At 46.3% G+C, this 115,343-nt stretch carries 98 protein-coding genes and 1 pseudogene (2 of these 99 only partly in view); 70 read left to right on the top strand and 29 right to left on the bottom strand.

The features are described from left to right. The 9 genes from ACIGBN_RS08180 to ACIGBN_RS08140 all read left to right on the top strand — a co-directional run. On the top strand, positions 1 to 442 hold the 3' end of the coding sequence (locus ACIGBN_RS08180) for a F0F1 ATP synthase subunit gamma (protein WP_396664734.1). 476 nt of this gene lie to the left of the window's left edge; 442 of the gene's 918 nt are visible here — the last part of the coding sequence; its start codon lies off the left edge, out of view; its stop codon occupies positions 440 to 442. Positions 443 to 1,078: 636 nt separating this feature from the next. Next, positions 1,079 to 1,834: a Crp/Fnr family transcriptional regulator gene (locus ACIGBN_RS08175; protein ID WP_396664732.1), complete on the top strand. Its 756-nt coding sequence runs from the start codon at positions 1,079 to 1,081 to the stop codon at positions 1,832 to 1,834. A 613-nt stretch (positions 1,835 to 2,447) separates the two neighbouring features. Next, positions 2,448 to 3,854, top strand: coding sequence for a YfcC family protein (locus ACIGBN_RS08170; RefSeq protein WP_133003441.1), 1,407 nt, complete (start codon positions 2,448 to 2,450; stop codon positions 3,852 to 3,854). A 93-nt stretch (positions 3,855 to 3,947) separates the two neighbouring features. Next, the gene (locus ACIGBN_RS08165) at positions 3,948 to 5,189 is read left to right on the top strand and encodes an arginine deiminase (protein WP_133003442.1); all 1,242 of its coding nucleotides are present in this window, start codon (positions 3,948 to 3,950) and stop codon (positions 5,187 to 5,189) included. Between the two features lie 173 nt (positions 5,190 to 5,362). After that, positions 5,363 to 6,364 (top strand): ornithine carbamoyltransferase, encoded by a 1,002-nt coding sequence (gene argF, locus ACIGBN_RS08160; RefSeq protein ID WP_396664731.1) that lies wholly within the window; start codon positions 5,363 to 5,365, stop codon positions 6,362 to 6,364. Positions 6,365 to 6,374: 10 nt separating this feature from the next. Beyond that, the gene (gene arcC / locus ACIGBN_RS08155; RefSeq protein ID WP_396664730.1) at positions 6,375 to 7,304 is read left to right on the top strand and encodes a carbamate kinase; all 930 of its coding nucleotides are present in this window, start codon (positions 6,375 to 6,377) and stop codon (positions 7,302 to 7,304) included. A gap of 97 nt (positions 7,305 to 7,401) precedes the next feature. Beyond that, entirely contained in the window at positions 7,402 to 8,394 is a 993-nt protein-coding gene (locus ACIGBN_RS08150) for an HlyD family secretion protein (protein WP_133003445.1), read from the top strand. Continuing rightward, positions 8,394 to 11,123, top strand: coding sequence for a ribosome-associated ATPase/putative transporter RbbA (rbbA, locus tag ACIGBN_RS08145; RefSeq protein WP_396664728.1), 2,730 nt, complete (start codon positions 8,394 to 8,396; stop codon positions 11,121 to 11,123). The genes ACIGBN_RS08150 and rbbA overlap by 1 nt, the downstream gene beginning before the upstream one ends. Beyond that, positions 11,120 to 12,250 (top strand): ABC transporter permease, encoded by a 1,131-nt coding sequence (locus ACIGBN_RS08140; RefSeq protein ID WP_396664726.1) that lies wholly within the window; start codon positions 11,120 to 11,122, stop codon positions 12,248 to 12,250. Before rbbA ends, ACIGBN_RS08140 begins: the two co-directional genes overlap by 4 nt. A gap of 74 nt (positions 12,251 to 12,324) precedes the next feature. Here the strand turns inward: ACIGBN_RS08140 and ACIGBN_RS08135 are convergent, their stop codons facing one another. The 8 genes and pseudogenes from ACIGBN_RS08135 to ACIGBN_RS08100 form a co-directional block, all read right to left on the bottom strand. Continuing rightward, positions 12,325 to 12,897 carry an aldehyde dehydrogenase family protein gene (locus ACIGBN_RS08135; RefSeq protein ID WP_396664724.1) on the bottom strand — a complete coding sequence of 191 codons (573 nt, stop codon included), beginning with the start codon at positions 12,895 to 12,897 and terminating at the stop codon, positions 12,325 to 12,327. A gap of 2 nt (positions 12,898 to 12,899) precedes the next feature. After that, the gene (locus tag ACIGBN_RS08130; protein WP_396664722.1) at positions 12,900 to 13,778 is read right to left on the bottom strand and encodes an aldehyde dehydrogenase family protein; all 879 of its coding nucleotides are present in this window, start codon (positions 13,776 to 13,778) and stop codon (positions 12,900 to 12,902) included. 87 nt (positions 13,779 to 13,865) lie between these two features. Beyond that, the gene (locus tag ACIGBN_RS08125) at positions 13,866 to 14,879 is read right to left on the bottom strand and encodes a branched-chain amino acid ABC transporter permease (RefSeq protein ID WP_133003449.1); all 1,014 of its coding nucleotides are present in this window, start codon (positions 14,877 to 14,879) and stop codon (positions 13,866 to 13,868) included. Further along, positions 14,876 to 15,772 carry a branched-chain amino acid ABC transporter permease gene (locus tag ACIGBN_RS08120; RefSeq protein WP_133003450.1) on the bottom strand — a complete coding sequence of 299 codons (897 nt, stop codon included), beginning with the start codon at positions 15,770 to 15,772 and terminating at the stop codon, positions 14,876 to 14,878. Before ACIGBN_RS08120 ends, ACIGBN_RS08125 begins: the two co-directional genes overlap by 4 nt. Positions 15,773 to 15,856: 84 nt before the next feature. Beyond that, positions 15,857 to 16,507, bottom strand: coding sequence for an ABC transporter ATP-binding protein (locus ACIGBN_RS08115; protein WP_396664720.1), 651 nt, complete (start codon positions 16,505 to 16,507; stop codon positions 15,857 to 15,859). Further along, on the bottom strand, positions 16,504 to 17,244 hold the full coding sequence (locus ACIGBN_RS08110) for an ABC transporter ATP-binding protein (protein WP_396664718.1): 741 nt from the start codon (positions 17,242 to 17,244) through the stop codon (positions 16,504 to 16,506). The genes ACIGBN_RS08115 and ACIGBN_RS08110 overlap by 4 nt, the downstream gene beginning before the upstream one ends. A gap of 15 nt (positions 17,245 to 17,259) precedes the next feature. Beyond that, positions 17,260 to 18,558: an ABC transporter substrate-binding protein gene (locus ACIGBN_RS08105; protein WP_396664716.1), complete on the bottom strand. Its 1,299-nt coding sequence runs from the start codon at positions 18,556 to 18,558 to the stop codon at positions 17,260 to 17,262. A 78-nt stretch (positions 18,559 to 18,636) separates the two neighbouring features. After that, positions 18,637 to 20,058 (bottom strand): annotated as a pseudogene (locus ACIGBN_RS08100) (aldehyde dehydrogenase). Between the two features lie 206 nt (positions 20,059 to 20,264). Between ACIGBN_RS08100 and ACIGBN_RS08095 the strand changes: the two are divergent. Both ACIGBN_RS08095 and ACIGBN_RS08090 read left to right on the top strand, forming a co-directional pair. Further along, positions 20,265 to 21,167 (top strand): helix-turn-helix transcriptional regulator, encoded by a 903-nt coding sequence (locus tag ACIGBN_RS08095; RefSeq protein WP_396664714.1) that lies wholly within the window; start codon positions 20,265 to 20,267, stop codon positions 21,165 to 21,167. A gap of 424 nt (positions 21,168 to 21,591) precedes the next feature. After that, the gene (locus ACIGBN_RS08090; protein WP_396664712.1) at positions 21,592 to 22,878 is read left to right on the top strand and encodes an OmpP1/FadL family transporter; all 1,287 of its coding nucleotides are present in this window, start codon (positions 21,592 to 21,594) and stop codon (positions 22,876 to 22,878) included. A gap of 389 nt (positions 22,879 to 23,267) precedes the next feature. Here ACIGBN_RS08090 and ACIGBN_RS08085 read toward each other — a convergent pair whose 3' ends face one another. Both ACIGBN_RS08085 and ACIGBN_RS08080 read right to left on the bottom strand, forming a co-directional pair. Next, positions 23,268 to 25,553, bottom strand: coding sequence for an EAL domain-containing protein (locus ACIGBN_RS08085; RefSeq protein WP_396664710.1), 2,286 nt, complete (start codon positions 25,551 to 25,553; stop codon positions 23,268 to 23,270). 272 nt (positions 25,554 to 25,825) lie between these two features. Further along, positions 25,826 to 26,416, bottom strand: a complete 591-nt coding sequence (locus tag ACIGBN_RS08080) for a hypothetical protein (RefSeq protein WP_133003458.1) — start codon at positions 26,414 to 26,416, stop codon at positions 25,826 to 25,828. 392 nt (positions 26,417 to 26,808) lie between these two features. Between ACIGBN_RS08080 and ACIGBN_RS08075 the strand changes: the two genes are divergently transcribed. Next, a complete protein-coding gene (locus ACIGBN_RS08075; protein WP_396664807.1) occupies positions 26,809 to 27,939 on the top strand; it encodes an NAD(P)/FAD-dependent oxidoreductase in 1,131 nt (376 codons plus the stop codon). A 121-nt stretch (positions 27,940 to 28,060) separates the two neighbouring features. Here the strand turns inward: ACIGBN_RS08075 and ACIGBN_RS08070 are convergent, their stop codons facing one another. Beyond that, the gene (locus ACIGBN_RS08070; RefSeq protein ID WP_396664708.1) at positions 28,061 to 29,254 is read right to left on the bottom strand and encodes a MalY/PatB family protein; all 1,194 of its coding nucleotides are present in this window, start codon (positions 29,252 to 29,254) and stop codon (positions 28,061 to 28,063) included. A 524-nt stretch (positions 29,255 to 29,778) separates the two neighbouring features. Here ACIGBN_RS08070 and ACIGBN_RS08065 point away from each other — a divergent pair. From ACIGBN_RS08065 to ACIGBN_RS07985, 17 genes are all read left to right on the top strand, one after another. Then, positions 29,779 to 30,798 carry an ABC transporter substrate-binding protein gene (locus ACIGBN_RS08065; protein WP_133003461.1) on the top strand — a complete coding sequence of 340 codons (1,020 nt, stop codon included), beginning with the start codon at positions 29,779 to 29,781 and terminating at the stop codon, positions 30,796 to 30,798. Between the two features lie 9 nt (positions 30,799 to 30,807). Further along, positions 30,808 to 31,590: an ABC transporter permease gene (locus ACIGBN_RS08060; RefSeq protein WP_207923384.1), complete on the top strand. Its 783-nt coding sequence runs from the start codon at positions 30,808 to 30,810 to the stop codon at positions 31,588 to 31,590. Next, on the top strand, positions 31,575 to 32,306 hold the full coding sequence (locus tag ACIGBN_RS08055) for an ABC transporter ATP-binding protein (RefSeq protein ID WP_133003462.1): 732 nt from the start codon (positions 31,575 to 31,577) through the stop codon (positions 32,304 to 32,306). The genes ACIGBN_RS08060 and ACIGBN_RS08055 overlap by 16 nt, the downstream gene beginning before the upstream one ends. A 19-nt stretch (positions 32,307 to 32,325) precedes the next feature. Then, positions 32,326 to 32,628 carry a hypothetical protein gene (locus ACIGBN_RS08050; protein WP_396664705.1) on the top strand — a complete coding sequence of 101 codons (303 nt, stop codon included), beginning with the start codon at positions 32,326 to 32,328 and terminating at the stop codon, positions 32,626 to 32,628. Between the two features lie 358 nt (positions 32,629 to 32,986). Continuing rightward, positions 32,987 to 34,651: a LytS/YhcK type 5TM receptor domain-containing protein gene (locus tag ACIGBN_RS08045; RefSeq protein WP_396664703.1), complete on the top strand. Its 1,665-nt coding sequence runs from the start codon at positions 32,987 to 32,989 to the stop codon at positions 34,649 to 34,651. Between the two features lie 100 nt (positions 34,652 to 34,751). After that, positions 34,752 to 35,486, top strand: coding sequence for a two-component system response regulator BtsR (gene btsR / locus ACIGBN_RS08040; protein WP_396664701.1), 735 nt, complete (start codon positions 34,752 to 34,754; stop codon positions 35,484 to 35,486). A 188-nt stretch (positions 35,487 to 35,674) separates the two neighbouring features. Beyond that, positions 35,675 to 37,165 carry a carbon starvation protein A gene (locus ACIGBN_RS08035; protein ID WP_396664699.1) on the top strand — a complete coding sequence of 497 codons (1,491 nt, stop codon included), beginning with the start codon at positions 35,675 to 35,677 and terminating at the stop codon, positions 37,163 to 37,165. Positions 37,166 to 37,341: 176 nt separating this feature from the next. Further along, positions 37,342 to 38,256, top strand: coding sequence for a LysR family transcriptional regulator (locus tag ACIGBN_RS08030; protein WP_133003464.1), 915 nt, complete (start codon positions 37,342 to 37,344; stop codon positions 38,254 to 38,256). A gap of 237 nt (positions 38,257 to 38,493) precedes the next feature. Further along, a complete protein-coding gene (dctP, locus tag ACIGBN_RS08025) occupies positions 38,494 to 39,519 on the top strand; it encodes a TRAP transporter substrate-binding protein DctP (protein ID WP_396664805.1) in 1,026 nt (341 codons plus the stop codon). A 43-nt stretch (positions 39,520 to 39,562) separates the two neighbouring features. Then, complete coding sequence (locus ACIGBN_RS08020) at positions 39,563 to 40,051, top strand: TRAP transporter small permease (protein WP_133003466.1); 489 nt, start codon at positions 39,563 to 39,565, stop codon at positions 40,049 to 40,051. After that, positions 40,045 to 41,322, top strand: a complete 1,278-nt coding sequence (locus ACIGBN_RS08015; protein WP_396664696.1) for a TRAP transporter large permease — start codon at positions 40,045 to 40,047, stop codon at positions 41,320 to 41,322. Before ACIGBN_RS08020 ends, ACIGBN_RS08015 begins: the two co-directional genes overlap by 7 nt. Before the next feature lies 1 nt (position 41,323). Continuing rightward, the gene (locus ACIGBN_RS08010; protein WP_396664694.1) at positions 41,324 to 42,076 is read left to right on the top strand and encodes a M15 family metallopeptidase; all 753 of its coding nucleotides are present in this window, start codon (positions 41,324 to 41,326) and stop codon (positions 42,074 to 42,076) included. Between the two features lie 312 nt (positions 42,077 to 42,388). Then, positions 42,389 to 42,688: a DUF2607 family protein gene (locus ACIGBN_RS08005; protein ID WP_133003471.1), complete on the top strand. Its 300-nt coding sequence runs from the start codon at positions 42,389 to 42,391 to the stop codon at positions 42,686 to 42,688. A gap of 92 nt (positions 42,689 to 42,780) precedes the next feature. Beyond that, complete coding sequence (locus ACIGBN_RS08000; RefSeq protein ID WP_396664692.1) at positions 42,781 to 44,382, top strand: ABC transporter substrate-binding protein; 1,602 nt, start codon at positions 42,781 to 42,783, stop codon at positions 44,380 to 44,382. Further along, positions 44,366 to 45,298: an ABC transporter permease gene (locus ACIGBN_RS07995; RefSeq protein ID WP_396664690.1), complete on the top strand. Its 933-nt coding sequence runs from the start codon at positions 44,366 to 44,368 to the stop codon at positions 45,296 to 45,298. Before ACIGBN_RS08000 ends, ACIGBN_RS07995 begins: the two co-directional genes overlap by 17 nt. Beyond that, the gene (locus ACIGBN_RS07990) at positions 45,295 to 46,095 is read left to right on the top strand and encodes an ABC transporter permease (RefSeq protein ID WP_341564524.1); all 801 of its coding nucleotides are present in this window, start codon (positions 45,295 to 45,297) and stop codon (positions 46,093 to 46,095) included. Before ACIGBN_RS07995 ends, ACIGBN_RS07990 begins: the two co-directional genes overlap by 4 nt. Then, the gene (locus ACIGBN_RS07985; RefSeq protein ID WP_396664688.1) at positions 46,079 to 47,488 is read left to right on the top strand and encodes an ABC transporter ATP-binding protein; all 1,410 of its coding nucleotides are present in this window, start codon (positions 46,079 to 46,081) and stop codon (positions 47,486 to 47,488) included. Before ACIGBN_RS07990 ends, ACIGBN_RS07985 begins: the two co-directional genes overlap by 17 nt. A gap of 223 nt (positions 47,489 to 47,711) precedes the next feature. On the opposite strand, the gene ACIGBN_RS07980 is transcribed toward ACIGBN_RS07985, so the two are convergent. After that, positions 47,712 to 47,960, bottom strand: a complete 249-nt coding sequence (locus ACIGBN_RS07980; RefSeq protein ID WP_133003476.1) for a hypothetical protein — start codon at positions 47,958 to 47,960, stop codon at positions 47,712 to 47,714. 223 nt (positions 47,961 to 48,183) lie between these two features. Here ACIGBN_RS07980 and ACIGBN_RS07975 point away from each other — a divergent pair, with 223 nt between their 5' ends. The 3 genes from ACIGBN_RS07975 (at position 48,184) to ACIGBN_RS07965 (ending at position 50,986) form a co-directional block, all read left to right on the top strand. Beyond that, a complete protein-coding gene (locus ACIGBN_RS07975) occupies positions 48,184 to 49,011 on the top strand; it encodes a polyphosphate kinase 2 family protein (protein WP_396664686.1) in 828 nt (275 codons plus the stop codon). A 254-nt stretch (positions 49,012 to 49,265) separates the two neighbouring features. After that, positions 49,266 to 49,868, top strand: a complete 603-nt coding sequence (locus tag ACIGBN_RS07970) for a class I SAM-dependent methyltransferase (RefSeq protein ID WP_396664684.1) — start codon at positions 49,266 to 49,268, stop codon at positions 49,866 to 49,868. Continuing rightward, positions 49,865 to 50,986: an HNH endonuclease gene (locus tag ACIGBN_RS07965; protein ID WP_396664682.1), complete on the top strand. Its 1,122-nt coding sequence runs from the start codon at positions 49,865 to 49,867 to the stop codon at positions 50,984 to 50,986. Before ACIGBN_RS07970 ends, ACIGBN_RS07965 begins: the two co-directional genes overlap by 4 nt. Positions 50,987 to 51,259: 273 nt before the next feature. Here ACIGBN_RS07965 and ACIGBN_RS07960 read toward each other — a convergent pair whose 3' ends face one another. From ACIGBN_RS07960 to ACIGBN_RS07940, 5 genes are all read right to left on the bottom strand, one after another. Further along, positions 51,260 to 52,873, bottom strand: coding sequence for a DUF4041 domain-containing protein (locus ACIGBN_RS07960; RefSeq protein ID WP_396664680.1), 1,614 nt, complete (start codon positions 52,871 to 52,873; stop codon positions 51,260 to 51,262). Between the two features lie 243 nt (positions 52,874 to 53,116). Beyond that, positions 53,117 to 56,284, bottom strand: a complete 3,168-nt coding sequence (locus tag ACIGBN_RS07955) for a DUF3427 domain-containing protein (protein ID WP_396664678.1) — start codon at positions 56,282 to 56,284, stop codon at positions 53,117 to 53,119. A gap of 110 nt (positions 56,285 to 56,394) precedes the next feature. Next, positions 56,395 to 57,423, bottom strand: coding sequence for a LacI family DNA-binding transcriptional regulator (locus tag ACIGBN_RS07950; RefSeq protein ID WP_396664676.1), 1,029 nt, complete (start codon positions 57,421 to 57,423; stop codon positions 56,395 to 56,397). Positions 57,424 to 57,683: 260 nt separating this feature from the next. Continuing rightward, a complete protein-coding gene (locus tag ACIGBN_RS07945; protein WP_396664674.1) occupies positions 57,684 to 58,823 on the bottom strand; it encodes a 2Fe-2S iron-sulfur cluster-binding protein in 1,140 nt (379 codons plus the stop codon). After that, positions 58,807 to 60,114 carry an aromatic ring-hydroxylating dioxygenase subunit alpha gene (locus ACIGBN_RS07940; RefSeq protein WP_396664672.1) on the bottom strand — a complete coding sequence of 436 codons (1,308 nt, stop codon included), beginning with the start codon at positions 60,112 to 60,114 and terminating at the stop codon, positions 58,807 to 58,809. The genes ACIGBN_RS07945 and ACIGBN_RS07940 overlap by 17 nt, the downstream gene beginning before the upstream one ends. Positions 60,115 to 60,957: 843 nt before the next feature. Here ACIGBN_RS07940 and ACIGBN_RS07935 point away from each other — a divergent pair. The 10 genes from ACIGBN_RS07935 to folD all read left to right on the top strand — a co-directional run bounded on the left by ACIGBN_RS07935 (position 60,958) and on the right by folD (position 73,578). Next, the gene (locus ACIGBN_RS07935; RefSeq protein ID WP_396664670.1) at positions 60,958 to 63,381 is read left to right on the top strand and encodes an FAD-dependent oxidoreductase; all 2,424 of its coding nucleotides are present in this window, start codon (positions 60,958 to 60,960) and stop codon (positions 63,379 to 63,381) included. A 46-nt stretch (positions 63,382 to 63,427) separates the two neighbouring features. Further along, positions 63,428 to 64,381, top strand: coding sequence for a glycine betaine ABC transporter substrate-binding protein (locus ACIGBN_RS07930; RefSeq protein WP_133003488.1), 954 nt, complete (start codon positions 63,428 to 63,430; stop codon positions 64,379 to 64,381). Between the two features lie 183 nt (positions 64,382 to 64,564). After that, complete coding sequence (locus tag ACIGBN_RS07925; protein ID WP_396664668.1) at positions 64,565 to 65,518, top strand: glycine betaine ABC transporter substrate-binding protein; 954 nt, start codon at positions 64,565 to 64,567, stop codon at positions 65,516 to 65,518. A 105-nt stretch (positions 65,519 to 65,623) separates the two neighbouring features. Then, positions 65,624 to 66,676, top strand: coding sequence for a glycine betaine/L-proline ABC transporter ATP-binding protein (locus tag ACIGBN_RS07920; protein ID WP_133003490.1), 1,053 nt, complete (start codon positions 65,624 to 65,626; stop codon positions 66,674 to 66,676). Then, positions 66,669 to 68,210 carry a proline/glycine betaine ABC transporter permease gene (locus tag ACIGBN_RS07915; protein ID WP_207923387.1) on the top strand — a complete coding sequence of 514 codons (1,542 nt, stop codon included), beginning with the start codon at positions 66,669 to 66,671 and terminating at the stop codon, positions 68,208 to 68,210. The genes ACIGBN_RS07920 and ACIGBN_RS07915 overlap by 8 nt, the downstream gene beginning before the upstream one ends. Before the next feature lie 56 nt (positions 68,211 to 68,266). Beyond that, positions 68,267 to 69,016 (top strand): electron transfer flavoprotein subunit beta/FixA family protein, encoded by a 750-nt coding sequence (locus ACIGBN_RS07910; protein WP_133003491.1) that lies wholly within the window; start codon positions 68,267 to 68,269, stop codon positions 69,014 to 69,016. Next, on the top strand, positions 69,017 to 69,943 hold the full coding sequence (locus tag ACIGBN_RS07905) for an electron transfer flavoprotein subunit alpha/FixB family protein (RefSeq protein WP_133003492.1): 927 nt from the start codon (positions 69,017 to 69,019) through the stop codon (positions 69,941 to 69,943). Between the two features lie 80 nt (positions 69,944 to 70,023). Then, complete coding sequence (locus ACIGBN_RS07900) at positions 70,024 to 71,676, top strand: electron transfer flavoprotein-ubiquinone oxidoreductase (protein WP_396664665.1); 1,653 nt, start codon at positions 70,024 to 70,026, stop codon at positions 71,674 to 71,676. 154 nt (positions 71,677 to 71,830) lie between these two features. Then, positions 71,831 to 72,703 (top strand): formyltetrahydrofolate deformylase, encoded by an 873-nt coding sequence (gene purU / locus ACIGBN_RS07895; protein ID WP_133003494.1) that lies wholly within the window; start codon positions 71,831 to 71,833, stop codon positions 72,701 to 72,703. Positions 72,704 to 72,714: 11 nt separating this feature from the next. Next, complete coding sequence (gene folD / locus ACIGBN_RS07890) at positions 72,715 to 73,578, top strand: bifunctional methylenetetrahydrofolate dehydrogenase/methenyltetrahydrofolate cyclohydrolase FolD (RefSeq protein ID WP_396664662.1); 864 nt, start codon at positions 72,715 to 72,717, stop codon at positions 73,576 to 73,578. Positions 73,579 to 73,705: 127 nt separating this feature from the next. On the opposite strand, the gene ACIGBN_RS07885 is transcribed toward folD, so the two are convergent. From ACIGBN_RS07885 to ACIGBN_RS07875, 3 genes are read right to left on the bottom strand one after another with little or no spacing between them, the layout of a single operon-like run. Further along, on the bottom strand, positions 73,706 to 74,563 hold the full coding sequence (locus tag ACIGBN_RS07885; RefSeq protein WP_207923389.1) for an ABC transporter permease: 858 nt from the start codon (positions 74,561 to 74,563) through the stop codon (positions 73,706 to 73,708). Between the two features lie 2 nt (positions 74,564 to 74,565). Next, positions 74,566 to 75,375 carry a taurine ABC transporter ATP-binding protein gene (locus tag ACIGBN_RS07880; protein ID WP_133003497.1) on the bottom strand — a complete coding sequence of 270 codons (810 nt, stop codon included), beginning with the start codon at positions 75,373 to 75,375 and terminating at the stop codon, positions 74,566 to 74,568. Positions 75,376 to 75,399: 24 nt separating this feature from the next. Further along, complete coding sequence (locus tag ACIGBN_RS07875) at positions 75,400 to 76,416, bottom strand: ABC transporter substrate-binding protein (protein ID WP_396664659.1); 1,017 nt, start codon at positions 76,414 to 76,416, stop codon at positions 75,400 to 75,402. A 550-nt stretch (positions 76,417 to 76,966) separates the two neighbouring features. Here ACIGBN_RS07875 and ACIGBN_RS07870 point away from each other — a divergent pair. From ACIGBN_RS07870 to ACIGBN_RS07840, 7 genes are all read left to right on the top strand, one after another. After that, positions 76,967 to 78,619, top strand: a complete 1,653-nt coding sequence (locus ACIGBN_RS07870; protein ID WP_133003498.1) for an electron transfer flavoprotein-ubiquinone oxidoreductase — start codon at positions 76,967 to 76,969, stop codon at positions 78,617 to 78,619. A gap of 280 nt (positions 78,620 to 78,899) precedes the next feature. After that, on the top strand, positions 78,900 to 79,646 hold the full coding sequence (locus ACIGBN_RS07865) for an electron transfer flavoprotein subunit beta/FixA family protein (protein WP_133003499.1): 747 nt from the start codon (positions 78,900 to 78,902) through the stop codon (positions 79,644 to 79,646). Then, the gene (locus tag ACIGBN_RS07860; protein WP_133003500.1) at positions 79,646 to 80,593 is read left to right on the top strand and encodes an electron transfer flavoprotein subunit alpha/FixB family protein; all 948 of its coding nucleotides are present in this window, start codon (positions 79,646 to 79,648) and stop codon (positions 80,591 to 80,593) included. Before ACIGBN_RS07865 ends, ACIGBN_RS07860 begins: the two co-directional genes overlap by 1 nt. A gap of 58 nt (positions 80,594 to 80,651) precedes the next feature. Then, positions 80,652 to 81,509: a formyltetrahydrofolate deformylase gene (gene purU, locus ACIGBN_RS07855; RefSeq protein WP_396664656.1), complete on the top strand. Its 858-nt coding sequence runs from the start codon at positions 80,652 to 80,654 to the stop codon at positions 81,507 to 81,509. Between the two features lie 52 nt (positions 81,510 to 81,561). Further along, positions 81,562 to 84,015, top strand: coding sequence for an FAD-dependent oxidoreductase (locus ACIGBN_RS07850; protein ID WP_396664654.1), 2,454 nt, complete (start codon positions 81,562 to 81,564; stop codon positions 84,013 to 84,015). Positions 84,016 to 84,098: 83 nt separating this feature from the next. Next, the gene (locus ACIGBN_RS07845) at positions 84,099 to 84,941 is read left to right on the top strand and encodes a tetrahydrofolate dehydrogenase/cyclohydrolase catalytic domain-containing protein (RefSeq protein WP_396664652.1); all 843 of its coding nucleotides are present in this window, start codon (positions 84,099 to 84,101) and stop codon (positions 84,939 to 84,941) included. 285 nt (positions 84,942 to 85,226) lie between these two features. After that, on the top strand, positions 85,227 to 85,817 hold the full coding sequence (locus tag ACIGBN_RS07840; RefSeq protein WP_133003503.1) for a helix-turn-helix domain-containing protein: 591 nt from the start codon (positions 85,227 to 85,229) through the stop codon (positions 85,815 to 85,817). A 177-nt stretch (positions 85,818 to 85,994) separates the two neighbouring features. On the opposite strand, the gene ACIGBN_RS07835 is transcribed toward ACIGBN_RS07840, so the two are convergent. Then, on the bottom strand, positions 85,995 to 88,424 hold the full coding sequence (locus ACIGBN_RS07835; RefSeq protein WP_396664650.1) for an FAD-dependent oxidoreductase: 2,430 nt from the start codon (positions 88,422 to 88,424) through the stop codon (positions 85,995 to 85,997). Positions 88,425 to 88,562: 138 nt separating this feature from the next. Here ACIGBN_RS07835 and ACIGBN_RS07830 point away from each other — a divergent pair, with 138 nt between their 5' ends. The 7 genes from ACIGBN_RS07830 to ACIGBN_RS07800 all read left to right on the top strand — a co-directional run bounded on the left by ACIGBN_RS07830 (position 88,563) and on the right by ACIGBN_RS07800 (position 95,506). Beyond that, positions 88,563 to 89,459 carry a LysR family transcriptional regulator gene (locus ACIGBN_RS07830; RefSeq protein ID WP_396664648.1) on the top strand — a complete coding sequence of 299 codons (897 nt, stop codon included), beginning with the start codon at positions 88,563 to 88,565 and terminating at the stop codon, positions 89,457 to 89,459. A gap of 18 nt (positions 89,460 to 89,477) precedes the next feature. After that, positions 89,478 to 90,395, top strand: a complete 918-nt coding sequence (locus ACIGBN_RS07825; RefSeq protein ID WP_396664646.1) for a LysR substrate-binding domain-containing protein — start codon at positions 89,478 to 89,480, stop codon at positions 90,393 to 90,395. Between the two features lie 581 nt (positions 90,396 to 90,976). Beyond that, positions 90,977 to 91,753 carry an ETEC_3214 domain-containing protein gene (locus tag ACIGBN_RS07820; protein ID WP_396664644.1) on the top strand — a complete coding sequence of 259 codons (777 nt, stop codon included), beginning with the start codon at positions 90,977 to 90,979 and terminating at the stop codon, positions 91,751 to 91,753. Further along, positions 91,750 to 92,685: an LPP20 family lipoprotein gene (locus tag ACIGBN_RS07815; RefSeq protein ID WP_133003508.1), complete on the top strand. Its 936-nt coding sequence runs from the start codon at positions 91,750 to 91,752 to the stop codon at positions 92,683 to 92,685. The genes ACIGBN_RS07820 and ACIGBN_RS07815 overlap by 4 nt, the downstream gene beginning before the upstream one ends. A gap of 15 nt (positions 92,686 to 92,700) precedes the next feature. After that, the gene (locus tag ACIGBN_RS07810; protein ID WP_396664642.1) at positions 92,701 to 93,741 is read left to right on the top strand and encodes a hypothetical protein; all 1,041 of its coding nucleotides are present in this window, start codon (positions 92,701 to 92,703) and stop codon (positions 93,739 to 93,741) included. A 14-nt stretch (positions 93,742 to 93,755) separates the two neighbouring features. Then, on the top strand, positions 93,756 to 94,331 hold the full coding sequence (locus tag ACIGBN_RS07805; protein WP_396664640.1) for an LPP20 family lipoprotein: 576 nt from the start codon (positions 93,756 to 93,758) through the stop codon (positions 94,329 to 94,331). A 77-nt stretch (positions 94,332 to 94,408) separates the two neighbouring features. Continuing rightward, positions 94,409 to 95,506 (top strand): transglycosylase SLT domain-containing protein, encoded by a 1,098-nt coding sequence (locus ACIGBN_RS07800; RefSeq protein ID WP_396664638.1) that lies wholly within the window; start codon positions 94,409 to 94,411, stop codon positions 95,504 to 95,506. Between the two features lie 286 nt (positions 95,507 to 95,792). Here the strand turns inward: ACIGBN_RS07800 and ACIGBN_RS07795 are convergent, their stop codons facing one another. The 3 genes from ACIGBN_RS07795 to ACIGBN_RS07785 form a co-directional block, all read right to left on the bottom strand. Further along, positions 95,793 to 96,425 (bottom strand): OmpA family protein, encoded by a 633-nt coding sequence (locus tag ACIGBN_RS07795; protein ID WP_396664636.1) that lies wholly within the window; start codon positions 96,423 to 96,425, stop codon positions 95,793 to 95,795. A gap of 103 nt (positions 96,426 to 96,528) precedes the next feature. Next, a complete protein-coding gene (locus ACIGBN_RS07790; RefSeq protein WP_396664634.1) occupies positions 96,529 to 96,951 on the bottom strand; it encodes a VOC family protein in 423 nt (140 codons plus the stop codon). Positions 96,952 to 97,040: 89 nt separating this feature from the next. Beyond that, complete coding sequence (locus ACIGBN_RS07785) at positions 97,041 to 97,409, bottom strand: hypothetical protein (protein ID WP_396664632.1); 369 nt, start codon at positions 97,407 to 97,409, stop codon at positions 97,041 to 97,043. 32 nt (positions 97,410 to 97,441) lie between these two features. On the opposite strand from ACIGBN_RS07785, the gene ACIGBN_RS07780 reads away from it, so the two are divergent. Further along, positions 97,442 to 98,464, top strand: a complete 1,023-nt coding sequence (locus ACIGBN_RS07780) for a nucleoid-associated protein (RefSeq protein WP_133003514.1) — start codon at positions 97,442 to 97,444, stop codon at positions 98,462 to 98,464. A 58-nt stretch (positions 98,465 to 98,522) separates the two neighbouring features. Here ACIGBN_RS07780 and ACIGBN_RS07775 read toward each other — a convergent pair whose 3' ends face one another. Then, complete coding sequence (locus ACIGBN_RS07775; RefSeq protein ID WP_133003515.1) at positions 98,523 to 99,173, bottom strand: HAD family phosphatase; 651 nt, start codon at positions 99,171 to 99,173, stop codon at positions 98,523 to 98,525. Between the two features lie 165 nt (positions 99,174 to 99,338). Then, positions 99,339 to 99,518, bottom strand: a complete 180-nt coding sequence (locus ACIGBN_RS07770; protein ID WP_133003516.1) for a hypothetical protein — start codon at positions 99,516 to 99,518, stop codon at positions 99,339 to 99,341. A 148-nt stretch (positions 99,519 to 99,666) separates the two neighbouring features. Here ACIGBN_RS07770 and ACIGBN_RS07765 point away from each other — a divergent pair, with 148 nt between their 5' ends. After that, positions 99,667 to 100,137, top strand: a complete 471-nt coding sequence (locus ACIGBN_RS07765) for a DUF2947 family protein (protein WP_396664629.1) — start codon at positions 99,667 to 99,669, stop codon at positions 100,135 to 100,137. A 92-nt stretch (positions 100,138 to 100,229) separates the two neighbouring features. Here ACIGBN_RS07765 and ACIGBN_RS07760 read toward each other — a convergent pair whose 3' ends face one another. Beyond that, entirely contained in the window at positions 100,230 to 100,937 is a 708-nt protein-coding gene (locus ACIGBN_RS07760; protein WP_396664627.1) for a tRNA-uridine aminocarboxypropyltransferase, read from the bottom strand. A gap of 272 nt (positions 100,938 to 101,209) precedes the next feature. On the opposite strand from ACIGBN_RS07760, the gene ACIGBN_RS07755 reads away from it, so the two are divergent. Beyond that, positions 101,210 to 101,971: a DUF1499 domain-containing protein gene (locus tag ACIGBN_RS07755; RefSeq protein WP_396664625.1), complete on the top strand. Its 762-nt coding sequence runs from the start codon at positions 101,210 to 101,212 to the stop codon at positions 101,969 to 101,971. 63 nt (positions 101,972 to 102,034) lie between these two features. Continuing rightward, complete coding sequence (locus ACIGBN_RS07750) at positions 102,035 to 102,622, top strand: TetR/AcrR family transcriptional regulator (protein ID WP_396664623.1); 588 nt, start codon at positions 102,035 to 102,037, stop codon at positions 102,620 to 102,622. 35 nt (positions 102,623 to 102,657) lie between these two features. On the opposite strand, the gene ACIGBN_RS07745 is transcribed toward ACIGBN_RS07750, so the two are convergent. Next, positions 102,658 to 104,415: a DEAD/DEAH box helicase gene (locus ACIGBN_RS07745; protein ID WP_396664621.1), complete on the bottom strand. Its 1,758-nt coding sequence runs from the start codon at positions 104,413 to 104,415 to the stop codon at positions 102,658 to 102,660. Positions 104,416 to 104,534: 119 nt separating this feature from the next. Here ACIGBN_RS07745 and ACIGBN_RS07740 point away from each other — a divergent pair, with 119 nt between their 5' ends. The 10 genes from ACIGBN_RS07740 (at position 104,535) to ACIGBN_RS07695 (ending at position 114,353) form a co-directional block, all read left to right on the top strand. Continuing rightward, entirely contained in the window at positions 104,535 to 105,221 is a 687-nt protein-coding gene (locus ACIGBN_RS07740; RefSeq protein ID WP_396664619.1) for a 2OG-Fe(II) oxygenase, read from the top strand. Positions 105,222 to 105,336: 115 nt separating this feature from the next. Beyond that, entirely contained in the window at positions 105,337 to 106,335 is a 999-nt protein-coding gene (locus ACIGBN_RS07735) for a rhodanese-related sulfurtransferase (RefSeq protein WP_133003522.1), read from the top strand. 172 nt (positions 106,336 to 106,507) lie between these two features. Beyond that, a complete protein-coding gene (gene dnaX / locus ACIGBN_RS07730) occupies positions 106,508 to 108,745 on the top strand; it encodes a DNA polymerase III subunit gamma/tau (protein WP_396664617.1) in 2,238 nt (745 codons plus the stop codon). Positions 108,746 to 108,757: 12 nt separating this feature from the next. After that, on the top strand, positions 108,758 to 109,084 hold the full coding sequence (locus ACIGBN_RS07725) for a YbaB/EbfC family nucleoid-associated protein (RefSeq protein WP_133003524.1): 327 nt from the start codon (positions 108,758 to 108,760) through the stop codon (positions 109,082 to 109,084). 9 nt (positions 109,085 to 109,093) lie between these two features. Next, a complete protein-coding gene (gene recR / locus ACIGBN_RS07720) occupies positions 109,094 to 109,687 on the top strand; it encodes a recombination mediator RecR (RefSeq protein ID WP_133003525.1) in 594 nt (197 codons plus the stop codon). Between the two features lies 1 nt (position 109,688). Continuing rightward, complete coding sequence (rnd, locus tag ACIGBN_RS07715) at positions 109,689 to 110,843, top strand: ribonuclease D (protein ID WP_133003526.1); 1,155 nt, start codon at positions 109,689 to 109,691, stop codon at positions 110,841 to 110,843. A 23-nt stretch (positions 110,844 to 110,866) separates the two neighbouring features. Next, positions 110,867 to 111,160 carry a YcgL domain-containing protein gene (locus ACIGBN_RS07710; protein ID WP_133003527.1) on the top strand — a complete coding sequence of 98 codons (294 nt, stop codon included), beginning with the start codon at positions 110,867 to 110,869 and terminating at the stop codon, positions 111,158 to 111,160. A 2-nt stretch (positions 111,161 to 111,162) separates the two neighbouring features. Continuing rightward, positions 111,163 to 111,642, top strand: coding sequence for a YcgN family cysteine cluster protein (locus tag ACIGBN_RS07705; RefSeq protein ID WP_396664614.1), 480 nt, complete (start codon positions 111,163 to 111,165; stop codon positions 111,640 to 111,642). A gap of 52 nt (positions 111,643 to 111,694) precedes the next feature. Continuing rightward, on the top strand, positions 111,695 to 113,575 hold the full coding sequence (locus ACIGBN_RS07700) for a VWA domain-containing protein (RefSeq protein WP_396664612.1): 1,881 nt from the start codon (positions 111,695 to 111,697) through the stop codon (positions 113,573 to 113,575). Further along, positions 113,568 to 114,353, top strand: a complete 786-nt coding sequence (locus tag ACIGBN_RS07695) for a class II glutamine amidotransferase (protein WP_133003530.1) — start codon at positions 113,568 to 113,570, stop codon at positions 114,351 to 114,353. Before ACIGBN_RS07700 ends, ACIGBN_RS07695 begins: the two co-directional genes overlap by 8 nt. Before the next feature lie 108 nt (positions 114,354 to 114,461). Here ACIGBN_RS07695 and cysK read toward each other — a convergent pair whose 3' ends face one another. Beyond that, positions 114,462 to 115,343 carry the 3' portion of a cysteine synthase A gene (gene cysK / locus ACIGBN_RS07690; RefSeq protein ID WP_396664609.1) on the bottom strand. Its footprint extends 84 nt past the window's final position, so 882 of the gene's 966 nt are visible here — the last part of the coding sequence; its start codon lies off the right edge, out of view; it ends in the stop codon at positions 114,462 to 114,464.

Raw genomic sequence — 115,343 nt, 5'->3', positions numbered from 1 at the left:
GGATTTGGTTGGGAAAATCTTGATTTCATTGGAAGCCCAAAGAGAGCAGGGGGTGATTAATCAGGTGTATATTTTTCATCATCGGCCAGAATCGAATGCCATCTATCGGCCTGTGAATCAGCAATTGTTGCCCCTAGACGATGTTTGGCAGCGTCAGCTTATGGACATAGAGTGGCCGAGCAATAACTTGCCCGAAGTGATGCCAAACCAAGATCAAACACGCCGTGCGTTTGTGCGAGAATATTTATTTGTTAGCTTGTTTAGGGCGTGTGCGGAATCACTGGCCAGTGAAAATGCCAGCCGTTTGTCGGCGATGCAACGGGCTGAAAAGAACATTGATGAATTGCAGGAAAGCCTCAATCAAACATTTCATCGATTACGTCAAAGTGGCATCGACGAAGAGTTGTTCGATGTTATCTCTGGCTTTGAAGCATTGAGTTAATACATGTCACAAACTCACAAGAAACAGTTCCAGTTCCAGTTCAAGCCCACCCCATCCTAGCCTTCCCCTTGAAAAACAAAAGGGGAAGGAACAGGTCTTGCTCTCCCCCCTATCTTCAAGGGGGAGCTGGAGGGGGGTTGTAATGATCTTGGTTCTTGAAGCGATAGATTCGTTCATTCGATGCAACGAAGTTGCGCGACTTGATGACGTTTGTGAGGCCGTGTTTGATGACATATCAACATTTAAACACGCTCTAAACACCTTCCTTAAATAATCGATGTATTGCCGCTGTCATGTACAACGGAAATCATACGCTAAAGGTCTTAAAGAGATTTTTTGGTGACTTTTTTATCAATTGAAAAAAGTTACACGCTCAGCAGAGCGGAATAAAGATCGGGAATACAAAGCGTTGGAATGAAAGCGACACATTCAGATGTTCAGATTTCGAGGTATTTGGCCACTCTCTTTTTCAAGTATTCCAACCCACAAGAGCAAAAACTACGGTGGATGATAGCTGATCGATTGTAAAAGTGTGTCCTAGATCAAGAAACAGACAAATGATGCAGTCTTATTCTAAGCGATTGTTCAAAATACACCCTATGATGGAAGAACGAATTCTTAAGAGTGGACAATATTATGCTCGAAGCCATTAACCCAGCCCTGTCACCGCTTAAAAATCAACTGCTCGCGTCTTTAACGCCGGAGGAGCAAGGTCGCCTGTTTCCTTACCTTGAATTGGTTATGTTGCCACTTAAGCAGGTGTTGTACGGAATAGACGATAAAGTCGCGACGCTTTACTTTCCTATTGATGCCATAGTGTCATTGCTGCACGTAATGGAAAATGGCGCCTCGGCGGAGACGGCGATGGTGGGCAAAGAGGGGCTGGTGGGTTTCGCTTTGTTTATGGGGGGAGAAAGTTCATCGAGCCGAGCGATTGTTCAAAGTGCAGGCTATGCCTACCGTTTAAAAGGGTCTGTGTTTATCAGCGAATTTCAGCGTCACGGCAAATTGCTTGATTTGGTATTACGTTATACGCAGTCACTGATGTCCCAAAAAGCACAGACGGCAGTGTGCAACCGCCATCATTCGATTGATCAGCAATTGTGTCGTTGGTTATTGTTGTCCATTGACCGTTTGCCAGACAACCATTTGGCGGTCACCCATGAATTAATTGCCAATATGTTGGGCGTGCGTCGCGAAGGCATTACAGAAGCAGCGGGCAAATTACAAAAGTTAGGTGTCATTGAGCATCATCGTGGGCATATAACCGTGTTGGATAAGCAAGCGCTCGAAGCATTGAGTTGTGAGTGTTATGCGGTGGTGAAAAAAGAAACCGATCGCTTGCTGCCGTTCCCATGTCGCAATCACCATACCCATCTTAAAATCAGCTAATTTCTTCATCTAAGCGGCTTCTGATATTAGCTGTTCTCAAGTCTTTCAGGTGTTTTTAGCCTGCGTGCTTGTGTACGAAAGTCTTTTTTAGAGCCTCCCTGTTTAAAACTTTTAGGGTATTACCCTTCGCTACCTTGTGTGAATCTACCCATTTGATGATTAAAGCCTTTTAAAAGTTTAAATAAAAAGTAATCGTCTCAATACACAAATCGGTATTTTAATTAATAATGTTTGTCTGTGCGCTATCGCACATAAGCAACACTGGTTTTAATGTAAATAAAAAATAACCTTAAAGGTTGGCTTTTATTAGACTCATGATTGATAGTCTTGTTTTTAAATGGGTTTGTTTGACGGTTTGTCTGTTTTATATTTTTTGTTTGATGTTTTTTTTTATTTTTATAAATGGTTTTTAGTTGGCCTTTTAATGATTTGACGCAATGAAATTGTGCGTTATCTTGCCTCATAATATGGCGTGTTTTGAATTCTGATTGATCTGGTGTGGTGATTTTTAATTTGAATGATATTCCTCTCTTTGTTTTATGCAGTGAGAGTGAATAGATGTTTTTAGAATGGAAAATCAAAATGAATTATTTGATTGGAAAGGATAATAATAATGACATTTCGATTCCCAACCGCTTATACAATTCTATTTATGTTGATTGTATTGGTTGCAGCAGGCACTTGGATTGTACCTGCTGGTAACTATGAACGCGTACAAAGTGCGCTCTTAGGAAAAGAAGTGCCTGTACCAGGCACTTACCATTCTGTTGAGGCCAACCCTCAAGGGGTGGTTGATGTGTTTTTGGCGCCTATCGCTGGTTTTTACAACCCTGATAGTTATGAAGCCGCCGCCATTGATGTGGCTTTATTCGTGCTGATCCTAGGTGGTTTCTTAGGGGTTGTTGCGCAAACTGGCGCCATTGATACGGGCATCGGTCGTGCGATGGTGAAGTTAAAAGGCCATGAGAAATGGATGATTCCTATTCTTATGGCGTTGTTTGCTTTAGGTGGTAGTACCTACGGTATGGCGGAAGAGTCGCTCGCCTTCTACGCCTTGTTAATTCCTGTCATGCTCGCGGCTGGGTATGACGCTGTGGTTGCCGTTGCGGTGATTCTTTTAGGCGCAGGCATTGGCTGCTTAGGGTCGACCATTAATCCTTTTGCAACCGTCATTGCAGCGAACGCCGCCGATATTCCCTTCACACAAGGGATAGGCTTGCGCTGTTTTATCTTGGTGAGTGGCTGGCTAGCGTGCGTTGTTTATGTGATGCGATACGCTGCCAAAGTGAAAAAAGACCCTTCTTTGTCGATAGTCGCGGACCACAGTGCAGAAATTGAAGCGCAGTTTCGCAAAGACGCCCATAACGACAGTGATTCCATTCTGAGTCTTTCGCAAAAAATTGTGCTGATTATCTTTGCTTTGACATTTGTCGTGATGATTTGGGGTGTTTCTAGCCAGGGTTGGTGGATGGCCAAAATGGGCGCGCTCTTTATTGCTTCTTCTATTTTGATCGGTTTGATCACCAGAATGGGCGAAAAACATTTTACCGAGGTGTTTATCAATGGCGCTCGTGACCTGCTTGGGGTGGCCATTATTATTGGTATCGCACGGGGTATTGTCGTTGTTATGGATGCAGGGCACATGACCGATACGATTCTGCACCTTGGTGAACAAACACTCAGTGGACTACCGGCGGTGGTCTTTATCAATGCTATGTATGGCATTGAACTTCTCATGTCATTTTTCGTTCCTTCTTCGTCTGGTTTGGCGGTCTTAAGCATGCCGATCATGGCGCCTCTTGCTGATTTTTCCGGGGTGGGGCGTGAGCTGGTGGTGACGGCTTTTCAATCCGCGAATGGCTTGGTGAACCTGTTTAATCCAACATTTGCCGTGGTAATGGGGGCGTTGGCCATTGGCAAAGTGCCTTACGAACGATGGTTGCGTTTTATTTGGCCGCTGTTGCTGATACTCAGTGCCATCATTATGGGGTCGTTAAGTGTGGTCGCGTTAAGCGCTTAAGGCGTTGCGTGTTCACTTCTTTAATGGGCCTGCATGGATTTCTTTGTGGTGATCGTGGGTAGGCCTTTTTAGACAGTTTAAAAGGACAAGAAAATGATCGAGTTTGGTGTTCATTCTGAAATAGGTAAATTACGAAAAGTCATTGTTTGTCGACCAGGCCTTGCCCATTCTCGCCTGACGCCTGCCAATGCGGCTGAATTATTGTATGACGATGTGTTATGGGTTCAGCAAGCACGCACGGACCATATGGATTTTTGCATGAAAATGGAAAGTCGCGGCGTACAAGTATTGGAATTTGGTCAATTATTAAAAGAAACCATCCGCAATAAAAAGGCTCGGGCATGGATTCTGGACCGTCGTATTGATGAGAATCAAGTGGGCGTGGGCATGCTCAATGAACTGCGCAGTTGGCTTGATGGCATGTCTGATGATCAGCTGGCTGTTTTTTTAATCGGTGGTATTTCAGTGCATGACTTGCCATTCAAACCGCACGGTATGTTTGGTAATTATCTGGGTGAAGATGGCTTTGTGATTCCACCATTACCGAACACCCAATTTACGCGGGATAACAGTAGCTGGATTTACAACGGCGTCACTGTAAATCCTATGTATTGGCCTGCCCGCCGTCCTGAAACATTATTGATTACCGCTATTTACCAGTTTCATCCGGCTTTTGCTCCTGCGTTTAATCGTGGTGATTTTAAAATCTGGTGGGGAAATCCAGATGAAGATCATGGTCCGGCGACCGCCGAAGGTGGAGATGTGATGCCTTTAGGCAATGGCAGTGTGCTCATTGGTATGGGAGAGCGGACATCGCCTCAAGCGGTTGGGCAAATTGCACAACAACTCTTTGAACAAGGCACTGCCACTCGCGTGGTGGCTTGCCAAATGCCTCGTTCACGTTCGGCAATGCATTTAGACACAGTATTTAGCCATTGTGACCGTGAGGTAGCAACGGCATTTGTCGATGTGTGTGACGAGATCCAATGTTATAGCCTTCGCCCTGGCGACAATGCCAAAAATATTGATTTTAGAAAAGAAGAGAAGCACTTATTTGATGTTGCAGCAGAGTGCATAGGGATTAAAGCATTAAACATAGTACAAACCGGTGGTGATAATTATCAAAAAGAGCGCGAGCAGTGGGATGACGGTAATAACGTGGTGGCGTTAGAACCTGGCGTGGTGGTGGCTTATGACCGGAATACTTACACCAATACTTTATTGCGCAAAGCCGGAGTGGAAGTAATTACGATTAGCAGCGCAGAATTGGGAAGAGGGCGTGGCGGTGGCCATTGTATGACCTGTCCAGTTTGGCGCGACCCTGTTGACTATTAATAAGCGGTTCTACTAACGCACAACTTATTAATAGTCGGTTATAACAGACCATTGTGTTAGAGGGTCTGTTGACTAAGCCAGTAGCGAATTATTGATAAAACATCGGTTTATGCTTCTTTAATAAGTGGCCGATGTTATCTGCTGTTGCAGACCATTAGCAAAGGAACTCACAGATGTCATTTAACATACGAAATAAAAATTTTCTCAAATTATTGGATTTTAATCAGAGAGAAGTCAGTTTTTTATTGGATTTGGCTCGAGACCTAAAACGCGCCAAATATTCAGGCATGGAGCAGAAGGGACTACTAGGTAAAAATATCTGCCTTATTTTTGAAAAATCCTCAACACGAACATTTTGCGCGTTTGAAGTTGCAGCTTTTGATCAAGGCGCACAGGTTACGTATTTAGGCCCAACGGGTTCTCAAATTGGTAAAAAAGAATCGATGAAAGACACCGCCCGAGTATTGGGTCGGATGTACGATGCGATTGAATATCGCGGCTATGGTCAGAAGGTTGTTGATGAGCTTGCTCGCTATGCGGGGGTGCCTGTTTTTAATGGTTTAACCGATGAGTTTCACCCAACACAGATGTTGGCTGATTTATTAACCATGCAAGAAAATAGCCGTAAGCCATTGAGCGATATCAGTTATGCCTTTGTGGGAGATGCGCATTCTAACATGGGGCATTCGTTGATGATTGCGGGCTGCTTAATGGGCATGGACGTACGCATTGCCGCCCCTAAATCACTTTGGCCAAGTGCCGAGTATTTAACACCGGCGAAAGAGCTCGCGGAGCGCTACGGCGCCAGACTCACGATCACCGAAGACCCAAAAGAAGCGGTCAAGGGATGCGACTTTATTCATACCGATGTCTGGGTGTCTATGGGTGAACCTGACAAGGTTTGGAAAGAAAGAATTGAGCTACTCACACCGTATCGGGTGGACAGTGAATTGATGAAAGCCACCGGTGTCAGCAACACCAAGTTTATGCATTGTTTGCCGGCTTTTCATAATCGCGAGACTGTGATCGGGGAGGAGATGTTCCAAAAGTTCGGTATTTCTGAAATGGAAGTGTCTGATGAGGTATTTGAATCGGTTGCTGGTATTCAGTTTGAACAAGCAGAGAACCGATTGCACACGATCAAAGCCATGCTAGTGGCGACATTAGGCAACTGAGGAAGGGTTTATGCGAATTGTAGTTGCACTCGGTGGTAATGCCTTATTGAAACGCGGCGAGCCACTGACCGCTCAAGCGCAGCGCGCAAACATTAAAATTGCGGCCAGCGCATTGGCGAAAATTGCAGTGGGAAATGAGCTTATTATTACCCACGGTAATGGGCCGCAAGTTGGTTTGCTTGCGTTACAAGGCAACGCGTATAAACCTAAAGAACTTTACCCGTTGGATGTGTTGGGGGCAGAAACAGAGGGCATGATCGGCTACATGATCGAGCAAGAGATGGGCAATTTAGTCCCTGCTGAACGTCCATTAGTGACCTTGTTGACCATGGTGGAAGTGGATTCGCAAGATCCAGCGTTTTCTAATCCTACGAAATTCATTGGCCCGGTTTATGACGAAGCGAAAGCAAAACAAGTCGGTCAAGATAACGCTTGGACGATGAAGCCGGATGGCGACAAGTGGCGTCGTGTGGTGCCATCGCCGTTACCAAAGCGGATTTTTGAAATTCGTCCCATCCGTTGGTTATTGGAGAAAAACACCATAGTGATTGCCAGTGGTGGCGGTGGCATTCCAACGCTGTTTGATAAAGACCATCGTCTACAGGGCGTGGAAGCGGTGATCGATAAAGATTTATCCAGCGAATTATTGGCGCGCGAGTTGGATGCGGATTTGTACATCATGGCCACGGACGCCCCCGCGGTGTTTCTGGATTGGAATAGCCCGAAACAAAAAGGCATAAAAGCCGTCAATCCCACCGATCTTGCTCAGTATGAATTTGCCGCTGGGTCGATGGGACCCAAGGTCAACGCGGCTTGCCAATTCGCAGAAAAAACCGGTAAACGTGCCGCCATTGGGGCATTAGACGCATTAGAAGAGATAGTCGCGGGCACTGCAGGTACGCACGTTAGTCAGCAGACGCCAACCATGACGTGCTATTGATTGCTTAGGGTTTGGCTGTCTAGTGCTTAATAAATAATGTAACGAATCACTTAATGAATCACGCAGCGATCTGTTTGCTGTAATGGAGATATTTGACATGGCGAGTAAACACTTTTCAATCAAGCTATTGATCGGCGTATTAGTGTGCGCCTTGCTCGCTCTAGGGGGCTGGTTTTACTACCAAAGTCACCTAGAGTCCGCCATGCCGGATTATGTTGCTTCTGGGAACGGGCGTATTGAAGCGGTTGAGTATGATATTGCCACCAAATACGCAGGACGTTTAGAGGCGGTATCAGTCAATGAAGGGGATATGGTCGCAGCAGGTCAACGTCTGGCCACCATGAACACAGACGCAATTGAAGCGCAATTACGCGAAGCACAGGCGGCTTGGCGTGAGGCCCAGAGCAGTCGTGATTATGTGCAAGCAATGGTTGAGGTGCGAAAAAGTGAGTTGATTTACGCGCAAAGAGAGCAAGAACGCGCGGCAAAATTGGCCAGCTCGGGTCATATTTCACAAGAAAAACTGGATCAGGCAAATACCAAATACGTCACGGCAAAAGCCATGCTCAAAGCGGTGAATATTCAAGTCACGCAAGCGGAGTCCGGCATTGAAGCGACGCAAGCCGCCATTGCTAGGCTGCAAGTGACGTTAGACGAATCTTATCTTACTACGCCAATCCAAGGGCGTGTTTTGTACAAATTGGCGCAGCCTGGCGAAGTACTTGGTTCAGGAGGAAATGTCTTTACGGTTCTGGATCTGACGGATGTTTCCATGTCCATTTTTGTGCCTACGGAACAAGCCGGCAAAATACAGGTTGGCAGTGACGCACGTATTATCCTTGATGCTATTCCGCAGTATGTTATTCCAGCAAAGGTGTCATTTGTCGCCGCTAGAACGCAATTTACCCCGAAAGCAGTAGAGACTCGATCAGAACGTGACAAGCTGATGTTTAGAGTGAAAGTTACAATAGACCCAGCGCTATTAAAAGCGCATTTAAACGCAGTGAAAACCGGTGTACCAGGCAGTGCCTATGTGTTGCTCGACCAGCAGCAAGACTGGCCTGAAAATCTAGACGTTAAGTTGCCATAATGAGTACCACTAAGCCAAGCGTTGTTCGTCTTTCTGGAGTCTGTCATCGGTATGGTGATCTTGATGCGCTAAGTCAGATAGATTTGGACATTCCTGCTGGCTGCATGGTGGGGTTGATTGGGCCAGACGGTGTGGGTAAATCCACCTTGTTGGCCTTAATTGCTGGCGCGAGGGAAATCCAAGAGGGCTCTATTCAAGTCTTTGGTGGAAATATTTCGAGCGCAAAATACCGCGACAATATTGCTCCGCGCATCGCTTTTATGCCGCAAGGGTTGGGTAAAAATCTGTACGCGACTTTATCGGTGTTTGAAAACATTGATTTTTTTGGTCGCTTGTTTGGCATTCCAACCCCACAACGGCATAAGCAGATTGATGAGCTGTTATTGGCTACCGGATTAGCGGCGTTTCGTCATCGACCGGCTGGCAAGCTTTCTGGCGGTATGAAGCAGAAACTTGGCCTTTGCTGCGCGTTAATTCACGCCCCAGATTTATTGATATTGGACGAGCCAACGACAGGCGTTGATCCGTTATCGAGGCGCCAATTTTGGCAATTGATTGAACGTATTCGGCGACGCCGGACTGGCATGAGTGTCATTGTGGCCACCGCGTATATGGATGAGGCGGAATTATTCGATTGGATTATCCCCATCAACATGGGCAAGGTGTTGGACACAGGGACGGTTGCACAGATCAAGCAGCGTACCAACAGCGATACTTTAGAAGCGGCTTTTATTCATTTGTTGCCGGATGACGTAAGCCGCGCGCACCACGAATTAGTCATTCCCCCTTTGAACAGTAACAAGGCCGCCATTGCCATTAGTGCGCGTGGTTTGACGAAAACATTTGGTGATTTTACCGCGGTAGACAACATAAATTTAGACATTACTCAGGGCGAAATATTTGGTTTTCTAGGCTCAAACGGCTGTGGCAAAAGCACCACAATGAAGATGCTAACAGGGCTATTGCCGGTGAGTCGTGGAGAAGGCTTGTTATTTGGTAGCCCAGTTGAATCGAACTCAATGGCGATTCGTCATCGAGTCGGCTACATGTCTCAAGGTTTTTCGCTGTATGGCGAACTCACCGTGCTGCAAAACTTAGCCTTGCACGCCAAGCTGTTTCATATGCCAGCAGAAGAAGCCGAACAACGGATTAACCGATTATTAGACCGCTTTACCTTACGCTCCTATCAACATATGAACGCCATGGCGTTGCCTTTGGGGATTCGGCAGCGGCTGTCACTGGCGGTCGCTGTGGTGCACGATCCAGAACTGCTGATTTTGGATGAACCAACGTCAGGTGTGGACCCAGTCGCGCGTGATGATTTTTGGGCTTTATTGATCGATTTGTCACGTAATCACGGTGTGACCATCTTTATTTCAACCCACTTTATGAACGAAGCCATGCGCTGCGATCGTATTTCATTGATGCACGCAGGCAAGGTGTTGGTGACGGACACCCCAGAGGCGATCAGTGCCTCGCGCCATGCCAACACATTAGAAGAAGCCTTTATCGGCTATCTTGAAGACGCACAAGAACACAAAGAAGCGCCTCCTGCCGAGCCGGAAATCAATGAAAAAGAATACCCAATAACCGTTAATCGAGCGTTCAGTTTGCGGCGTTTATTTGGCTTTGGTTATCGAGAGTCTTTGGAAGTGTTGCGCGACCCCATTCGTTTGGCGTTTGCGTTATTGGGCTCCGCGCTCCTGATGCTGGTACTGGGCTACGGTATTTCTTTGGATGTTGATGACCTAACGTTTGCCGTATTAGACCAAGATCAAACGCCGCAAAGCCGCCAATATATTGAGACTCTCTCAGGCTCACGCTATTTTATCGAGCGCCCGGCGTTAAGCTCGAGCAGTGAGCTTGATCGGCGTATGCAAGATGGCGAACTGAGTTTTAGCCTGATTATTCCACCCAATTTCGGGGTGGATCTAAAACGCGGCCGCTCGCCAGAAGTGACTGTGTGGGTGGATGGTTCTATGCCATTTCGGGCAGAAACGATTGGCAGCTATATGCAAGGCGTGCACAGTGCGTACTTAACAGACTTGACGTTAAAGTCCCTCGGCTATGTGCCCAATACTTTGCCCGCCAGCATGGCATCACGCTATCGCTTTAACCAAGATTTTAAGAGCATTTATGCGTTGGCCCCGAGTGTTATTCCCCTGTTATTGATGTTTATTCCTGCCATATTGACGGCGTTGTCGGTCGTTCGTGAAAAAGAAATGGGCTCCATTGTTAATCTCTATGTAAGTCCGGCCACCAGACTGGAGTTTTTATTAGGCAAGCAGATTCCTTATATTCTGATTAGCATGGTGAGCTTTATGATCCTGCTTTTTGTGACCGTGTTTATTTTCCAAGTGCCCATCAAGGGGGATCTTTACGCGCTCTACAGCGCGGCATTGATTTACATAGTGGCCACCACGGGAATTGGTTTGTTAATGTCGACCTTTACACAGACTCAAATAGCGGCTTTGGCTGGAACGGCGATAGTGACGTTACTGGTTACGGTGAGTTTTTCCGGCTTAACCAGTCCAGTTTCGTCGTTGGAAGGCATTGGACGCTTGATGGGGGAGAGTTGGCCTGCGACCTATTTCATTATCATTATTCGCGGCATCATCACAAAAGGTCTTGGCTTCGCGGAGTTAGCGTCATCTTTTCAGTATTTGCTGCTGTTTGCGCCTCTTTTTACGTTACTTAGCGTGTTGTTATTGAGGAAGCAAGGCCGATGAAATTTCGCATATTAGACACCAATATAGTGCAGTTAAGCATTAAAGAACTGCGCAGTTTATGGAACGATAAAGTCTTATTAATATTAATCGTGTGGGCGTTCAGTGGCGGTATTTATGTGGCGTCAACCGCGTCGTCTCAAGAGCTTAATAATGCTCCCATCGCCATTGTTGATGAAGACAATTCGCCCTTGTCCAAAACGATTGGCAATGCTTTTACGCAACCTTATTTTAATACCCCTGCTTACATTGAATACAGTGCTGTTGAGCCGGTGTTAAATGCGGGGCTCTACACCTTTGTCATTATCATACCGGCGGGCTTTCAAAGTGATGTCATGGCGGCAAAACAACCCACGCTTCAAATCAATATTGATGCAACGCAAATGTCTCAAGCTGGCATTGGTGATGGGTATATTCAAAACATTGTGAGTGGGGAAATTAAGAAGTTCGTAACCGGTAAGCTGGAGGCCTTTACGTTATCCGCCACCTTGATTGTTCGTAATAAATATAACCCGAATCTGACGAGCAGTTGGTTTGGGAGCATTATGGAAATCATCAATAATGTCACCATGTTGTCGATTATTTTGGCCGGGGCTGCGGTGATCAGGGAACGAGAACATGGCACATTAGAGCATTTACTGGTAATGCCTGTTAAACCGTTAGAAATTGTCCTTTCTAAGGTGTTGGCGAATGGTCTCATGGTGCTGGTGGCCGCGACATTGTCACTTATTGTCATGGTGCAATATGTATTGCAGGTGCCGATTCGAGGCTCTGTTGGGTTGTTCGTTTTAGGTGTGGCGCTGCATCTGTTCGCGACCACTTCAATTGGCATTTTCTTAGGAACCGTTGCGCGCACCATGCCGCAATTAGGCTTGTTGTTTATCTTAACGGTGCTGCCTTTGGAAATGTTATCAGGTGGGATCACCCCTTACGAAAGTATGCCGCAAATCATACAAAATATTATGCAAATTGCACCGACAACGCATTTTGTTAATTTGTCACAAACGATTCTGTATCGTGGCGGTGGTTTTAGCATTATCTGGAGTCAGTTATTGATACTGCTGTTGATTGGCAGTGTTTTCCTTTTGGGGGCCGTGGGTCGGTTCAGAGCGTCGGTTGCGAATGCGTAAAAGGCGTGCCCCGTGCTGAGTGCAACGAGCACGCATTAAAAACGCTTTTTAGTTTTGGTATGTTGAGTCCGCGGTTAAAATGGATAGTGCTGTTTGGGGTCTTCAATGGTGATCCAGCGCAAATCGGTAAACTCAGCAATCGATGAGGTGCCACCAAAACGCCCATAACCACTGTCTTTCATGCCCCCAAATGGCATTTGAGGTTCACCGCCTAGGGTTGGACCGTTAATATGGCAAATGCCAGATTCAATGTGATTTGCGACCTGCAGGGCACGCTGAATGTCACGAGTAAAAACCGCCGCCGATAAACCATATTCGGTGTCATTGGCCACATGGATGGCTTCTTCAACGCTTTTGACTCGAATAATCGATTTCACCGGACCAAACGATTTTTCTTGGTAGATGCGCATCTTTGAGGTGACATTATCGAGTAGTGTGGCTTCCACCATAGTGCCTTTAATGCCACCACCGGCGGTAAGGTTCGCCCCTTTGGCAAGCGCATCTTGAATCAATTGGTTCATCTTTTCTGCGGCATCAAGAGACACGAGGGACCCAAGAAGCACCTCGTTTCTTGGGTCTCCTGTGGTCAACAGCGCTGCTCTAGCCGAGAGTTTTTGGCTGAACTCATCCGCCACGTCCTTATGCACTATCAGTCGCTCAGTCGCTCAGTCGACATGCAGATTTGCCCTTGGTTCATGAAAGCACCAAACAGCGCGGCATTCACGGCACCGTCTATGTCCGCATCTTGCAACACAATAAGCGGTGCTTTTCCGCCTAATTCAAGTAATGCAGGCTTAAGGTTTTCAGCCGCTAAGCGCCCGACAATACGACCTATTTTTGTGGATCCAGTAAAATTGATGTGTTTCACCAATGGGTGCTCAATAAGCGCTTTGACTATTTCTGGTGCGTCCTCAGGGGCATTGGATAAAACGTTTAAACCCCCCACAGGAAAGCCAGCTTCGGTAAAAATTTGGCCAATAAGAGATTGAGTGGCAGGGCATATTTCCGAGACTTTCAAAATAACTGTATTGCCGCAAGCAATGGCCATGGCAACGGCGCGCGTGGCGAGAATAACAGGCGCATTCCAAGGGGCAATGCCAACACAAACGCCTTTGGGTTTATGGACACTCATGGATAAGGTGCCCAGCTTATTCGAGGGAATAACTTCACCACCGACTTGTGTGGTGATGGCCGCCGCCTCTCTTAATAAGCCCGCAGACAGCATTGTATTGAAGCCAGACCACATGGTCGTCGAGCCTGTTTCCGTCAACATAAGCTGAGCAAACTCAGCGCTTTTGCTTTCCATAATGTCGGCGGCTTTTAGCAGTCGCTGACGGCGCTCATTCGGGGTTGTTTTTGACCAGGTTTTAAACGCGTCGTGTGCTGACGAAACAGCGCGGTTAACATCGTCAATGGTGGCGGCCGCAGCAGTGCTTGCTACATTGCCGGTGACTGGGTCGATACGTTCAAATGTGGCACCATTTGATGCTTTGACATTTTCTGAGCCGATTAGTAATTCAACATTCATGTGATGACTACTCCTAAAAAAGCACAAACGGTTTTTAGATTGATGCGCATAGGCCGCTTAATTTGGCTATTAAACGGCCATAGAAGGTTATTGTTTCTCTTTTTTGGGGTCTTCAACGCGATAGCCAACGGGCAAAAAGCGCCAATTAAAGCGACGTTCTAATTCTCCCCAAATGCCTTTTGGTAAAAAGAGTGAGAAAGCAATGGCGATCGCGCCTAGGCTCACGAGATACCAAACACCGGTGCTACTAAACCAAGTCTCAACAAGGAAAAAGATAATGGCACCAAGAATGGCGCCTTCAAATTTACCGATACCACCCACCAGCACCATAAAGATCATATAAGCCGACCATTGCACGCTAAAGTAAGTTTTCGGCAAAAACGTCGTCGCGCTGGTTAACCAAAGCGCCCCCGCTGCACCTATGCCAAACGCTGCAATAACAAACAGCAAACGTTTGGTTTTCTCTGGTTTAACGCCAATCGATGTGGCGGCTTCCTCGTCATCTCGAATGGCTTGAATCGCGGAGCCTGTTTTGCTGCGTAAGACAAAAAACAACAAAGTCAGCAAGCCTGCCATTGAGCCAAGCGTTAGCAGGTAAATAATGGTGAGACGTGACCCTGAGTCGTAGTGATTCAGGCTGACAAGAGAAATGCCTGTTTCTCCTTGAATCAAGCCATCGAGGTTCACCATCAAATGCAAAATGGACGCAATAACCCACATACCAATGGCAAACTCACCGCCTTTTAAACGCAGCATAATCAGGGAAATAGGGTAGGAGATTACGCCGACGATCACTGCAGACAGGCCCACAGAAATAAACGGGTCTAAACCAACGTTGGCAAGGCGAATAGTGAAATACGCGCCGAGTCCAAAAAAGGCTTGTTGGCCCACAGAAATTAATCCCCCATAGCCTGCCAATGCATTCCACATGGCGGCTAAAATGACGTAAATAAACAGCGCGGTAAGTCTGTCTAGCATCCCGTTAGAAGCAAACAAGGGTGCCAGCGCTAAAACAAGCAGAACCACTCCAGCGACCATGACGGCACGACGGGAGGAGGGGGTCCAACGTTGGATGGATACATTTTTTGCCCACTGACTCATTTTGACACCCCTAAAGCGAATTTAAGACGATGGCCTACCCCACCTTTGGCGAGGATTAAGCGGATTAAAAGAATGATAATGAAGAGGATGTGTCCACCTAAGAGAAAACCTTGAGGGTGAATGTTGGCGCCGATGGTTTGGGCAAATGCCAAAATAATACCGCCAATCAGAGTTCCCCAAAGAGAACCCACTCCACCAATAATGGTGGCTTCAAAGGCGAACAACAGCTGAGGGCCACCGGAGTAGGCATCGAATACGCCTCTGACGCCGAGCGCTAAGCCAGAAACCGCCACAGTGCTCATGGCCAACGCCGTGGCAATGGCACTGGCTCTTTTCGGATTAATCCCCACAATACCTGCGGTATCTGGGTCGTGGGCGGTGGCTCTAATTTGTCTTCCCAATGCGGTTTTTTTCATGAAAAGCTGTAAGCTGCCCAAAATGACGATGGCCGCTATTAAGATATAGACGGAGGTTTTGCCGACATAAAAGCCGCTAAACAACTCCCATGATTCCCACGAAAGGTCGCCAATATAAGGGGCCAGAGAACGGGTGTTTGCACCGAAATGCTCAAACAATAGATTCTCAATGACAATGGCCAAACCAAAGGTGGTGAGTATCGGGAGTAATTCTCCGCCACGGGCGCTTTTTTCCAATAAAAAAGCCTGTAATGCCCAGCCGATCAACATCATCACAGGGATGACAATGAGCAAGCCAACGAAAGGCGAAATATGGTAATGCTCTGCAAAAAACCAGAGCAAATAACCAGCGAAAACAAGCAGGCTACCATGGGCTAAGTTAATGATTTTCATAACAGAAAACATAAACGACAGCCCGCATGCTATGAGCGCATAATAGCCACCTAAGAGGATGGCCTGAATAATTTGATTGGTCACTTTTACTCTCCACTATTTGTTTTTATTTTATGAAGGCCGAAGTAAGCATCGGTTATCTCATCACGGGTTATGTCTGCCATTGGCTTATCGAGAACAATTTCGCCTTCTAGCATGCACACCGCGCGACTGGCGACTGGCGACTTTCATCGCACGGGATAAGTCCTGCTCTACTAAAATGATGGTGGTGTCTGTTGCTAACAATTTTTCTAAATTCTGATACACCTGATCGACGACCAAGGGGGAGAGTCCTAATGACACTTCATCAAGGATGAGAATGTCTGGGTTACTCATTAACGCTCGACCAATGGCGGTGGCCTGTTGTTCACCACCGGACATGGTGCCGGTTTTGGTATGACGTCTTTTGATTAGATTTGGAAACACCTCAAAGATCTTTTCGACATTCCATTCTCCTTTACGGGCAGAGGTGGCGCCCAACAGCAGATTTTCTTCTGTCGTCATATTGGTGAAGAGTTTTCGACCTTCTGGCACTAAGGCCAACCCTGCATTAACACGTTGATGGGAAGGCCGTTGTGTGATGTCGTTATCGTTTAAATAAATTCGTCCTGCGGTGAGGGTATGGGCACCACTAATGGCGCGTAAAAACGTGGTTTTACCGGCGCCATTCGCCCCAATAAGCGCAATGACTTCGCCTTTTTCAATGCTTAGGCTAACATTACGGACGGCTTTTAATTGGCCGTGGCGAACGTCCATATTTTCTATTTTTAAACTGCTCATTCGACGCCACCTCCAAGGTATGCTTTTATCACTTGAGGGTCACTTAAGACGGTTTCTGGGTCTCCATCGGCAATGATTTCTCCGGAATCCATGCAAATAAGTCGCTCCGCAACCTGCAAAAGCACATGCACTATATGTTCTATCCAAAGGATGCCAATGCCACGACGACGTAGCTCTTTGATGGTGTCGACCAATTGGATTGATTCGGCTTCTGTTAAGCCGCCAGCGATTTCATCTAGCAATAAAAATTTGGGTTGAGTGGCCAATGCTCGTGCAAGCTCTAGACGTTTGCGGTCTAGTAGTCCCAGAGAGTCCGCTTGGCGATTCGCGACATGCTCCATGCCACTTAGCTGAATCGCATCAAGGGCAAACTGATAGGCGCTTTCTTTTGTGGAGTCGACGCCGTATGAGGAGGCGACTAACACATTTTCAAACACCGTCATGCCACCAAAGGGTTTGGGGATTTGGTGGGTTCTTACGACGCCTAGGCTGCATCGCTCGGAAGCCGATTTATCAGTGACTTCTTGATCGTTTAAAAAAATCGAACCTTCGTCCAAGCTAAACGCCCCCGCAAGGGCGCTTAGCAGGGTGGTTTTGCCTGCGCCATTGGGACCTACGATTCCAACGGCTTCGTCTGTTTTCATAGAAAAATCGACGTTTTTCAAAACGGATACACTGCCAAAGTGTTTAACAATGCCATTGGCCAGCAAGCCGTCTGATGTGGTGTGTGTCATCATTGTGTTCTCGCTGTTTTAGGCGTTGTATGGGGTCAATTTATGGGTGACAGGCACATTTCTGTCGGTGGCATTTTCCGTGATCAAATAATCAAATTGGAACGGGCCTTTTTTCGATTTGACCCATTGAGTGCCTATGATTGGCGCGGATGCAACGTTTGGCACTGGACCGCTGGTAAAGTCAACTTGACCTGCAATGGTACTGACATTCAATTTTCGCATTGCCATGGCAACATTGACTTTATTTTTAGGGTCAATGGAGGTTTTTAAGGTTTCCATCGCGGCATCAAATAATGACAAGCACGCTCCGATTTGCTGAGTCCATTGTTTGCTCGTTTGCGCTTCATAAAGGTCACAGAGTTGGGTACCTGTTTGGCCTGTTAATGGTGAACGATATGGGAAGTCTTTGTGCCAATAACACGCGCTAGCAAGGTTGTTACCAAGTCCACCGAGCGCTTCGATATCGGAAGGGAACAAGCCTGTTCTGGCGATTTGAGCGATTTTAATTTGGCGTGTTAACCCTTGCTGAGCCGCTTGACGCCATAACGCCGCAAAGTCAGATGGGATGGGAAAAGCATTAAATATTTCGATGCCTTCTCGTTTAAAGAGAGCGATTTGTGACGAGAAGTCAGAGGTGCCGGTTTCATAAGCACCAGGGTCGACAATTGTGTAGCCAGCGGCTTCGAGCTTAGGTTTTAAAAAGGTTCGAATGGCATTACCATCGGCGTCGTTAGGGTACATAACGCCGACTTTTTTGTTGGTTTTAATGAGGCTCCATTGAGAAATGTAGGTTTTGTAGAACTCATCCACACCAAAACTAAAATGATACGTCCACTTAAAAGGAGACGGTTGACCTGGTTTTGCACCGCGACCAAAATACCAGGATTCCCACGGCATCACCGCAGACAAACAGGGAATGCCAGCGGCTTCACAAGCATCGGACACTGGGTTGATTGTCTCTGGTGCTACGGTTACTAGCATAAAATCAATATTTTCATTATTGATTAGATCTTTTGCCAATTGCCCCGCACGAGAAGGGTCCGATTGGCTGTCACGATCGAGGATTTCAATGTCATAGTTTACATTGTTGATGGTTAACCCATTTGCTAAGGCTTGGCGTACTTGAGATAAGACAAAAGGGTCCGTTTCGCCAAAAGCCCCCAGATGGCCAGTACGAGGAGAGATAAATCCAAGTCGTAGTTTTTTATCTGACTTTGCCGCCGCAAGTGTCGGGTTCATCGCCACAACAGCGCCCCCCACTAGAGCGGAAAGAGTGAATTGACGTCTTGATATGCCTGTTTTATTTATTTTTTTCATATTAAAACTCCAGAGTGTCCAGCTGCTAAATCGAGCTAGGGTTAAGTAAACAGTGTCATTGGTAAATCGTCTTAGATGTTAAAGTTGTGGCAAGGAGTTATCGTCATTGGCAATCGTGATCCAGCGTAGTTCAGTAAACTCGTTAATCGAACTGCTGCCTCCGAAACGCCCATGTCCACTGGATTTCATACCACCGAAAGGGGCTCTAGCATCGTCTGCTATCGTGGTTGAATTAATGTGACAAATGCCGGATTCGATGCGCTTTGCGATCTTCATCGCCCGGTAAGTGTCTTGACTAAACACCGCAGCAGCCAGGCCAAACTCACTGTCATTCGCGATGGTGAGAGCGTCATCGTCTGAGCGACAGCGAACGATATGGACTAATGGACCAAAGCATTCTTCATAGTAAATACGCATTGACGGTGTCACGTTATCGATGACAGTGGCGTCCAAAAAGAAGCCGTTTACCTTGCCGCCGCAAAGCACGGTTGCGCCTTTTTCTACGGCATCGTCAATCAAGGCTTGCAATCGCTTCCCAGACTTAATATTGATGAGAGCCCCAAGTGGGTGAGACGAATCATTGATTAAGCCACTGGTTAATGTTTTGGCTTTTTCAACAAAGCGCTGAATAAATTGGTCGGCAATAGGGTCTTGTAAAATGATGCGTTCGGTGGAAATGCAAAGCTGTCCTTAATTCATAAAAGAGCCATACGAAGCGGCCTCTACGGCTCGCTCTATGTTGGCGTCATCAAGCACGATAAAGGGGGCTTTGCCACTGAGCTCTAATAAACAGCGTTTAAGGTGTTTGGCGGCTAGTTCTGCAATCAAACGACCAACACGAGTAGAGCCAGTAAAGTTAATGTGTCGAACGGCAGGGTGAGAAATAAGAGCGTCAACGACGTCGCTTGCCTCATCTGGGCGATTAGTAATGATGTTAATGACATTTTCTGGAAAGCCAGAGTCATTAATGATTTCAATCACCCGTTGGTGTGTTTTAGGGCAAAGTTCTGATGCTTTCAAAATGACGGTGTTGCCACAGGCAAGCGGCATTGCGATTGCGCGCACAGATAACAATATAGGGACATTCCACGGCGGAATGCCAAGACAAACTCCAATGGGTTGCTTAACGGCAAGAGACAAGGAATGCGCCGAGTCATTGGGCAATACATCGCTGGTGATTTGCGACGTTAAACTGGCGGCTTCTTGTAAGAATTCGACAGCGATGTCGATATTCATGTCTAGAAAATTATCGACCGACCCGACTTCTTCTGCGGCCAATTGCTTTAATTCTGCGCTGTGCTTTCTAATATTGGCAGCCGCGTCCAACAATAATTTTCTTTTTTCTTCAGGTTTAACATCAGACCATTTAGGGAACGCTCGGGCTGCCTTATCAACAATAGCAACGGCCTCGCAAGCGGCTTTTTTGTAGTCCGCGTGCGCAAAAGGCGAATTCGATAAAGGTTTTATTTGATGATGTCGTATCAAATGCTCTGTGGTCATAATTTGTTACCTATCCTGACTCAGCTTATTGTTGTTATTGCAGCACTCAGTCTTTGCATTAGGCTTTTAAAAAGCGTTATTTTGTTTTTATTTTGCTTATGCGTAGATTATTAATTAGGCTGCAGTGAACGTAAATGTTGTTTTTTGGTCTATAGTTGTTGATATTTGGTTTTCAGTACAATGTTTTTTTGCTGGGTTTACGTATTATGAATCAATCAGTTTCCGTTAATATCCATGTTCATGCCCGTTGTGAAATTCATGAAACGACCTTGTTTCATAAGAAAATAGAACCTAAACGAGGCCTATACGAAGGGTTTGCTCATGTGTTTTTTTTAGCGTCTGGCAATGCTTGGTTAAACGCGGCAGGGCAGAAGATGGAAATGCACACGGATTCGATTGCCTACATTCCTGTGTCGGGCTCTTTTTCAGTGTCTATTGAAGCGGGCAGCACGGGATACCTGTTGGGTGTTTCTCAATATTTGCTTATCGAATTATTGGGTTCGAGTGCTGAGTCTGTGTTACTTCGAGAGTTTTCCGAGCGACATACCTACCTTGATGCTCCTGATGGTCATTTTGTTGAAGAATTTCATAATCTCGCTCAAGGGTTTTTGAATGAATTGAATGATGATAAACGCGGTTCTAGAATGGCCATTTCTTCTTATTTTAGCCTGATATTGATGGGGCTATGGCGGGTGTCTGGCAGCCAAGAGTCCGCCGATCAGGCGATGGGGGAAATCAAAACATTGCTGCAAAGTTTTCGCCATCTGGTGGAAATACATTATCGGGAACGCTGGACCATTCAGCAATACGCTGCGGCTTTATTGGTGAGTCATGATCGGCTTCATTCCATCTGTACTCGGACCTTGTCTAAAACTCCGAGCCAGTTGGTGCAAGAAAGGGTGATTTTTGAAGCTAAGTTGCGGTTAGAAAGGTCGGGGAGCAGCATTCAACAATTGGCGCATGATTTGGGGTTTTCTGACGCCACTACCTTTAGTCATTACTTTAAGCGTTACTCAGGCACGACCCCAGCAGCTTTTAGGCGAATGATTAAAAAGCCGCATTTAGTCCCAGCGGATTCGTTGTCGTTTGGGCACGCTGATTGGCCATAATGCCACGTGCAGTATTGGCTCTTGCTCAGCAGATAAAAAGTAGCGAGTAGCTTTTGAGTCTATGTATTCTTATGTAACCTTTTGAAAAAGTGACTGGGTATTTGTGAGTGTTATCGTGTCATCAAATAGCCGTCGCTTTCTTTTCCCTGTATTCTTCATCTTCATAATCTCTAAGGATTTTCTTCATTTTTCTGTGTTCTCTTACGTATTCTTTATGCTTTTTGGAAAATATTTACCCTATTGATATTTGAAATAATTATAAAGAATAAAAGGAATATGATGAAATACGCTATGGTAATATCACCAAAGGCACTACTATAATGAAGACGTTTTAGATAAAGCAGGTATGCTTCTTCTAATGATGACAAAAATAAAAATAAGAATGGAGTGACTCATGACTATCTCTTCAAGATGCTCATCTACAATGTTCAAAGTAAGCCTTGTTACCTTATCCGTAGCGGCGGCATCGTCTGCGTATTCCGCAGGCTTCTCTCTTGGTGACCAAAGCGCCACCGCGTCGGGGTCAGCACTTTCTACTGCGGCGGCGTCCAGCGAAGACATTTCTTTTAGCTATTGGAACCCAGCGCTTTTCCTTAATGCGAAGAAAAATACTTTCTATGTCTCTGGGGCTTACATCATGCCCAAGATGGACGTGAGTAATATCGAAGCAAAAGACGCGGCAGGTCAATCAATATCAGGGTCTTCAACCAATACTGACTCTGTTGATAACGCAATAGTGCCGTCCTTGTATTATGCCATGCCGTTATCCGATGATACGGTCGCGGGCTTTTCTATAAACGCGCCATTCGGTCTATCTGGTGATTATGGGGACGATTGGGCAGGGCGCTTTCATGCCACAGAAACAGGCTTGCAAGACATTGCTTTAAGCTTCTCTCTTGCCCATCGTGTCAATGATTGGTTCTCAGCGGGTGCCAGTGTGCAGGTGCATAAAGCAGAAGTGACTTTAGAATCTGCGGTAGGAACGACTGTTCCATCTCAAGGTGGAGAAGGGTTGGGGAAAATTGAAGCGGATGATATTGGTTATGGTTACAGCCTAGGTGTGTTATTCACCCCAGTGAAAGGTACCCGCATTGGTGTGGGTTACCGTAGTAAAATCGACTTTGATTTTGAAGGTGACGTAAAATACACAAGTGACAGTCCTACTTTTTCGGGCTTAGTTTCTGCTAAAAGCTTAGTAGATGCAGATGTTAGTGATTCACTCACCTTCCCTGATATCTTGACCATCAGTTTAGAGCAAGCATTAACGCCTAAATTGAAGCTGGGCTTGAGTGTGATTCGCACCGGTTGGAGCTCTATGGATGATGGTTTAAACATCGACTTTGATAGCGATCAAGATAATTCAAAACTCACCTTCGGCTTTGAAGACCAATGGATGTATTCTGCAGGCTTAACTTACGATTACTCTAAAAAGCTAACACTGCGTACCGGTATCGCTCGCGATAATTCGCCAGTGACCGATGAATACCGCTCCGCGAGAACCCCAGATGGGGATCGTACCTGGTACTCAATGGGTGGCACTTACCACTTTAGTGAAACTTCATCAGCGACCTTTGCCTACACCTATGTAGACATTGAAGATGTGTCGGTTGATCGTACTGATTTAGATGAAGACAGCGCTCGAGGCACTTACAGCGCAGATTATTCTTCTTCTGCCAGTGTTATCTCGCTCGCCTATAACATGTCTTTTTAATCACATGCCTTATTTGATCAAATAAGACTTGTAGAGCGAAAATTCTTAAACCTTGTACTGAAAAGCCAGATCCCAATAGGGTCTGGCTTTTTGCTGTTTAGGGGGTAGGCATTACTATCAAGGCATTTCTATGAAAGTATGTTTAGTCATCATGGTTCTGCTGATTTCTTGCTAAATATGTATTTCTCTGTCGGTTCAACAGTCAGTTCAACAGTTGGCTAACAGTCATTTCAATCGTGATTTAATGGCGAGTAGAGTGTGGCGTGAATTTAATAGAATAGAAAATGAATAGGTCAGAGAGCGTGTGGCAAGTGTGATGAAGAATAGAGTAGGGAGTCATTGGCTTCAGCTCTATCAGTCTAGACGCAGCGACAAGCTAAGAAAGACGTTTAGTAAACCATGCGCAGTTCTTTGGCTTTCTCATGGTTGTTATTGGTCCAATCTGTCATAGGCGCTGGTTTTGCGTAGTAATAGCCCTGTAAGGTGTGACAGCCCAGTGCGATGAGCAAATTCGCTTGCTCTCTGGTTTCAATCCCTTCTGCAATGACTTTCATATTAAGAGAAAGCGCAAGCTGAATGGTGGATTTAACGATGTCTAGGTGACGCTGGTCGTCTGGTAGTGGGGCAACAAAGCGACGATCTATTTTCAGTACGGTAGCCGGAATGTCGATCAGCTGTCCCATGGTAGCTTGTCCGGTGCCGAAGTCATCAATCGCAATGACGAAACCATATTGGTGCAAGGCTTTTAAGCGTTTATGGATGAGCGGGTTTGTCATCACAGGGCTGGTTTCTGTGATCTCAAGCTCAAGCATATCGCTTAACCAAGGGTGATCTGCAGCCAGTGACATTAACAACGCAAAGAAGGCATCGTTCATCAGCTCTTGACCGGCCAAATTAAACGCAACAGGCGTGTGAATGTGCTCGTCATGCCATTCGCTTAGCGTAGGAATCAATGAGCGAAGTAGATTCTCGGCTAGCACGGGCAATAAGCCTAGTTTTTCCGCGATATTAATAAACACAAATGGAGAGACAAAATTACCGTCTTCTTTTTGCCAGCGAGCAAGGGCTTCAAAAGAGCAAATTTGACCATTGGGTGCAACCTGAGGCTGTAACCACAAAACAATGTCATTGCGTTTTATTGCTGCACCGAGCTGCAGACCGAGCTGGTGCTCTTCCACCAACTTACGTTCAAGTTGGTGATCATAATAAGAGTATTTATCCGCACTGTTTGAGTACTCTAGTGCCATTTCACAATGCTCAAGTAGCTCTTCAGCGCTCTGACCGTTGTTTTGGTAGTACGCAATGCCAACTTGATAATCAATATTGAGTGCGTTGCCATCCATTCTTATTTGTTCAGGAAGTACGGATTTGATCAGTGCGGACAAATTACGTTGAATCAAATAGGCCTGCCCTAGTGGGAGGAAACAGGCAAATTTCACACCTCGTAAGCGACTGATAATAGTTTGATCCGATAGTCTACTTTGCAGTGTTTTTGAGAAGTTGAGAATGATGCGGTTAGCGTTGTCCTTCCCATATTGTTTGTTTAACAGCTTGAATTGACTGATACGAATAATAAACATCGCGCCAGTATAATGTGTTTTTTCTTGTTTTATTCTTTGATTTACCTGACTGCAAAAGTAATGAAAGTTTGGCAAGCGGGTAAGGGCATCAAAATGGACTAAGCGGCTATTGGTTTCTTGTGAATCTTCTAGCTCTTGTTTAAGGGCTTTTAAGTGACTGATGTTCTGCAAGTGCAGCATATAGTGGCCATGGTTTGTCAGTGTTGCCCGATGGACCTCAATATAAACATTAGCGTCTTTCTTTAATGTGCACTCAACAGCATTGGATTGCCAAAAATACCGTTCTGTTTTTTGGTTCAACGGCACCAACCAAGATTGGATTTTGCTGTTCTCAATTTTGTCTTGCTGGGAAAGTGAGAGCAGTTTACGTGCAGGCTGATTCACCTTTAGTACTTTCCCATATTTATTACACAGTAATGTAGGTGTACCTGTGTGCTCAAAAATTTCTTCATAGAGGGTGTAGTTTCTGTTTAACCGGCGATAAAGCGATTCAAGGTGAGTGGCATTTTGCTCCAGGGTAAACATGATCCTAGAGACCGCAAAAGGCAAAGCGAAGTTCAAAGTGACAAAAGTCAGTACTTGGAAATAGAAAGAGGCAAAGGCGGGTACCACACCAACAGAGCCTGTTAACTCTAAGCTGTGAGAATCCGTCACAATCAAATAGAAGGAACCCAAATTTGCAACACTGAGTAAAAAAGAAAGGCGGAAACCAAACAGTAATCGTGCCATTAAAGGCAATGAGTACAATGAGATCAAACCGTATTTAGCCGCATGAGAATCATTTGAAAGAGTCACAAGCAGCAAACCAATGACGGCAAGGGTGCCAAGGAATAGAAGGGAGCTGGCTTGAGTGTATTTTTTACAGAAAAACAGCAGCGCAAATAATAAGGTTAGGCAAAGGCTATTAACAATCAGGAAAAGTTCGCTGTCTTTATCGGTCGCAATGAACAGGCTATTTAACTCAACACCAAGGAAAACGAGCAGAGTTAAGGTGATCAAGATCCGCAGCGCACTTTGCTGAAAGGTGTTCTTGTTGTACCGGTTAAGTTGGGCACGATCAACTAAGAAAAATGCTTTTAAAAAGTCAATTAACATCGATTAACTTCACCAGCCGATAGAAAAACCTGATTCATTTCAGGGGATTACTAGAGGCTACCGAAAAATAACGATGATGACTATCCTGTTTTTGACTATAAACAAATAAAATCGAAAAGAAATTGTCAAGACGGTGCGTTTTGTTGGTTGATCTTGCTATCTTCTGGCTATTTTATGAACATTTTTTCCTTTTTGTTAGAGTAATCTCAAAGTAACGCTGAACGACAGATCCAAACGCCTTCTGTTTGGGTGAGCGCTTAGAGACTTAAAGATTAGCTCTTACATTGGTAATGGAAATTATTGACCGCTGCCGTTTTTAAATCATATTCACAGGCATTTTCTCTCATCAGGTTATTGCCTTCCCAAGAGACGCTCATTACCTCTGGCGCTTTTTTTCCATAGCTTGGAATAAAGCGGTAAGCAGCAATGACATCAATACTACTGTTTGCGCCTAGTTGAACACTTTGGCCAATTAGGCGCTGATGAGTCTCGATGTTATACAGGGTGTAATCGGTTGTGTATTCACGGCTGCCATTGCTGTGTTCAAAATTGAGCCAGATTTTACGGTAGGTCTGAGGACTGGAAGTTGGATTGGTTAAGCGCAAGCGAGTGTAAATGATTTGGGCTTGTGCAAAACTTGGTTGCGGGCGCTGTGACACCTTTATATAAGCACTGCTGTCTTTTTGCCATGCGGTTTTGGCTCCAAAAGACGCATCTACAATTTCAATGGTTTGTTTTTCAAAATGCGAACTTAGGTACTGAGTGGCATCTTTTATGGGCGCATAAAGCGCAAGAGCAGCAAGCGCGCCAATAATAAACTTATTCAGATTTAGACTTTGTCTTCTAATGCATAAACTAATCATATCCACAGCCTCGGCAGTTATTGTCACTGTTTGTTTATACAGTACTGTATATAAAAACAGTAAAGCTGTATAGATGTTTTTGTAAGATTGTGTGATTTTTGTGCTTCTTTTATGATTAAGCCTGATAAATCAACAGAATAAAGAAATCTAAAAATAATGTTTGATTTTATCTAATTGATTGAAATATAAGGATATATCGATGATTCCCACAGCCTTCTTCACGGTTTTTGTGGACAAAAAAATCCGTCCCTATTTTTTAAACATTTCAGCTATTTTTGGGGATTTAATGGCAATCTAAGAGTCAATCTCTATAATGCAGCCAACTTAAAATACAGAGGTTTAATGTGGAAAAAGTGGATGTGGTGATTATTGGCGCGGGCGCATCTGGTTTGATGTGTGCAGCAACGGCAGCGTACCGTGGTAAGCGAGTTGTTGTGCTCGATCACGCAAATAAAGCAGGCAAAAAAATTCTAATGTCAGGCGGTGGTCGTTGTAACTTTACTAACATGGACGCTGCGCCAAAACATTTTTTGTCTGATAACCCGTATTTTTGTATTTCTGCGTTGCGTCGTTACTCTCCTCAAGATTTTGTTGATCTCGTAGATCGTCATGGTTTGGATTATGTTGAGAAAACGCCGGGGCAATTATTTTGCGAGCATTCAGCGAAGGATTTACTGGACATTCTCTTAACGGAACTGGAATGGTCGGGTGCCGAGCTTAAACTCAATACCAAAATCTATAACGTCGATTATCAGAATGAGCAAACGATCATTAAGACCAATCAAGGTGACTTTGCGTGTGAATCTTTGGTTATTGCCACCGGAGGCTTGTCTATCCCCACCATGGGCGCCAGTGGTTTTGGGTATGATATGGCAAAGCAAGTAGGGCATGATATTTTGCCAACCAGAGCGAGCTTGGTACCCATTACGGTACAGCCTGATCGAAAGGCTCAACTGGCAGAACTCTCAGGCATTGCGTGCGACATAGAAGCGAGTGCAAATGGCACCGCATTCCAAGAGCCAATGCTGTTTACCCATCGCGGAGTCAGTGGCCCTGCGATTTTACAAATCACCAATTTTTGGCAGCCAGGTGAAGCGCTTCATATCAACATAGCGCCTAATTTGACATTAGAAAGTCTACAAGCGGTTCGTCAAAATACACCAAAGAAAAGCTTTGAAGGCGTTTTGTCTAATCACTTGCCAAAGCGCCTAGTGGAATTGATCAAAGGGCAATTCTCTTGGTTGAATGAGCGCAGTGCGCAAACATCGAATGAGCAGATCGAAAGCTTATTTCACTACCTTGCCAATTTTGACATCGCCCCTAATGGTACAGAGGGGTATCGTACCGCAGAGGTTACTTTGGGTGGTGTGAATACCAACGAAGTGTCTTCTAAAACCTTCGAGTCCAGCAAGCAAAAAGGATTGTATTTCATTGGCGAAGTACTTGATGTGACAGGTTGGTTAGGCGGTTACAACTTTCAGTGGGCATGGGCCAGTGGCTTCTGCGCTGGTCAGCATGTGTGATACGTCTGCCCCATAAGGTATGTCATTTTAGTAGGTTGTTTTAATAGATGATATTAGGGGGCTTAAAGCTCATTAAACAGGGAGTTAAATGAGCTTTAAGCAATGTGTATTTTAATCGAGGCTATATAGCCGAGAGCAAACGCTGTACCGCTTCTTCAACCGTGGAGCGTGGGCAGCCTAAGTTTATCCTCATGTAACCATGACCTTCTAGGCCAAACTTCTGTCCCTTATCTAACCAAAGGCGTGCTTTTGTGAGCATGAAATGCTCTAGCTCTGGGGCGCTCATTTCCATTCCTCGACAGTCCATCCAGCTTAAATACAAAGAATCTGCCGGCAAGACTTTAATTTTGTCCGTCGCACTGTTAATGGCGTCAGCAAAGTAACTATGATTGCCTCGTAAATACTCAAGCAGTTCTTCCAGCCAAGGCTCACCATGAGTGTACGCGGCTTCCGCAGCCACCATGCCAAGAGTGTTGACTAATGGAAACATATTGCGCTCGTACTGGCGTATGAACTCGGCTCGCAAACGAGGGTTTGGGATCATTACATTGGCGCTTTGCAAACCCGGTAAATTAAACGTTTTACTTGGTGCCGTACAAGTAATGCTATTGCGCGCATAACCTTCTCCTAAAGAGGCAAAGGGAATGTGTTTTTTCAGCGGATTCATAATCAAATCTTGGTGTATTTCATCGGCAACCACCAAGACGCCATGGCGTTCACAGATATCACCCATGGTACGAAGCTCAGCCTCAGTCCAAACATTACCCGTTGGATTATGAGGGTTACTCATAATAAAGAGTTTGGTATTGGGTTGAATGGCTTGCTCGAAAATATCTGGATCAAAACCGTAACCCGTTTCTGTTCGTGTCAGCGGTGCAAGGGCCAAACGTCGGCCATTCATCAACATATCATCGTGAAAGTGTGCGTACACTGGTGGCTGTATGAGTATGGAATCGCCCTGTGCTGAAAATGCCTGAGCGATTACTTTTAGGCTGGTAATGATACCTGGTGTATGCACGAGCCAATCTGCTTCTACTTTCCAATTAAAGCGTTTTGCCTGCCAGTTAATAACGGCCTTTTGGTAGCTTTCTGTCGCGCCGCCAGGGTAGCCAAATATGCCTTCTTCCACCGCGCCATGCAGCGCCTCAATAACAGCTTGTGGTGCGCGAAAATCCATATCCGCGACCCACATTGGTAACGGGTTAGCCTTGGCTTCGCTTGCTTGTAATAGCTGATCAGCATGAGCCCATTTCATAGAATTTGTTTTAGAGCGATTGATTACTTCGTCAAAAATAGACTTAACAGGTAAGCTCATCTGTACTCCTAGTGATTTAATTGGTTGGCATTGTTTTCCGCCTAGGCTGGTAGTACTCCATGTTGTAAGAGCATAAAAACTGATTTATTTGTACCACGGCTTATTAAACTGAATGACCTTCTTTCTTTTCATTAACCTATGATTAAAAGTCATTTTGCATCTCCTAGAAGTGGCACTATTTTTGATAAGACAATGTCTATTGTTTCGCTCACTCAGGGAAGCACAGTATGCTCATTGCTATTATTCCCCCTCAGCCCTCTGTCGCGCCTTAAAATAGGGCGTAAAGGCCAGTATGATTTGTGTTAAAAAACCATTCAGATGCAGGCGATAGATTCTTCTTTTAGAGCATAATTAAGCAGCAAACGAGTCATATCTTATTGATATTAAGCAGGATTCTTCGACTTGTATTTTTCTATTGAGATTGTTTTGTTCTGTTTAGTTCGAAATGATCTTTATTTGGGTTTTAATATTCCTTTAGTTTATATATGATTTGCACTCAAATCTTAATTATCTGGAGTGCTCTCATGCGTCGTCTCGTGACTCTGATGGCTTTGGTGTTGTGTGGCTGGAGTAGTTTAGTGGCCGCTGCCGATAAGTCCCTTGAAATTGGCTATATGCCCATTATTCCTGTTTCCCAAGCGTTTATTGTCTTGGAAAATAATACATTAGAGAACGCAGGCATTAGCGATCCTAAGTTGTTCAAATTTCAAAATGGCCCTGCGATTGTACAGGCCTTGTTGGCCGGTCAGTTAGATGTTGCTTATCTTGGCATTGGGCCCGCTATGGTAGCGCGAGCGAAAGGCGCTGACATCAAAGTGGTTGCTTCTAACATTGTTGAGCAAATCAGCATGGTAGCGTTAGGTGGGTTGTCGCCTTATTTTGACAACGGCGATGCAAAAACAGCGTTTGCCCGCTTTAAAGCAGATAAAGGTCGTAAAGCCGTTATCTCCACTTTCCCTAGAGGTTCTGTACCAGAAACCGTGTTGCAGTACTGGTTGCAAACGCAATTGGGCATGAGCCAAGATGAGATCAAGCAAAACATCGACATTATTTACCAAGGTGCGGCTCAGGTTCAGCAATCACTAATGACAGAAGCCGTTGATGGCGCTGCAATTCTAGAGCCTGTCGTCAGCATAGTTACGGATCGTAAGTCCGATGCGAAAGTCGTCGCATCTGGTTCTGGTATGTTTCCACATCAGCCGGGTGCGGTGCTGGCCGTGCGTGAGTCCTTGATTAATGAGCACCCTGAATGGGTAAAAGCCTTGGTGAAAGCCCATATAGCGGCAACGGACGAACTGCGTAATGATCCAGAAAAAGCGGTGAAATCGGTGGGTAAATACGTCGGTGGCGGTCGTTTACCTGCAAAAATTGTCTTAAATGCGCTAAAGAACTCACGCGATCAGTTTCAAGCAGACCCAAATGCCATCATCGATGGCACTCGTACCATGCGTGATTTTCAAGCAAGTCAGGGCACACTCAAAGCGAGTGTCGACCTTAACGCCTTGTTTGATGTGCGCTTCTATAATGAGTTAATTAAGGAGTAATTCCCCGTCATGGCATTACAAGCTCATCCTTTGACACGCTCCCGATCGGGGCGTGCCTTACTGGGAATGATAGGTGTGGCGGCGTTTGTCATGCTCTGGAAATACGCTCAATCGGCAGGCTGGGCGGCAGCAGGAACTATCCCAGACCCATTTAGATTGCCACAAGCATTGGCCGATGAGTGGACCTCAGGACGTTTGATACCGGCGGTTCTTTCCAGCTTGGTTCACTACATCTGGGGCTTAGCCATTGGTACTTTTCTGGGCTTCTTGATTGGTACCTTGGCAGCGTCTTCATCCTTGTTAGACGCATTGCACGCTTGGCTAGCACGGATTCTACGACCGATTCCTCCATTAGCATGGGTCGTTTTTGCTATTGCTTGGTTTAAAGTAAGTCATGCCGGAGCCGCGTTCGTGATTGCGATTGGCGTGTTTTGGGTAAACTACTTTGCGACCTATTCTGCGGTTCGTAATGTGGATTCTCGCTTTTATGAACTGGCGCGTGCTTTTGGTCAAAATGGGCATTTGCGTCAGGCGCTTCAAGTGACCTTGCCTGGGGCAGCGACGGGTATTTTTTCCGGCATTCGAACCGGTATCGGACAAGCTTGGATGACGTTAATCGCCGCCGAATTGTTGGGTGTTCCAGGTATGGGGCAGGAAATGAATTCGGCCGCTGGCGTAGGGGCTTACGAAGTGGTTGTGGTTTACATGCTGATTATCTCTCTGGTTTATACCTTGAGCGATACCCTGTTTGGTTTTATTGAGAAGCGAGTGTTGACATGGCGCCCATCCTAAATATTGAAGGCCTGAGCTATCACTATGGTGAAAGCCCAGAGCCTGTTTTTGCTAACTTGGATCTTCGTATCGAAGACGGTGAGTTTATCGCAGTCGTGGGTGGCTCTGGCGTTGGCAAATCGACCTTGTTACGCTGTGTTGCTGGTCTTGCTACGGCGAGTCATGGCAGCATCTCACTGCAAGTTGAGGAAGACAATACTCGCCGCTCTCGTGGCGTTGTGTTCCAAGACGGCCGCCTAATGCCTTGGCGTCGTTTGCGCAGTAATGTGGCTTACGGTCTTAAAGGTCTTAAGCTCACCGCGCAAGAAAAAGCCAATCGTGTTGACGAAGTGCTAAAGCTCGCTCGACTTGATGAGCTGGCTGACCGTTGGCCCCATCAATTGTCAGGTGGGCAAATACAGCGTGGTGGTATCGCCAGAGCATTGGCGGTTAAGCCTCACTTATTGTTGATGGATGAGCCGTTCAGCGCGGTGGACGCTATCACGCGTCAGCATTTGCAAGATCAGTTATTAGCGATCTGGGAACAGACACGCAAAGCGGTGATGTTTATTACCCACGATATTGAAGAAGCCATTTATTTGGCGGATCGAGTGGTGGTGCTGTCCGGTTCACCGGCGAACGTCGTGCTAGACCAAGCTATTGACCTGCCACGCCCTCGTCGCCGTGGCTCCGATGCTCTGCAAACATTGGCTCAAGACATCGCCAACGCACTTTAATTTTTAGAAGGAAACCGTCATGGCTGTTACTCAGTTATTGATTCATGCACCCACAGTGGATGCTCTGAAGCGAGCTCAGAATAACGCTCGCAACTTGCTTAAATTGGAATCCGACGCTGAAGTGGAAATCGTCGTAAATGGTCCAGCTGCCGCATTGGCGGTTACCCTAACTGACGAAGACATTTTAAGCCGCTTGGTGATTTGTCGTAATAGCCTTCAAGCGCAATCACTTTCTGCTCAAGAAGGCGTTAAGCAAGTCGATGCAGCGGTTCAGTACCTTGCTCATCAGCAAGCGAAGGGGTGGGCTTACCTCCGCGCTTAAGCTAATTTACTAGCTCTTATAAGTCTTTGGTAAAGTACTTTGAAGAGCTAGGCAACTAACGCTCATTAGACAATGGTTTAATGAGCGTTATGCTATATCCACTATGCCTTTTTATTAACAACCCAAACCATAAAAAAATGGCCGTGTAGCGGCAGTCTTAGTGGATTAACTCCTGTCGTTATCTGCGCTTTTATCTCTGAGCAATTTCATTCCTTTGGTTTGTTTAGGTCTTTCTTCGCATAAGACTAAATCTGGTCATTATCTTTTCTTTGCGATATCTTGAGCGAAAATGAAGTGTTGGCCTATGTGCTTCCCATCTTCGTAACTTCATGTTCTACAAGACAACAGATTAGGGCTTATGCACTTAGTACCATCGTTATTACAGCAAATGTGCGTGTATCTTGTGTTGGCTTATATGCTAAGCAAGACTCCGGTTTTCTTACCGCTGCTAAATATTTCTTCAAGACGATCACACAAATTTATTTGTTATCTACTGTTCTCTTTATTTTGCATAATGGGAACCCATTTTGGCCTAGAGTTTGACGACGCTATTGCGAATACTCGTGCGATTGGGGCCGTTATAGGTGGTCTCTTAGGCGGTCCGGTGGTGGGTTTTCTGGTTGGTTTAACTGGCGGTTTACATCGTTATAGCTTGGGTGGCTTCACCGATGTTGCGTGTGCCATATCGACAACGGCTGAAGGGCTGATTGGTGGTTTAGTGCACCTGTATTTTGTCAGGAAAAAGCAGCCTGAACGGTTGTTTAAACCCATGGTCGTGCTTGCGGTTACCTTTGTTGCCGAAGTAATTCAAATGCTGATTATTATCGCGGTGGCTAAGCCATTTAGTCAGTCCTATCAACTGGTATCTGAAATTGCGGTGCCAATGATTGTTTCTAACTGCGTAGGGGCTGCTTTGTTTGTAAGCATTCTACAAGACAAAAAAACAATCTTTGAGGAATATTCAGCAACGTTCTCGAAGCGTGCATTGACGATTGCTGAACGTAGCGTTGGTATCTGGAATTCAGGGTTTGATGCTAGTAACTCTGAAAAGGTCGCCAGAATCATTTACGAAGAAACGAAAGTAGGCGCTGTAGCGATCACAGACACCGAGAAGATCTTAGCCTTTATCGGCACGGGTGATGATCACCATAAGCCGAATACGCCCATTTCTTCTAAATATACGCTCCAAGCGATGGCGTTAAATCAAGTGATGTTTCTCGGCAGTGGAGAAACGCCTTATCACTGCTCATTATCCAAGCATTGTAAGCTGGGTTCTGCCATGGTAATTCCATTGCGAGCAGGTAAAAAAGTCGTAGGTTCGATCAAACTTTATGAGCCGAAACGGAAAATACTGTCCAATATTAATCGCTCAATGGGAGAGGGAATTGGTCAGCTGTTATCGAGTCAGATTTTATATGGTGATTTTCAGCACCAACAGACTTTACTAACCCAAGCCGAAATTAAGTTGTTGCAAGCTCAAGTAAACCCACACTTTCTTTTTAACGCGCTGAACACAATCAGTGCGGTTGTCCGCCGTGACCCTAATAAAGCGAGAGAACTCATACAGCATCTATCGCACTTCTTTCGTAGTAATCTAAAGCAAAATATTGAAACGGTCTCTTTTAAAGAGGAGCTGTCACATGTCAAAGCATACCTTACAATAGAAAAGGCACGCTTCACGGACAGATTAGAAATCGACATCAATATTGATGATGAAATATTAGATAAACCACTGCCAAGTTTTACTTTACAGCCTCTTGTTGAAAATGCCATTAAACATGGGATCAGCCATTTACTAGAAGGCGGTAAAGTCAGAATCTATAGCCAGAAAGTCACGGCAGGGCATCGTATCTACGTGGAAGACAACGCAGGACGTTTTATCACACCATTGATGGATTCTGATGGGTTAGGAATGCAGATAGTCACAAAACGTCTAATTAATTTATTTGGCTCTCGCTCAGATCTGACTATTGATTGTCAGCAAGATGAGTACACTCGAATGAGTTTTCTGTTACCCCTATAAAATGCGTCAACAGGCTTGGTCTTAGTCATCATTGGCGATTAGAATGTCGCTTATTTAGCCCTGTATACCTCTAAAAACAAGAATGTGAGACAACGTAATTATGCTAACGGCAATCGTAATAGATGATGAGTTTTTTGCCCGTGAAGAGTTAACAGAGTTGCTTCTAGAAACAGAAGAAGTGAACGTGATCGGACAGGCTGCCAATGCAATAGACGGTCTGAAGTTGATTCATACGGTTAAGCCCGATGTGGTCTTTTTAGACATCCAAATGCCAAAGATAAGTGGGATAGAGCTTATTGGAATGTTAGACCCAGAGAGCATGCCTAGTGTTGTTTTTACTTCTGCCTTTGACCAATATGCGGTCAAAGCTTTCGAAGATAACGCCTTTGATTATTTACTTAAGCCGATCGATCCTCAGCGGTTAAAGGTCAGTATAAAGCGTTTGCTGAAAGTAAAAAGTACTCAGGTCATTCCGCATACCAAGGCACAAGTCGATGCCTTAGCCACTCAGTCATTGCAACAAGTACCTTGTGTTGGCCACCAACGTATCATGATTGTGCCAATTGAAGAGGTGGAAACGGCGTACAGTGATATCTCAGGCGTTCACATTCAAACCGCTACGCAGCGTGAAACCAGCCAACTTACCTTGAAAATTCTAGAAGAAAAGACATCGTTATTACGCTGCCATCGCCAGTATTTGATTAACACAAAAGCCATTAAAGAAATTCAGTTGCTGGACAATGGATTGGCAGAAGTCATTACCCGAAGCGGTAACGTGATTCCTGTCAGTCGTCGTTATTTGAAGGCCCTAAAGCTTGAACTTGGCATCGTCTAGAGACTAATGCCCACTGTTTAGTGGGTGATTTTCTAAATTTTCCAGTTTTCGTTTTTCCACTTATTGCCAACTAAGACCGCTTAAATTGGCATGTAACCGCTCAACAAAACGCCACATGATTATTATTGCGTATGGATTTATTGTCTTTGGAAAAAATAAAACCATCAATCTATAGGACAATAATAATTATGATGATGTTTCTTTTCTGTGTGGCTGCGTTAATCGCAGGCTACTTCATTTATGGTACCTTCGTAGAAAAAATCTTTGGCATCAAAGAAAATCGCACAACGCCCGCTTTTTCTAAGCGCGATGGTGTGGACTACGTGCCCATGTCTAATAAAAAAATCTACCTAGTTCAGTTATTAAACATAGCCGGAGTAGGGCCGATCTTTGGTCCTATTATGGGAGCGTTATACGGCCCAGCAGCCATGTTATGGATCGTTCTCGGTTGTATCTTTGCAGGCGCTACACACGACTATTTCTCGGGTATGCTTTCAATCAGAAATGGTGGAGCATCAGTCCCTTCAATAACCGGTCGTTACCTAGGCAAAGGCGCGAAGCATTTTATGAATGTGTTCGCGATTGTTTTGTTGCTTTTAGTCGGTGTTGTTTTCGTTTCAGCACCAGCGAGTATGATTACTAATCTAGTGAATGAGCAAACCAGCGCGACCATTTCAATGGGGACAATGGTTGTGATTATTTTTGCGTATTACATCCTAGCGACAGTCGTCCCTATCGATAAAATCATTGGTCGTTTTTACCCACTCTTTGGTGCCTTGTTAATCTTTATGTCTGTTGGTCTTATTGGCGCCATCGCATTTTCGAGTGACCACGCTATTTTGGCTGACTATAAATTCAGCGACATGTTTACTAACATGAATCCACACAATTTACCCTTGTGGCCTGCGCTGTTTATTACTATTGCTTGTGGCGCTATTTCAGGTTTTCATGCTACGCAATCGCCGCTTATGGCACGTTGTTTAGAAAATGAGAAAAATGGCCGTTTTGTGTTTTTCGGCGCCATGATCGGAGAAGGCGTTATCGCATTAATTTGGTGTGCTATCGCGCTGTCTTTCTTTGGTTCTATGGGCTCACTGGGTGATGCTGTCGCTCAAGGTGGTCCTGGAAATGTCGTCTATACGTCGTCTTTTGGCTTGTTAGGCACCTTTGGTGGCGTTATTGCGTTCTTAGGTGTGGTGATCTTGCCGATTACTTCAGGAGATACCGCGTTTCGTTCCAGCCGTCTTATTCTTGCTGAATACTTCAATATGGAGCAAAAAACGCTTAAAAATCGATTGCTAATGGCACTCCCATTGTTTGTTGTTGGCGGTGTGTTAACGCAAATTGATTTCGCTATTATTTGGCGATACTTCGGCTTTGCTAACCAAATGACAGCGGTAATGATGTTATGGACGGCGTCTGCTTACTTGCTTCGCTTTAATAAATTTCATTGGATCACAACGATTCCAGCGATGTTTATGACCGCCGTTTGTATTACTTTCATTCTTAACAGCAGTACATTAGGTTTCGGATTACCAATGCAGCTATCAACCATCATTGGCATACTTGGTATGTTTGTGGCCACTGCTTATGTGATTAAAATCTCCAAAGGTAAAGGAGACCCAGAGCTGGATCATGCAGAAGAAGAAAAGCTGCATGTGGCACCAGAAATTGTTTAGCTTTTTAGTTATGAACTAAATGCTTAGTGACTTTAAAGGTCGAACGATGCAAAGCGTTCGGCCTTTTTTACTTGTAGCCTTGTTTATTATGGCTTTGCTTCGTTAATCATTGTTTACTAAAAATAATGACGGTGTATGCTCATCCCACGCTTAATTCTATGATCTAGTGGTGACTAATGCATAAACTACCTCCGCGTGCACTCGAATATTTAAATGCCATCGCTCGTTATAAAACCTTACGTAAAGCCGCCAGTCGTTTAAATGTAGACCCTTCGGCGGTGAGCCGTTTGTTGTCTCAGTTAGAGGACAACTTGCAGCTGCCGATTTGGGATAGAACCAATAATCGCAATCCGATAACCCCCGCTGGGGATGAATTGCTGCAATATTATCGAAAAATGTGCGCCAGCGAGCAGGCCACGTTATCAAGGCTGGACGATTTACTGAACCTGCGCACAGGGGAGGTACGTATTGCCGTTGCAGAAGGGATTATTAGTGATCTCATTTCATCGCCCTTGCAGTCGTTTCTAAAAAAACACAAAGACATTCAGCTGACAGTCGAAATGGCGGGCGCACAAGACGCGGTGAATTTACTGCAAGAAGAGCATATTGATTTTGCTTTAACCTATGCATCGGTTAACCACCCTAAGTTGCATTGCCACCTAGAAACCGACCACCCATTAGAGCTTATCGTGCCACCAGGGCATGAGCTGACACAGCGAAAGACACCAGTAACCTTTGCCTCGGTTGCGGACTATCCCATTGCGCTGATTGATAAATCAACCGGTATGGGAAGGCTTGTTACCCTTGCAGAAGAAGTAAACCATCTGAAATTATCACCTAGCTTACGAACCAACTCAGTCGCCGCCTTGAAAAGTTTTGTCATGTCAGGCTTGGGCATTACTTTTATGCCAAGAATGACGGTGTCAGAAGAAATTAAACAGGGGCGTATTGTGGTGGTTCCCATAGTGAATAGCATTTTTCCTCAAGCAAAGGTTCGCGTGCTAAGTGTCGAAGGCCGAGAGCTAACGCTGGCGGCGCAGGCGTTATTGGATCACCTGTCTGAAACCATGACCTTTCTAGCGCACCGCTGACGTTTTGGCAAACGAGCGCGGTAAAACAGGCTTACGAAACAACGAACACCGACAATAGTCACATTAGGAAATGGCAATTTGGTGTCTTTATTTTTACGCTGTTGACTTAATATCAACGCTTTGTCACTTGTGATGTCAACAAGTCAAGTTTAGTTTGTTGGATGTAGAAACAAGATAATAAAAAATGTAAAAAGGCTCTGAAATCATAAAACTATAAAGGAACGTAACATGAACATTATGAACAAAATGTTGGGTAACAATCGTTTAGTGAAAACATTGACGCTGGGCGCCGCGCTAACGACGCTATCCTTCTCTGTGAGTGCTCAAACCATCAACCTAAGTTACAACGGCGCGCCAGATGCCGATAAAAATGCCGTGCATTTATTCGCGACCAACCTACAAAAGTTTGTTGCTGAGAAAACCAATGGCGACCTTAAAATTAAACTTTACCCAAACAGTATGCTGGGCGACGAAGATGAACGCATGGAGCAGGTGCTTAATACACCAAGTTTAAACATTGCGTCCTTTGGTGGTATTTCCCCTTTGTTCCCAGAGATTTTTGTCAGCGCGACACCTTTCTTGTTTGATGACTTTGCTCAAGCACACACGTTTTTTGACCAAGGTGAATATTGGAAAGCCGTGCAAAAAAGCTTCTATGAGCGCACCAATGGTCATTTGATGGCGGTTGTGGAAGAGGGGGGGTTCCTTGCATTTACAAACAATCAGCGTCCGATCAAATCGCCTGCCGACTTCGACGGTTTACGCTTTCGAGCAATGGACAAAAGTCAGGTTGCCCTTTACAACGCCTTTGGCGCCTCAGGCACCCCAATCCCGTGGACAGAAGTGTATCTAGCGCTGAAAACAGGCGTTGCCGATGGTCAAATGAACCCGCCTATGTACATCATTTTGGGCAGTTTGTTTGAAGTTCAAAAGTACATGACGCTGGCGAACATTCAATATTCGGATCAATTCCTAGTCGGTAACGATGAGCTTCTAAAAAGCCTATCGAAAAAAGACAAAGAAGCCTTGTTAGCGGCGGTAAAAGAAGCCAACGACATCAACCGAGTCTCGGTTGAAAGTAAGGTAGACGAGCGTATTGCTTACCTGAAAGAAAAAGGTGTTCAGGTGTATCAGCCAACCGCGGAAGAGTTAGAAGCGTTCCGTAAAGTCGGCCAACCTTCTTACTTCAAATGGTTGGAAGAAGAAGGGATTGACCAAAAATGGGTGGATCTAGCGCTGAAAGATGCTGGTTTTGAAAAGTAATCTTGTTTAATTTGGCGCCTTCGGGCGCCTCTTTGAGGCTCTTATGACACTACAACGTATTCGAATGACCCTATACAAAGCGATGTTGTTGCTCTCAGCCAGTATTCTCGCTTTCAACGTGTTGCTGATCTTGTATAGCGTGTTTACCCGCTACATTTTAAATCATTCTCCCATTTGGTCCGATGAACTTTCCCGCTACGCCATCATCGCTAGCGTCCTCTTAGCCATGTCGTGCGCCTATATGGATTCGCGCCATATGAAGGTCGCCTTTTTAGAGCAGACGGTTAACTCAAAATTGCGCTCCGTCATTCAGATGTACCAATGGTTGGTCATTCTGGGCGTGTCCTGTTTCTTTGTTTATGTTAGCGCACGTTACTCCCTTTCTTTAGGAAAATTCTCCACCATGGGGCTGGGCATAAGCAAAACCATTCCCTTGTTGTCCGTGCCTATTGGCTTTACCGCTTTGTTCGTCATGGTGTTGATTAAAGGGCCTTTTCCTGAGAAAGGTTCATTAAGGAAAGAAGTATGTTAGCTGCAATCATTGGCACTTTTTTAGTAAATATTCTGCTCGGTGTTCCCTTATTTATTTGTTTATTACTCGCCGCGTTAATCGGTTTTGTTTTTGTGGATTTTTCATTGGCTTATCGAATGATCCCACAACAGTTTTTTGGTGGAATTGACTCATTTGCATTAATGGCCATCCCGCTGTTTATTTTTGCCGGTAACCTGATGAACACCTCGGGGCTAACCTCACAATTGATTCGTCTAGCCAACTCTTTGGTAGGGCATTTACGAGGGGGCTTGGGTTATGTAAACGTCATCTCCAGTGTGTTCTTTGCAGGAGTGAATGGTTCAGCGGTGGCAGATACGTCGGCGTTAGGCTCATTGCTTGTCCCAGCGATGAAAAAAGAAGGCTATGCCACGAACTATGCCGCAGGGTTAACTGCCGCCAGTTCCTTGATCGGGCCGATTATTCCGCCCAGCATCTTTATGATTTTGTACGCTTCTTTAACCAATACATCGGTTGGTGATTTGTTTCTTGCAGGGGTGATCCCAGGCTTGTTACTGGGCAGTGCGTTTTTAGTGATGAACTATTTATACGTGCGCAAAGTTGGCATACAGAGTCAGCATGAGCGTGCCACTTTTAAAGGCATTATCCAGGCTTTTTGGTATTCGGCACCGGCCTTGATTGCGCCTTTTATTATTGTCTCCAGTATTGTCTTTGGCTTTGTAACACCGACAGAATCAGGCGCCTTAATCGTGGCTTATGCGATCATTTTAGGGGTGCTAAACCGCACGCTTAATTGGCGCAAACTGTTTGATTCCCTAGCGGATACGGCCATTTTGACTGGCACCATTTTTGTCATTATTGCGGCGTCTTCTGTGATCAGTTGGTTGCTTGCTTATGCCCAGCTGCCCGCGCAATTGGCGGAATACTTAGAACCGTTTAAAAACAACCCAACGGCCGTTTTACTGATCCTGAGCTTGCTCACCTTCTTCATTGGCATGCTGATGGAAGAAGTGTCTGCCTTGATGTTGTTAACGCCGGTCTTTTTTCCGGTGGCCATCGCGTCAGGCGTCGACCCAATACACCTTGGCGTAGTGATCACCATCAATATAACGATTGCTCTGATTACCCCTCCCATGGGCGCGTGCGTCTTTGTCGCAGCAGCGGTGAGTAAAATAGACATTACTGAAATGTTTAAGAGTATCTGGCCGTTTGTGTTGGTGGCTATTTGCGCTCAAGTTCTCGTGATTTGCTTTCCAGACTTAACTTTATTTTTACCTGGTATTTTTAAATAATATGAAGAGCCTTCAGCAATTACCCATCTCTAAGTGCGGTGAGTTCTCTTGGAGTGAATACAAAGCCATTGAGATTGTTGACAATGGCGAGGCATTAATTCCATTAAGCACATCGAGTCAATTAGTGACTTACCCGTTTTACGCCAAAATGGGCATAGCAAACGCCATGTCTGAGTGCTTTGTTAGGGAGAGTGTGTTTGAAAAGCTTCATCAAGTCGTCAAGCTGATCCCCGAAGGGAAGAGGCTGGTGGTGCTTGATGGCTGGCGACCTTTCTCGGTTCAGCAGCACCTTTTTGATACGCTCATTAATATCCTTAAAAAGTCGTTTCCGGATCATTCAGAGCCGTATTTGCATGAGAAGGCAAAGCGTCTTGTGTCGCCGCCGAGCAGTGATATAAAGGCGCCAAGCCCGCATATTACGGGCGGCTCTGTCGACGTTACCCTATGTGATGACATGGGGCGTTTTTTAGACATGGGGACACACTTCGACGAGGCCAATACCTTGTCATGGACCGATGCGCTAGAGAATGAAGATTATACGAACCGTGAGGCGCAAGAAAATCGTCGTATTCTCTACCATGCAATGAGCGAAGTGGGCTTTACCAACCTGCCGAGCGAGTGGTGGCATTATGATTTCGGCAATCAACTGTGGGCGTATCGTACTAAGGCGGCACAAGCGCTATATGGTGTGACGCGCCCTAGGGATATTATCAAGCAATGGGAAAGTGAGATTCTAGAAAACAAATTTATCTGACTTTGAACCTGCCGCTGTAAACGGCATTACCAAGCCATAACTGTATCTACTGATTAATAACTAGCGCATCAATAACACCTTCTAAGACCGGACGATCCAGATCGCTCGGTCTTTTTATTTTCTCGTGTCTGAAGGTTTTTACACAGTATTTGACCTCTTGGTTCTGGCTGTGTGTATTTCTTTAAATGCCTAGTTATGTTATAAAGTAACAAATTTTTTGTGGCGTTAGATACACTGCTTCCTGATCGCAATAAATTCTTTAAAAACAATCACTTTTGACGAACTTTATTGATACGGTCTCCAAGCTAACGCATGCCACAAAAGCAACCTACATTGAGTCAGATTATCTGCTGCGTTTTATTGGTGCTTGCGCTTGGTTTTATATCGAGCGCACACGATACGGACCCAGATGAGGTTCATCACCAGCACCATCAATGTGAGTTGTTTCATTTTTCTCAACAGTGGCTGCCTGCTACTGAATTTGTCTGGCCTGTGGTGTATCCGTCCCCCCAGCGCAGTATTCCTCTGTTTGTTTCCTTCTTTACTTTTGTAGCCCTAACGTCTCGCGCTCGGGCCCCGCCGTTGTTTCGTTCTTTTCCTAACCTTTATTAACAAGAAAATTGACCATGCTGAAATTGGCTCTTATGGAGGCCATGATCAGGATGCGTCTGTCTATTTGATGATTACTTTAGAAGAGAAACCGAATGACAGAATTGTCTTACGCTGCAATTCGCCGTCGAAAAACGCGGATAAAAGCCGCATTAACAGGCGGTGTGGGCCTTGTCCTGTGCCTGATGTTTGTTTTATTTGGTCAAGCGACCAGCAACAACCAAACGCGCTCCAATACCTTGGCGATCAGCGGCCCATGGGAGTTCACTAGCCTTGAGCCCTCTAAGCAAGGGTATATTTATACGCGTATGAATATATTGGAAACCTTGCTAAACGTAGACACGAAAGGTGCGCTTATTCCGGGCCTTGCGAGGACTTGGCAAAGCAGCGCCGATGAAAAAACCTGGACCCTAACGCTACAGCCAAATGTGCTATTTCAAGATGGTTCGCCACTGAATGCCAGCGCCGTTGTCAGTGCATTACGCATTGCTCAAGGCAAACATGGTGTGCTGAAGAAAGCGCCGATCAAAGCAATACGCGTGAAAAACCCACAGCAAGTCGAGATAGTATTAAGCCAGCCGTACACCGTATTGCCTGCGTTATTGGCCCATTACTCAACGGCGATTCTGGCACCAAGTGCCTACAACCAAGAAGGCGTTGTCACCCGTTTAATTGGCTCAGGCGCCTATCAACTGGATACCTTTGCGCCGCCGCACAAGCTGACGGTAAAAGCCAACCCAACTTACTGGGGAGTGAAGCCAAGCATTGAGTATGCTCAGTATCTGACGGGGCACCGTGCTGAAAGCCGTATTTTGCAAGCCAAATCTGGCGAAGCGGACATAGTGTATACCCTAGACGCTGCCATGCTTGAGCAATTAAGCCGTGCCGATAACGTGGTGGTCCATTCAGACGCAATTCCAAGAACCTTGTTGCTAAAACTGAATGCAGGTCATCCATTTTTAGGTTCTGTAGAAGCGCGCCAAGCCTTGAGTTTGGCAATCAATCGTCCTGCCATTGCTGAGCAAGTTTTGCACGTGGCGGAAGCGGCCAGCGATCAGATCTTTGCGTCTTCTATGGGCGCTTGGTACTTAGATCAGCCACAGGAAAACTACAGCCTAGAAAAAGCGGCCAGTTTATTGGCTGGATTAGGTTGGCAAAAAGACGACCAAGGTTGGCTGGTCCGAGACGGCAAGCGTTTTCAATTAACCTTGACCACCTACGCGGATCGACCAGAACTGACGACGGTTTCTACCGCATTGCAAGACCAATGGAAGCGCCTTGGGGTGGATCTAAAAGTCGATGTCACCAACTCCAGTATGATTCCATCACGCCATGCGGACAACACCCTGGAAGTAGCGTTAATCGCCCGAAACTTAGGCGTAATAGCCGACCCAGTGTCGATAATGGCCAATGAATACACCCAAGGTGGTGGCGATTGGGGGGCGATGAACTGGCACAACACTCAAGTGGATCAAGCGCTAGAGCGGCTTACTACCCAAAGTGACCCTGTGCAAGCTAAGCGCGATGCACAGCTTGTGGCCACTGCGATTTATCAGGAAAAGCCGGTGATTTCTGTGGCCAATTACCAACAGCATAACGCGGTCAATACGCGGATAAAGGGCTATCAATTTGACCCTTTCCTACGTGATTACTTTATTAACAAGATGGAGCTAGTCGACCATGTGGACGCTCATTAAACACCGAATTTTTCAATTGATATTGGTTGTCTGGGGTGTCGGCACATTGACCTTTGTGTTGATGCGCAGCCTGCCAGGGGACATGGCCTATCGCATCGCCGCGAGTCGTTACGGTCAAGACAGTGTAGACTCTGCCGCCGCCGAACTGGTGCGCCAAGAGTTAGGACTGGACGCCAGCTGGTGGCAAAGTTACCTCCATTGGCTTGTGGATTTAATGCAATTTAACCTAGGGGCCTCCTTGGTCAGTGGCTTGCCGGTGATCGAAACCGTCCAGCACCAATTGGGTCATTCTGTGTTGTTGGCCTTTACCAGTGTGCTGCTTGCGTCCTTGATCGCGATTCTCGTCGGTGTGTTGTCGGCGTTTCGCCAAGGCACGCTAGACCACAGCTTTTTGTGGTTATCGACCTTGCTGCGCTCCATGCCAGTGTTTGTCATCGGCCTTATGCTGATTTTGATCTTCGCGGTGGTTTGGCCGATCTTGCCCGTCGCAGGCTTTGGTACTTGGCAACATTTGGTGCTGCCTACCGTGGCGCTGGCCTTGAGTCTTGCCGCTGTGTCTAACCGAGTGGTGCGCAACAACACACTAAAAGTCATTCGCGCGCCGTTTTATCAATTTGCTGCGATCAAGGGCTTGTCGCCGTCACAAACCTTTGTTCAGCATGGCATTCGTAATATTTCTGTCCCTGTCATTGCCTTTATCGGCATTCAATTGGTGACGGTTATTGAAGGCATTGTGATGATCGAATCTTTGTTTTCGTGGCCGGGTATTGGCCATGGTTTGGCGCACGCCATCTTTGCCCGTGATATTCCTGTGATCCAAGGTTGTGCCCTGATGATGGGGGTCTTGTTTGTGTTGCTCAATACCTGTGTGGATTTACTTTGTCACTGGATTGACCCAAGAGGAGCCCAAGCATGATGGCGCAACTTAACATCAATCAAAAAATTGGGGTGGGCTTGTTACTTGGCTTGTTATTGGTCGCAAGCGGCATTGTGCAATGGTCTCCTTACCACATTGCCGATCAAGACTTATCGGGCCGATTATTAGCCCCCAGTGCCGAGCATTGGTTAGGCACAGACCACTTTGGTCGTGACATGCTAACGCGCATCGCCAGCGCGATTCAGTTGTCGTTTGTGTTGAGCTTTTTCTGCGTGCTGACCTCGGCCACATTAGGCGTGTCTTTGGGTGTGATCACCGCATGGAAGGGCGGTCGTATGGCGCAAGGTATGGACGTGATCGTTAATATCTTGTTGGCATTGCCTGGCTTGGTCTTGGTGCTGCTGTTTGCCGCCATCGTACCAGGCTCTTTGCTGGTATTGTATTTGGCAATCACCTTAACCCAATGGGTCGAGTACTTCCGTGTGTCGCGAGCGATCACTAATACCATTATCAATAGCCCAGCACGTCAGCTGTCGCAAATGATGGGCTTTGGCCCTTGGTATCAGTTCCGCCGTCATATTTGGCCAGAGCTGACCCATTCTATTTTGACCCTTGCCTCGTTTGGCGGCGCCAATGCGATCTTAACCATGGCGTCACTTGGCTTTGTTTATGTGGGCATTCAGCCGCCGTTGGCAGAGCTGGGTCTGATGAGTGTCGAGCTGTTTCCTTACTATGCTCAAGCACCGTGGATTCTCGTGCAGCCATTGATCGCGATTGCGACCTTGGTTTTTGGCTTTCACCTTCTAGCAGGAAATAAACATGACAGCGCTCATTAAGGTCCAAGAGTTAACCATCCATTACCAAGGAAAATGCCTGGTCAATAAGGTGTCTTTTAGCGTTGAAAAAGGCCGTCCGTTAACCATTCTTGGGCAAACTGGCTCAGGCAAAACCTTGGTCGCCAAGGCCATCATGGGGTTATTGCCTAAGGGGCTAGACGCCAGCGGTGTGGTGGAAGTGTTTGGAAAGCCCGTAGTGGCTCAGTCTCGCTCTAGCTTGTGGGGCAAAAGCATCACCATGTTGCCCCAAGAGCCCTGGCATTCCCTTGACCCGCTGATGGCAAATTACCAGCAAGTGTCTGAAGTGTACGAGTCAGTGAAGGGCGAAGATGGCGAGACGGCGTTTCATCACTCCATCGCTGATCTTGACCACCTTGGTCTAAAAGACAGTGCTTTGAAGCGCCCGACCGAATTGTCTGGTGGCATGGCTCAGCGTTTGGCGATTGCCAGTGCCACCGCTGGGGGCGCTAATTTGCTGATTGCCGACGAGCCAAGCAAAGGGCTAGACAGCAGTCGTCGCGATGACATCATCCAATTGCTGAAAAAAAGCGCCCAAGGGGGCAGCTTGCTGACCATTACCCATGACATCGATGTGGCGGAACAATTGGGTGGCGACATCGTGGTGATTAAAGATGGCGACATGATAGAAGCGGGCAGCGCCGAGTCTGTGTTAACCAACCCACAGGCCGAGTACACCAAGGAGCTGATCTATGCAGCGCCAGAATATTGGCAGCTAGAACCTGCTCCTGTAGCCGAGCGCAGCGCCATTTTACAAGTGTCGGATTTGACCATAGGGCGTGGCAAAAATGCCTTGTCGTCTGGCTTGAATTTAACTTGCCATGGCGGTGAAATCATAGGTGTTGTGGGCGACAGTGGCTGTGGTAAAAGCACCTTTGGTGACACGCTCTTAGGCTTGTTGCCTCTGCTGAAAGGCGCGATAACCCCCTTGTTAGAGGGCACCAAACCGCACCAGTGGTTGAAGTTGTTTCAAGATCCACCATCGAGCTTAAGCGCCCATGTGACGCTGCAAACCTTGTTAAATGACTTGGTGAAACTGCACAAACTCGATACTCGAAAAATAGCGCCGTTAATGCAAAAGCTTAACCTGCCTGAGTCCATCCTAGCGCGCTCTGCCAAAGACGTGTCTGGCGGTGAATTGCAGCGATTTTCGATCTTACGTGCCTTATTGTTGGAACCGGTGTTTTTGTTTGCTGACGAGCCAACTTCACGCTTGGACCCCTTTATCGCCAAAGAAATCACCGAGTTGCTTATTGCGCTCGCAAGGGAGCAGGGCTGTGCCTTATTGATCGTCAGCCATGACCCAGCGCTGATCGACAAATGTTGCGACACAGTGATCCGCTTGGATCAGAAAAAGCACAAAAGCGTGGCTTAATAGGGCGGCTTAGTAGAGTGAAGAGCTAGCTAGATAGCTAAGAGAAAACACAAGAAAAAACACAAGGAAGGGCGCTAAGGAGAGCGTAAGGCTTAAGGGAGTAAGCTAAAAAAATGGCCGTGGTGAACAGATATTCATCACGGCCATTTTTATTCAACGCTTATCAAAAGCAGAACAGTGACATCATCACTCTAGCCTAAGGCGTTGTCTTAAATCGGGTAGATTAGTGCTTAAGGCGAGTGCCGTAGCGCACCAAGTCTTTACCGGTTTCAAAGACTTCAACGCTGATCCAGCGGGCCAAAAGCAATTTTTGCTGCTCATCAAAGACAGCAACAAAGTGGCGGCCGTCTGAATTATTGGTGGCCATGCCTACCCCAGCAACGCCTTCCAAACCAAGAGCGCCGGTTTCTACACTCAGTAGAAAACGCTCAAGTTCGACTAAATTGGTGATTACTTCCTGATCGTCATTCATGTTAAAACTCTTTGTCTTTGTGCTTCGCAACGAAGCAACGAGGTTACAGATAGAATGCCGCTATTTTATAGAGAGTGACCGAAAACATAAACCTCCTAAGCGAACTAATCAGGCGGCGACAAGGGCGTGAGGCAGACGGCACTGGGCCTATTTGATTTGTGTTTTGGAAATCAATGGGGGACTCTAGTGGTTCTATTCAGGCGTTATTTAATAGGGCAGTACGATGTTTACACCATCCAAAATTCGATTAGAGCCAACACCGCCTAGCCTTAGCGAGGTGGATCTCTCGCAATGCTTTGTCAGCAAAAAGCACTATAAAAAGGCACTCAAGCATTTGCAAAAACGCATGCTTGCCGTGCAACAAGCTTATTATCACCAAGGCTTGAGGGCGATTATTTGTGTCGAAGGCTGGGACGCAAGCGGAAAAGGCGGTGCCATTAGGCGCTTAACCGAGCGGCTTGATCCTCGTGGTTACACTGTGTTTCCGATTGCTGCACCGACCGCGTCTGAGCAGGGTAAGCACTATTTGTATCGCTTTCAATCGCGCTTGCCGGCGCCTGGCAACATCGCCATTTTCGATCGCTCCTATTATGGGCGAGTGCTGGTGGAGCGCGTCGAACAATTCGCCACCGAACAAGAATGGCAAAGAGCCTACCAAGAAATAAACGAATTTGAGCGAATGCTAAGCGACGATGGCGTAAGGATCATCAAGCTGTTTGTCCACATCGATAAACAAGAGCAACTCACGCGCTTTGCGGCACGATTAAGTAACCCGAAAAAACGCTGGAAACTCACCGACGAAGACATTCGTAATCGGGAAAAATGGTCCGAGTACGAAGTCGCCATCAACGACATGTTTGCTTATACCTCAGAGGTGGATCGCCCGTGGACGCTAATTGCTGGGAATTATAAATGGTTCGCACGGGTGCAGTTTTTAACCGCCGTGGTAGAAGGGTTGGAAAAAGACGTGGATTTAACCTTACCGCCCATCGACCCAGCGTTGGTTAAACTGGTGAATGAAGAATTGAATAAAACAGGCGAAAAACCCTAACGTCTCTGAATAGGCTTTGTTTTGTTTGCATCGGTAGACAAGAGTCGCCAACGTCGAAACAGGCAGTTTTACTTATTTTGTGACATTTTTTAAGCTATTTCCTGTCTACAACAAAGCATTGATATGCGATAGTAACAAACACGATATTGCGACAAGGAAGACGTTGATTCACAAGACAATGCTGTGATGATGACGGTTTAAGTGAAATAGGGCCTAAATGCTGGCCTAGAAAAGTGAACCAAGGAGCGGTCAGTTTGCAGTCGAATTCTACCCTTACGTTTTACAATCAAAATGCACAAGACTTCACCGACTCAACCATAGACGTTGATATGTCGGCCTTGTATCGTGAATTTTTGCCGACGATTACCCCAAACGGCCACATCTTAGACGCTGGTTGTGGCTCCGCCCGTGATGCCGCCTATTTCAAGCAACAAGGTTTTCGTGTCAGCGCCTTTGACGCAAGCGAAGAGTTGGCGGCCTTGGCCAGCCAACATCTGCAACAAACCGTCGAAGTTAACACCTTTCAGCAATTGGATAGCGTCAACCAATACGATGGCATTTGGTGCTGCGCTAGTTTATTGCATGTATCAAAAGCTGAACTACCACAAGTATTTTTAAACCTACAAAATGCGCTTAAACCCAATGGCGTTTTATACGTATCGTTTAAATATGGCACGCAAGAGCGTGTGCATAATGGCCGCGAATTCACGGATTTAAACGAAACCGCCTTAACCAGCTTGATCGATGCCTGCCCGCAGCTAAACCTAATAAAGCATTGGCAAAGTGCCGATCAGCGTCCTGGTCGTGAAAGCGAATCTTGGTTAAATGCCTTGATCAAAGCGGTGCCAGAACGATGATGAGCGCCATGCAGCAACAGCTCGACTTTATCGCTTATATACAGCGCATGCTGGTGGAAGGGGATTTTAGTGCGACGTACAAGTTTGCTCTGTTGCACGCTCTTGCCGATGTTTGCGTAGAACAAACGTCGTCATCGACGCCATCGCCCTTGATAGAGCAAGGCAAGCTCGCCATTAGTTTACCGACATTAGCGGATAAACTCCTCACTCTGTATTGGCATCACGCCATGCCGTTTTCAGCGGAGCATACAGGGGAGAGCGCATTGCTAAAACAGAACACAGGCGCGCAATCCAAAGTGATTAGCGTGTTGTTTGAGTGCCAACAAAACAACATACGCACCATGCGACAGCTCAAGCAAAGCCCGCACTATAAAGCCGCTTTTAGCGCTGCAATGAGCACACTAAAAACAGGCCCGCTGTGGCGTTTGCAAATACTCGCCAGACAAGAAGAATGCTTTTTATACCCTCATGAACTTTTTGGTGTGGGCAAAGAGCCGAAAAGCATCGTTTTGAATGCTGGCATTGCCCAGTGCTTTCGTCGCTTTTACGATCTTGTTGTCTATCTTGCAAGAAACGCATGGTTGCAAAAAATCCAAAGTATTAAACACAACCAAGAGTTAATCGGCCGCCAAAGCCAGCTACAAGAATTTCTATTTGGCGTGGATCGTAACGCTCTAACGAAAGCCAAACCTTTATTGATCGATCTGCAAGCCAATCAATGCTTTTACTGCCGAAAGCCAATGAAAAGCGACGTAGAAGTGGATCACTTTATTCCTTTTTCCCGCTACGCCAACGACCTTGGTCACAACTTTGTTGCCGCTCATCGTAGCTGCAATAACAACAAGCGTGACTTTCTTGCTGCGCCATTGCACCGCACCCGTTGGCAAGAGCAGAACCTAGAGACTCATAACCAAACCATCAGCAATGAACTTAGTGACTATTTTCATTGCGATGCAGGCACTTCACTTGCCGTTAGCAACTGGGCGTATCAGGTCGCGGAATCCAGTAACGCCAAACTCTGGCTTGGAATAAATGAATTTGAAGAAGCAGGGGCAGTGCAACAAGAACGTGAGCTGGTTGGATTAGTGGCAGAAGAACCTGCTGGGTATGAGGTTTAGGCAAGTAGAAATCTAATTTTTAAATTACTGTTGGTGTGTTGATATAAACCTTCAATTCAAACGTCATCTTTAAAAGTCATATCATAAAATATGGACGAGAGCGACCTGCAACGCTGACCTAATTAATCAGAAATATTTTTGTGGAAGAGGGTCATTAATATTACTAAATGGAAAAGTGATCTGAGCTGAAAAATTCAGCTCAGATCTAAGCTGATGATCGCCAATTCAAAATGAAGTAGCAGTCAGGTTAGGTCTGAGCTAATAACACTTAGATTATGCTGGAACGCTTTGTTTTTGGTTGGTTTGTTGTGTTCCTATTGCCAGTGACTCTCTATATTCTTGAGCCTCTGCTTTCATGGTCCAATGAACTTCAGTTTTTCCTTGGGACTCAACTGCAGCTTTAATCTCTGATAGAGGGAGTCGAAAGAACTCTTTTCTAGGGTTTATCTTATTAACAGATTTATCATTGAAAATTTTATGTAGGGTGTTTTCTAATAAAGGTGCGTCTTCACTGAAAATCATAGCATGTACATCAAAACTAAATGGTACAGAGGCGTCACCTAATTCTTTGACTCGGTCTTGTGGGTCAAGTCTGCGAGTCATACCAACTTTGAAAACATGTTCGCCAAAGCTACCTATATTGCTAATAACGTAAACGTGCCCTCGTTTAGTTTGTTGTGCCATTGATATTGCTCTTTGGCCTTTTTGTTCAGCATCAGCAAGTTTTAGCTCTAGTTCTGCTAGTTGTGATTCGAACTGCTGTCTTTGATCTTCTGATGCATCAGAAAGCTCCTTTCTAGCCTTTTCTAGTGCTTTTTGTAGAAGACGTTCCTCTTTCTCGGCTTCCTTAATCGCTTTTTCCATATCTCTACGGGCTTTTTCTTCTTCCCGAATTTGCTCTCGAATAGCTCGTTGTTCGGCTAGTTCGGCTTGTCGGATTTCATGAGTAGCGACAGCCCATTTAAGTTCAGTTAATCGAGCATCTAGAAATTCATGGTTAATACGTGCGTTTCTAAATGGTTGACCGTTGTAGTTAACCAATGCGTAAGCGTCAGTGATTTCCTGCTGTATTTTTCCAAAATTATCCTGTTTTACTTTTGCCATTGCAGAGTCGACTTTCCCGTTAAAGGCATCGATGACAAAATGAATTGCGTAATTTCTTCTCTTAGGTTCTGCGTAATCACAATCTGCAGCTCTACCTGTTGAAATTAGTTCTTTTATGCGTTTTCGCTGTAATTTTAATTGTTCACCGGCTTCTTTGTGGCTGTATTCCTCAGCTAGGTCATCAAGAACAGTGTGGTTTGGGATTATGTAGTCATCTTTGTAACCATCTATTGTATTTTGCATTGCTAATATCGCATTTTCGTATAGATCTGCTTTGTTTTTTGCCTCAAGAGCATCACCAGCAATTTCTTCAGCACGTCTATTGGCATATTCAATAATTCGGTCTGACTCAGAAGCCGCCTCGGCTTTGAGCTTGTCAGCTTTCTCTTGAGCTTTGGAAACTGCTTCTTTACTGCCTCTTTTTAAAATTGATGCTTCTTCCTTGGCGTCGCTAAGGATTTCATAGGCATCATCTTCACTTTTTTGGATAATCAATTGGGCTTTCTTGTTAGCTTCATCCAATGTTGATTGAGCAACTTTTGTAAGAGTTTCGGCTTCTTGTTTGAGCCTTTCAGCTTCAAGTTCTACATCGGTTATTGGAGAAAGCTTGTTTTTTAATTGCTCTATTTCTGAGCGAGCCTTTATATGTTCAACGTCTAACTTACTCAGTCTCTTTTTTAAAAGACGAGCTCTAATCCAAAAAAACAGTGCAAGAATAAGTGGGGTTAATATGAGTATCAGCGCAGCAATTGCTGAGCCGCCATTCGATGGATCCTGTTCCATAGGTGAGTATCTCCTTTAGTTTTTAAGCGAGGGTTAACTATAAAACAGTTTTAAAGGCGTGACACGTTACGTTTTTAAAAATCACACGTTAAATAGACATCGACCATGGGCTAGAAGTTACTATCGGCTTTACTGCTAGGCCTATATTTTGTTAGAAAGTTGGTGCTGTTTTTCTTGAACTCAAAACTAATAAATCTTATTGAATTCGGCCTTTCGCGTTGTGCTACATAATCATTTAATCCATCACCCAACCGCTAACTTTCCAGCTTCATACCACATTTCGCTTGGCATGGGGCTGGTGAGTTGCCACGTTATGTTCATGGGCTGGCTGCCGTTGTGGCTTTGATATTTCACCTCGCCGTAGTTTACAAATCCCATGGTTCGGCCGTTTTCGTCTTTGCCTTGTTCTCGTACAAATAACAGTATCGTTTTGCCTGTTTGGCGGTGCTGAATGTAGCTTAGACCTCGGCCGTGTTCTGGGCGGGCGCTGTTTTGAGTCTGCCAGTGGAACAGTTCTGGGCTGATGGCATAGTCGTGATAAAGGGTCGTGGGCGAATAGGTTTTTTCACACTTATTGAGTGTTACAAATAACAGCTCTAGGTTCTGGTCTTTAAATTCTAAAACCCCTTCGCGGGCAGTCGATTTTTTATTAAAGGTGTGTGCGCCAAACTCCGCGAGGATTTGTTGGCGCGTGTAGCGGCTGTGTAATTTGAGCGCGTGATGTGGCAAACAGACAAGGTTGCTTTCTTGCTGATGAATTCGCTGAATGAGCAAGCTGATAACTTGTTCCAATTCCTGTTGGAGCGCTGGGTGGATGAGTGCTTGTAAGCTTTGCTCAAGGCTGTCGAACCCTAGTGACTTTCCTGTGTTGTCCCAGAAATTGTAATGCGCCATTAAGGCAAACTGTCGGTTTTGAGAAGAATGAACAAAGCGGAAATCGTTCCGACATAGATCAAGTAGAAACTGCAAATAGCTCAAGGAGTCACAGCCTAGTAGTTGCGTGTTGATGGCTCGGTAATACGCCGCATAAATGTCGGCTTGCTCGGTGGGAATGTCATCGCCTTTTAGCCAATGCCAGCCGCCGAGCTTTTGTGCTTTGGGTTTGTAAATGTCCTCAAGACTAACGTGTGGGTTGATGCGTAAAAAGTTACTTAGCGTGAGCGCGTCGTTAGTGTGTTGTGGGTAAGCTTGAATCAGCTGTTGTAAGCGTCTCTTGCTGTTAATAGCTTGTTGGATATTACGCAAAATGATCTTTTGCGTTTGTGCTTGCAGCTCGATCCGACACCCTAGTGGTAAGTGAGGGAAGTTGTGCTCTATCTCGGTTTTTATCGATTGGTTGCTTTTGCCGATAAGCGCGCGAAACTTACTGGCAAAATCGTACTCAGCACGGGCATTACCAACAAAATCGAGTACCGTGCAACACTGCTTAGAATGCTCTGATGTGTTGGCGTTTTCTGGCAAGCGAAGGCCACGACCTAATTGCTGCAAAAATAGCGTTAAGCTTTCTGTTGGTCGCAAAAACAATAGGGTATCCACTTCAGGGATATCGACCCCTTCGTTAAAAATATCCACCACGCAGAGTATTTGTATTTTACCTTGGCGTAACGCTTGCTGCTTTTGTACGCGGTCATTGGTATTTTTACTGGTGAGTACGTCGGCATGAATGCCTGCAAGATTGAACTTGGCAGCCATGAACTCGGCGTGTTTTTGGCTGACACAAAACGCCAGCGATTTAATGCGCTGAACATTGGTGACTATTTCGCTTAGGCTGGTGATGATTTTTGTCGCGCGATGGTTTTCCCCGGTATAAAGGTTACTCAGTTCTGCAATGTCGTAGCGGCCATTGCGCCATGATACTTGACTTAAATCTGTGTCGTCATCCAGCCCGAAGTATTGGAAAGGGCATAAATGGCGCTGATTAATGGCTTCTGGTAAGCGGATCTCTGCGGCGATTACACCACAAAAGTCATCCAATATATTTGCGCCATCTTGGCGCTCTGGCGTAGCGGTTAAGCCGAGTAATATCTTAGGGGTAAAGTGCGACAAAACATCGCGATAGCTGCTCGCTGTTACATGGTGTACTTCGTCTATAACTATGTAGTCATAGTAATTGCTGGTTAAATTAAGCGATTCAATTTGGCTGTTCAGCGTTTGGATTGACGCAAATACTTGGTTGTATTTTTGCGGTTTAAAGTTACCGACCCATAATTCCCCAAAGTCATTGTTTTTGAGTACGCCACGATAAGCACTTTGTGCTTGTTTTAGGATTTCTTCGCGATGGGCCACGAACAAAAAGTTGGCATTGGGTTTAGCGTCATATACTTGCTTAAAATCAAACGCTGAGATAATGGTTTTCCCAGTGCCCGTGGCAGCGACCACCAAGTTTCTGAACCGCTTGTGTACATTTCGCTCAGCGCTGAGTTTTTCTAAGATAGCCAATTGATGGTTTTTGGGCGTGATATCAAAATAAAACTGGCTGCTTGATTGGCCAATCCCACGCTGTTCATTAAGCGAGTTTCTGAGTTTTTCTTTGCTCTCTGCTTCACCCGTGAAAAGCTCAAAGTCAGGTGACTGCCAATAGGTTTCAAAAGTGCTTTTGGTTTTGGCAATGATGTGCGGGATTTCTTGAGCGGTGATTTTAAGATTCCACTCAAGGCCGCTGGTCAGTGCCGAATGGGAGAGGTTAGACGAGCCAATGTAGCCTGTATGAAAGCCTGTGTCGCGCATAAATAAATACGACTTGGCGTGCAGCCGTTCTTGCTGATTGTTGTAGCTCAGCTTTACTTCTGTATTGGGTAGGCTGGCAAGAAACTCAACCGCTTTGGCATCCGTTGCGCCCATATACGAGGTGGTAATGACTTTCAGTTGTTTGCCGCTTTTGGTAAAGGCTTCTAGCTCATTCTTAAAAATCCGCAGGCCAGTCCATTTGATGAAGGAAACCAGCCAGTAAATGGTGTCTGCCGATTTGATTTCACGCTTGAGTTCGGTTTCGAGGGAAATACCGGCATTCGCGCCGCTGAATAATTCGCTTTGGGTTAACCCTGTAAGCGGGTAAATATCGCTAGAGTAGTCTTTAAGGTTGGCAGCAATGGGGTTTTCGGTATGAAACAGGGCAGTGAGAATGCGGCCTTGGCTGTCGATCAGGTTTTCACTGATCAGTTCGTCGTCTTTTATATGATCTTTAAGCCAAAGAACCAAACTGTTCGCGAGGCTGATTTGCTCTTGTAATCGTTCGTTTGAATTCGGCACAGCCTCGATGGCATGGGCAACCAGTTTGCCTAAAAAGCGAGACAGCCAAGTGGCGGCTTCTACCGATTCAAGCTGTCGCTCGCCAACGTAGAATTGGTCCCGATTAAGGTGCTGTTCAATGACCTGCGTGATTAACTGTTCGTAAATGCCAACTTGTACCATTAAACCACTCCCTGTTTGAGCGGTTAGTGTACTGAAAAGGCTATTGCAAACAAGTACTAATGGGAATGTGTCAATCCGCTTTGCGCATAGACATCGAGATGGCTGTGTCGTTAACGTGGCGGTGCGCAGGATTCCCGTACAACGATTTCGATGTCCAGTGGATTGGGTACCAGTACGTTTTCCCCATTGAGTTTGGCGATGAGGTATTTGGCGGCGAGCATGCCAATTTGTTGTTGCGGGGTTCTCACTGTGGTTAATCGTGGGGTGATGTTTGAGGCTAACCACATGTCGTCGAACCCTGTGACGGAAACGTCGTTGGGGATGTCGATGCCCATTGTTTTGCTTTCAAAAATCGCACCGTAGGCAAAAGGTTCTGAGCCACAGATGATCGCGGTGGGTTTTTGCTGGCGTGACATTAATAGACGAAAGGCGTCTCGTCCGGCGTCTACACCGAACTGTCGTTCAATGACGTTGTCATCGTCTAGGCTGAGTCCGCGTTGGGCCAGTGCGTGGCGTACACCTTGTAGGCGGTCATAGGCCCTGTCGTTGTTTTTGACAAAACCGGAGATCATCGCAAATTTGGTGTGCCCAAGATCCATCAGGTAGTTGGCAATGCTGCTGGCGGCGTTGTGGTTGTCAAAGCCGACACAAGGGTGGGCTTGTTTTGAGTCGATCGTCCAGGTGAGCACATAGGGAATTTTTTTGGCATTAAGCAGTTGGTAGATGCTTTCATCACGGGCGTTGCCGATCAGTAAGAGGGCATCCACACCATGCGAGATCATCTGAAGTATGTGCTCTCGTTCTTTTTCTGGATTGTAATTGTGCGACGCCAATATCAGGTTGTAGCCTGAGGTGGAAATGTGATTCTGAAAGACTTCGATGGCGCGACCAAATAGGCTGCTGTCTAGGGATGGCATGATGGAGCCAATCATTCGCGAGCGTTTGGATGCCAGAGTACGCGCGGCGGCCGAAGGAACGTAATTGAGCGCTTTAATGGCAGCAGACACTTTCTGTTTGCTGCGCTCACTGACTAATTCTGGGTCATTGAGGTAGCGTGACACAGTAACAGGGGCCACGCCGGCGGCACGCGCGACATCGCCCATGGTGATACTATCAGTGACAATATTGTTGGCTTTCATATACTTCTCAAAATCTTTCACTCAGAATATCAAAACATAGGTTTAAAGTAGAGCTATCTTAATCTTATACCTAGGTAAAAGTGTAATTTAGTTACAAAAAGCAGACAAAATTCAGCGTTTTAACCGATAAAACTCCGTAATTTAATGACGAACGATGTTCCAATGATCATACGCCTAAACACAGTGCGCTTTTTTTTACGCGTTATTACATACTGCTCTTTACGGTATTTTATCTGCCTGAGAACACTCAGGCAGAGTGTTTACACATCGATAGACACATTGCCAATCGGCCGTGAGCAACAAGCAAGAATATACCCCGCGTCTATGTCGGCTTGAGAGATCCCTCCGTTGTGGTTCATCGCGACTTCTCCACTGAGTTTTTTCACTTTACAGGTGCCGCAAACGCCAAAGGTGCAACCCGATGGAATGTTCAGCCCAGCGGCTTTCGATGCCAGCAAGATGGTTTGCTCTGGTGTGGCACTGTGGTGGTGATCTGTCTGAGCGAAGTAAATGTCGGCCTCGCTGGTTGCGTTGTCTTCGTCATGGTGTAAAGCGGCGCTTTGCTCAGGCGTGCTGTCTTCTTCTGGTGCCTGAAAGCTCTCTTCATAGTAGTGGCTCATGTCGAAGCCCAGTGCCTGCAACATGTTACGCACAGATTCCATAAAAGGTTGAGGGCCGCAACAGTAAACATCGCGCTGTATAAAGTCCGGCGCCATTAGTCCTAGCATGAGCGAGTTAAAGCGGCCTTGGTAGCCCGTCCATGGGGTGTTTGCATCCGGTTCGCTTACGGCAAACTTTAGGTTCAGGCCAGGCTCACGACTTGCCATGTCTTCTAATCGTTTACGAAACAAAATCTCCGATGGTCGACGTGCGCACTGGATAAAAGCGACATCGAGTGGCTTGCCTTTGTCCCACATGGCGGTGGTCATCGACATCATGGGCGTCACGCCAGACCCAGCCGATACAAATAAAAATTTGTTGGCGCAGGGCTCGGCTTCGCTTCTTATATTGGTGAAGTTTCCCGCTGGCCCAATGGCGTGGATGCGCATACCGGGCGTTAAATTGTCAAGCATCCAACGAGTGCCTATGCTGTCTGCTTGGGCTTTCACGGTGAGCGTGATTAAGTTCGGTCGGGTTGGCGACGAAGAAATGGTGTAGGTTCGGTACACCAGTTCTTCTTGCAATGGTGTGCTTGTGCCAGCCGACTTGTTTGAAACAGGCAGCGCCAGAGTTAAAAACTGACCCGGCAAGAAATCAAACAAGGCCCCCGAAGGGGCGCGAAATGAAAAGCTTGCACAGTTTGAGGTCTCTGCTACTACTGAGACGCATTCTAATGGCTCTTTGTCTGTCCAATATTGGTGGGCAGCGACGTCTGTCATTGTGTTAGCGAGGTGGCTCATTGATCACCTCCGGTTCTGAATGCGCGTCGGCAGACGTGGCAATCATGTCTGGCTGGTGCGCGTTATGGCTTTTAGGGTGCAGTTCGGGTAAACGCGCGTCTAGCTTATCGCAATACCAATCAACAAAAGCGTTTACACTGATTTCATGGAGCGGCGAATAGGGGCCGGGTTTAAACGCAGGGGAGTTAACGCCTAGCTGATTGTCTTCCACGACGCGTCTGTCTTCGTCGTTGGTGGCAATCCAGACTTCGGTGAGCTGTTTAAGGTCATAATCCACCCCTTCTTGGGCGTCTTTATTGACCAACCATTGGGTCACCAGTTCGGTTTCTGTTGGGCTAATGGGCGTCACTCTGAAAGTTAAGCAATAGTCCGGTAGAAAATACGCCCAGGTACTTGGGTAGTGAAACTTGTTGCACACGCCTGCGGTTTCGAACGTGATGTTGCCAAGTCGTTTTTGTGGAACGGCGAATTCACCGTTCATGGTGAAGCTTTTCGCGCCTTTCACCAAAGGCATGCGCGAGAGGCGATATTGGCCGTCTTCGGCCACCATGAATTGCGCGGTGAGTCCGGCGGCTTCACAGGCGGCGAAATGTTCTGCGATGTAATCTGGGATGTTGTCTTTGCCTAAAAAGGAGACTCGTGGGTCTTCAGGAAAGGTGCGTGTGAGACTAGGGTGATTGGCCGAGCAGTGGTAGCACTCGCGGTTGTTTTCCCAGACCAGTTTCCAGTTGCCTTTTTCTATAATGCGCGACTCGTACGCCACCTTGGCATTTTTAAGATCGTGAGAGGCAAGGTAGGGCGTGGTCACTGCGGCGAAGTCGTCAAAGTTTGGGGCCTCGTCGGCCAGACAAATGTAGATCAAGCCAGCAAGGTTGCGACAGTGTGCCGTGGTTAAGCCGTGTTCTTTTGGGTCAAAGTCTGCGCCCATGTCGCGCGCCCATAATAAAGAACCATCCAGTTCGTACGTCCACTGATGATAAGGGCACACCAGTTTGGGCATGGTGCCTTTTTCTTTTTTGCAGATAACAGAACCGCGGTGTCGGCAGGTATTGTGAAAAGCGCGCACTTCATGATCCGCGCCACGCACCACCATAATGTTGTAATCGCCAACCGTATAGGTGATGTAGTCACCAGGCTTCGGCAGTTCGCATTCCGGTGTAACAAACAACCACTCTTTAAAATAAAACGCCTCAAGATCCTGCTTAAAAATGTCTACATCCGTGTAGAACGTTCTTTGTAGAGCGTGTTCTGGTATGCGCTGAGCGAGTAATTTTTTCGTTGTTTGGTACATGAGACTGCTTCTCCTGGCTTATGGGGTTGTGGTGTGGCGGCACTCTCCTTGGGGTGTGACGTCGTTATGTTTCGTTAAGCTACGTTTGATTACAGCTAGCTAAATGGGGTTGCAGCAATCTTCAACAAAGATGAAAGCGCAACCATATGGCTACTTTCCGCACTCTATTTCAGCGTCTTCCACACTGTCAAGCGGTTTCACTTTACGCTAAATCCTTATCGGTAATATTGTCGTTTTTAGAACATTTTTACTGTTTTTTGGTCTTTTTTATAATATTGACCGTTCGTTGAGTTTTAATATTTTGGTTTGGTTTTTATAAAATGGAATAAAAATTGCAAATGATAAAATAATTCAATATTAATCATAATTTAAATGTAATGGTGAATATTGAATGGTTGTCTAGCCGCTGTTTATGCGCCTTTTATTGGTGCGAAATGCATGCAGATGGTGCGCTGATGATTTGGCTTTTTTCCTATAGAGGCCTATATATAAAGGACTCTAGAGGAAAAAATAGATATTTCAGTTAGTTATATTTTTTTGAAATTTATGCTTGTCATCATTTGTTATCTTGTGTAGTTTTTAATTAACAACTGAAAGCGCTTCCATAAAAAGTAAATGGAAAATGCCTTTCAGTTAATAAAGCGAGAGTTAAAAACAGGACGTTTTTAAAATAGCCTGATAGGTGCCGGCAATAAAAACTATATTGCAGCACTTTCAGTGCTAGAAGTTAGCTTCTTTTTTATTTTTTATGAAATGGAAGCGCTTTCATTTTATAGGCACTAACACTAAGTTATATCTAATTAATATGTAACCAACGTTGTTGATAGGAATCAGGAGAGTTATATGAAATCGCATTGTAAAGTCGTTGTAATCGGTGGTGGTATCGGAGGCTGTAGTACTCTTTATCATTTGACCAAAGAGGGCTGGACGGATGTTGTTCTGGTTGAGCGTAATGAATTGACGTCTGGTACAACTTGGCACTCGGCGGCACAGGTCACTAACTTTGGTGCGGTGCAAACCATGGTTGGTTTGAAAAGCCACAGTATCAAGCTTTACAAAGAACTCGCGGCGGACCCTGAAAACCCTATCAACTACCACCACGCGTCTGGTGGTATTCGTTTGGCGTCGACTCAAGAGCATCTAGACGGTTACAACCACTTTATCTCTCTCGCTAAAGGCATGGGCGTTGATTTCGAATTGATCGATGCGGCGGAATGTGCGAAACGCCATCCACTGATCGAAACACACGAATTATTAGGCGGCCTTTGGGACCCATTAGATGGCGACATTGACCCCGCTCAGTTGACTCAAGCATTGGCCCGTGCGGCACGTAAAGCCGGCGCTGAAATTTACCGTCACAACCCAGTAGAAAACATTTACCAAAAACCAAACGGTGAGTGGGTTGTGCAAACGAAAAATGGCGACATTACATGTGAAAAAGTCGTTAACGCGGGCGGTTATCGAGTTAACGAAATCGGCGACATGATTGGTGTTAAGTACCCAGTTATTTCCATGGAGCACATGTATTTCTTAACCGAAGCGATTCCTGAAATCGCAGACTTTGGCAAACGAGTTCCATTGTTGCGTGACCCTCTGGACGATTTTTATAGTCGCCAAGAAAAAGACGGTTTGTTGGTGGGTATCTATGAGCAGCGTTGTAAAACATGGGGTATGGACGGCATTGACCCTAACTTTGTCAACGCCCTTTGCCCTGATGACCTGGACCGCTGTCTAGATAATATGGAACGTGTCTTCAAACGCATGCCTTGCCTAGAAAGAACGGGCATTCGCAGCATCATCAACGGCCCAATTACGTATTCTGCCGATGGTAATCCGTTGGTGGGTAAAACCCCAGGCTTTGATAACCTTTATTCTATTATCGGCCTTCGTGCTGGTTTGGGTGAGGGTGGTGGTCACGGTAAGATTCTGGCTGAAATCATCGTTCATGGTGAGTCCGAGTGGGATACATGGGCCATTGACCCAGCGCGTTTCACTCGTCATGCCAACACTGAGTTTACCGCTCGTAAAGCCGTTGAAGATTACCAAAACGAATTCCGTTTCCATATGCCTCACGAGTTCCGCCCAGCAGGCCGTTTAGCGAAAACAACCCCAATCTACCCTGTTCTTAAAGCGCAAAATGCCGAATTTGGTGTGGTGAATGGCTGGGAACGCGCCATGTTCTTCAAGCCAGATGCGGATTTCGAATTCAAGCACAGCTTCCGCTTCACTGACACTGAGAAAGTGGTCGCCGCCGAAATCAAAGCGGTTCATGAAGGCGTTGGCATGATGGAAGTAAGCGGCTTTAACCGTTACGAAATCAAGGGGCCGAAAGCCGCTGAATGGTTAGACAGCTTAATGTGTTCTAACGTGCCGAAGAAAGTGGGCCGCGTTGGCTTGTGTTACTTCCTAACAGGAAAAGGCAATGTGGCGGGCGAAGCGACATTGGCGAAATTGGCGGACGACACCTTCTGGTACGGTTCTGCCGCAGCGTCTGAATACCACGATATGGATTGGTTGCGCACTCGTTTGCCAAAAGACGGTGGCGTGGTGATTACGCCAATGACCAATACGCACACTATTTTGGTGGTTTCAGGTCCTAAGTCTCGCGATTTGCTGGCGTCTTTGTCGCCTCGTACCGATTGGTCAAACAAAGCGTTCCCTTGGCTTACTGCGAAACCTGTCTTTATTGAGCATGCCGAAGTATTGGCGATGCGCGTGAGCTTTAACGGTGAGCTTGGTTGGGAGTTGCATGTTCCTAATGAGCAGCTGTTCCTTGTTCACTCCTTGTTAAACGAAGCTGGCAAAGGGTTCGGTCTGGTACCGTTCGGTATGCTGGCAACAGAATCCATGCGTTTAGAGAAGAGCTACCGTCATTGGAAAGCCGACTTGATCACTGAATTCGACCCCTTTGAAAGCTCACTAGACCGCTTTATCAACATGGATAAAGAAAGCTTCCCTGGTAAAGAAGCGCTACTGGCCAAAGCAGGTCAGCCCGCACGTAAGAAGTTTGTCACCATGACGGTAGATTGCGAGATTGCACCGGCTCACCCAGGAGACTCTATTTGTTTTGAGGGTAAAGTGATCGGTACTGTGACGTCTGCAGGCTACGGTCATCGTGTCAATAAGAACATTGTGATGGGCTTTATTGATCCTGCTTACGCCACAGAAGGATGTGAGTTCGATGTGGAGATCATCGGAAAACCCTATCCTGCGACCGTGGTTTCTGATTCGTTATTCGACCCAGAGAACGTGTGCGTGAGATCGTAAAGATAAGTTGTATTCAATAAACAACAGATATCCAAAAGGAAAGACGATGAAGACGATTAAAACAATGACCGTTGCGGCGGTGCTGAGCTTTAACGGCGTCGTAGCACAGGCTGCCGATTTAACCATCGGCGTGCCAAGCTGGCCTTCGGCTGCAGCAACCGCTTACATTTTGAAAACAGTCATGGAAGAGAACCTAGGGTTAGACGTCGCGATGCAAAGCGGCTCTAACGCGGTTATTTTCGAAGCGATGGATCGCGGTTCTATGGATGTTCACCCAGAAGTTTGGCTGCCAAATCAGCAAAACTTGTATCAAAAATACGTTGTTGAGCGTGGCACAGTGCTGCAAAACAAGCACGGTGTAGAAGCGATACAAGGGGCGTGTGTTACTAAGGAAACGTCTGAGAAATACAACATCAAATCTATCTACGATCTAACCGATCCCGATAAGTCTGTGTTGTTCGACAGTGACGGTGATGGCATAGGCAATATGTGGGCCGGTCAACCTGGTGCGGCGTCTACCATTATTGAGAAGATCCGTGCGAAGAGTTACGGCTACGATCAAACCATGGAATTGGACGAAAGTGATCTGCCGATCAACTGGGCGGCATTGGACGCGTCAGTGAAAGCCCATAAGCCGTATGTTTTTGCGTGTTATACCCCGCATTACGTCTTTTCTTTGTATGACTTGGTGTTCTTAACAGAGCCCGCTCATAACGACAAAACCTGGAACATTCTGCAACCAACAGACGATCCAGATTGGTTGGCTAAGTCAAACGCAGACAGCGCTTGGCCGGTTGCTAATTTCTATGTGGATTACGCGAAATCTCTGCAAACTCGACACCCAGAAGCGGCTTCTTTGCTTAAGAACTTTAGGTTGAACGCTGACATCGTTAGTGGTTTGAGCTACGCGATGGTGGTTGAGAAAAAATCAGCGGATGTTGTCGCTCACGAGTGGGTTAAGTCCCATAGCAAATTGGTGGAATCTTGGTTAGGCCAGTAATAGACGTTTGGTTTGGTTGTCGCTGATCGAGCCTTGAATTTGGTTTGATTAAGCCCCGACACTCTTAGTTACCGCGTGTTAAGAGTGTCGGTTATACCGAACTGGGTGCTGACCCAACGGCAGACGTATTTGAAATGTTGGTGATGTGGGCTCCAAACAATAGTGAACAAAGAAGGAAAGCAAATGAAAGCGATTAAAGCGATGACCATTGCGGCAGCAATTGGCGTCAATGGAGCGACAGCCTACGCCGCAGACATGACAATAGGTGTTCCTGGTTGGCCTTCTGGTGCGGCAACAGCCTACATCATAAAGACGGTAATGGAAGACAATCTTGGGCTTGAGGTGGCCATGCAAAGTGGTACTAATGCGGTGATTTTTGAAGCCATGGATCGTGGTTCCATCGATGTTCACCCACAAGTTTGGTTACCAAATCAGAATAACCTCTATCAAAAGTACGTCAAAGAAAGAGGTACTGTGTTGCAGAACGACCATGGTGTTGTGGCGAAACAAGGGATTTGTGTCACCAAAGAAACTTCTGAAAAATACAATATCAAATCGATTTACGATCTTACCGACCCCGATAAATCTGTTGTTTTTGACACTAATGGCAATGGGCTTGGCGAAATGTGGATCGGTGAACCTGGTGCGGCGTCGACTGTGGTAGAGCGTGTGAGAGCCAAGAGTTACGGCTACAACCAGACGATGGAGTTGGTCTCGACTGATACGCCAATTAATTGGGCGGCTTTAGAAGTGGCGGTAAAAGCCCATAAGCCATATGCCTTCTTTTGTTACACCCCGCATTATGTCTTTTCGCTTTATGACCTTGTCTTTCTAGAAGAGCCAGAACACAACAAAGACACTTGGAAAACATTACAGCCAACCGATGATCCAGATTGGATGGCGAAATCCAACGCCGACAGTGCTTGGCCAGAAGCGCGCTTGTACGTTGATTACTCGAAGTCATTACAAGAAAGACACCCAGAGGCGGGCATGGTGCTTAAAAACTTTAAGATCAACGCCAAGATCGTCAGTGATTTGAGTTACGCCATGGTGGTCGATAAGAAAGACCCTGAAACGCTTGCCCGTGAATGGGTGGATGAGCACAGCGACTTAGTGGAGTCCTGGTTAGGTTTATAAAGAAACAGTGGCTAATTGATGACCACTAGTCAGCAGCAGTCGCTGGTTATTGGTGGTACCACAAGCAGATTAGATTCCTGAAACAATGGGAGTGGAGAATTCAGCATGACGACGGATGTAATTCAGCTAGAGAATGTTTGGAAAATCTTCGGAGACGACTCCGAACAGGCGATGAAGGCGATTAGCGAAGAAGGGTTGGACAAAGCAGCGGTACTTGAGCGCTTTGGCTGTGTCGTAGGAATTGCTGATGTTTCTTTTACCGTACCAAGAGGGGAAATTTTTTGCATCATGGGACTTTCGGGCAGTGGAAAGTCGACCTTGATCCGCCACCTTAATCGCTTGATTGAGCCCACCGCTGGCAAGATCAAAGTATTAGACCGTGACATGTCCGCGCTCAACAATAAAGAGCTCCGTGGTGTGCGCGCCAAACACATTGGTATGGTGTTTCAGCACATGGCATTGCTGCCGCATCGCACGGTATTGGATAACGTAGCGTTTCCGTTAGAAGTGCAAAATGTCCCTAAGTTTAAACGTTGGGAAATTTCTCAGCATGCCTTGTCATTAGTGAATCTAGATGGCTTTGAATATCGCTTACCGCACCAGTTATCTGGCGGTATGCAGCAACGAGTGGGCTTGGCGCGAGCGCTGGCCAGTGACCCTGAAGTATTGCTGATGGACGAGCCTTTTAGTGCGCTTGATCCTTTGATCCGTCATGAGTTACAGAACCAGTTTGTGTCTTTAACGAAAACGCTGCAGAAAACCACCGTGTTTATTACCCACGATCTGGATGAGGCCATTCGCATTGGTGATCGCATCGCCATTATGAAAGACGGACGCTTGATTCAGACCGGGACGCCAGAAGAGATTGTTATGCACCCAGCTGACGATTATGTGGCCGATTTCGTTAAGGGTATCTCTAATCTAAAACTGGTGAGTGCGCATTCAATCATGTTGGACATCAATAGCGTCACAGCAGAGGAAAAAGTCGCTTTTGCCGACGCGCCACGCACCGATGAAAACACCAGTCTTGCTGATCTTATCGACCTTTCTGTTACATCACACTTGCCTATCATCATTACCGATGCTCAAGGCGCAGACGTTGGCATTGTCAGTAAAGACACTTTATTAACCGGGATTAAGGGGAAGGGTGATGAATAATAGCAACTCGAACGGCGATACCTCTCTTATGCAGAAGGAGCAATCTGAGTCGGTTCATCGATTTACCGAACGCAGTGGCGACTATTACAGTGCTGAGTTTGAAAAAATTCAATCGAGTACTCGCTTAACCTTATCTTTCAATGTTGCGGCGGCCTTGTTTGGTCCTTTTTGGGGGGCGGCTCGAAATATTTGGGGCTTCTTTTGGTTAAGTACCATCGCCATGCTGTTTGCCTTGGTGCAATTAGGTCGTGGTTTATGGGGTGAGTTGGGCGCCGATAAATTAGCACAAGCGGCGCGCTTGGGAAGTAAATCTCAAGAGATGGCCGCCAAAGCGCAAGTGGCCTTAGAGGCTGGCGCTGCAAACGCTCAGGCGCTACTGCGTAACTCTGACAACTTACAACGAGCCGCAGACAAAGCCACGGCTGCCGCGAACGAAGCGGCGAAAGGGGCTGAGCAATTGGTGATCTGGGGCGCTGTGTTTTTAATCGTGGTGATGATTTTTCAAGGGCTGATTGCCAATCTTGTCTACGAGAAAAAATACTGTCGCTGGCGCGCCGATTACAGCGAGAAAAATGGCTTTAGCATGATGAACCTACTGCTTGGCAGCGCCATGTTAGCCATTATGCTGCCACTGATGTTGTATCGCTTTACGGCGACCAAACCAGTGGCTTGGCTGATCGAGTTTCCAGCGGACAAAACCGTTTTTAATTCAGCGTCCAGCTGGTTGGACTCGGCGTTTGACGCGGTGGCTATTCACGGTTCTGGTTTCTTTGATGGCATTACTTCTGGCATTCGGGTCTTGCTGGACGGGTTAGAAGTGGTGCTGGTGGATACGCCTTGGCCGGTGATTACCTTGGTGATCTTGTTTATGGCATGGCGCTTGGCTGGACCTCGCGTGGCGATCTTTACCGTGGCGGCTTTGGCTTACCTCGCCTTCTTGGGTTATTGGGAAAAAAGCATGGCGACGATCGCCTTGCTGGGTGCGGCGGCCACCTTGTGTGTTGTGGTTGGAGTACCGTTTGGCATCTTGTGTGCGAAAAACCGCACCGTGGATTCGATCGCTCGACCGGTTCTCGATTTCATGCAGACCATGCCCGCGTTTGTCTACTTGATTCCTATTATTGCCTTCTTCGGTACTGGTAAGCCGCCAGGTATTTTGGCCACGCTGATCTTTGGTATGCCGCCAGTGGTTCGGTTGACGGCGTTGGGCATCAAGCAAGTACCACCTTCTATTGTGGAAGGGGCCTTAGCGTTTGGTTGCTCACGTCGCAAGTTGTTGCTGGATGTTGAGATCCCTTTGGCGATGACCAGCATTTTAGCGGGCATTAACCAAACCATTTTGATGTGTCTTTCTATGGTGGTGATTGCCTCTTTGATTGGGGCAGAAGGCTTGGGTACAGACGTCTTGATGGCACTGCAATTTGCCGCGAAGGGACAAGGCTTGTTGGCTGGTTTGGCGATCTTGTTCTGCGCCATGATCATCGACCGAATTGTACAAGGGTGCTTTAAACCAGCAGGAAGACCCGCGGACTAATAAACAATTTTAAACAACTCGTTAACGTAAACAATGACAAAGTAGAGATATGACATATGAAAATATTAGTGATGGTAAAGCGAGTATCTGATCCAAACGTAATGATTCGAGTCAGTGCGGATAACAGTAGTGTGGATCTTAATAATGTCAAAATGGCGATCAACCCTTTTTGTGAAATCGCAGTAGAAGAAGCGGTACGCCTAAAAGAAGCGGGCATTGCGACTGAAGTCGTGGCCTTGTCGATCGGTGGTACGCAATCCCAGGAGCAAATACGTACGGCCCTGGCGATGGGAGCGGATCGTGGCATCTTGATCGAATCTGAGGGGCCATTGGAATCTTTGACTGTGGCCAAACTAACGCAAAAGATCATCGAAGAAGAGCAACCAGGCTTGGTGATCTTAGGTAAGCAGTCTACCGATACGGACAACAGTCAAACGGGTCAAATGCTGGCCTCTTTGATGGGCTGGGCGCAGGGTACGTTCGCATCTAAGTTGGAAATCAGTGGCGAAAAAATCAATCTAACTCGTGAAGTGGACAGCGGCTTACAAACATTGAGTTTGAGCATGCCTGCGGTGGTGACTTGTGACTTGCGTCTTAATGAGCCGCGTTTTGCGTCTTTACCGAACATCATGAAAGCGAAACGTAAGCCTTTGGATGTGAAGGCCGCTGGGGATCTTGGTGTTGATCTTACGCCGCGCATTAAAACCTTAATGGTAGAAACGCCGAATGAGCGTCAAGGCGGTACGGTATTGGGTTCAGTCGCTGAATTAGTAGAAAAATTGAAAACAGAAAAAGGGGTGATTTAAATGACGATTTTAATGATTGCAGAGCATGACAACAAAAGCTTAAAAGAAATCACCTTAAATGCGATTACCGCCGCGACTCAAATTGGTGGTGACATTGATGTGTTGGTGGTCGGTGAGAATTGCGGCAGTGCGGCAGAAGCAGCGGCAACCATTAGTGGTATTCGTCGTGTACGAGTGGCAGACCATGCTTGTTACAACGGCCAGTTGGCTGAAAACGTTGCGGCCTTGATTCAAACGCTGGCGGGCGATTACAGCCATATCATGGCGCCAACCACCACCAGTGGTAAAAATATTTTGCCGCGCTTAGCCGCGGCTCTCGATACCAGCTATTTCTCAGACATTATCAGTGTGGAAAGTGCCGATACGTTTAAACGTACTATTTATGCGGGTAATGCCATCGAAACGGTTCAAACCGCCGACAGCATTAAAGTGATGACGGTTCGCGGTACTGCGTTTGAACTGGCAGCTCAAGATGGCAATGCGCCAGTTGAAGTGGTTTCAGAAGTAACCGATCTAGGGCTGTCTTCGTTTGTGAGTGAAGATTTGGCTGTTTCTGAACGCCCTGAATTGACCTCGGCCAGCATCGTTATTTCTGGTGGTCGTGGCATGCAAAATGGCGAGAACTTCTCGATCCTTGAAAAAGTGGCGGATAAGTTGGGCGCTGCGGTGGGGGCATCTCGTGCGGCCGTAGACGCAGGCTTTGTGCCTAACGATATGCAAGTAGGTCAGACCGGTAAGATTGTCGCTCCAGACTTGTACATTGCCGTGGGTATTTCGGGCGCGATCCAGCATCTTGCTGGTATGAAAGACTCGAAAGTGATTGTGGCCATTAACAAAGACCCTGACGCGCCGATTTTCCAAGTGGCGGATTACGGTTTGGTGGCGGATCTGTTTGATGCGGTTCCTGAGTTGGAACAAGCACTTTAATAGGTGCGTATAACGAATCTGTGCCGCTGAGGTCAGCGGCACTTATTTAGTAGAACAAGCGATTGAGAAGGAAATAACTGATGCGGGAATCGATGGAGTTTGATGTCGTTATTGTAGGTGCTGGCCCAGCGGGTCTGTCTACGGCCTGTCGACTTATGCAGCAGGCACAACAAGCTGAACGTGATATGAGTGTTTGTGTGGTGGAAAAAGGCTCCGAAGTTGGGGCGCATATTTTTTCCGGTGCGGTATTAGAGCCTCGTGCCCTGACTGAATTATTTCCCGATTGGGAGGATCGCGGCGCGCCCTTGAATACGCCTGTCATTGGCGATGAAATTTATTTGTTTCAAGACGCCGAACGGGCGAAGCGCATTCCGAATAGTTTTGTACCAAAGAGTATGCATAACGAAGGCAATTACGTTATCAGCTTGGGCAATTTGACCCGCTGGTTGGCAGAACAGGCAGAAGGCTTAGGCGTGGAGATTTTTCCAGGCTTTGCGGCCGCCGAAATCCTGTATCACGAGAATGGTGCGGTAAAAGGCATCGCCACCGGTGATATGGGCGTGAGCGCGGATGGCAGCCAGAAAGGCAGCTATATGGAAGGCATGGAGCTGCATGCAAAATACACTGTGTTTTCAGAAGGCTGCCGTGGTCATTTAGGGAAACAATTGCTGGCGAAATACGCGTTAGACGATGGTGTCGATGTTCAACATTACGGCATTGGTATTAAAGAGTTATGGGACATAGATCCTGCGAAACATAAGCCAGGTTTGGTGGTGCATGGTGCGGGTTGGCCATTGGACAAAGACACCAACGGTGGCTCTTTCTTGTACCACGGTGAGAACAATCAAGTGGTCGTGGGTTTAGTGGTGGATTTAAGTTATTCGAATCCCTACTTAGGGCCATTTGATGAGTTTCAGCGAATGAAACAACATCCTGTGTTTAAAAACACTTTAGAAGGCGGCAAGCGTGTGTCTTATGGCGCTCGGGCGATGACAAAAGGTGGGCTGAATGCTTTGCCTAAAATGTGTTTCCCAGGTGGCTTGCTGGTGGGCTGTGATGCCGGAACCTTGAATTTTGCAAAAATCAAAGGCACTCACACCGCGATGAAGAGCGGCATGGTCGCTGCTGAGACTATTTTTGCCGCTTTACAGATAGACGATGAAGGCGGGAAAGAGTTGAATGCTTTCACTGAGGCGTTGAATGCTTCTTGGCTGTATGACGAGCTGCATCGTTCGCGAAACTTTGGGCCGGCGATGCATAAGTTCGGTACCTTCTGGGGTGGCGCGTTTAACTATGTGGATCAGAATTGGTTTAAAGGCAAATTGCCGTTCACCTTGCATGACAACACGCCGGATTATGCCCAGTTAAAAGAAGCGTCTGAATGTACGCCGATCGAGTATCCGAAGCCGGATGGCAAGATCAGTTTTGATAAATTGTCTTCCGTGTTTTTGTCCAATACAAATCATGAAGAAGATCAGCCCTGTCACCTCACGTTAAAAGACGAAAGTGTGCCGGTGAAAAAGAACTGGGGATTGTTTGCAGGGCCAGAGGCGCGCTTCTGTCCAGCTGGGGTGTATGAATTTGTTGAAGACCCAGAGAAAAAAGACATGCAGTTACAGATCAATTCACAGAACTGCTTGCACTGTAAAACCTGTGACATAAAAGATCCGTCTCAGAATATTACTTGGGTCGTGCCTGAAGGAACCGGTGGACCGAACTATCCGAACATGTGATAGCACAAATATGTGGCCGTTAACCTATGGAGTGACAGTGCGCGTGTTGTGATAAATGCGTGCTGGCTTGTTTTATAAAAACGAATCGCGTCTGCGCTATGCAGGCTCAACCAATGACTTTTATCGACTCTAGGAAGCTAAGTAGGCAATTATTATGACAACGAAAAAAACGCAAGAAAATCAGTTTATTTTTAACATTACGTGTAACGCAAGCAGTGGCATAGTGTCATCTGTTACCACGTTTTTGTCTGAACGAGGTTGTTATATTAGCGAACTGTCACAGTTTGATGATCCAGATACGAACCACTTTTTTATGCGTGCTGTAGGCTACATAGAAAGCGGGGATAAAACACTGGATGATCTTAACTTAGAGTTTCCTTTTGTCGCAGAACAGTTTGATATGAAGTGGACCTTGGTGCCTGCATCACAACCTTGTAAGGCGCTGATCATGGTGAGTAAATTCGACCATTGTTTGGACGATTTGCTGTACCGCTTGCGTAAAGGCGAGCTTAATATGGAGGTCACGGCCATTGTTTCTAACCATTTGGATTTGCGTCCGATGGCTGAACGAGAAGGGATTCGATTTGTTTACCTTCCGGTTAATAAAGAAAACAAACGTGAGCAAGAGCAAGCCTTGTTGAGCATAGTCGAAGAGACCGGTACTGAGCTGGTGATTCTCGCGCGCTATATGCAAATCTTGTCTGACAACTTGTGTACTGAGTTGAAAGGCCGTGCGATCAATATTCACCACTCTTTCTTGCCCGGCTTTAAAGGCGCGAAACCTTACCATCAAGCCCATGCACGTGGCGTTAAATTGATCGGAGCAACCGCGCATTACATTACGTCTGATTTGGACGAAGGCCCGATTATTGAGCAGTCAGTGCAGATTGTGAACCACGCCTTTTCTCCAGAAGCGCTTGTGGCCGCCGGTCGTGATACGGAAACCGTAGCATTGGCTCGTGCGGTGAAATTACACATAGAACACCGTGTGTTTATGGATGACAACAAGACCGTAGTGTTTCGCTAAGGGGAGGCGTTATGACAACCATCATTGACGGAAAAGTCATTTCCGCACAATTGCTTGAGCAGGTAACGGGTGATGTCATTGAGTTCAAAGCAAAGCACGGCATTACGCCGGGCCTTGCTGTGGTGTTAGTTGGGGATGACCCAGCAAGCCAAGTCTATGTGCGCAATAAAGTGCAGCGTGCGGAGCAAGTGGGCATTCGTTCTATCAAACACCGCCTTGACGCCAATGTGTCTCAAGAAACCTTGAATGATTTGGTGGCAGAGCTGAATGCGGACCCTGAGATTCACGGCATCTTGGTGCAATTGCCATTGCCTAAACATTTAGACGAAGACGAGATTGTGGATGCGATCGCGCCGAGTAAAGATGTTGACGGCTTTCATTCTCTGAATGTGGCGGCGCTTGCAACGGGCAAACCGGGCTTGGTGCCTTGTACGCCACAGGGCAGCATGACCATGTTAAGGCAAACCCTTGGTGATTTAACGGGGTTGCACGCGGTGGTAATAGGGCGCTCCAACATTGTTGGTAAGCCAATGGCAGCCTTGTTATTGCAGGCCAATTGCACAGTGACCATGGTGCATTCGCGTACCCGAGACATTGCTTCTGTGTGTCGTCAGGCAGATATATTAGTGGCTGCGGTTGGCTCGCCAAAGTTGGTTAACGCCGATTGGGTCAAGCCAGGCGCGACCGTGATTGACGTGGGCATCAATGTAGAAATGCTGGATGGCGTGCGTAAGTTATGTGGCGATGTGGATTTTGAGAGCGTGAGCAAGGTGGCTGGCGCGATCACTCCTGTACCTGGTGGCGTTGGCCCAATGACAATTGCCAATCTATTGGCCAATACCCTGCAAGCGGCGCAAGCACAAATGTCGGCTTGATTGACAGTGCGTCATTGATCGATGTCACTGATCAATTCGCTAAACGCTTTTTCTGCAAAAACGAAAAAGGAGAAGACTGAATAGCCTTCTCCTTTTTTTGTGTCAGCTAATACTTAATCAGTAGAGATTAGGACTTGCCTTTCCAAGGGATTAATTTGGCTTCGATTTTACGCATGATGATGTCGATGCTGTAACCAATCAAGCCGACAATAATAACGCCCAATACGACAATGTCGGTGGCTAAAAATTTACTCGCCACCATGATCATATAACCTACCCCTGAATTCGCGGCTACCAGCTCAGCGGCCACTACGGTTCCCCAACAAACCCCCATGGCAACGCGCATACCTGTAAAGATCTCCGGCAAAGAGTTAGGTAGGATAACGTGCTGTAAGATTTGTCTTTTGTTAGCGCCTAACGAGTGGGCCGCATGGATCTTATTCAATTTGATGCTACTCACCCCAGCCCGTGCCGCGATGACCATGATCCACAGGGCTGCAAAGAAAATTAGCAAAATCTTTGAGCGCTCACCAATACCAGACCAAATGATGACCAACGGGATAAACGCAAGCGGGGGAATAGGGCGGAAAAATTCGACAATGGGGTCAAACCAGCCACGCACTTTTTCAGATAAACCCATGGCAAAGCCTAGGGGAATACCCACAAGACACCCTAGGCTAAAGCCAACTAGGATGCGATAAAGGCTCGCCCAAATATGCTCCCATAAGGTAAAACCGCGGTAGCCGTCTTGGGAAATGGTGATGAATTGTTGCCATACGGTACTCGGTGCAGGCCAAAAAATCGGATTGATAAAGCCTAATGTGCTACCAAAGTGCCACACAACGGCGAGGCTAAAAACAGAAATGATGCTCCAGAAACGGCCTTTTCCAATGGCTTCGGTATCGCCAAAGGTCGTGGTTTTTTGCTTGTTAATACCTGATTTACTCATGCCTGAGTAGTGTTTGAATGATTCAAGTAAGGACATGTTCATATTCCAACCGCCTGATTATTTCCCATAATTTCTTCTTCCATTCCCCATATCATCGATAAGACTTCTTCTCGCTTGGCGATGAATTCCGCCGAGGTTTTGACCTCTCTAGGGTCTTTTGTGAGGCCCTCTTCGGCAAAGGGCAAACGGTACTCTTGTTTGATTCGTCCAGGTCTTGGTGCCATAACAAATAGACGTTCACCTAAGAACAAGGCTTCTTCGACGCTGTGGGTGATCAAAATAATGGTTTTACCGGTGTCTTTCCAAAGCTTAAGAACCAAGCTTTGCATCTTCTCTCGGGTTAAAGCGTCCAGCGCCCCAAGGGGTTCGTCCATTAAGATGATGTCAGGGTTGTTGGCTAGGCATCTGGCGAGTGCAACCCGCTGTTGCATACCCCCAGAAAGCTCATAAATGGCCTTGTCGCCAAAGTCTTGTAAGCCTACCGTGTCTAATAAATCGTCGACGATTTTACTGGTTTCTTCACTTGAGACTCCTGCCATTTTGGGACCAAAGGCAATGTTTTCAGCGACATTCATCCATTCGAATAATGCCCCTTGTTGAAATACCATGCCGCGATCAGGGCCAGAGTGCGTCAGTTTGGTAGTGCCATTTATGACCGCCCCAGAGGTGGGTGCTAAAAAGCCCGCGATGATATTTAACAGCGTACTTTTACCGCACCCCGAAGGCCCTAGAATGGCGAGCAGCTCGCCTTGCTTAAGGTTAAAGCTTACGTCTTGTAAGGCTTCAACCCGATTGCCATTGGGCTCATCGAAGGTCATCGAAATGTGGTTTGCGTTCAATGCAGACATTATGAATACCTTATGTTGATTGGATTAGTTGACGTTTTTGAAGTAGCTGGCATCGATCGTTGCGCTGTAGTCATCCAAAGCGTTGGGGATTTGCTTTTGCTGGACAAAAAAGTCGGCAACTTCTTTAGTGAAGGTCTGCACACCGCCACCCATCCAATAGGGAGAAATTTGCTGCTCTTTAAGTGGGAAGGTGAAGAGATCGAGGATTTGATTCGAGTCTTGTAGTGATAAACCAGAGGCTTTCGCAATAATAGGCTGTTGCGCTTTCGGATCGTTTTTATAGGCGGTGTTGGCGTCGTTGGTGACTTTTAAAAACTCGGTGACTAAAGCGGGGTGTTGTTTGGCGAATTTATTGTTGGCAGAAATGACATCAAAGGATCGAATGCCAAAAGATTCTTGTTGTTGTGCGGTCATTAATACTTGGCCGTATTGCTTCATACGACGTAGAGCGCCGCCCCAACCACAAGCCATGGAAACATCGCCACGAGCCAGCGCGGCAGCGCCATCGGCTGGTGCCATGTCTAATAGATGAACCTTGTTACTGTCGACGTCTAACTGTTTCAGAGTTTTGAGCATTTTGTAATGGGAGACGGTGCCAAAGGGAACCGCGATGTTTTTGCCTTCCAGTTGTTTGGCATTGGCGGTGGTAATGTGGGCTTGTTTTCTGACCACGCAATTATCATTTTCAGCGTAAGAGACGGCGATTCCCACCATGGTAATAGGTAAGCCTTTGGAGACCGCAATGGTAAAAGGCACCAAACCTTGAGAGTAGGCTATGTCGACTCCCCCAGAGGCCATTGCAGCAGACATAGCAGTACCAGAATCAAAGGCGTGCCATTCGACTTTTACCCCCATTTCTTTGCTGTAGGTATCATTCACTTGAGCAACTTGATTGGCCGTTGGCCATTCTAAAAAATACCCAATGGAAACGGTGCTCGGCTTATCGTCGGCCAACGCTAGGCTAGCAGAAGTGGCGATGGTGCCCATTGCCAGAGTCCCTATCAGTGTTGAAACCATCTTTGTCATAACAACCTTTTTCATAACAACCTCATTAAAACTGTCTGTCTGTTTGTGTGAGCGTTGAATCAACGCGGCAATTATTCGCTTTGTGTTTTTGAATCATTTTGTGGCGACTGAAACAGGGCCATAAAAATGACTTAAATCGATACTGCCGTGTAAAAAATATCCCTACAAATGATTAAAACTGCGTATCCGTTAGAAAAACTAACACTAAAACTGCGTGCTTTTTGTGCAGGTTTGGTGTCTTGCTGCCACATCCTTGCGCATAGGTTAGCTAGAGGGGGTGGAAGCCTTAGGCTGAGTATTTTTTGTTGGATTAAGTGTCAATTAATGGCTTTGTTTTGGTGCAAGCAATAACACTCAGCTCTGTCTGCTTGATTGGCAAAAAGAGGAAATTAGCGTAAAAAAAACAGAATAAAGTGCGTTAATGTTCCTTTGCCAAGGTTCATAAGCTAGATGAGAGGGAAGTATAATTTCGTATAAATGAAATTTTGTGTTGTATTTTCATTTTCTGTGTGTAATTTTCCTGTTAACTTTTTCTATATGTGCAGTTTGATGATTAGGGGTAAATATGACACGCGAAAGTATGGAGTTTGATGTCGTTATTGTCGGGGCAGGACCGGCTGGATTATCGACGGCTTGTCGTTTAATGCAACAAGCGAATAACGCAGGCGAAGAGTTAATGGTGTGCGTGGTTGAAAAGGGTGCGGAAGTGGGGGCGCACATTTTATCTGGCGCGGTCGTTGAGCCAAGAGCGCTTGATGAATTGTTTCCAGACTGGCAAGCGTTAGGTGCGCCATTGACCGTTCCTGTGGTGGAGGACCAAATTTATTATCTAAACAGTGCTAAGAAATCGATCAAAATCCCCAATGCCTTAGCGCCTAAGCCGATGCATAACCATGGTAACTATGTTGCCAGTGTGGGAAACCTTTGTCGTTGGTTGGCAGAGCAAGCGGAGCAATTGGGGGTGGAGATATTTCCAGGCTTTGCGGCGGCGCATATTATCTATGATGAAGAAAGCGGTCGTGTGGCGGGGATTGGCACCGGCGATATGGGGGTTGATGCGGATGGAAACGCAAAGGATAACTACATGGCGGGCATGGATTTGCTGGCCAAATACACGGTATTTACAGAAGGGTGCCGTGGGCATCTAGGCAAAGAGCTGATTAATAAGTTTGCGTTAGATGAAGGTAAAGACCCTCAGCATTATGGTCTCGGAATTAAAGAATTATGGGAAATCGATGAGAGTTTGCATCAGCCTGGATTGGTGTTACATGGGGCCGGCTGGCCGCTGAGTGAATCGAACTCCACAGGCGGTTTCTTTTTATATCATGGGGATAATAACCAAGTAGTGGTTGGTTTGATTACCGATTTAAATTACAGCAACCCGAATTTAAGCCCTTACGATGAATTTCAGCGTATGAAACATCATCCTTTGATTGCTCAATATTTATCGGGAGCCAAACGTTTGTCTTACGGGGCGAGAGCCATTGCCAAAGGAGGCTTGAATTCCTTGCCTAACATGACCATGCCGGGGGCTTTGTTACTGGGGTGTGATGCAGGAACCTTGAATTTCTCTAAAATTAAAGGCACTCACACTGCCATGAAATCCGGCATGTTGGCCGCAGAAGTGCTGTTTCCTGAGCTGATGAAAAAAGACCAAGGAGGGCATGATCTTGTTCAGTACCATGAGCATTTCAAACAGTCTTGGTTATACGATGAACTGTATAAAGGGCGGAACTTTGGTTCTGCGTTACACAAATACGGCACCTTTGTCGGCGGTATGTTGAACGTCATTGACCAAAACATCATGCGCTTGCCGTTTACTTTGCGCGATCAAAAGCCCGATTATTTGTGTCTAAAGCCCGCCAGTGAATGCGCGGATATTCAGTATCCTAAACCGGATGGCAGACTGAGCTTTGATAAAAGTTCGTCGGTCTTCTTGTCGAATACCAATCATGAAGAGAACCAACCTTGCCACTTACATTTAAAAGATCTGTCGGTGCCTGTGCTGCATAACTTGCCGACCTTTAATGAGCCAGCTCAACGCTTTTGTCCTGCCGGTGTTTATGAGGTGCTGGAGAACGAGGACGGTAGCCCACGTTTCCAAATCAATGCGCAGAATTGTGTGCATTGTAAAACCTGCGACATTAAAGATCCGGCGCAGAACATTACCTGGCGAGTGCCTGAAGGGGGTGGTGGACCGAATTATCCGAACATGTAATTGCGTGCGATAAGACAACTTATATCACGGATGAAATCTGCTCTTTGCTTTCATTGGCTGGCGTTTCTTGCGAGCCAATGAAGGTGCCACCTTGTTTGCCTTCCTTTTTACACCGCTTTAATGCGGCTGTTACTCCCTGTTTTTCAGTATTTTTGCCTTGCCTAAGATTTATTCAATAAAACTATTGACATAAAAAATGAGATAAACAATCATATAAATGAAATTATTAAAGTAAATTTCATTTATATGATTTTTGTTTTCTTCTTTGTTGGAGCGAAAAATGAAAGTGCTAGTCGCCGTTAAACGAGTTGTGGATGCCAATGTTCAAATTCGAGTGAAGTCAGATAATTCTGGCGTTGATGTGTCGAATGTCAAAATGTCGATTAACCCTTTCTGCGAAATCGCGGTGGAAGAGGCGGTTCGATTAAAAGAATCTGGTGTGGCTGAAGAAGTGATTGTGGTAAGCGTGGGAGATGATGCTTGCCAAGAGCAATTGAGAACCGCGCTTGCGCTAGGGGCTGATCGTGCTATTCAAGTGAAAGCAGAGTCGGAGCTTCAGCCTTTGGCCATCGCGAAGTTGCTCAGCAAGATTGTCGAGCGTGAAGAGGTTTCTCTCGCTATTTTAGGTAAGCAATCTATCGATGGGGATAACAATCAGACGGGCCAGATGTTGGCGGCGTTGGCAGGTATGTCCCAAGGTACCTTTGCGTCTAGCTTAGAGATCAAAGACGGCGAGGCGATTGTGACTCGTGAAATCGATGGCGGGCTGCAAAAAGTTGCGTTGAAATTACCAAGCTTGATCACCACGGATTTGCGCCTCAATGAGCCACGTTTTGCCTCATTGCCCAACATTATGAAAGCCAAACGTAAGCCACTGGTACAGATCACGCCAGAAGAGTTGGCTGTGGATATTTCCCCAAGACTGACCACCTTAGAAATCAATACTCCTGCTGCCCGCGCGGTAGGCGAACGAGTGGCAAATGTGGCTGAGCTTGTCGAGAAGTTAAAAGTGGAAGGAGTATTGTAATGACTATTTTAGTAATCGCAGAACACAACAATCAAACATTGGCGCTAGCAACAGGCAATACTCTAGCGGCAGCGCAAGCACTGGCTAGTAAAACCGGTAGCGAAGTGGCTTTGCTGGTGGCGGGAGAAGATTGCCAAAGTGTCGTTGAAGAAGCGGCGAGTACGCAAGGGGTTGCCAAAGTATGGGTGGCCAATTGCGCGGCGTTAAAACAACAGCTTGCTGAAAATCTAGCGCCTCTCGTAGTTGATCTAGTGGCCGAAAAGGGCATCAGTCATGTGCTAGTTTCTTCCACAGCAGCGGGTAAGAACATTGCACCACGCCTTGCAGCACTACTCGATGTTGCGCAAATTTCCGACCTAATAGAAGTGATTGATGCTGATACCTTTGTGCGTCCAATTTACGCAGGCAATGCCTTAGCCACGATCAAAAGTAGCGATGCGGTAAAAGTTCTGACGGTACGCAGTACGGCGTTTGAGGCCATTGAATTTAGTGGAGGCGATGCGCTTATAGAGTCTCTGTCAGACGCGGTTGACCAAGGGTTGTCGCGTTTTATTAGTGAAGAGGTGGTGGCGTCAGATCGACCTGAATTGACCTCTGCTAAGGTGATTATTTCAGGCGGTCGAGGCATGAAAAATGGCGACAACTTTGTGCTGCTGGAAAAGGTGGCTGACAAAATTGGCGCGGCCGTTGGGGCATCCCGTGCGGCGGTAGACGCAGGTTTTGTCTCGAATGACATGCAGGTGGGTCAAACGGGCAAAATTGTCGCACCGGATTTGTACATTGCAGTGGGCATTTCAGGCGCGATCCAGCATCTGGCCGGTATGAAAGATTCTAAAATCATTGTGGCCATCAATACAGATGAAGAAGCGCCTATTTTTAATGTCGCTGATTACGGCTTGCAAGCGGACCTTTTTGACGTATTGCCAGAATTGGAAGCCGCCCTTTAATTACTTAACTTATTAGCAATTGGGGCATTTTAACAATGCCCGATTCGGAGAGCATGAGATGTCGGACCGCACCTATCGTATTGTTTTAGATTGTCCTGATCGTATTGGTATTGTGACACGCGTTGGTGAGGTGATTACCAACAATGGCGGCTGGATTAAAGAAGCAGCTCACTATTCAGACGAAGAAAACAATTGGTTTTTCTCTCGCTTTGAAATTAAAGCAGAGTCACTGTCGTTTAGTGCGGAAGTGTTAGCGCAAAAATTTGCTAGCTTGCAAGAAGAGTTCAGTATGAATTTGCAGGTACTTGATACCAGCCGTCCTAAAAAAGTGGTGTTGATGGCGAGTAAAGGCAGCCATTGTTTGTCTGATTTGCTAGACCGCTGGAAAAGTGGTGATTTGGAATGTGATATTCCTTGTGTGATATCCAATCACGAAGACATGCGTAGCATGGTTGAGTGGTACGGCATTCCGTATTTTTGTGTGCCGATTGACCCTAGCAATAAATCCGTTGGGTTTGCTGAAGTGGAGCGTTTGGTGGCCGAACAGGAAGCCGATTGTGTGGTGCTGGCGCGTTACATGCAAATTCTGCCGCCTTCCTTATGTCAGACTTTGAAGCACAAAGTGATCAATATTCATCACAGCTTCCTGCCTTCTTTTATTGGTGCTAAGCCCTACCATCAAGCCGCTGAACGTGGCGTGAAGTTGATTGGGGCTACCTGCCATTATGTGACAGAAGACCTTGATGAAGGGCCGATTATTGACCAGGACGTGGTTCGTGTGAAGCACAGTGACAAGGTTGAAGAACTAGTGCGACGGGGTAAAGACGTTGAGAAAGTTGTCTTGGCGCGGGGTTTGCGTGCGCATTTAGAAGATCGAGTGTTAGTGCGTGGTAACAAGACCGTAGTATTCAACTAAGTGAATGGATTTATGAAGCGCTTTATCGACAGGGTAAGGCGCTTGGAGAAAGATGATGACAAAAACACTACCTAGTTCAGCTCAAGTTGTGATCGTTGGCGGCGGCGTTATCGGTTGCAGCGTGGCATACCATTTAACCAAGCTGGGTTTTACCGATGTGGTACTGCTCGAAAGAAGGCAACTTACCTGTGGCACTACTTGGCATGCGGCGGGCTTGGTGCCGACGTTACGTGCTACATACAATATGTCGATGCTGGCGAATTACAGCGCGACCTTGTATGAACAGTTACAAGCGGAAACAGGCCAAGGAACTGGGTTTGTTCGTAATGGCTCTTTGACGATAGCGACCAATAAAGAGCGCCTTGCAGAACTGAAGCGCGGCGCTTCTATGGCTAAGGTTGCAGGCTTTCCGTGTGATGTGATTTCTCCAGATGAAGCCAAAGCGCTATGGCCACTGATGAATGTGGACGATGTGATTGGTGCAATTCATTTACCTATGGATGGTATGGCAAGCCCTGTTGATGTTACGCAAGCATTGGCCAAAGGCGCGCGCCAAGGTGGTGCCAAGATTATTGAAGGCGTTAAAGTCTTAGATATGAAGGTCAAAGACGGTAAAGCGGTGGGTGTGATTACCGAACAAGGCGATATAGACGCAGAATATGTCGTGAATTGTTCAGGCATGTGGGCTCGAGAATTTGGTAAAAAAGCCGGTGTTAATGTGCCACTGCATGCGGCGGAACACTTTTATGTGGTCACAGAAAACATGCCTGATTTGCAGCGTGGCTTGCCGACGATGCGAGACATGGATGGCTATTGCTATTACAAAGAAGACGCAGGCAAGTTATTGGTGGGCATGTTTGAGCCAAATGCGAAGCCTTGGGGGATGGAAGGCATTCCAGAAAACTTTTTCTTTGATCAATTGCCAGAAGATTTTGATCATTTAGAACCCTATTTAGAAGCGGCCATGCACCGTTTACCCATTCTTGAAAAAACCGGTTTGCAGGTGTTTTTTAATGGCCCTGAATCCTTCACGCCAGACGATCGTTATCATCTTGGTGAGGCGCCAGAGGTGCGTAACTATTTCGTCGCCGCTGGGTTCAACTCGGTGGGCATTCAGTCCGCCGGTGGTGCGGGTAAAATGTTGGCAGAATGGATTCATAAAGGGCATGCGCCACAAGATTTATGGGACGTGGACATTCGTCGAAACATGCCTTTTCAAGGCACTCAGAAGTACTTACAAGAGCGTACCACAGAGTCTTTGGGGCTCTTGTATGAAACCCATTATCCCTTCAAACAGTTTAAAACGGCACGTGGTGTTAGACGCTCAGTATTGCATGAGCAACTAAAAGCACAGGGTGCGGTATTTGGCAGTGAAAATGGCTGGGAGCGCGCTAACTGGTTTGCCAAAGAAGGCCAAAAAGCCGAGTACGAATACTCTTTTGGTCGTCAGAACTGGTTTGATAACAACAAAGAAGAGCATCATACCGTCAGAACGTCAGTGGGGGTTATTGATCAGAGTTCTTTTTGTAAATATAAGATTGAAGGCCCGGACGCTGAGGCGTTTCTCAACCGTATTTGTTGCAACAATGTGTCGGTTGCCGTGGGCAAAATGGTTTACACCCAATGGCTAAATGAGCGTGGTGGGATTGAAGCGGATGTGACGGTAACGCGCTTAGCCGATGATCAGTATTTGGTGGTCTCTGGAGTCGCTTGTCAAACCCGTGATTTGGATTGGCTACGCCGTCATAAACAGGTCGATACCGCGGTGGTTATCACAGATATGACCTCAGCGTATGCGGTAGTCACTGTAATGGGGCCTAAGTCCCGTGACACTCTTGCTAAATTGACCAAGGCCGATTTATCCCATGAAGGTTTCCCATTTGCCACGTCGCGGGAGATTGAGTTGGGTTATGCGATTGTGCGAGCGTCGCGTATTACGTATGTGGGTGAGCTGGGTTGGGAGTTGTATATTCCAACGGAGTTTGCGCCAAGCGTGTACGAGTTAGTGTTTGAAGCGGGTGCTGAGTTTGATATTCGTCCTTATGGCTACCATACGATGAACTCGTTGCGGATGGAAAAATGCTACCGCCATTGGGGCCACGATATCACAGACGAAGACACTGTGCTGGAAGCTGGCTTGGGCTTTACCTGTGATTTTGAAAAAGCAGGAGGCTTTATTGGCAAGGAAGCGGTGCTTGCGCAAAAAGCGCAGGGTCCTCTGAAAAAACGTTTTGTTGCCTTCTTATTTGATGATGCAGAGCCGCTTTGTTACCACGAAGAGCCGATTTATGCCGATGGTGTCATTGTTGGTCGGACCACGGCTGGTATGTTTGGTCATACGCTTGGGGCGACGGTAGCCATGGGCTATATCGAGTCAGAAGCGGGCGTGACAAAAGATTGGTTAGAAGCAACCAAGTTTGAAATTGAAGTGGAGTGTGTGCGTTATCAAGTGACACCTTCGCTGCGTTCTTTCTATGACCCAGCCATGGAAAATATTAAGCGCTAATAGTTGGCGCTTCTGAGAGCTGCTTGCAGCTCTTTGTTTTTTCTTTGATCGATAGAAGATCACTTAATAGACAGGAATAAATGATGGCGGCACTTATATTAGATGGTAAAGCATTAGCAAAGCACAGAGAGTCTCAATTGAAAAACGCGGTAGAGGTGCTCACCAAGGCCGGGGCGGAAGTGCCGACCTTAGCGACTATTTTAGTGGGGGGAGATCCAGCCTCTGCGACCTATGTTCAGATGAAGCAAAATGCTTGTCAGCGTGTGGGTATGGACTCGGTTAAAATTGAGATGCCAGAAGAGACTTCGACAGAGCAATTACTGGCGCAAATCCAGATATTAAACAAAGACCCTAAAATTTGCGGGATTCTATTGCAGCACCCGGTGCCAGCACAGATCGATGAAAGGGCCTGTTTTGATTCCATTGCCATTGAAAAAGATGTGGATGGCGTGACCACTCAAGGTTTTGGCTTGATGTCGATGGGCGAGTTGGCGTTTGGCTCAGCTACTCCTGCCGGTATTATGACCTTGTTGCATCATTACGATGTGCCTTTAGCAGGTAAACATGCGGTGGTAGTAGGGCGCAGTCCTATTTTAGGTAAGCCGATGGCAGCCATGCTGTTAAATGCCAATGCGACCGTCACTGTGTGCCATTCACGCACTGAAAATTTAGCGGCTCTGGTGGCTCAAGCAGACATTGTGATCGGAGCTGTGGGCCAGCCAGAATTGATTAAAGCTGAGTGGATTAAAGATGGCGCTGTGGTGGTGGACGCGGGTTATCACCCTGGTGGTATTGGTGACATAGATAAAACGGGTTTGGCCGAGCGAGCGATGGCGGTAACGCCGGTGCCAGGTGGTGTGGGTCCAATGACGATTAATGCCTTGATTAGTCAAACCCTAGAGTCTGCAAGGATAGCGGCACAATAGGGTGTAACCCATTGTACTTTATCCTTCTCAGTTATTTATAGTTCTCAGCACTTTTGTGCCGAGAATCGAGCCGCTATCGCAAGATAAGCGGCTTTGTTGTTGGTTAATAAACGATTGGAAAGGCATGTGCCTTACGTTTTTGAATGTTATCGGTTACTCTTATCTGCCTTTTATAAAGGTGGTTTTTTGTTTCGCTTTGTTCCGATTTGGCGAATGATCTTAACCGCTTGAATACGTTGCTTTGATTAGGAAAATGACTTTAAACACGGGCTAGTATGGGCTGTTATGACGAATAAAATACGCAATGATGCAGACGCTGAAAACCTAAGAATTGGCCGTCAAATACGTGATTTACGTAAAGCCAAGGGCATCACCTTGGTTGAAATGGCGGAGCGGATTCAGCGCTCTGTTGGCTATGTTAGCCAAGTTGAGCGGGGAGTGTCCGCGTTGCCAATCCCGATCCTACAGGCAATTTGCAAGGTACTGGATGTGCAAATGAGTTGGTTTTTCCATACGGATTTGGAGGCGCCTATCGAAGAAGTGAATCACATTGTGCGTGGTGACGCTCGACGTGGTTTGAACTTTGCAGGAACAGGCATTAGGGAAGAGCTGTTGTCGCCACGTCTATCAGGCCAATTACAGATGATTTTGACAACCTTTTCACCGGGCTCAGAAACGCAAGCACGGGAAAGAAAAGGTGAAGAAGGCGGTTTGTTACAAGCTGGCACGATCGAGCTTGGTATTGGCGAAAAGCGCTTCTTATTAAGTGCAGGGGACAGTTTTATTCTTACCGGAGACGAACCCCATTGGGTACGTAATCCATCAGACAGTGAAGACGCTGTGGTGGTATGGACCCTTACCGGTGGTGGTTATTAACGCCGGTTTGCTGGCTTTTTTGTCTCGCTAAGTTTTTCTTTGCGCTAAGTGTTAATAACACAAAAAAGAAAGGGTCATAAACTGTGTTTATGACCCTTTTATTTAGCGAATTTTATCTATCAGCAAGGGCTTGTTCTAATTACAGCCCTTGCAGATAGCCTTTACTGATGGAAGAGATCAGTCGTCTGATTTTAAACGCTCTGAATTGGCATCGTAAGGCGGCTTACTTAGGCAGCTGATCGGGTAGTGATCACCAAGGATTTTTACCGTTAAGGATTTATCTAGGTAGTCGCTTTGGATATAGGCAAGGGCTAGGCTTTTTTGGCAGCGATGGCCGTATCCACCTGAGCTGACTTGGCCTACGGCTTTGCCATCATGGTAAATAGGTTCCATGCCATTGGCGGCATCAAGGTCTGTTGAATGGACTTCAATCAGCATCATTTTTTGTTTAATACCGGCTTCTTTTTCAATGCTAAGGGCAGCTTTACCTTCAAATTCCCCTTTGCCCATTTTTACAAAGAAACTTAAGTTGGACTCGAGAATACTAAATTCAGTGTTGAGGTCGTGGCCCCACATTGAGTAGCCTTTTTCAAGACGCATGGAGTCCATGGCTCTAAGGCCAAAGTTACCAATGTTGAACGCTTTACCTGCCGCCATTAAAGCATCATAGAGGGCTGCTTGATGCTCAATAGGGTGATGCAACTCCCAGCCTAGTTCGCCGACAAAATTCATTCTGAGTGCTCTGGTGGGTACACCTGCGACTAGAATTTCTTGTCCAGTGAACCAAGGGAAAGCGGCATTGCTTAGGTCTGTCTCGGTCAATTGTTGCAATACTTTTCGTGCGTCTGGCCCAGCTAAAACCAAAGTGCCGTATTCACGTGTGATATTGTTGAGGCCAACAGAGCCATCTTTCGGTAAGCGAGTACGCAACCAATCTTCAATAAGCAGCTCGCCAGCAGCAGGCGCCATCATGTAATAGTGCCCATTCTCTAACTTGGTAATGGAGAACTCCCAAGCAATCCCGCCATCGTTAGTTAATGGGTGCGCGAGGGCAATATTGCCTGTTTGAGTTGGGATTCGGTTAGGAGAGAACGACTCTAACCAGGCATGAGCCCCGGATCCTGAAATTTCAAATTTTGTGAATGGCGACAGATCTAATACACCAACATGTTGCTGCACTAATTGGCACTCTGCAGCAACGGGCTCGAACCAATTGCCGCGGCGAAAACTGTGTTGTTCTTCTGCTTTACTGCCTTTAGGGGCAAACCAACTGGCACGCTCCCAGCCGAAATAGGCACCAAAGACGGCATTTTGCTCCGCTTGGCGCTGGTAGATTGGCGCTTGTTTTTGGCCGCGTTTTGCTGGACGCATGGCATATTCATTGGGAAAGCCCAACTGATATTCGTTGGCGTACACTTCGGTTCCTTTCGCCACTGTGTATTCGTGGGTTGCGTAGTCGCCAAAGCGACGGGGATCCAGCTCGAAAAGGTCCAGTTCTGGGTGGCCATCAACAATCCATTGCGCCATAAAGTGACCCGCGCCACCGCCTTGTACGATACCGAAGTTAAAGCCGGTACAGACAAAATAATTGTCATAGCCGTGCACTGGGCCAATCAAAGGGTGACCGTCTGGGGTGTAGGTAATAGGACCATTAACGGTGGTTTTAATTCCCGCATTAGCAACAATGCCAACTTGCTCCATGGCGGTACACATAATGTCTTCAATACGATCTAAAGATGGTTGCAATAATTCCTGGCCGAAGGCCGTTGGTACGCCATCTACCGCCCATGGAATGCCGTCTTTTTCATACGGACCTAAGATGAAGCCTTTGCCTTCTTGGCGTAAATAATAGGACACATCTGGGTCGCGAAGCATGGGTAACATGGTGTCACGGGCTTCTAATTCTGGCACATTGTCGGTCACAACAAATTGGTGTTCCATTGAGCAAACTGGCAGTCGATGACCAATCATTTCCGCGACTTCGTTACAGCGGAAGCCGGCTGCGTTGACGATTTTACCTGCGTCAATCACACCTTTTTCTGTGGTCACTGTCCAGCGACCATTGGCCTGTTGCTCGATCGATTTTACTGGGTTATTACGCACAATAGTGGCACCCGCGGCTCGAGCGCCAGCCGCCATGGCGTTGGTGACGCTGGTTGGGTCTATGTGACCATCAGCAGGGTCCCATAGGCCGCCGACCAATCCAGTGGTATCTAGAAAAGGGAAAAGTTCTTGTAAGCGCTGATTGTCTACGATTTCTAGATCCAAGCCTGCAAGGTCAGACATGGCTGCAACTCGTTGGAATTCATCCATGCGATCTTGAGTGTGAGCGAGACGAATGGCTCCCGTTTGGTGATGGTCAACTTGCTGGCCAGTTTCTTCTTGCAAACGACTATAAAGATCAATGCTGTATTGCTGTAATTTCATGATGTTGTAGCTGTTACTGAAATGCGGCAAGTTACCCGCAGCGTGCCAGGTCGACCCTGATGTAAGCTCTAGTTTTTCCGTCAGCATAACATCGCTTAACCCCATTTTTGTTAGATGGTATAGGGTGCTTACGCCCGCAATACCACCGCCAATAATAAGAACGTCAGTTGTACTTTTCATAGTCTCTATTCTCATGTTGAGGCTCACAAATTGGAGCTTGTGTGTTGGGATAGACTGATGCTATAAAACGGTTAGCATTACTACAAACGATAAAATTTGTGATTTTAGATAAGCTAAGCTTATTTGAAGTGAGGGATTATGCAGAAAGGGTTAACCAACAATATACAGTTGAATTGGCTGCGAACATTTGAGGCAGCAGCACGCCAGTTAAGTTTCACCTTGGCGGCGGAAGAGTTGAATATGAGCCAGTCTGCTGTGAGCCAACAGATTCAACTGTTGGAGCATCATTTGGCACAAAAATTGTTTGTAAGGGCAAATCGTGCAATACAGTTGTCGGATGCTGGGCGGGCTTTTTTGCCTTTGGTGCAGGATTCCATGAGCCTATTAAATACTGGGGCCGCTCAGATTTTTAGCCCTGTTAATGCTTCTATGGTGGAAGTCAACGTTAATGAGTCTTTTGGTGTACTGTGGTTGGCCACGCACATGGCCAAATTTCATGCGATATACCCCCAAGTGACGGTTCGACAGCTAGGAACCAACTGGGAAAGTGATTTTGAGCGATCCACCACCGAGCTAGAAATTCGTTATGGCTCTGGGGATTGGTCTGGGTTCGACGCTTACCCTTTGATTACCCCCAATTTGCGCCCCTATTGCAGTACTGAAAATGCCAAGCGCCTCCGTAACCCTGAGGACTTGGCCTGTCTACCCTTGTTGGAAGTGATTGGCGCTAAGCAAGGTTGGGACAGTTGGTTAAGTCACGTGGGGTTATCCGCTTTGCTGGATTTACCGCGGCACTATACGGACAGCCATGCTTCTGCAGTCAGTATGGCGGCAAATGGATTTGGTATTTGCTTAATGTATGACGAAATGATGCAAGAGGGGGTCTTGGCACAACAGCTGGTAGCCCCTTTTATGGACAGTATTGAGACCAAAGGCAACTACTATTTGTGCTATCGAAAAGGCTTGCCTTTATCTACGGCGTCAACTGTGTTTTGTGATTGGTTACTCAGTGAATCTTGTTTTAGCCCTCAATAGAGCTTGGATATAGTCGATATGAAAAGACGATTACCTTCGTTAAATGCATTGCGTGCTTTTGAAGTTACCGCGCGTTTGTTGAGCTTTCAGCAGGCGGCCAATGAGCTGAATGTTACTCACTCGGCGATCAGTCATCAGATAAAGAAGCTGGAACAAGACTTAGGGGCGGAGCTTTTTGTACGCATGGGGCGGCGGGTGGCGTTAACAAACCTCGGTCAGCGTTATTATCAAGATGTGCACGATGCGTTACAAATCATAGAGCACAGTACGGAGGAAAATTTTGGTGAGCCTGATCAGGGTAAATTGGTTGTGCAGTTTTATATGGGGATTGCATCAAGATGGCTGGTGCCGCGCTTGGGCTTTTTCCGACAGCAATACCCAAGCTTGAACGTTGAATTGTTTAGCACCTATTTTAGTTGGGAATTTGAAAAAAGTACCGCCGATTTAGGTGTTATTTATAGTGAAGAAAAAGATCATAATTTATCGTATCAGTATTTATTTAAAGGCAGTTTGGTACCGGTATGCAGTCCGACTTTGTTTTCTAAGCAAGCTTGTTCTTCGTTAACTGAGCTATTAACTAAGCCATTGCTGCATGTTTCTGAATCCCCCAAAAATTTATCCTATTGGCTGCAGCAGCAAGGTGTGATGTCTCTCGACCAATTGGAGGTCAAAGAGGGGTATGATAACTATCAGTTGGTGTTAGAAGCCGCTATTGCTGGTCAGGGCATTGCTTTTGTCCCCGCCTTCTTCTGCTGTGGTGACATTGCAAGCGGCAAATTGGTCGTGCCATTGGAGCAGACCGTCCCCGAGATAGGATGTTGGTATCTTGTTTGTTCGGCCACCTCTAGAATCAATTCCAGAGCAAATTACTTTATAAGTTGGTTAAGTAAAATGATTGATCAAGATGTCGTATTGCAAAAATATCTGCAAGAGTAAATGCAATATATTGATGTTTTGATAAGCGTTTTGTTCTGATTGTTAATATTGTTATTTTCATTTTTTAAAGTGGTTGTTTGCTTTTCACTATGACCAAACAGTCTATTTTTTGTTCGGCGATTTCTTTGTGTATTATGAGTTTTCATTAAAATCTATTTGTATTTTTGAAAATGACGCTTATGAAATTTGATTTATATCAATAAAATAGGCGGCTTTCTTTTTCTTGGTTGTTTTTTTTTTAATCATTATTTCTCGAATTATGACGTTAGGTCATTTTTAAAATATTTGTTTTCTATTTTCTTTCAAATCTTACCAATCGGTTATATTTCTCAATTTGATCAAGTGTTTATCTTGGTGCATGTGTCTTTTTTCTTTAGTGAGACGGAATTTTTCATGAATTTTCATGCTTATTTTCTGGATGAAAAACGTACGATTTTTGTGTTCAAAGAAACTATGTAGTTTTTTTTTAGTAAAGAAAGCGTCATTCCTTCTGGATTTTTTCTACTTATTTGTTGATCTGTATGGCTTTTTTGTAGTTAAATGGCCTTTCTTTACAAAAGTAAACGGAATTTTTACAAAAGATGGACCAGCCAGTAGCTCAAAAGACGCCTATTTATAAGCGTATACAAGCCATTACCGTTTTAATTGCCTCTGTGATGATTTCTTTTGGATCATGGGGCGATACCAAAGAACTTCTTATTGAAATCTACGATAGCAGCATTAGTCACTTTACAAATAATGTAGAGTTTTCTCATCTTGAGAACGTTAAAGTCGGTGGTAATCTTGATTTTATCGAACAAACGTTTGGTATTGCGAAAGTCATAAAACCTTCCAAAACAGTTAAAGATCTTGAATATCGTTATTACACAGATCGTAAATATTTATTGGCTGTTGCCACACAAAAATCACGTATTGTTGCTTATCAAGTTGTCAGTTTACGTCGCTCTTTTGACCCTTCGTTGCCGTTTTCTGATTTCCAATTAGGTTCTTTTTTCTACTCTGATTATTCAAATGGTTTTGACGACTTTCGATTGGATAACGCCAACATAACTTACTACATGGAAGCGCATTCCTTAGGGCGTGCAGGGTTGTTTTTGAATCAATATTTCGCCTATGTGGGGTACGGTGCCGATTATTCTGAATTGGCGGACGCGGGCGTCGCGAGCAAAAAGGCCATCGCGGCATTGGATCAGGCCATTTTAGAGTCCAATGAAAAACAGATTAAGACAAGGCTGCAAGCGCTCAGACGTGAAGTGCGCCCTAATGTTTTTGTCGTAGGAGACATTGATGCATCTACCGCTGCCGACATGCTACTCACTCGTTATGAATACGCGGTTTATTTTAAGGATCAATTATGAGAGTTTTTGTCTTTTTCGCGCTCGGTTTATTGCTAACCGCTTGTCAGAGTATTAAGGAAACTACGCCGGATTGGTGGACCTCTCCAGTAGCGGACAGTGAGCAATGGATTTACGGCGCAGGGGAAGGGTATAACCTGACTCAAGCCAATCAACAGGCGTTAGCCAATGTCGCCGGAAAATTAAAAACTGAAATCAGTTCCTCTCTTTCTCATAGAACACAAGAAACCACGCAAGCGCTGGATGAATACGCTGACCGTCAGCTTAACTCCACCGTTGCAACGGTATCGCTTAGTCATTATGAAACGATCAAAACCGCCGTGCTAGACACCAAAACCCTGACCCTTGTTCGGGTGAATCGTGCGGCTTTGGCCAAAGAGTGGTTGCGCCAGTATAACGCCACGGCCAGTGATGTTCATGCGGTGATGGCCGACACTCGAGAAAATCGATTCCAGTGGTGGTTAAAAGCCAAAGCGCTGATTCCTGATGCTCGTTCTGCTGATCAGCTGGCTGTTTTATGGTCCGGCTTGATGAATCAAGAAAAAGCATCCCATCTTGAAGATCAGCTTAGTGCGGTGATCGATAAAAGAAAGCCAAGCGTAGAGCTGAAAGGCCCTGAATCCAGCATTAATCAGGCGATTAGAGCGAGCTTGTTGGATGACGGCTTGCGTCTAGGTCGATGCCGAGTTTGTGATGTCACCATTCGCTACAGCACTCAGTTCAGTAGTGACACCTTGTTTGGGCAAAGTGTGGTCAATATGACGTTTTTAGGATCGTTAACAGATCGTGACGGCGAGGTGTCTTCAGCTCGTTGGCAGGTAAGAGCTTCTTCTGCTTCAGGTGCATCAGTGGGGAAAAAAGCCACGCTGGTGTTGGCTGTACAGAAGCTAAAAAGAGAAGGTCTATGGAAGGCCTTCGGTATGGAAACTAACTAGGTAGAGTCCTTAACTATGTTCAAGAAAAAACTTTTTGTAATGGCCAGTGTAGTAGGCGCAATGGCGCTTGCAGGTTGTACTCCAGAATTGGCGAAAACTCAATTAACATCAGTCCCTATGGCTGAGCTTGCTCCAACCAAACAGCAATTAGCGGAACAGCTCAAAGGGCAAGGCAGCAAAATTATTGTAGCGCCTGTTGAGTACAGTACGCCTGATGGTAAGTTTTTTATTGGTGAAGTCTACGATGACCTTACTCAGCGTGTGATGAAATCAGGTAACACGGTAGTTGATCGCAAGTTGGCGCTAAAACTGAAAGACGAGCTTATTGCTGCTGAGAAATCTGGCAAGTTCCGTACTAGCGGACCGTCTGTTGCTGACGTTGCTCTGATGAGCAAAATTGTTACGCTGAACAGTAGTAAAAGTTTCCATAAAGCGCGCTCTTGGGTAGATGATAAGGGTGAACGTCATCGTGTTGAAGCTTACTGCAGCTTCTCTGCGAAAGCGAAAATGTACGTTCGTGCTTATAAAATGCCTTCCATGGAGTTGATTAATACGTACGAATACGATGGTTCAGAAAGCTTCAGTTCTGAAACTAATAATTCACGTTGCCCAGTGAGCGATTCTCAACTGCGCGGTTTATACAGCGAAACATTGGCTGAAGCGGTGAAATCTGGTTCTTTTCAAACCTTGAATGACCTAGCGCCAGAAGCGTATGTTATTGAGCGTCGCGATGAAGTGGGCAAGCCAGGCGAGAGTTCTTTGTTCCGCGTGACCATCAGTAAAAAACAAGGTGCAATAGAAGGCGCAACGGTTAACTTCTACCACAAAGAAAAACAAGTGACTCCTATTACTAATGAAACCCGCATCCAAGAAGTATTGATTGGTGAAGGTGAAGTGACGAAAAACGTTGATGCGACTGGTGCTTACGTTTACGTAGGCGATGAAGAAGTCATTAATAAAATCAAGATCGGTGATGTTGCTAAATTGTCTCATGGCAAATGTGACGTGAATGAAACAGAAGTTCTTGGTTCTTGTATTAAAATTCCTGGCTTATAAGTAGGTAGAGTTAAATGAAATTATTTAAAGTTGCGTTCATTGCGGCGTCTGTTAGTGCTATGGCCGGTTGCAGCATGATTCCTGATACGTTTTCAGATTGTTCATACCCAGACACACCAGGTGAGTCTGCACCTTCATGGATTTGCAGTCAGCCTGTTGAAGGTCTTGAGCTTCAAGCTGTAGGTTATTCTAAGAAAATGGCATCAGGCCCAGGCATGATGCGTGATGTTGCCGCGACAGAAGGTCGTGCTCGTCTAGCGGGTGAGTTCTCTACCGATGTTGCTAGTCGTATGGCTCGTGTTACCAAAGACAGTACGGTCAACGGTGAAAACACAAACTCTGACGTGTCAGAGCGAGTTCAAAAAACCTTGGCGGCGATGACATTGCAACGCGCTCGCGTTTATCGCACACAGTTTAGCCCTGCGGGTAACTTGTATTTGCTTGTTGGTCTAGATAAAGACGCTTACAACATGAATGTTGAATCTGTGGCTAAGTCGGCCATTGGTGAAGATTCTCCTGCGTTATACCAGAAGTTTTTAGCCGATGAAGCGGATAAGTCACTTGATGGCATCCAGAAAAATATGAACTGATCATCAGTTGATAAAAAAGGGGCTTCGGCCCCTTTTTTTAGGCTTGGGTTTTAGGTTTACATTTTAAGGTGTAAAAAATGAAAAAAATTTATCTTATATTACTTATGTTCGCAACCGCTTCTGCTCAGGCGCAAAGCTATGCAGAATGGAAGCAGAGTCGTCAAGAAGGCTATCAAGCCTATGCGCAAAGCTATCTGGCTCGCTATAAAGCCTATCAAGAAGAAGTGGTTAAGCAGTGGGGGGACTATGCCAAGTTGTCTAGTGCTCATGACTATATTTTGTATAAAAAAGACCTGCATCAGCGCGTGATTCTGGATTATCAGAACAATCAGATTCTGATTGAATCGTTGAATGGCAAAGATCTGGATGTAAAGCAGGTGTTGTCAGAGTTGGCTGGCACATCAGTAGGTGGTGCTTTGTCTAAGGATCCAGTGCTGCCAAACGTCAAGGTTCAGTCTGAAGCAGAAAGCTTATTGAAGACCATTGCAGGCTCCGATGATGTGACGTCTGTGATGGCGAAGGCAAGCATAGTGCAAGGTGATGGCGACGCCACCAGTAAGCGCATTCAGCAAGTACGGATCAGTTTGCCAGCGCAAAGTGTGGTGGATCGTGCTAAGCCGTTTTTCCCAGCGGCGACCAAAATGTCAGCGGAGTTTGATGTGGATCGCAGTTTGATCTTGGCGGTAACACAAACAGAGTCTAGCTTTAATCCGTTGGCTCAGTCGCCTATTCCGGCGTTTGGTTTAATGCAGATTGTGCCGGATTCAGCGGGCAAAGATGTCAATGTGCATATCAATAAAAAGGACAAAAGTCCGGACGTAGGCACCTTGTTTAAGCCGGATGAAAACATTCGTTTTGGTGCGGCGTATTTGCATATATTAGACAGTCGTTACTTGAAAGACATCAAGGATGACAGAAGTCGTTTGTATTGCACTATCGCAGCTTATAATACAGGTGCGGGCAACGTTGCGAGTGTGTTTCATCCAGATAACAAGCGTTCGTTGAGCGCTGCAGTTGAGGTGATTAATCAGCTTTCGCCTGATGAAGTGTACCAGCAGCTGATTGCAAAACTGCCGTACCAAGAAACCAGAACCTATTTAAAAAAGGTCAGTACTGCGCTGCAACAATATCAGCAGCTTGAGTCGGCGGAAGTGGCTAAGGCGCAATCGCTTTAACCAGTGCGCCTGCGATGGCGCAGGCGTGTTGCAAAAGCAGAATACGGTATAGAGCGAAAGCCTTTCTTAAATAAGAAAGCGTGGCAGCTTATACGGTGTTCTGCTTTTTTTGTTCTGAGTGCTTTGATTTATAGCGTAAGGAAGGTGTTAGCTTGCTGGCATAGGTGAATGATGCGGCATGGCTTTGGTTCTGTGTTGTGCTATGGGTTGTGTTCTAAAGAGAGGGGTAAAAAGAATGCTCTGCTACCAAGAGGTGGTAGCAGAGTAGGTGTTGTTACGAGTGGTGTTATTTGCGCAGTGTATAAAGGGCTGTGTTGTATTTTGTGTCCACGCTGTAGATTGTCCAGCGTTTTACATCTGCTGTCTGTTGGGCAAATACATTCGCCAGTACGCGTCGGTTGTTGGCGCGGCCTTGTGCGGTGTCGTTTGTCGCAATTGGGTTGCTTTCGCCGTAGCCAATCGCTTTAACGCGTTTTGGCGATACTCTAAAGCTATCGATTAACACATCGGCGATGGCTGTTGCGCGTTTTTGTGACAAGGCTTTGTTGATTGTTTCTGCACCGACGTTGTCAGTGTACCCTTCGATAATCACCTTGCTGCTTGGGTGATCTTTCAAGAAAGTAGCCAGTTTCATTACTTCTGGGTAAAACTTAGGTTTTACCACGGCTTTTCCTGAGTCGAATAAGATATTTAGATCAACGGTTAATACTTTCGATGACACTTTTGGGCAGCCATTAGTGTCAACTGCGTCCCCTAGTGGGGTGTTAGCGCAGTGGTCTCGAGCGTCGATTACGCCATCTTTATCGTGGTCGGAAAGTCCGGCTTTAATGTTGCTGTCGAAAAGGCTTTCCGCATGACTGGCACTGCTCAATAGCAATAGAAGGCTAACGGTGCATAGTGTTTTAAATGCTTTAATCATGATGAACTCCATGTAGTTCGTGTATGCGTTTAATATAACGTTGCCTCTTCCTTGAGGCTATGGAAGTTATGTAGCGTTTAGTGAGATTGTAATCTTTTGTAACTTACCAGCTACCAATATTTTCCATTGATGCCCACGGCTCAGCTTGTTCGAGGGACTCGCCTTTTTGTAGTAGTTCAATGGATATATTGTTTGGGTCCTTGACGAAAGCCATGTGTCCGTCGCGAGGTGGACGAAGAATGGTTACGCCAATGGATTGCAGTTTTTCGCAGACTTGATAAATGTTGTCGACTTCGTACGCTAGGTGGCCAAATTGGTCGCCCCCTGTATAAGTGCGATCATCCCAGTTATGGGTTAGCTCAACTTCAGGCTCTCCCGGTGCGGTTGCGTAGTAAATAAGAGAGAATTTGCCTTTTTCGCTGTCGTGTCTACGCGTCTGTACTAGACCCAATCCTTCGGTGTAAAAGGTGTGGCTTTCTTCAGGCTTGTCGGTTCTTATCATGGCGTGAAGGTAACGAATTGACATGGAAACTCCTTTAGATAATTTGTCTAACATCATGTTTCATATCTTAAATGGATCGAATGTAGATGCATACCGATACGACGAAATTTACATTATTCTTCCCAAACCCAGCGTAAAGGCTCACCAAAGTCATCGTAAATAATCTTCTTTTTCGGTTTTTTATGGGGTTTAACAGGGTAAGGGGAGGCGGGTTTACTGCCTTTGCGCTGCTGAATAGCCGCAACCACATGATTAAGTGGTGTGCGTTCTTTTCTTGGCTCGCTAAAGCCCATGTGTGCCGTGTTATACTTGCCGTCAACAAGACCGGATTCACCCATATTTACTTGCTGGATTTTCCCGTTGGCCTTGATGAATTCCTCTACTAAAGAATCTATTTCGTTTCGAGTGTCTTTTTTTGTGGTCTTTGGTTTGGTCATGGCGTAACTATAAGGTGTTGAATTGCCTCTCAAGAGGTTGGTCATAATTCATTCATACTAAACGTAAGAGGTTGCTGGTGTCTATTACCAACTTGATTGTGCATGAAATACAAAAGCATGAAGGCGAACGTAAGGCGATCCTTATTGCCCGCCCGAATGAGAACCCGATTGATGGGCAAGCTGAAGCGCTATCGGAGCAGGTAACCAATTTATTCAATCGATCTGGCATGACGACAGGGCGCTTTTCAAACCCTGAAGGGAGTGAAGAAGGTTCACAATTGCCTGCGTTGCTAACTAAGCATTTTAAAGACGATGCATTTGAAGATTTTGAGGGTTTCTCAAAAAATTGTGCGGCGGAATATCTTAAATACCTTGAACCTGTTGAAGAGGCGCAAGGCGGGTTGTTGTGGTTTAACCATTATGAGCTTCATGATACGCACTTTTTATACATTGTGATGTTGAAGCGTAAGCAGGGTATTGGCTTGGGGGCGGATCTTAGTCTTTCTCAAGTTGAGCAGATTGAGATGGAAAAGCTGCACATGGCGCTGCGAATCAATCTTAATGCTTGGCGTGCTGGTGATGAAGGGCGTTATATCGCGTTTCGTTTTGGTCGTGCGCCTAAGCCAGAAAGTGAGTACTTTACTCAGTTTATTGGTTGCGATGAGCCAAAAGTGGCGGCAAAAGAGACTCGTAAGCTAGTAGATTTGACCTCTGCGTTTTGTCAATCAGAGGGGATTTCGACCAAGCAAGCGAACGAGTTTAAGAAAGTGGTATCTGAGCATTGCCAGTCTAAGGCGGAAGAGCGTGAACCGCTTGAGATAAAGCAAATTGCCAATGAGGTTGAGTCGCGTTTCTCTGTGGAGCAAGCGAATAAATTTCTGGAAATCGCCGAATCTGACAGCTTTCAGATGGAGAAAGAGATTTTTGTAGAAAAAGCGGCGTTGAAGAAGCTGACGCGCCTTTCTGGGAGCTCTCGTGCGCTAACGCTAAGTTTTAACAGCGATTTGTTGGGTGAGTCGATTGTGTTTAATGCTGATACTGGCACTTTGACGATCAGCGATTTGCCAAAAAGCCTGCTTAAACAGTTGCAGGCGCTTTAACGTCGGGAACTTGTATGACAAGGCCTTTATTTTTAAAGGCCTTGGTTGTCTAGCGCTTTTATTCGCTAAGTCCTAGCAAGGTTTCAAGCTCCTGCATGGTCTTAAAGCAAGCGTCAGCACCTGCGTTGCGTTGCAGTTGTGCGTCGAGTGTTTCGCTAAAGGCGAGTACCCGCATGCCGGCGGCTTTGCCTGCAGTAATCCCTGCAACCGAGTCTTCAATCACTAAGCAGTCTTCTGGGGCGATATTTAATGCGGCAGCCGCTTTGAGATAAAGGTCTGGTGCTGGTTTCCCGTTGGCCACATCTTCTACGCAAAAACGAACCGAAAACCTTTCTTCGAGCTGAATCTTGTTAAGCTTAAAGTTCATTTCTTTACGGCGTGCATTCGTTGCCATCGCAATAGGGACTGTGATCTTGCTAAGCAGCTCGCGCACCCCTTTGATCGGTTCTAAATGTTCGTCTATCGTGGCGTGAAATAGCGTTCGATAATCTGCGTCAAAGCTCTCGGGTAAGGCTTTGCCTAATAAAGCTTCTGCGGTTTTTAGGTTTTCTTTGTTGGTAAAGCCGGTAAAACGCTCGTGTAGTAATTTATCGTCAATGTGCAAGCCTTGTTGCTGCAGCATGGAGCGCATGATCTCGTTAGAAATATTTTCTGTGTCGACAATGACACCATCGCAATCGAAGAGTATTGCTTTGTAAGAGTAAGACATAGAGAAAGTACTTCGTTATGAGTGAGTCACGATAATAACGAATTTAGAGGGGGGAACGGAAGGGAGGGATTTATTGTTTTTCTCCCCTTTCAAAAGTTCAATTGCGCTATACTAGGTCTCGATAACGCAAGGCATAGGCAAGAGTTGTGTGATTGCTTCTATCTATTAATGCGTTGCTGGAGTGTGTGAAACGGCTTTGCGAGTAGGCGCTAGCATTTTCTTAACATACGTCGCAGCGGCTTTGGCGTGGCGAACCCACTTTTCACGACGGGCACGGCGTTCAGCACTTCGATCTTCTAGGCCCCAGCGTTTTAATAATGCATCATATTGTTCTTGAGAGTCCATAGTGTTCTCCTTGGTGTTACAGTGAATTTTTAAAAATGTTGTTTTATTACAACATTTTCAATATTAGATACGATACGTTGCCAATACAAACGATCGTTTTTCATGAATTAGGTTATTTTTTTTCACCTTTTTCGTTATGTAGGAAATCATGGCATATCAGTTACTAGAGAGTTTTTCAAAAAGTTGGATTTTTAAGCGAGAAGATCCAAAAGTAGAACCAGAAGATCTGACGCAAATTCATTTGTTGGATGAGGCGCGAGCGGCCAGTGTGTGGCGAGATTATATTAGTGAAGCGCACATTCACCCAGACCACTTTGATGATAATGATTGGGCTAAGAAAAGTGCTGTGGCTCAGGTTAAATGGGAGCCTATTTGGGAGTCTGATGATCCGGCGTTGCCTGAATTATTGCTCGACCATGTGGCGCCGTGGGGAGAGGATACGTTAGTTTTCTTCTGTTGCCATAATGAACTGGTTTTTGAAATGACTTGGTCTGTGTTTAAGCGCACCTGGAAGGCGTTTTTGTTTCTTGATAACGGCCCTGTGCTGGTGGCTAAGAAGAAAAAACAAGCGGTGCAGTTTCATTCAAGTGGTATAGCTTCTTTGCTGAATCGCGGGTAATTTCGTTTCGTCTATAAAGACAAAACTTCAAGAGTAAAGCCCATGATGCTTGAATTTGAAGGTTTGTCTTTTTTTATGGCTGCGGCTTTGTTTTAGGCATCAGTGTTGCCGCGTTTTCGACTGGCAAGGCAGTGTTGATTGAAGCGCTGATAATAGTGAAGCAGGTGTTTGCTTTGTTTTTCATGACCGAGGCTGTCGAGCAATAAGGCAACTACTTCAGCGGTGGCAAATTGCATGTCGTGGCCTGAATGTCGAACTAAAAATGAGCGCTGCGCCTGACTGTTGATTTCGAAGTGAGGGATGTCTTTAAGCCATTCGCTTTGGTGAAACATCTTGCTGGCCTGTTTCCAAGTTCCATCGAGAATAATAAAGGTGTGATTGTGTTGATTCTCTGAGATTGGCAGTGGCAGTGTTCTGGTGCTTCTGCCTTGCTGTTGGGCGGTTTCGGTATTGGGGAAAAGTAACGTGCATTGCTCCTTTTTTGCTTCTAGCAGCTTGCTGAGTTCTTCGTCTGGCTGCGTTCTGTCCCATAAAAAAGCGCGCGTGTTCTCGGGATAGAGGTCAGCGATCAGGCGACCGCTATTGGTCGGTTTGTATATCTCATCGCGATGGAATAGCAAGATGAAATCGACAGCGGCTTGGCGTGGCTCTCGATAGGCGCAGAAACAAGCAAATTCAGCCATCATGCAAGAAGGGCAACGCACAGCATTGGCGCCACGGGCGATAAAAGGTCGTTGGGCCCTTGAGCGGCATTTGGTGCGCAGCAGATCGACGCTGTGGAGTGGGTGTTTGAGGTCCATAAAAACCAATTAGATCAAGTTTTTGGAAGCGAGCTCGCATTGGTTGTTTTTCGTCCAACAAATTGTCGCTTATATTAGGGGCTCGTATCATACCTGAGGTGTGATTCTTTACCACTTTTAAACGGCGAAAAAACCATTTTTCCGGTGTCTTTTTGAAACTCTGACTAAAACTATGCAAATATCAAGGAATCAAAGCTAAAGCGCTTCTGGGCTTCTGTTCGTGAGCATCTTTGCAGGCTAAGGTTGTCATATCAATATGGCATGAGTAATCTATGAGTCGTTATATCTCTCCTGTGCTTTATATCCTATTAATGTTAGTTGGGTGCGCAGCGTTTATTTCTATTGCAGGTGTTAGGGTTGGGTTGTTTGAACCTCTGACTGGTTTTTCCCTGCTAAGGCAGAGTGTTTTTGCCGCATTAATCTTATCAGCGCTCGCGGCGCTTTCTATGTTTGCTTGCCGTAAAGAATGCAATGTCTCTAGCCAGCGTTTTTTTGGTTTGGTATTGATTGTCTCTCTCGTTTATAGCTTTATGTGGATTGTTTTTTATGCCGAACGTTGCAACTTACCGGATATTAATGACATCACCACGGACACTGTGACACCGCCAGCGTTTTTGAATGTGAACTTTCTTCGCAAGTCGAATGAGAATGGTCTGAGTTACAATCCTAAATGGGGGCCTATTCAAAAGGCCAATTACCCTGGGGTTAAGCCGATTACAACGACAAAAAGTATTGATGTAACGTATCAAAAAGCGCTGGACTTGGTAAAAGAAAGAGGTTGGCAGCTTAATGCTTTTTATCCTGAAGTCGGCATCATAGAGGCGACCGCCAGAACGCCAATTTTTGGTTTTAGAGACGATGTGGTTATTCGTGTTGCCGAGGTTGATGGTGAGGTTCGTGTTGATATGCGCTCTTGCTCTCGAGTAGGGTCAGGCGATTTTGGTATGAATGCGCGCCGTATCGAGCATTACATGGCGGATCTGAATGCCAACCTAAATAGCAGACCTATGGATAGAGTGCATTACCTAAAATAGCGCTCGTCTTAAAAATCAGGACGCGATAAACTCGATGTACCTTTCTTGTACAGAGGACGTCTTGTGAGCCTGCGCCAAACTCAAAAAGCCAATACCCGTTCTGCCATAAAGCGGGTCGCGAAACATGCCTTTTTAACCAAAGGCATTGAGGCAACAAGTACACGCTTCCTTAGTGAGCAGGCTGGCATTGCAGTCGGAACCCTCTTTGTTCATTTTCCCGATAAACTTTCCCTTGTAAAAGACATCTTCTTTGATGAGATGGACGTGGCGCTTAGAGAAGCCGCCGACGCTCAAAGTGCGTGCCAATCTCCTTCTGATTACTTGCTTCAAATGGCCGATGTGCTGTTTTCTTTTTATGATAAATACGCCGAGTTTGCGCGCCTTGTGCTGTTTGACAGTCTTGCTCATGGTGGTTTTCATGCAAAACAGATGGACGTTATTGTAGAAGGGGTGGCAGGTCGCTTTAAACAGGTGGGTGTGGACGACAATACCGCGGCGATTTTTGCTGAAAACATGGCGGCAAATTACTTCATGGTATTGTTAAAAGGCATTCCTAGTGGTGTTCTTGGGCGAGCGGCCATCGATCATTTGGGTAAGCTCAATTTGCCTTTTGATGTTTCTTATAAAAATGCCTTGAAGAAAGGCCATTAACCAAGGTCGCCATTAAATTGTGATTGCATGCGACTTTATGTGAGGTCGTTGGCCTTGCGATAAGGTCCTTGGTAATCAAATAGTCTCTCGGTAATTTGCCAGTGGTGCTTTTGTTTTTTGGCAATGACAAAATCGGGCGTCGGCAAATAGGGTTCGAATTTTAACGCGTCATTGGCGTGCTCAAACTCAATAGGGTGCGTGCTGTTGGCGACGCGGCGTCCAAACTCTTGGTTAAATTTCTGTTTTGACTTTTTCTGTTTGAAATAAAAACTTTCGCTTAGCGTTGTGCCGTCTTCGTCATGGTAAGTGACCTTGATGCTGTCATCATCTGGTTGGCTTGCTAAGGTGATGCCGGAGCAACGAAGAACCTTGTTGTTTTTCAGGTTCAGCGCATTTCTCAGTTGATCATCGGGGTCAATCAGTTTCTCTGTACAATGTTGGCATTGGCGTGCCGCAATGTCGTTTTCTTCGTTGCAATGTGGGCAACGCTTGAAGCAAAAACGGTAGTCGCATTGTTCTTCGCCATGGGGTGTTTCCATAAGGCCGTGGCAGCGTCGCCCAAAATGCTCAATAACGTTTCCTTCGCTGTCTTTTCTTCCCCAAAAAGTATTGGCAAAGTCGCATTCAGGGCAATGTACTAGTACGGGAACAGAATCTTTTGTGGGCTTTTTCTCCCCCACTTCGGGTTGAAAAATGTCGTAACCATTGTTGGTGTAGTCGAGCACTAAACAATCTTTTTTGCCTGGGCTTAGGCGCAGTCCGCGGCCCACAATTTGTTGAAACAAACTGATTGACTGGGTGGGGCGAAGGATGGCAATAACGTCCACGTGCGGGGCGTCAAACCCTGTAGTTAATACTGATACATTGACCAGGTATTTGAGCTTTTTGTCTTTAAATGTCTGAATGAGCCGATCGCGTTCTTTGTTGTGCGTTTGACCTGTAATGAGCGCAGATTCAGAGTCGGGTAAATAAGAGATGATCTCTTTCGCGTGATCAATGGTGGACGCAAAGATCATCACGCCTTGGCGTTGCTCGCTCAGCTGAATGATTTGTTCTGTCACTGCGCGGGTAACTCTGGGGTGTTTATGGATCAGCTCATTGAGTGCGATAGCATCCGTGTCTTGCTCGCCATCTAGGCTTTCTGTTAGTTGGCTGAAATCATAATGAGCAACGGCCGCATCATAATGTATGGGTGGGGTAAGGTAGCCGTTTTTTACCATGTGTCTTAGCGGCAATTCAAAAATGCATTTTTTGAAAAAGCACGCATTGCTAGGGCGTGCAAAGCCATAATAATGGTGTTGGTAAATCCAGCCGCTGCCAAGGCGATAAGGCGTTGCGGTGAGGCCAAGGATTTTGGTGTTTGGATTGAGTGACAAAAAATGTTGGATGGTTTTTTGATATTGACTGCCGGGCGTCATATCGATGCGGTGGCATTCGTCAATGATGATTAAGCTGGCCGCTTGTGTGAAATCGTCTAGGTTGGCGGCGAGTGACTGGATGCTGGCGAAGGTGGTTTTTTCGCCACTGTTTTTTTGATTTAAACCGGCCGAATACAAACCTGCGTGGTGGCCGGTGGCTAAGAACTTTCCATGATTCTGTTCGACGAGTTCTTTGACATGCGCTAGGCAGATTACGAGCCCTTTTGCTAGGCGACTAAGCTCTGCGATGACCAGACTTTTGCCTGCGCCTGTGGGGAGCACAACCACGGCTGGGTCATTGCTTTGGCGAAAGTGGTTTAGAGTCGCCTCGACGGCTTGAGTTTGGTAGTCGCGTAAGACAAAAGCTTGGGTCATTATTGAACGCTGCATGCAAAGATAAAATTAGTGTGTCGTTTCGCACGCTACAGTATCATAAACGGCTTGGCAATAATGCCGCTTAGGACGTGAACTTTCTCTCTATGATCTTTGATGATGTGATAAATAACCCTTTACCTGATGATTTGCCAGAAGCGCTTCTGCCTGCGTTTAGTCGCCTCGAACCCTTTGCTTTATTGTTGAAAGATTTGCATACCAAAGGGTGGAGTATTCAGGACGATTTTTTCTCCGACGCGTTTACCGATAAATTGATGGAAGAGGTCCGAGGTATTCAAAATGACTCCATGTTGCAGGCCGGTGTTGGTCGAAAGCAGGACCATCAGGTGGTGCTGGATGCGCGGCGAGACTACATCAAGTGGATTGATCCGATTAACGAAACACGTAAGACGTTTTTGGATGAAATGGAAGCGCTGAGAGTGGTGTTAAATCGACAGTTTTTCTTGGGTCTGTTTGATTTTGAAGCTCACTTTGCGCGTTATGAGGAAGGGGCGTTTTATGAAAAACATATGGACGCTTTTAAAGGTCAAAGTAATCGCATTCTTTCGACTGTGCTGTACTTAAACGAGGATTGGCAGGAAGACGATGGTGGCGAGTTGGTTATATACGATGAGCATGATGTTGACCGTGAACTGGGGCGTTTTTTGCCTAAAAAAGGCCGTTTGGCGGTGTTTTTAAGCGAAGATTTTTATCATGAAGTGAAAGTGGCAAAGCGCACGCGTCACAGTATTGCCGGTTGGTTTCGAGTTAATAACACCACAGCCAAAACGCTGGACCCTGATCAGTAACTATGGAGTTGATTTAACGGCCTCACAGGCTCGAAATTTTGTCAGAAAATCTCTATAATGCGCGCCTTGTTTAATTGCTCTGGTTTTACGTTCCAGACCGCATAGGAGATAGAAAGTGTCTAAAGTTGTTGTTTGTGCCCTTTATAAGTTTGTTGAGCTTCCTCAGTTTGAATCCCTGCGTGAGCCGTTGCAGTCTGTTTTAGAAGAAAATGGCATTCGCGGAACCTTGTTGCTGGCAAGTGAAGGAATCAACGGTACTGTGGCTGGGTCTCGAGAAGGCATTGATACCATGTTGGCGTGGTTGGATCAGCAGCCAGGTTTGGACAATATCGTGAGCAAAGAGTCTTATGACGAAGACATGCCTTTCTATCGAACTAAGGTAAAATTGAAAAAAGAAATCGTCACCATGGGGGTAGAAGGAATCGACCCGAAACGTGTGGTGGGGAGCTATGTAAAACCAAGCGAATGGAATGCATTGATTTCAGATCCAGACGTGGTCTTAGTGGACACTCGTAATGATTACGAAGTGCAGATCGGTACATTTAAGAACGCAGTTAACCCAAAAACAGAGACTTTCCGTGAATTTCCTGAGTACGTGAAAGAAAACATGGACCCGAAGAAACAGAAAAAAGTGGCGATGTTTTGTACCGGCGGAATTCGTTGTGAAAAATCCACCGCTTACATGTTAGAGCAAGGCTTCGAAGAGGTGTATCACCTTGAAGGTGGTATCTTAAAATACTTGGAAGAAGTGCCAAAAGAAGAAACCATGTGGGAAGGCGAGTGCTTTGTTTTCGATAATCGTGTTTCTGTTAATCACGACCTTGAAAAAGGCGACTATGATCAATGTCATGCTTGTCGTATGCCGATCACCGAAGAAGAGAAACAAGATGAGCGCTATCAGCAAGGCGTGAGTTGTGTGCATTGCTTTGATAAATTCACCGATGAGCAGCGCCAGCGTTTTGTAGAGCGTGAGCGTCAGGTGCAATTGGCGCGATCTCGCGGCGAAGAGCATATTGGGGCGGAGGTTTCGGAGGCGGTTGAAAAGCATCGCTTAGAAAAAGCGCTGGAAAAAGAGCGCCAGCGTAAGATTCGCGAACAAAGAAGCCAGTCGTAAGCCGCTATGAATTTCGCTCAGTCAGCCTGAGCGAAATATAAACTATTGATCTAAATCGCGATTTTTTCGCTTTCTCGTGTCCTTCTCGGCGCCATCCTTTGCGATGAATGGTTCCGAAATGCGTCGGACTGCCGTACAATGAAAAATCGCTTTTTATTAGCCAGTATCTATCATGAGTTATCAAGTTTTAGCACGCAAATGGCGGCCACAAACATTCCTTGAAATGGCAGGGCAAGACCATGTATTACAAGCCTTGGTCAATGCGCTTCGCCAGCAACGTTTGCATCATGCTTATTTGTTCAGTGGTACGCGTGGGGTGGGGAAAACAACCATCGCCCGTATCTTTGCAAAATGCCTAAACTGCGAAACCAATGGCATCTCTCCTGAACCTTGTGGGCATTGCGACAGCTGTGTCGAAATCGCCGAAGGTCGCTTTATCGATTTGATTGAGGTCGATGCGGCTTCTCGAACGAAAGTGGAAGATACCCGAGAATTACTAGAAAACGTTCAATATGCGCCCACTCGCGGACGTTTTAAAGTCTATCTAATAGACGAAGTTCATATGCTATCGACGCACTCTTTCAACGCATTATTGAAAACATTGGAAGAGCCTCCAGCACACGTGAAATTTTTGCTCGCAACGACGGACCCGCAGAAATTGCCGGTGACCATTTTGTCTCGTTGTTTGCAGTTCAATCTTAAAAACATGACACCCCAGCGCGTGGTGGACTATTTACAAACCGTCTTGACAACCGAGCAGGTGTCTTATGATCAACCTGCATTGTGGCAAATAGGTCAAGCCGCCAATGGCAGTATGCGTGATGCGTTAAGTCTGACGGATCAAGCCATCGCGTTTGGTAATGGCACTATTTCTGAGACGGGCGTCACCGCCATGTTGGGCTTGGTAAATCAAGCGCAAATTCTGGATCTATTAGAGAGTGTGGCGAGTAAAAACGCCGCACAAGTATTGCAAAAAATAGACGCTCTAGCGGACTATCAGCCAGACTTTACCGCCATCTGTGGCAGTTTATTAGACACCTTGCATCGTGTTGCTGTGGAGCAGCAAGTGCCGGAGGCATTGCTGGACCAGCTAGGCGACTTGGCGCGTATTCAGCAGATTGCCGCAACAGTAAGCTCTGAAGAAATTCAGTTGATGTATCAAAGTTTGTTGATTGGTCGCCGAGATTTGCATTTATCTCATACGGCGCGTTCCGGCTTTGAAATGCTGATGTTGCGACTGATTGCCTTTCGTCCTGCACCGCCGATGACGGTGTCTTATGAGGCGCCGCCACGGCCTGTTGCACCATCGGGCGGTCAGCCTGAAACGCCAGCGTTAGCGCCTCATCCTGCAAAGCCCCATCCTGTAGAGCCTGCGCCTTCTGATTCGTCGTCTGTAAAGATGCCCCAAGAGGATGTGTCAGTAACCTCATCAGAAGAAGCGGAGTCGGCATCATTAAACACGGCGTCGGACATTGCCGAGGCGGTTGTGAATGACGTGGTCGGCAGTACGGCTAAGGCTGAGCTTTTGCCTGAAGCAGAGCGCCCGCCGTGGGAAGAAGCACCGGCTCAGCCTGAAGTAGCAGACGCCGCGGCCGAAGAGCCGCCATTAGAAGCCTCTTCTGTGAGCGCAGAAAACACTGCTGAAGTGCCTGTTGCTGTTGAAAACAGTCCAGTGACACCACATAAAGAACCTGAAGCACTAAGTTCTGTTGATGAGGCACCTCAAATAGCAGAGGTTGAGCCTGTTGTGGCTAAGGTCGCTCCTGTGTATTCGCCTTCTGTGGAAGAGTACGCAGAAGATGAAGACGAGGAAGAGGACGAAGAAGAAGCGGAAGAGCGTGCCATTGCGGATGTTTCTGACCCCTTCAATCCGGCCGCCGACCTGGTTCAGGCGCTCGGCGCAGATTCTGTTGCCGTAGAAGCAGAACCTGTAGTCGAAGAAGTTAATACGCCAAAAGCAGCCGATACGGTGGCTCAGCCGGCGTTAGGTATGCCATTGCCAGAGATGCATCATTTTAGTGAGCTAACCATGAAACTTTGGTGGTTGGTTGCGCCAAGGTTGCCGTTAACGGGCTTGGTACAGAACATTTTGATGAACTCCAGTTTGATTTCTGCCACTGAGCAGGGGGTTAAGCTGGAAGTGCCTTTAGAATATGGGCACATGTTAAATCAAACGCGATACGAGCAAATTCAAGGTGCGCTAAGCGACTTTTTTGGGCAAAGCGTGCCCTTGATTATTGATACGGTTGAAGACACCAGTGGTGTTACTGCGGAAGAATTTGCCGCCAGCAAGCGAGCTGAAGCGCTGCAAGTCGCAATCGATCATTTGAATTCACACCCAGTGGTTCAAGCCCTCGCCAGCACGATGGGTGCGCAACTGGTTTATGATACTGTTAAAGTTAAAGCTTAATTGGAGAGAGTTATGTTTAAAGGTGGAATGGGCAACATGATGCGCCAAGCGCAGAAAATGCAGGAAAACGTGCAGAAAGCGCAAGAAGAAGTGGCGAATATGGAAGTAGAAGGCCAGTCTGGTGCAGGCCTTGTTAAAATCGTCATGACAGGTCGTCATGATGTAAAACGTGTTTCTATCGATGACTCTTTGTTTGAAGACGATAAAGACATGCTTGAAGACCTTATTGCTGCGGCGGTAAACGACGCGGTGCGCAATATTGAAGTAAGCCAGAAAGAAAAAATGGATGCGGCAACTGCAGGCATGTCTCTACCACCTGGTTTTAAAATGCCTTTCTAGGAGCTCGGCTTGTTTAGTCCCTTAATTAAAGAGCTTATCGAGTCATTACGTTGCCTTCCTGGTGTTGGCCCAAAGTCAGCACAGAAGATGGCGCTGTATCTTCTGGAGCGAGAGCATAAAGGGGCGGACAGACTGGCAAATGCACTGCGTGAAGCGTTGGATAAGGTCGGCCGCTGTTCTAGTTGCCGAACCTTAACGGAAGAAACGGAGTGCAGTATCTGCGCGGACACGGAACGTGATCCTACGCATTTATGCATTGTTGAAACCCCAGCAGACGTGCTTGCCATTGAATCGGCAGGGACGTTTGATGGGCGTTATTTTGTACTATTAGGTCACCTTTCCCCGATTGATGGTATTGGCCCAGAAGAATTAGGCTTAGATCATTTAGAAAATTTAGTGGTTCATAATCGAGTCGAAGAAGCGATTATTGCAACAAACTCAACGGTTGAAGGCGAAGCGACGTGTCATTATATCGCTGAGAAATTAAAATCCAAAAACATCAACGTCAGTCGTATTGCGCATGGTGTTCCCATGGGTGGTGAGCTGGAATACGTAGATGGCAACACTCTGGCGTTAGCGCTAGAGGGTCGGAAAACACTCTAGAATGGAAAACCAAGATCAAGCTCTGAATATTGTATGGGTAGCGGACAATGACTCGTTAGCAAGTTGGTGTGAATACTGGGCTGAATTGCCCGTCATCGCGGTTGATACTGAGTTTATTCGTCGTACAACGTACTTTCCTATTACTGGTTTGATCCAAATCAGCGAAGGGGAAAAAGCGGTGTTGATTGACCCGCTGGCGATTGATCAATGGGAACCTTTGCGTGCCTTGCTAGTCAACCCGTCTGTGATGAAGGTGTTTCATGCTTGTTCAGAAGACTTGGATGTATTTGAGCGTTTATTGGGTGTGTTGCCGACGCCATTCTACGACACGCAAATCGGCGAAGCGTATGCCGGTGCGCAGTGGTCATTAAGCTATGTGAAGCTGGTGGCAACCTATTTAAATATCGAAGTCGCGAAAGACGAAACGCGTTCTGATTGGACACAGCGTCCATTGACCGACGCGCAAAAACGTTACGCGGCATTGGATGTGGTGTACCTCGCTCAGCTTTACCCAATGCAAGTGGCGAAGCTTGAAGAAAAAAACATGCTTAGCTGGGCATTAGAAGATTGCGAATCTCTAACCTGGCAGCATCAAATGAACGCCGACCCAGAACAAAACTGGGCGGGGATTAAAACGGCGTGGCGTTTGTCGCCTGCTGGGTTGACCTTGTTGCGTTTGTTGTTTATTTGGCGTGATGAGCAAGCGCGCAAAGAGAACGTGCCTAAAGGTCAGGTGTTAAAAGACAGAACCTTATGGGCGCTGGGAAAAACATTGCCTGATTACCACAAGGCGATTGCAGAAACAGAAGAGCTCACGGGTAAGCAGCATCGATTGTACGGTGATGAAATTTTAAAAACCGTTGCTTTGGTGAAAGGACTTTCGAAAGACGAATTGCAGTTGCCTTTACCGGCGCCTTTGCCATCGCAGGCAGGGGAGCTGACAAAGGCGATAAAAGCCTATATTCGTGAGCGCGCTCAAGAATTAGACATAGCGCCAGAAGCTATGTTGAAACGTAAATTGTTGGAACCATTGGTGCAGCATTTGTACGATGGCTCTACGATTGACTGGCAAAATCCAGCGATGACTGGGTGGCGTCGTGACACCATTATTGAGCCCGTGCTTGAGCGTTTTAAAAAAGACGCGACCGAGCAATAAGAAAATAGAGCATTGAGAATAGTATGAAACAGCATTTAATTGTCGAAGTTTTTCGCTCGTCTAAGCATGATGGGATGTACTTGTACGTGAAAAAAAGCGTGGGTTTGAAGGACATTCCAGAAGCGTTAATGACGCGATTTGGTTCCGGTGTTAGTGCCATGACTATGTTGTTAACAAAAGATCAAAAATTGGCTCGTGCGGACACGGACAAAGTCATTCAAGGCATTCAGGAAAAGGGATTTTACCTACAACTTCCTCCGGCGAAAGATGAGTATTTATTAGATCTTTATAAAACGCCAACCGAGGCCGTTTACTGATTATGATTGCTAAGCGTTACGAACCGTTTTGGAAAACCACCGCGATGAAGCAATTGAGCGCCCCTGAGTGGGAGTCCATTTGTGATGGTTGTGGAAAGTGTTGCCTGCAAAAGTTAGAAGATGAAGAAACAGATAACGTCTTTTATACCAATCTTGCGTGTGAGCAACTTAACATTGGCGCGTGCCAGTGTAAGGTGTATGAAACGCGCCAAGATAAGGTGGCTTCTTGCATCACGTTAACGGCGGACCAAGTAGAAGCGTTTGATTGGTTGCCAGATACCTGCAGTTATCGAGTGTTGCATGAAACTGGCGATTTGCCCAATTGGCACCCCTTGGTGACCGGCAGTAATAAAGAAATGCTGCGCCAAGGGTTAAGTGTTCGACATTATGCGGTGAGTGAAAACAGCGTCGCAGAAGAAGATTGGGAGACACATATCATCAAGTGGGTGCATGGCATGCCAGAACCCTATGACTTCGGCTGATGTAGCATGGACAGCATGACTCAGCCTTTATAATCTTAAGAGGTGATCGCAAGTGAAACAGTTAAAGATAAGTGCCGTACTTTGTTTTGTTTTTCTTTCCTTGTGGTCATCATTGGGTCAAGCTGATACCCAGTTTCGTATTATCGTTGATGCGTCTGGCAGCATGCAAAGCAATGACCCAGACCATATTACTTCAGAGGCCTTGCGCCTTCTTGCTGACTTATCCCCTGAGAATAAAGCCACATTAGGGGTTTGGTTGTTTGGCGAGCAGCCCAGAGTGCTTTTCCCAGAAACGTTAGTGAACAGTGCTTCGAAAGCAAAGCTTGCAAGCTATGTGACGAATTACCCCACCCAAGACGTCAAAACAGATTTAGAATCTATTCTTGCTATGTTGCTTAAAACCCCTGATGTCGCAGGCTTGTCGCCTGGTTATCGCCGTGATTGGATTTTAGTGACCGATGGCATGGTGGACATCAGTCGTGACGAGTCGGTGAATGACGCTTCTCGACAACGCATCTGGCAAGACCTCACGCAACAGTTAGAAGCGAAGGGGATTCACCTCCACACCATTTCTTTAACGGATTATACAGACAAGGCGCTACTCGACCATTTGTCATATCGAACCAACGCCACCCATACCGATGTGGCTGTGCCAGAAGATCTATTAGACACCTTTGATCAGATTTTCAGTCAGGCGGCTCCGGCAGAAGAGTTGCCATTAACGCAAGGCGGCTTTGATGTGGATGCAAGTGTTAAAGAAATGACCATTGAAGTGCTTCATGAAACCGGTAGATTGCCCAAATTGGTACAGCCTAATGGGGCGACTATGCCGTTATTGAGCCGTCCGGGCGTGTATGTATCGGATGCGCCGCACTACACCGTCTTCACCGTGACAAACCCGAGTGTGGGGCATTGGCAGTTAGACAATGTTAACCCTGAGCGCAGCCATGTGCGCGTGGTTTCTGATTGGGTTGCTAAAGCCACGACGATTCCTGCTTTGGTGTTTACCCAAGAAGCCATTGATTCGAGTGTGGCACTTTTTCAATATGGACAAGCGCTAACCACGCCTGATCAATTATCGAATATTAAGGTCAAGCAGACGCTCACACGAGTGGCTGGCGGACGTAAAATGTCGGTATTGAGTTGGGAAATGACTCCAGTTGGCGCTGAGTTCAAAAGTCGTATCGATGGCATAGTGCAGCCAGGACTTTATGAATTAACCAGCGTAATTCAAGGCGAATCAGCGGCCCGAGAAATTCGCCAATACATCACGGTGCAACCGGCGGTGAGTTTTCAGGCTAAGAATGATGGGGCGAATCTGGTGACGTTTTCCGCCAGTGCGAGCAACGCCAAGCTGGACGCCTCACAGTCGAGTATGACGCTGCAGTTAACCTATGCAGATGGCGCTCAGCAGCGAGAGCAAATGCCGTTTATTAGTGAAGGGTACTGGGAAAAAATCGTGCCCATTGGCGCAGACAGTTTTGCTAAGGTAAAAGCCACCTTGGTGGGCGTGACTGACGCTGGTCGCCCGTTGCAATACACGACACCGACTTGGACGATCGAACGCCAAGGCGATGGCGATGTGATGATCCAAAAAGGGGATTTGACGGCGACACAGGTTCAGCAAGACGACGATTCAAGTTTGTCCAGCAGTCAGCAAGTGGCCGCATTGGCGGTGCCGCCGAGTATTGATGTGGTGGGAGGCGGTTCGTTCGATGAAAACGCGGCGCCTGCTGCGACGGTCGTTCCTAAAGCGAGTCAAAGTGTGGTGGCGCAAGTCTCGCAAGAAATGAAGTCGGTGACGCAGGCCAGTTGGTTTATTTATGCGCTGATTGCGGCGGTGGCTTTTGTTCTTATTGTATTGGTGTTTGTGTTTTCTCGGTCTTCGAAGTCCAAAGGCCGTTATCAGAGTGAAGAATCAGACGATGTGTGAGTTATTAGGTATGAGTGCCAATGTCCCGACGGACATTTGTTTTAGTTTTTCAGGGTTGCGAGCGCGTGGCGGTCGTACTGGTCCCCATCGAGATGGTTGGGGGATGGCGATGTATCGCGATGGTCATGTGTGGGCGATGCACGATCCGCGCCCGAGCAGCGATTCAGATTTGGCCGAAGTGATGAGCAAAACCTCGTTAAAATGTGACATTGTGATCAGTCATATTCGTCAAGCCAATGTGGGGGCTGTGAGTCTGCCGAACACTCATCCGTTTAGTCGTATTCTCTGGGGCAAAACCTGGACCTATGCGCACAATGGTCAGCTTGAAGGGTCTGAGAAATTGCCGGTTGGCATTCATCAGCCGCTAGGTAATACCGATTCAGAACGTGCTTTTTGTTGGATTATAGAGCAGTTGTCGGTGCGTTTTGGAGAGCAAGAGCCTGCGTTGCCTATTTTGGCGGATGCCATCACTGAGCTGGCGCTGCAGATGAAGGAAAAAGGCGTCTTTAATATGATGCTGTCCGATGGCGCTGTGCTGTTTTGCTTTTGTACGACTAAGTTGCATTGGATCGTGAGACGCGCGCCCTTTAAAAAAGCCACCTTGTCAGACGAAGATGTCAGTGTGAACTTTCAAGAAGTGACGACGGACAAAGATGTGGTGACTGTGATCGCGACACAACCTCTCACCCATGATGAAGAGTGGGCGCAAATGGTGCCTGGGGAGTTGTGTGCTTTCCAAGGTGGGGAAGTGGTTTTTCAGAAAAAACCTAATCTATAAGGGCATTTGCTCAAGCTCTGCCGACAGGCCTTCTTTGAATAAAAAAACCAGACTGGTGCAGGTCGCTGCCAGTCTGGTTTTTATTTGTGTAGCCGGTTGTTCTTTGTGTTATTGAACCAGTTCGTTGTCGCTGAACTCGCCTTCAAATAATGCGGTGGATAAATAGCGCTCGCCAGAGTCAGGTAAAATCACGACGATTTTCTTGTCTTGGAATTCCGCCATTTGGTTTAGCTTTTCTGCTGCAACCACGGCCGCACCACAAGAAATACCACACAAAATACCTTCTTCGCGCATGAGGCGCTTCGCCATTGCGATGGCGTCTTCGTTGGTCACTTGCTCAACGCGGTCCAGCATAGAAAGGTCTAAGTTCTTAGGAATGAAGCCCGCGCCTATGCCTTGGATTTTATGGGGGGCCGGCGTTGGTGTTTCGCCGTTTAGCGTTTGTGTGATAACAGGCGAGCTGCTTGGCTCTACAGCAACGCTCAAAATCGCTTTTTCTTGGGTGTTTTTGATGTAACGGCTGATGCCAGTGATAGTGCCGCCAGTGCCTACGCCGGAGACAAGAATGTCGATTTCGCCATTGGTGTCTTTCCAGATTTCAGGCCCTGTGGTTTGTTCGTGTATTTCAGGGTTGGCAGGATTATCGAACTGTTGCAATAAGACCACGTTGTCGTCTTGAGCGATTTCTTGTGCCTTCTCAATGGCGCCTTTCATGCCTTTCGCTGGTTCCGTTAATACTATGGTCGCGCCCAATGCTTTCATGACTTGGCGGCGTTCGACACTCATGCTGGATGGCATGGTAATGGTAATAGGGTAGCCGCGAGACGCCGCAACAAAACACAGTGCAATGCCGGTGTTGCCGCTTGACGCTTCAACGATGGATTTGCCTTCTTTTAAGATGCCTTTTTTCTCAGCGTCCCACACCATGTTGGCGCCGATTCGACATTTTACTGAGAAAGCAGGGTTGCGAGATTCCACTTTTGCCCAAAT

Origin of the sequence: Marinomonas sp. NPDC078689, from assembly GCF_044542435.1 — a bacterium.
Classification (GTDB): domain Bacteria; phylum Pseudomonadota; class Gammaproteobacteria; order Pseudomonadales; family Marinomonadaceae; genus Marinomonas; species Marinomonas arenicola.
This window is presented reverse-complemented; position numbering and strand designations above follow the sequence as displayed.

What these genes read in the sequence shown, in the direction of transcription:
- ACIGBN_RS07860 (WP_133003500.1), top strand. Translation starts at nt 79,646, where the DNA reads ATGACTATTTTAGTAATCGCAGAACACAACAATCAAACATTGGCGCTA.
- ACIGBN_RS08060 (WP_207923384.1), top strand. Translation starts at nt 30,808, where the DNA reads ATGGCATTACAAGCTCATCCTTTGACACGCTCCCGATCGGGGCGTGCC.
- ACIGBN_RS08030 (WP_133003464.1), top strand. Translation starts at nt 37,342, where the DNA reads ATGCATAAACTACCTCCGCGTGCACTCGAATATTTAAATGCCATCGCT.
- ACIGBN_RS08175 (WP_396664732.1), top strand. Translation starts at nt 1,079, where the DNA reads ATGCTCGAAGCCATTAACCCAGCCCTGTCACCGCTTAAAAATCAACTG.
- ACIGBN_RS07770 (WP_133003516.1), bottom strand. Translation starts at nt 99,518, where the DNA reads ATGGACTCTCAAGAACAATATGATGCATTATTAAAACGCTGGGGCCTA.
- ACIGBN_RS08070 (WP_396664708.1), bottom strand. Translation starts at nt 29,254, where the DNA reads ATGAGCTTACCTGTTAAGTCTATTTTTGACGAAGTAATCAATCGCTCT.
- ACIGBN_RS07825 (WP_396664646.1), top strand. Translation starts at nt 89,478, where the DNA reads ATGAAAAGACGATTACCTTCGTTAAATGCATTGCGTGCTTTTGAAGTT.
- ACIGBN_RS08065 (WP_133003461.1), top strand. Translation starts at nt 29,779, where the DNA reads ATGCGTCGTCTCGTGACTCTGATGGCTTTGGTGTTGTGTGGCTGGAGT.
- ACIGBN_RS07920 (WP_133003490.1), top strand. Translation starts at nt 65,624, where the DNA reads ATGACGACGGATGTAATTCAGCTAGAGAATGTTTGGAAAATCTTCGGA.
- ACIGBN_RS08125 (WP_133003449.1), bottom strand. Translation starts at nt 14,879, where the DNA reads ATGAGTCAGTGGGCAAAAAATGTATCCATCCAACGTTGGACCCCCTCC.
- ACIGBN_RS07925 (WP_396664668.1), top strand. Translation starts at nt 64,565, where the DNA reads ATGAAAGCGATTAAAGCGATGACCATTGCGGCAGCAATTGGCGTCAAT.
- ACIGBN_RS07945 (WP_396664674.1), bottom strand. Translation starts at nt 58,823, where the DNA reads ATGAGCCACCTCGCTAACACAATGACAGACGTCGCTGCCCACCAATAT.
- ACIGBN_RS07820 (WP_396664644.1), top strand. Translation starts at nt 90,977, where the DNA reads ATGGACCAGCCAGTAGCTCAAAAGACGCCTATTTATAAGCGTATACAA.
- ACIGBN_RS08080 (WP_133003458.1), bottom strand. Translation starts at nt 26,416, where the DNA reads ATGATTAGTTTATGCATTAGAAGACAAAGTCTAAATCTGAATAAGTTT.
- ACIGBN_RS07985 (WP_396664688.1), top strand. Translation starts at nt 46,079, where the DNA reads ATGACAGCGCTCATTAAGGTCCAAGAGTTAACCATCCATTACCAAGGA.
- ACIGBN_RS07930 (WP_133003488.1), top strand. Translation starts at nt 63,428, where the DNA reads ATGAAGACGATTAAAACAATGACCGTTGCGGCGGTGCTGAGCTTTAAC.
- dnaX (WP_396664617.1), top strand. Translation starts at nt 106,508, where the DNA reads ATGAGTTATCAAGTTTTAGCACGCAAATGGCGGCCACAAACATTCCTT.
- ACIGBN_RS08170 (WP_133003441.1), top strand. Translation starts at nt 2,448, where the DNA reads ATGACATTTCGATTCCCAACCGCTTATACAATTCTATTTATGTTGATT.
- ACIGBN_RS07785 (WP_396664632.1), bottom strand. Translation starts at nt 97,409, where the DNA reads ATGACCAACCTCTTGAGAGGCAATTCAACACCTTATAGTTACGCCATG.
- purU (WP_133003494.1), top strand. Translation starts at nt 71,831, where the DNA reads ATGACAACGAAAAAAACGCAAGAAAATCAGTTTATTTTTAACATTACG.
- argF (WP_396664731.1), top strand. Translation starts at nt 5,363, where the DNA reads ATGTCATTTAACATACGAAATAAAAATTTTCTCAAATTATTGGATTTT.
- ACIGBN_RS07965 (WP_396664682.1), top strand. Translation starts at nt 49,865, where the DNA reads ATGATGAGCGCCATGCAGCAACAGCTCGACTTTATCGCTTATATACAG.
- ACIGBN_RS07940 (WP_396664672.1), bottom strand. Translation starts at nt 60,114, where the DNA reads ATGTACCAAACAACGAAAAAATTACTCGCTCAGCGCATACCAGAACAC.
- ACIGBN_RS07935 (WP_396664670.1), top strand. Translation starts at nt 60,958, where the DNA reads ATGAAATCGCATTGTAAAGTCGTTGTAATCGGTGGTGGTATCGGAGGC.
- ACIGBN_RS07865 (WP_133003499.1), top strand. Translation starts at nt 78,900, where the DNA reads ATGAAAGTGCTAGTCGCCGTTAAACGAGTTGTGGATGCCAATGTTCAA.
- ACIGBN_RS07915 (WP_207923387.1), top strand. Translation starts at nt 66,669, where the DNA reads ATGAATAATAGCAACTCGAACGGCGATACCTCTCTTATGCAGAAGGAG.
- ACIGBN_RS07830 (WP_396664648.1), top strand. Translation starts at nt 88,563, where the DNA reads ATGCAGAAAGGGTTAACCAACAATATACAGTTGAATTGGCTGCGAACA.
- ACIGBN_RS08110 (WP_396664718.1), bottom strand. Translation starts at nt 17,244, where the DNA reads ATGATGACACACACCACATCAGACGGCTTGCTGGCCAATGGCATTGTT.
- ACIGBN_RS07850 (WP_396664654.1), top strand. Translation starts at nt 81,562, where the DNA reads ATGATGACAAAAACACTACCTAGTTCAGCTCAAGTTGTGATCGTTGGC.
- ACIGBN_RS07870 (WP_133003498.1), top strand. Translation starts at nt 76,967, where the DNA reads ATGACACGCGAAAGTATGGAGTTTGATGTCGTTATTGTCGGGGCAGGA.
- ACIGBN_RS08095 (WP_396664714.1), top strand. Translation starts at nt 20,265, where the DNA reads ATGAATCAATCAGTTTCCGTTAATATCCATGTTCATGCCCGTTGTGAA.
- purU (WP_396664656.1), top strand. Translation starts at nt 80,652, where the DNA reads ATGTCGGACCGCACCTATCGTATTGTTTTAGATTGTCCTGATCGTATT.
- ACIGBN_RS07805 (WP_396664640.1), top strand. Translation starts at nt 93,756, where the DNA reads ATGAAATTATTTAAAGTTGCGTTCATTGCGGCGTCTGTTAGTGCTATG.
- ACIGBN_RS07995 (WP_396664690.1), top strand. Translation starts at nt 44,366, where the DNA reads ATGTGGACGCTCATTAAACACCGAATTTTTCAATTGATATTGGTTGTC.
- ACIGBN_RS07955 (WP_396664678.1), bottom strand. Translation starts at nt 56,284, where the DNA reads ATGGTACAAGTTGGCATTTACGAACAGTTAATCACGCAGGTCATTGAA.
- ACIGBN_RS07815 (WP_133003508.1), top strand. Translation starts at nt 91,750, where the DNA reads ATGAGAGTTTTTGTCTTTTTCGCGCTCGGTTTATTGCTAACCGCTTGT.
- ACIGBN_RS07810 (WP_396664642.1), top strand. Translation starts at nt 92,701, where the DNA reads ATGTTCAAGAAAAAACTTTTTGTAATGGCCAGTGTAGTAGGCGCAATG.
- ACIGBN_RS07790 (WP_396664634.1), bottom strand. Translation starts at nt 96,951, where the DNA reads ATGTCAATTCGTTACCTTCACGCCATGATAAGAACCGACAAGCCTGAA.
- ACIGBN_RS07840 (WP_133003503.1), top strand. Translation starts at nt 85,227, where the DNA reads ATGACGAATAAAATACGCAATGATGCAGACGCTGAAAACCTAAGAATT.
- ACIGBN_RS07765 (WP_396664629.1), top strand. Translation starts at nt 99,667, where the DNA reads ATGGCATATCAGTTACTAGAGAGTTTTTCAAAAAGTTGGATTTTTAAG.
- ACIGBN_RS07835 (WP_396664650.1), bottom strand. Translation starts at nt 88,424, where the DNA reads ATGAAAAGTACAACTGACGTTCTTATTATTGGCGGTGGTATTGCGGGC.
- ACIGBN_RS08105 (WP_396664716.1), bottom strand. Translation starts at nt 18,558, where the DNA reads ATGAAAAAAATAAATAAAACAGGCATATCAAGACGTCAATTCACTCTT.
- ACIGBN_RS07950 (WP_396664676.1), bottom strand. Translation starts at nt 57,423, where the DNA reads ATGAAAGCCAACAATATTGTCACTGATAGTATCACCATGGGCGATGTC.
- btsR (WP_396664701.1), top strand. Translation starts at nt 34,752, where the DNA reads ATGCTAACGGCAATCGTAATAGATGATGAGTTTTTTGCCCGTGAAGAG.
- ACIGBN_RS07725 (WP_133003524.1), top strand. Translation starts at nt 108,758, where the DNA reads ATGTTTAAAGGTGGAATGGGCAACATGATGCGCCAAGCGCAGAAAATG.
- ACIGBN_RS08085 (WP_396664710.1), bottom strand. Translation starts at nt 25,553, where the DNA reads ATGTTAATTGACTTTTTAAAAGCATTTTTCTTAGTTGATCGTGCCCAA.
- ACIGBN_RS07900 (WP_396664665.1), top strand. Translation starts at nt 70,024, where the DNA reads ATGCGGGAATCGATGGAGTTTGATGTCGTTATTGTAGGTGCTGGCCCA.
- rnd (WP_133003526.1), top strand. Translation starts at nt 109,689, where the DNA reads ATGGAAAACCAAGATCAAGCTCTGAATATTGTATGGGTAGCGGACAAT.
- ACIGBN_RS08150 (WP_133003445.1), top strand. Translation starts at nt 7,402, where the DNA reads ATGGCGAGTAAACACTTTTCAATCAAGCTATTGATCGGCGTATTAGTG.
- arcC (WP_396664730.1), top strand. Translation starts at nt 6,375, where the DNA reads ATGCGAATTGTAGTTGCACTCGGTGGTAATGCCTTATTGAAACGCGGC.
- ACIGBN_RS07875 (WP_396664659.1), bottom strand. Translation starts at nt 76,416, where the DNA reads ATGAAAAAGGTTGTTATGACAAAGATGGTTTCAACACTGATAGGGACT.
- ACIGBN_RS08050 (WP_396664705.1), top strand. Translation starts at nt 32,326, where the DNA reads ATGGCTGTTACTCAGTTATTGATTCATGCACCCACAGTGGATGCTCTG.
- ACIGBN_RS08020 (WP_133003466.1), top strand. Translation starts at nt 39,563, where the DNA reads ATGACACTACAACGTATTCGAATGACCCTATACAAAGCGATGTTGTTG.
- ACIGBN_RS08000 (WP_396664692.1), top strand. Translation starts at nt 42,781, where the DNA reads ATGACAGAATTGTCTTACGCTGCAATTCGCCGTCGAAAAACGCGGATA.
- ACIGBN_RS08165 (WP_133003442.1), top strand. Translation starts at nt 3,948, where the DNA reads ATGATCGAGTTTGGTGTTCATTCTGAAATAGGTAAATTACGAAAAGTC.
- ACIGBN_RS07760 (WP_396664627.1), bottom strand. Translation starts at nt 100,937, where the DNA reads ATGGACCTCAAACACCCACTCCACAGCGTCGATCTGCTGCGCACCAAA.
- ACIGBN_RS07905 (WP_133003492.1), top strand. Translation starts at nt 69,017, where the DNA reads ATGACGATTTTAATGATTGCAGAGCATGACAACAAAAGCTTAAAAGAA.
- ACIGBN_RS07910 (WP_133003491.1), top strand. Translation starts at nt 68,267, where the DNA reads ATGAAAATATTAGTGATGGTAAAGCGAGTATCTGATCCAAACGTAATG.
- ACIGBN_RS08115 (WP_396664720.1), bottom strand. Translation starts at nt 16,507, where the DNA reads ATGAGCAGTTTAAAAATAGAAAATATGGACGTTCGCCACGGCCAATTA.
- ACIGBN_RS08045 (WP_396664703.1), top strand. Translation starts at nt 32,987, where the DNA reads ATGCACTTAGTACCATCGTTATTACAGCAAATGTGCGTGTATCTTGTG.
- ACIGBN_RS07745 (WP_396664621.1), bottom strand. Translation starts at nt 104,415, where the DNA reads ATGACCCAAGCTTTTGTCTTACGCGACTACCAAACTCAAGCCGTCGAG.
- ACIGBN_RS07980 (WP_133003476.1), bottom strand. Translation starts at nt 47,960, where the DNA reads ATGAATGACGATCAGGAAGTAATCACCAATTTAGTCGAACTTGAGCGT.
- ACIGBN_RS08075 (WP_396664807.1), top strand. Translation starts at nt 26,809, where the DNA reads ATGTGTGCAGCAACGGCAGCGTACCGTGGTAAGCGAGTTGTTGTGCTC.
- ACIGBN_RS08090 (WP_396664712.1), top strand. Translation starts at nt 21,592, where the DNA reads ATGTTCAAAGTAAGCCTTGTTACCTTATCCGTAGCGGCGGCATCGTCT.
- ACIGBN_RS08035 (WP_396664699.1), top strand. Translation starts at nt 35,675, where the DNA reads ATGATGATGTTTCTTTTCTGTGTGGCTGCGTTAATCGCAGGCTACTTC.
- ACIGBN_RS07710 (WP_133003527.1), top strand. Translation starts at nt 110,867, where the DNA reads ATGAAACAGCATTTAATTGTCGAAGTTTTTCGCTCGTCTAAGCATGAT.
- ACIGBN_RS08015 (WP_396664696.1), top strand. Translation starts at nt 40,045, where the DNA reads ATGTTAGCTGCAATCATTGGCACTTTTTTAGTAAATATTCTGCTCGGT.
- ACIGBN_RS07990 (WP_341564524.1), top strand. Translation starts at nt 45,295, where the DNA reads ATGATGGCGCAACTTAACATCAATCAAAAAATTGGGGTGGGCTTGTTA.
- ACIGBN_RS07845 (WP_396664652.1), top strand. Translation starts at nt 84,099, where the DNA reads ATGGCGGCACTTATATTAGATGGTAAAGCATTAGCAAAGCACAGAGAG.
- ACIGBN_RS07975 (WP_396664686.1), top strand. Translation starts at nt 48,184, where the DNA reads ATGTTTACACCATCCAAAATTCGATTAGAGCCAACACCGCCTAGCCTT.
- rbbA (WP_396664728.1), top strand. Translation starts at nt 8,394, where the DNA reads ATGAGTACCACTAAGCCAAGCGTTGTTCGTCTTTCTGGAGTCTGTCAT.
- ACIGBN_RS07885 (WP_207923389.1), bottom strand. Translation starts at nt 74,563, where the DNA reads ATGTCCTTACTTGAATCATTCAAACACTACTCAGGCATGAGTAAATCA.
- folD (WP_396664662.1), top strand. Translation starts at nt 72,715, where the DNA reads ATGACAACCATCATTGACGGAAAAGTCATTTCCGCACAATTGCTTGAG.
- ACIGBN_RS07880 (WP_133003497.1), bottom strand. Translation starts at nt 75,375, where the DNA reads ATGTCTGCATTGAACGCAAACCACATTTCGATGACCTTCGATGAGCCC.
- ACIGBN_RS07795 (WP_396664636.1), bottom strand. Translation starts at nt 96,425, where the DNA reads ATGATTAAAGCATTTAAAACACTATGCACCGTTAGCCTTCTATTGCTA.
- dctP (WP_396664805.1), top strand. Translation starts at nt 38,494, where the DNA reads ATGAACAAAATGTTGGGTAACAATCGTTTAGTGAAAACATTGACGCTG.
- ACIGBN_RS07960 (WP_396664680.1), bottom strand. Translation starts at nt 52,873, where the DNA reads ATGGAACAGGATCCATCGAATGGCGGCTCAGCAATTGCTGCGCTGATA.
- ACIGBN_RS08005 (WP_133003471.1), top strand. Translation starts at nt 42,389, where the DNA reads ATGCCACAAAAGCAACCTACATTGAGTCAGATTATCTGCTGCGTTTTA.
- ACIGBN_RS07775 (WP_133003515.1), bottom strand. Translation starts at nt 99,173, where the DNA reads ATGTCTTACTCTTACAAAGCAATACTCTTCGATTGCGATGGTGTCATT.
- ACIGBN_RS08130 (WP_396664722.1), bottom strand. Translation starts at nt 13,778, where the DNA reads ATGAATGTTGAATTACTAATCGGCTCAGAAAATGTCAAAGCATCAAAT.
- ACIGBN_RS08055 (WP_133003462.1), top strand. Translation starts at nt 31,575, where the DNA reads ATGGCGCCCATCCTAAATATTGAAGGCCTGAGCTATCACTATGGTGAA.
- ACIGBN_RS07800 (WP_396664638.1), top strand. Translation starts at nt 94,409, where the DNA reads ATGAAAAAAATTTATCTTATATTACTTATGTTCGCAACCGCTTCTGCT.
- ACIGBN_RS08140 (WP_396664726.1), top strand. Translation starts at nt 11,120, where the DNA reads ATGAAATTTCGCATATTAGACACCAATATAGTGCAGTTAAGCATTAAA.
- ACIGBN_RS08010 (WP_396664694.1), top strand. Translation starts at nt 41,324, where the DNA reads ATGAAGAGCCTTCAGCAATTACCCATCTCTAAGTGCGGTGAGTTCTCT.
- ACIGBN_RS07695 (WP_133003530.1), top strand. Translation starts at nt 113,568, where the DNA reads ATGTGTGAGTTATTAGGTATGAGTGCCAATGTCCCGACGGACATTTGT.
- ACIGBN_RS07755 (WP_396664625.1), top strand. Translation starts at nt 101,210, where the DNA reads ATGAGTCGTTATATCTCTCCTGTGCTTTATATCCTATTAATGTTAGTT.
- ACIGBN_RS07705 (WP_396664614.1), top strand. Translation starts at nt 111,163, where the DNA reads ATGATTGCTAAGCGTTACGAACCGTTTTGGAAAACCACCGCGATGAAG.